Source organism: Pseudoroseomonas sp. WGS1072 (genome assembly GCF_049340465.1).
Lineage (GTDB): Bacteria > Pseudomonadota > Alphaproteobacteria > Acetobacterales > Acetobacteraceae > Pseudoroseomonas.
This window is the reverse complement of the sequence record NZ_JBMPSU010000001.1, coordinates 2,208,694-2,320,841: the sequence shown is the minus strand read 5'-3', so window position 1 is coordinate 2,320,841 and position 112,148 is coordinate 2,208,694. Positions and strand designations below refer to the sequence as shown.

Sequence of the window (112,148 nt, the reverse complement as noted above, 5' to 3'; positions counted from 1 at the left end):
GTCGCCCGCGATCTCGGCGTGACGGTGGCCGAGATCGCGGTGCTGATCACCGCCTTCGCCCTGCCCTACGGCCTCTGCCAGATCCTGCTCGGGCCGCTCGGCGACCGCTTCGGCAAGCTGCGCGTGCTGACCCTGGGCCTGCTGCTCTACGGGCTGGCCATGGCGGCCTGCGCCCTGGCCGGCTCGCTCGGGCAGTTGCTGGCGCTGCGGGCGCTGACCGGGGCCATGGGCGGCGCCATCATCCCGCTGGCCATGGCCTGGATCGGCGACAACGTGCCCTATGAGGAACGGCAGGCGACGCTCGGCCGCTTCCTCACCGGCATGGTCATGGCGCAGCTCCTGACCGGGCCGGTCTCCGGCACCATCGCCCATGGCTTCGGCTGGCGCGCCGTCTTCGTCACGGTGGGCGGGGTGGCGCTCTCGGTCGCGCTCGGCATCCTGCTGGCGCTCGGGCCGGGCCTCTGGCGCCGCGCGCCCGGCGCCCCCCCGGCGGGCTTCGGCTTCGGCAGCTACGCGGCGCTGCTGCGGCGCCCGGCGGCCCGCCTGCTGCTGCTCGCCGCCTTCCTGGACGGGCTGCTGCTCTTCGGCGGCGCCCTGCCCTTCATCGGTTCCTACCTGATCCAGGACTTCCACCTGGAGCCCTGGCATGCCGGGCTGGTCGCCGCCGGCTTCGGCTTCGGCGCCCTGGCCTATACCCGCATGGCGGCGCGGCTGGTGCGCCGCCTGGGCGAGGCGCGGCTGCTGCTCACCGGCGGGCTGATGCTGGCCGCGGCCCTCGCCCTGCTCGCCCTGGCGCCGAGTTGGGGGGCGGTGGCGCTGCTGCAGGCGGCGATGGGCCTGTTCTTCTTCATGTTCCACGGCGTGCTGCAGGCGCGCAGCACCGAGGCCCTGCCCGAGGCCCGCGCCACCGCCGTCTCCGGCTTCGCCATGGCGTTGTTCCTCGGCCAGGGGCTGGGCTCAATCGGCTTCGGCGCCATCCTGGCGCGCGGCGGCTATTCCGCCGCCTTCCTCACCGCCGCCGCCGGCATGGTGGCGCTCACCTTCTGGACCCGCGCGACGGTGACGCGGCCCGGCTGATCAGGCCAGGAACACGTCGTCGAAGCTGGCATGGTTGCCGGTGCCGAGCTGCACCGCGTTGTGCAGGCGCCTGTCCATCACGGTCGGGTAATTGACCTCGACCACCCAGAGCAGCGGCATGTCCTCGACCAGGATCTTCTGCACCTCGGAGAAGGCGGCGCGCCGCTCCGCCTCGCTGGCGGCGCTGCGGCCGCGGGCGAAAAGCTCGTCCACCCGCGGGTTGGAATAGCCGGCGGTGTTGGTGAACAGGATCTTCTGGATGTTGGACGACACGTAGGAGCGCTCCACACCGAGCGTCGGGTCGCCGAACTGGTAGAGCACGTTGGAGGTCGCCTCGTAGTCCCAGTTTGCGATGCGCGAGGCCCAGGTGCCGGCATCGGTCGATTCCAGCGTCACCTCCATGCCGATCTGCCGCATGGCCTGGCGGAAATACTCGCCCATGCGGGTCCAGATCTCGCCATAGGGCGGCACGACGTAGCGGAAGGCGGCCCGGATGCCCTGCGCGTTCGGGCGCAGCCCGGCCTCGTCCAGCAGCGCGCGGGCCTTCGCCACGTCGAAGGGCGCCACCTTCGCCTCCGGCTCGTGGAAGCGCGTGGTCGAGGCCACCGGGCCGGTGGCCGGCTTGCCGAGGCCGAACCACAGCCGGTTGACGATGAAGTTGCGGTCCAGCGCCATGCTCATCGCCTGCCGCACCCGCCGGTCGTCGAAGGGCTTCACGCGCAGGTTCAACTCGAACCAGAAGAGCGGCGAGAAGTACTCCCAGCCCTTGGTCGTGACCTGGAGATTCGGCGCCTGACGCAGCGCGGGGATGTCGAAGGGCTCGATGTCGGTGGCGGTGCTCATCTGCACCTGGCCGCCCTCGATCGCCAGCCGGCGGCTCTGCCCGTCGGGGATGACGCGCCAGAGAATGCCGTCGAGGTAGGGCTGGCCCGGCTTCCAGTACCCCTCGAAGCGCTCCATGCGGATGAAGTTGCCGCGCTGCCATTCGACGAAGCGGAACGGCCCGGTGCCGATCGGCCTGGCATTGGCCGGATTGGTGCGGAAATCGGTGCCGCCATAGATGTGCTTCGCCACGATCGGCAGGGCGGTGGCGTCGAAGCACAGCAGGAAGGGCTGGAAGGGCTGCTTCAGCACGAAGCGCACGGTCAGCGGATCGGGCGCCGTGGCCTCGGCGATGCCGGAGAGCACGCCGCGCAGGCGGGGCGCGATCTCGCGGTTGAACTGCATCACGGAGAAGATGACGTCCTCCGCCGTGAAGGGCCGGCCGTCATGCCACGTCACGTTCTCCTGCAGCCGGAAGACGTATTCGAGCCCGTCCGGGCTGACGCTCCAGCTCTTCGCCAGTTCCGGCATGGGCTCGAGGCCGGGGGTGAACTTCAGCAGGCCCTGGGTGATCTTGGTGCCGCTGATCAGCGTCGGCGTCTGGTTGTTGACGCCAATCTGCAGGACCGGCGGCTCCGGGTTCAGGATGACGTTCAGCATGCCGCCGCGCTTCGGCTGGATTCCCTGCGCCAGGGCCTCCGTGGCACTCATCAGGAGCGGCGTGGCGCCAAGGCCGGCGATCAGGTGACGACGCGTCAGGCTCATGCGGGCTTCTCCGGAGTTTCGCGCCACGGGACGAGGCGTGGCGAGAGGCTAGGCTGGATCGGCCGGAGCCGAAAGGCCGCGCTTCGGAGCGCCCCCGGCGGTTCAACTCATCCGGCGCGCCACCTTCCAGCCTTCCCCGGGCGGGTTCTGCGCGGATCGCAGCAGCCAGGACTTGGCGGCGATGCGGTGCCCCCGCATGGTGCGATAGGCGGCGATGGCGAGGTGCATCTCCTCCGCCCCCGGCATGGACAACGCGCCGGAGGCGCCGGCGCCGTCGGAAAACTCGATCAGGCAGGGCCGCGCGGCGAAGGGCGGCGGCGGCAGCGTCCCGGCACTGGCGCGGCAGCCCGGATAGGCGTGCGAATCGTGCAGCCGCAGCAGCAGGGGGACGAGATCGGCCATCGAGGCACCCTGCCCCGCTCCCGGCCGCGCCGGAAGCCCCTTCCCAATCACCTCCTCGGGGCCAATGATATCCCCGGGACGATCAGGAAAGCGGATCACGACATGGCCAAGTTCGGCTTCAGCCAGCCCATGCGGCGGATCGAGGATCCCCGGCTGCTCAAGGGGCAGGGGCGCTACACGGACGATATCGGCGCGGCAGGGCAGCTGCACGCCCTGGTGCTGCGCAGCCCGCACGCGCATGCGCGCATCCTCTCCATCGACACCGCCGCCGCCACCGCCCTGCCCGGCGTGAAGGCAGTGCTGACGGGCGCGGACTGGAAGGCCGACGGCCTCGGCGAGATCCCCTGCCTGATCCCGCTGAAGAACCGCGACGGCAGCCCGCGCGCCGAGACGCCGCGCTACGGCCTGGCCATCGACGTGGTGCGCCATGTCGGCGACGGCGTCGCCTTCATCGTCGCCGAGACGCCCCAGGCGGCGCGCGACGCGGCCGAGGCGGTGATGGTCGATTACGAGGTGCTGCCGGCCGCGGTGGATCTGGCGACGGCCTTCCAGCCCGGCCAGCCGCAGGTCTGGGACAGCGCGCCCGGCAATATCTGCTTCGACTGGTCGGCCGGCGACGAGGCGGCGACCGAGGCGCTCTTCGCCCGCGCGGCGCATGTCACCAGGCTGACGGTGGTGAACAACCGCATCGTCGTGAACAGCATGGAGGGCCGCGCCGCGCTCGCCGAGTATGACGCGGCCAGCGGCAGGTTCACGCTGCATGCCGGCACCCAGGGCTCCTGGCTGGTGAAGAACATCCTGGCCGATGCCGTCTTCCACCTGCCGAAGGAGAACTTCCGCGTCGTCACCCCCGATGTCGGCGGCGGCTTCGGCATGAAGCTCTACATGTATGCCGAATACGCGCTGTGCTGCTGGGCGGCGCGCCGGCTGGGCCGGCCGGTGAAATGGGCCTCGGAGCGGATGGAGGCCTTCCAGTCCGACACCCAGGGGCGCGCCAACCTGACGGAGGGCGAGCTGGCGCTGGACGAGGACGGCAGGTTCCTGGCGCTGCGGACCAGGAACTACGCCGACATGGGCGGCTATCTCTCGACCTTCGCGCCCTTCATCCCCTGCGGCGCGGGCACCAAGGTGCTGGCCAGCGTCTATGGCTTCCAGGCGATCTACGCCAACGTCCTCGGCGTGCTGACCAACACCGTGCCGGTCGATGCCTATCGTGGCGCCGGGCGGCCGGAGAGCAACTACCTGGTGGAGCGGCTGATCGACGCCGCCGCGGCCGAGGTCGGCATCGACCGCGTCGAGCTGCGCCGCCGCAACATGGTCCCGCCCTCGGCCATGCCGCACAAGACCCCGGTCGGGCAGACCTACGATTCGGGCGATTTCAACAAGGTGCTCGACGTGGCGCTGGAGAAGTCCGGCTGGGCCGGCTTCGCCGAGCGGCGGGCCGAGGCGGCGCGGCGCGGCAAGCGGCGCGGCATCGGCATGGCCTATTACCTGGAGGCCACGGGCGGCGATGCCTCCGAGCGGGCCGAGATGCGCTTCGCCGAGGACGGCTTCGTCGAGGTGCTGGTCGGCACGCAATCCACCGGCCAGGGCCACGAGACCGCCTATGCCATGATCACCGCGCATGAGCTCGGCATCCCGGTCGAGAGGATCCGCGTGGTGCAGGGGGATTCCGACGCCATCCCGACCGGCGGCGGCACGGGCGGCGCGCGCAGCCTCTATTCCGAGGGCACCGCCCTGCTGGCCGCCGCCACCAGCGTGATCGAGAAGGGCAAGCAGGCGGCGGGCGAGGCGCTGGAGGCCGCGCCGGCCGATATCGAGTTCGCGCAGGGCCGGTTCACCATCGCCGGCACCGACCGCGCCATCGGCATCCTGGAGCTGGCCGCGACGCAGCGCGCCCGGGCGGCGAAGGGCGAGACGGTGACGCTGCTGGACGCCGCCGAGATCGCCGCCATCCCGGCGCACACCTTCCCGAATGGCTGCCACATCGCCGAGGTGGAGGTGGATCCCGAGACCGGGCATACCGAGATCGCCCGCTACATCGTGGTGGATGATGTCGGCTTCGCGCTGAACCCGATGATCGTCCGCGGCCAGGTGCATGGCGGCGTGGCGCAGGGCATCGGCCAGGCGGTGATGGAGCGCACCGCCTACGATCCCGAGAGCGGCCAGCTGCTCTCGGCCAGCCTGAACGACTATGCCCTGCCGCGCGCCATCGACCTGCCGGACATCGAGGTCGAGCTGGTCGAGATCCCCTGCGAGACCAATCCGCTGGGTGTGAAGGGTGCCGGCGAGGCCGGGGCGGTCGGCTCGCCGCCGGCGGTGATGAACGCCCTGATCGACGCGCTGCGCGAGGATGGCGTCACCCGGCTCGACATGCCGGCGACGCCGGAGGTGGTCTGGAAGGCGCTGTCGCGCGCCGCCTGACCCCTGGTCCGGCCGGCCGGGAAGGCGGCGCCTGGAGGGCGCCTCCCTCCGGGTCCGGCCGGCTCAGATGATGGCGAAGTTGGCGGCCGCCAGCGCGGCGGGCGCGAGCCCCTCGAAATGCAGCGCGCCGCCGCCGATCGCCAGCAGGCTGCCGCCGGCACCGTCGCTCTCCAGCGCGGCCAGCACCGCGGCGACGCTGGCATAGCCGGTGGTGCCGTCGTCGAGCGCCACCACGCCGCCCCGGCCGGCGCCGAAATCCAGGATGCTGCCGGAGAAGTCGTAGAGGGTGTTGCTGTAGGAGATGTCGATTCGCGTGGCCTCGCCGCCATCGACGATCCGTCCGCCGATCAGCGTGTCGAGCTGCAGCCGGTTGTCCGCTCCGGCCAGGACGATCTCCGCGGCCACGCCGAAAATATCGTACTGCGCCCGGCCACCCGCCGAGGCGATGTGCCCTTCCACCAGGGTCTGGCTGGTGACGCTGTTGCCCTCGCCGCCCAGCCGCAGATCCACGTCATTGGCCGTGAAGCCCAGCAGCTCGACGCGCGTGCCGCCCGTGCCGCCCTGCACCTCGAGATGTCCGGCGGCGCCGCTGATGCGGTCGCCATACCCCTCCAGGGTGATGGAGACCTCCCCGGCGGCGGCGCCGCGCCCGCTGGGCGGGAAACTCACCAGGCTATCGCCCACCCCCGGCTGGATGGCATAGTTGCCAAGGCCCAGGAAGATCCGGTTGCCGGTGCCTCCGGTGTCGAGTGAGGCGGTGCCGAGGCCGCCGAGGTCGAAGCTGCCCTGCCCCGCTCCGCCCTCGATACGAAGATTCACGGTCGGCGGCGGCGCGAAGGCGGATTCCGCCAGGCTGAAGCTGTTGCCGGTGCCGGCGAAGCGGACCCAGGTCTCGCCGGCGCTGCCGGGGTAGAGCCCGCCGTCGAGCAGGACGCTGTTGCCGCCGCAATGGAACAGGATGTCGTTGTCGCCGAAGCCGGTGCTGACGCTGTTGTGGCGGCCCCAGAACTCCAGCCGGTTGTCGCCGTTGCCCAGGCTGACGGTGTTGCCGCCGCCCCAGGAGAGCAGGTCCAGCCCGGCATCGCCGGCGATGACGCCGTTGCCCTTCCCCGCCAGCAGCACGGTGTCACGCCCCGAATCGCCATCGCCCGGCTCGCCGAGCCGCACCGTGTCCATGCCGCGCCAGCTGGTGATGACGTCATCCTCGCCACCGCCGCCGATGATGAGGTTCCCGCCGCCCCGCGCGACAAGAACGTCATTCGCTCCGGTGCCGGCGAGGGTGGCGCCGCCGGCGGCGGGACCCATGATGAATGCCATTGTGATGTCTCCCCATCCCCGGGAGCGGGACAGCCGCCCGGCGCGGAATCGCGCGCGGCGGGCCTGTTTTCCCAGGAGCGTGTGAGCATGGGCGTGGAGCCGCCCGCCATGCCATCAAAACCGGCGAACGGGCGCGAGACGCCCCGGCGTTTCCGGCCTCAGAGCTTGAGGCCGAGGCGCTGGATCATCGCCTTCTCCTCCGCGTCGGTCTTCGCGGCGAAGGCGGCGTAATCCTCCGGCCCCATGTAGATCACCGGCATGTCGTAGCGCTCCAGGATGGAGACATGCTGCGGGTCGTTGACCGCCTTGCGGAAGGCCTCGTCCAGAACCTTCACCACCGCCGGCTCCATGCCGCGCGGGCCGGCCACGCCATAGGGCGAGGTGGAGACGATGTCGATGCCCCCTTCGCGCAGCGTCGGCACGTCGGGGAAGCGCTTCACCCGCTCCGGCGTCCAGACGGTGAGCAGGCGCAGGCGTCCCTCCAGCACCATCTCGGCCCAGCCCGAGCTGTCGGCCAGGGCGTCGGTCTGCCCGCCGAGGAGGGCGGTAAGGTTGTCGGCCACGCCGCGGAAGGGCACGTGCACCCAGTCGATGCCGCGCTCCCCGGCGATCCGCTCCATCGTCAGGTGCAGCGAGGTTCCGACGCCGGGCGAGCCGTAGGTCACCTTGCCGGGGTTCTTCTTGGCATGGTCGAGGAATTCCGCGAAGGTCTTCCAGGGCGCGTCGGCCCGCACCACCACGCCGAAGGTATAGCCGGTCAGGTGGCTGACCCAGGTGAAGTCGCGCAGGACATCGAAGGGCGGCTTGGGCGCCATGTGCGGGTAGCGGAAGACGCTGATCGGCATCTGGCTGAGGGTGTAGCCGTCCGGCCTCTCGTTCAGCAGCGCCTGCGGGCCGAGGATGCCGCCCGCGCCCGCGCGGTTCTCCACGATCACGGGCTGGCCGAGATGGCGGGAGGCGGCATCGCAGAAGGCGCGCATCTGCACGTCCGTCGTGCCGCCCGGCGACCATGGCACCAGCATGCGGACCGGCCGGCTGGGGAAGCTGGCCTGGGCCAGGGCCGGGCGGGCCAGAAGGGACGCTCCCGGCACAGCCAGGGCCGGGGCGCCGAACAGCGCCAGGGTCGCGCGACGGGACAGCTTGGTCATTCCGTTCCTCCATGTGCCGGCCTCGTGCGGGCCAGCCTTCCCGGCCATTTGACGGGAGGGAGCTGCGGGTCGCAAGGGTCGGATGATCGCTTTCGCCGCCGCCCGCGCCCCTCCTCCCGACCCCCGCGGGTGACCAGATGCCTGACCGGCACGGACCGCTTCCCCGCCCTTCCGCCATCCGCGCCGGGTGGCGCCACCCGCCGCGCAGGCCCAAAAGGAGACATGATGACACGCCCTTCCCGGCCCCGGCATGACGGGCTCCGCTGGTTCCTCCGCCAGGGCACCCAGGCCCTGCACGACCGGGCCGATGCCCTGGGCGGCCGCTATGCGCTGGCGACGGCGCCGGGCTATCGCGCCTTCCTGCGCGCCCATGCCCGCGCCCTGCCGGCGCTGGAGGCCGCCTGCGACCGGCAGGGCCTGGAGCGGGCGGTGCCGGACTGGTCCGCGCGCCGGCGCACCGCGGCCCTGGCCGGCGACATGGCGGCGCTGGCCGAGCCGATGCCGCCGCCCCTGCCGCTTCCCGCCGGCGCCCTCGCCAGCCTGCCGGCGGCGCTCGGCGCCGCCTATGTCCTGGAGGGCTCCCGCCTGGGCAACGCAATGCTCCTGCGCGGCGTTATCCGGGATGCGGCGGGGCGGGTGGCCACCGCCTATCTGTCGCATGCTCCCGCCGCGGGCGGTTGGCCAGCCTTCATCGCCATGCTGGAGCAGGCCCTGCCGGAGCCTGATGCCTGGCCCGAGGCGCTGGCCGGCGCCTGTGCCGCCTTCAACCAGTTCCTGGCCGCCCTGCAGGGCGAGGACACCGAGGAAGCCTTGCTGAATGCCTGACCTGACCGGCGCCGTCGATCTGACCAACTGCGATCGCGAGCCGATTCATCTCCTGGGTGGCATCCAGCCCACCGGCTTCCTCGTCGCCACCAGCGCCGACTGGCTCATCCAGCGCGCCTCGGCCAACCTCGCCGCGCATCTCGGCCTCGACCCCGAGGCCGCGCGCGGCGAATCCCTGGCCGGGCTGCTGACGCGCGAGGCCATGCACCAGATCGGCGGCCGGCTGCATCTGCTGCGCGGGGTGGACGCCGTGGAGCGCCTGTTCGGCGTGCCGCTGCGCGAGGGCGGGCCGCCCTACGACCTCGCCGTGCATCAGAGCGGGCCGCTGATCGTCGTCGAGGGCGAGCCGTCCGACCTGCAGGATGCGCTGGAGGCCGGCACCACGGTGCGCGGCATGATCGCCCGGCTGCACCACGCCGACAGCTTCGAGGCGCTCTGCCGCGAGGCGGTGCGGCAGATCCGTGGCCTGACCGGCTTCCACCGTGTCATGCTCTACCGTTTCGACCATGACGGCGCCGGCGAGGTGATTGCGGAATCGGCGGCAAGCTTCCTCTCCTCCTTCATGGGCCTGCATTTCCCGGCCAGCGACATCCCGCGCCAGGCGCGCCGCCTCTATGAGCGCAACTGGCTGCGGCTGATCGGCGACACCGAGGCGCCCTCGGTGCCGGTGCTGCCCCTGCTCGACAGCCGGGGCGCGCCGCTGGACCTCTCGCTCAGCCTGCTGCGCAGCGTCTCGCCGATCCATGTCGAGTATCTCCGCAACATGGGGGTGCGCGCCTCGATGTCGGTCTCGGTGCTGCGCAAGGGCCGGCTCTGGGGACTAATCGCCTGCCACCACAACGAGCCGCTGCGCGTGCCCTTCGAGCGGCGCACCGCCGCCGAGCTGTTCGGCCAGATCTTCTCGCTGATGCTGGAGAGCTGCGAGCGCGAGCAGGACCAGGCGCGCGACGCCCAGGCCAATGCGATGCACCAGCGGCTGATGGCCGCGCTCGGCGCCATGCGTCCCGGCAGCCGGTCGCTCGCGGAGTTCCTCGAGCCGCTCTCCGAGGTCATCCCCTGCGACGGCATCGGCCTCTGGAGCGCCGACGGCACGGCGTTGCGCGGTCACACGCCGACGGCGGAGGAGTTGGTCGGCATCGCGCGCTTCCTGCACCGCTCGGCTTCCGGCAGCGTCTGGTCCACCCATCAGCTGGGCGAGCTGCACCCGCCGGCGCGCGACTATGCCCATCGCGCCTCCGGCCTGCTCGCCATCCCCCTCTCCCGCGCCCCGCGCGACTACCTCATGTTCTTCCGGCGCGGTGTCACCCAGTCGGTGACCTGGGCCGGCGAGCCGGCCAAGACGATGAGCTACGGCCCGAACGGTCCGCGCCTCTCGCCGCGCAAGAGCTTCGCCGCCTGGCGCGAATCGGTGGAGGGGCACAGCCAGCCCTGGAGCGAGAGCGACCTCACCATGGCCGAGCGGCTGCGGGTGACGCTGCTCGAGGTGGTGCTGCAGCTGACCGATCTCGCCGAGCGCGAGCGCAAGGTGGCGCAGGAGCGGCAGGAGATCCTGATCGCCGAGCTGAACCACCGGGTGCGCAACATCCTCGGCCTGATCCGCGGCCTGGTCGGGCAGAGCCGCAGCTACGCCAGCACGGTGGACGAGTTCGCCGCCATGGTCGGCGGCCGCATCCAGGCGCTGGCCCGCGCGCATGACCAGATCACCACCGACCGTTGGCAGCCCGCGCCGCTCGCCGAGCTGATCCAGGCCGAGGCCGAGGCCTATCTGCAGGAGAAGTCGGAGCGGCTGCACCTGCGCGGCCCCGGCGTGCTGCTGCAGCCGGCGGCCTATACGACCCTGGCGCTGGTCATGCACGAGCTGGTCACCAATGCCGCCAAGTACGGCGCGCTCTGCGACCGCCATGGCGAGGTGGACGTGTGCTGGGATTTCACGCCCTGCGGCGGGCTCGAACTGCTCTGGCGCGAGCGCGGCGGGCCGCCGGTGCGCCCGCCGCGCCGCCAGGGCTTCGGCACCACCATCCTGGAGCGCGCCGTGCCGCACGACCTCGGCGGCGAGGCGGATCTGCGCTACCGGCTGGAGGGGATCGAGGCCCGCTTCCTGCTGCCGGCCGATTGCGTGCAGCGCGCCGAGGGGGCGCCGCCGCCCGCCGCGCCGGCGCGCCCGGCGCGCGAGCCGGCGGCGGAGTTCACGCTCTCCGGCCGGGTGCTGCTGGTCGAGGACAATCTGCTGATCGCCATGGATGCCGAGGACCAGCTCCGGCGCCTGGGCGCGGCCGAGGTGGATGTGGCGGCCGGCGTGCAGACGGCGCTGCGCCTGCTGGAACAGGCGCCGCCCGCCTTCGCCCTGCTCGACGTCAACCTGGGACGCGAGAGCAGCTTCCCGGTGGCCGACGCCCTGCTGGCGCGCGGCATCCCCTTCCTCTTCGCCACCGGCTATGGCGAGGCGGATGCCTTCCCCGACCGGCTGCGCGGCGTGGCGGTGATCAGCAAGCCCTATTCGTCGACCGAGCTGCGCGCGGCGCTGCAGGCGCGCCTGGGCTGAGGCGGCCGGGCGCGGCCCCGGCCGTCACGCCGTCAGGCTGGCGGCGACCTCGGCGCGCAGCTCGTCCAGCAGGCGCAGCGTGCCGTCGCGCCGCTCGACATGCCAGAACAGCCAGCCGTTGCAGGAGGGCGCCTCCTGCACCGCCGCGCCGACCTGATGGATCGAGCCCTGCGCCTTGCCGCATCGCAGCGAGCCATCCGCCGCCACTTCGGCGACGAAGCGGCGGTGCCGGTCGGTGAGCTTCGCGCCGGCCGCCACCAGCCCGCGCTCGACCAGCGTGCCGAAGGGCACGCGTGGCTGCTCGCGCTTCGTCGGCGTGACCAGCATGGCGCTTTCCGACAGCGGCGCGATGGCGGCGATGCGCGCGCGCGCGGCGGCGGCATAGCCCGGATCGCGCTCGATGCCGATCCAGCGCCGGCCCAGGCGGCGCGCCACGGCGGCGGTGGTGCCGGAGCCGAGGAAGGGGTCGAGCACCACATCGCCCGGCGCGGTGCAGGAGAGGATCACCCGGTGCAGCAGCGCCTCCGGCTTCTGCGTCGGATGCACCTTCTTCCCCTCCGCGTCGCGCAGCCGCTCGGCGCCGGTGCAGAGCGGGATGAACCAGTCCGAGCGCATCTGCACGTCGTCGTTCAGCGACTTCATGGCGGTGTAATTGAACTTGTAGCGGCTCTCCTGCCCGCGCGCCGCCCAGATCATGGTCTCGTGCGCGTTGGTGAAGCGGCGGCCGCGGAAGTTCGGCATCGGGTTGGCCTTGCGCCAGATCACGTCGTTCAGGATCCAGAAGTCGAGATCCTGCAGCGCGGCGCCGAGGCGGTAGACGTTGTGATAGGAGCCGATGACCCAGATGGTGCCGTCCTTGCGCAGCACCCGCCGCGCCTCGGACAGCCAGGCGCGGGTGAAGGCGTCGTAGGCCGCGAGGTCGGAGAAGCGGTCCCAGTCGTCGTCCACGCCGTCGACCACGCTCTCGTCGGGACGGCGGAGCTGGCCCCGGAGCTGCAGGTTGTAGGGCGGATCGGCGAAGATGGCATGCACCGAGGCCGGGGGCAGTGCCCGCAGCATCTCGATGCAATCCCCTTCCAGAATGCAGTCCACCGGCAGATCCAGCCCCGTCCCCACGCCCACGAAACCCCCTGCCGTCCTCAGCGACTCGAAGCGGGACAATGCGTTGGGCGGAGTCGTGCCGTCAAGGAAGGGTCGAGGCGGCGCTCCGGCGCGCCTCAGGCGACCGCCTCGCGGAACAGCAGGAGCTGATCCACCGGCGCGAAGCCGCGGCGGTGATGCGGGCAGGGTCCGAGCCTGGCCAGGGCCGCGCGGTGCGCCGCGGTGGGATAGCCGGCGTGGCGGGCGAAGCCATAGCCCGGCCAGCGCCCGTCCAGTCGCGCCATGGCGCGGTCCCGTGTCACCTTGGCCAGGATCGAGGCGGCGGCGATGGAAAGGCTGAGCCCGTCCCCCTTCACCACGCAGCGCACCGGGCAGGGCAGCGGCGGCGCCGCGTTGCCGTCCACCAGGGCGGTGTCGGGGGCCAGGGGCAGGCGCGCGATGGCCCGGCACATGGCGAGCTGCGTGGCGCGCAGGATGTTCAGCCGGCCGATCTCGGCCGTGCTGGCGGCGGCCACGGCGCAATCCAGCAGGCCCCCGGCGCGGGCCGCCAGCAGGGCGTCATGCGCCGCCTCCCGCCGCGCCGCGTCGAGCTTCTTGCTGTCGTCCAGCAGGGTGGCCAGCCAGGCCGGCGGCTCGGCGCGGAACATCACCGCCGCCGCCATGACCGGGCCGGCGAGCGGGCCGCGCCCGGCCTCGTCCACCCCCGCCACGCGGCCCCCCGCCGCCCGTTCCAGCGCGTAGTCCGGCATTCACCCCAGGCCCTTGCCTCCAGCCGGTCGCCCGCTTCCAGCAGGCCGGGCATTCCCGCCCGCAGCGCCCGCCGCGCCGCCGCATCGCCCAGCCATAGGCCGCGCAGGAAGGCCAGGGCAAGGCCGGCCACGCGCGGGTGGAAGCCGGCCTCCTCCCAACGGCCGCCCGCCCCCGGCTCACCGGCGAAGCTGCCATGCGCGGCGCCCTCCAGGATCGCCAGCGCCCCCGGCGCGGCGATGGCGTCGAAGGGCTGGCGGCGGTCCCCGGGCAGGGTGCCGCCGATCCAGCCGCGATCCTCGGTGCCGGTGACGTGCAGGATCGGCGCGGTGACGCGGGCGAAGGCCAGGCGCTGCGGCAGGCCCTCGGCCGGCATGGGCGAGAGGGCGATGCCGGCGCCGAGCCGGGGGTCGGGCAGCGCCAGGCCGCGATCGCCGCCGGGCAGGCGCTGGCCCAGCATGTGCTGCACCAGCCAGGCGCCGTAGGAGTGCCCGGCGATGGCGATGCGCGCCGCGTCCAGCCGCCCGGCCAGCTCCGTCCGGCGGGGCAGTTCGTCCAGCACGAAGGCCACGTCGCGCAGCCGGTCCAGCGCGCGCCCGGCATCGCTGGCGGCGGCGGCGAAGGCCAGGCGCCGGTCGGCCGCGCCGCGCCAGAGCCCGTCATCGGTGCCGGGATGCTGCAGATGCAGCACCAGGAAGCCCGCCTCCGCCAGCGCCTCGCCCAGATAGGCCAGGCCGTGCCGCGTGCCGCCGAGACCGGGCGAGACCAGCACCAGCGGCGCCGGCCCCGTCCCGCCGGGCAGGCGGAGCAGCAGCGGCAGGTCGCGGCCACGGGCGGCGTCGGTCCAGCTCAGCGCGCGCGGCGCGGGGCGGGCGCCGGCGGGGCGGCTCCGGGCCGGCAGGAGGGCGGCGGGAAGGGCCAGCAGGGCGCGGCGCGGGGTCCTCATGCCCCGGATGTGGCCCTGGCGGCGGCGCGTGGAAGGCCCCCGCCCGCGTTGACCGGCACCGACACACGTGCCAAGCGCTGGGCCGCGGCACACCGCTCCGGGAGGGAGACCGCCATGACCACCGCCTGTCCCGTCGCCATCGGCCGTGTCGTGCTCACGGTGCGCGATCTCGTCCGCACAGGTGACTTCTATCAGCGGGTCATCGGCCTGCACCGGCTGGCGGGCGGCGAGGCCGGCCTGAGCCTCGGCGTGGGGTCCCGGCCGCTGCTGGAGCTGCGCCGCGACGCCGCCGCACGGGTGCGGAGCCCGCGCGAGGCCGGGCTGTTCCACACCGCCTTCCTGCTGCCCGGCCGCGCCGATCTCGGCCGCTGGCTGCGGCAGGCGGCGGCGGCCGGCGTGCCGCTGAGCGGCGCCGCCGACCATGCCGTCAGCGAGGCGCTCTACCTCGCGGACCCCGAGGGGAACGGCATCGAGGTCTATGCCGACCGTCCGGCCTCGGCCTGGCGCTGGCGGGAGGGGCAGGTCGAGATGATCAACGCGCCGCTCGACCTGGAGGCGCTGGCCCGCGCCGGCGGCGATGCCGAATGGCAGGGGATGCCGGAGGGGGGCGGCATCGGCCATGTCCACCTGCAGGTCGGCGCCCTGGCCCCGGCCGAGGCCTTCTATGCCGGCCGGCTCGGCCTCGACGTCACCTCCCGCTATCCGGGCGCCAGCTTCTTCGCCGCCGGCGGCTACCACCACCACCTGGCGGCGAATATCTGGAACAGCCGAGGCGCCCCGCCGCGTGACCTGCCCTCGACCGGCCTCGCCGAAGTGGAGCTGCGCTGCGACCCCGCCTTCCTGGCGGCCGCCTCGCCGCAGGGCGCGGTGACGCTGGTCGACCCCTGGGGCACGCCCATCCTGTTGGCGCCGCGCTGAGGCGCCCGGCCGCCCACCGGAACGGCGGAGGTCAGGCGCCGGGGCGGGAGCCGGGCGCGCCCGCCGGCCGCCCCACCCCCGCCGCCGCCAGATGCGGCCCGAGCCGGCCGCCCAGCCAGAGGCCGAGCATGCGGAAGTCGCTCCAGAGCGACCAGAGCGGATGGCCGAAGGTCTGCGGCCGGTTGCCCTCCAGCCCGAAATGCGCCGCCCAGGCGAAGCCGTAGCCGATCAGGGGCGCGGCGATCAGCCAGCGCCAGTCCGGCGAGAGCAGCCCGGTCAGCAGGGCCGCCAGGGCCAGCAGGCTGCCGCAGTAGTGCAGCGCCCGCGTCTGCGGCCGCGCATGGGCCCGCAGGTAGATCGGCCAGAACTCGGCATAGGTCATGCGCGCCTCCCCCCCTTCCGGGCATGCTGTTCCGGGCATGCTGCCACGCGGGCCGGGCGGGGTGGAATGCCCGGCACCGGGAAGCGCCGGGCTGGCGGATCACAGCTTCCGGCGGATCACAGCTTGATGTCGTAGGTCTTCCAGGGGGTGAGCTGCGCCACCCGGTCATAGACCGCGCGGCCGCGGTAGTTGTCCTCCGCCGTGATCCAGCGGATGACGCTCCAGCCCTTCTCCCGCCCGATCGCCGCCACCGCGCCGATCAGCGCATCCGCCACGCGCTGCCCGCGCGCCGCCGGATCGACGAAGAGATCGTCGAGGAAGCCGCCGGTGCTGGCGGAGAGCGGCCGGGCGAAGGGCCGGTAATGCGCCAGGCCAAGACCGCGCCCGCCGGCATCCAGCGCCACCAGCCCCTTCACCTCATGCGCCGGGTCCTGGATCCAGCTCCAGACGCGGGCCCGCATCTCGGCTGTCTGCGTGACGCGGTAGAAGGCGGCGTAGCCGGCATAGAGCCGCTCCCAGTCGGCGCGGTGCGCCTCGGCCACGGGCACGATCTGCGGCGGCGATGTGGCGGTCATGATGTCTCCTCCTGCCGGCGCGGAACCGGAAGCGGCGGCCGCGCGTTTCGCCGTCATGCTGCAACAGGCCAGCGTTCCGGTCGAGGCTGCCCCGGCGCCGCCCCGCGCGACACCTCCGCCGGAGGCCGCCGAGGCGCGCGCCATCGGCCTGCGCTATGTCTCCGACGCGACGCCGGGTATCACCCGCCGGCGCAGCGGCACGGGCTGGAGCTATCGCGATGCGCGCGGCGCCACGGTGCGCGACAAGGCGGTGCTGGCGCGGCTGCGCGCCCTCGCCGTGCCGCCGGCCTGGCGCGAGGTCTGGCTCTGCCCGCAGGCGAATGGCCATATCCAGGCCACCGGCCGCGACGCCAAGGGGCGCAAGCAGTACCGCTACCACCCCGACTGGCGCGCCGCGCGGGACGAGACGAAGTACGGGCATGTGCTGGAATTCGCGCGCATCCTGCCGCGGCTCCGCGCCCGCGTGGCGGAGGACATGGCGCGGCCCGGCCTGGGGCGGGAGAAGGTGCTGGCCAGTGTCGTCCATCTGCTCGACACCACGCTGATCCGCGTCGGCAACGAGGACTATGCCGAGAGCAACGGCAGCTATGGGCTGACCACGCTGCGCAACCGCCATGTCGCGGTCCGGGGCACCGAGCTGCGCTTCACCTTTCGTGGCAAGAGCGGAAAGGAGTGGAAGCTGGCGCTGCGCGACCGCCGCGTGGCGAAGGTCGTGCGGGCGTGCCAGGAGCTGCCGGGGCAGGCGCTGTTCCAGTACATCGACGGGGAGGGCGAGCGGCGGGGCATCGATTCCGCCGACGTGAACGCCTATCTGCGCGCGATCTCCGGCCACGACATCACCGCCAAGGACTTCCGTACCTGGGCCGGCACGGTGCTCGCCGCCATGGCGCTGAGCGAGTTCGAGCGCGCCGACACCGAGGCCGCCGCCCGGCGCAACGTCAGACAGGCGATCGAGCGCGCGGCGGCCCGGCTCGGCAACACGCCGACCATCTGCCGCACCTGCTATGTCCATCCCGAGGTGCTGGAGGGCTACATGTCCGGCGCGCTGCTGCTGCAGGTGAAGCGCCAGGTGGAGGCAGAGCTGAGCGGGGCGCTCCCCGCGCTGCGGCCGGAGGAGGCGGCGGTGCTCGCCTTCCTGCACGGACGGCTGCGGCGGGCGGCGGGCTGAGGGTCGGCGGGCGGGGGCGACTCCGCTTTGTGCGTCCAGACACATTCTTACATTTCCCATCCTGCGAAGTTCCACCCCGCAGAGATCCTCCTCTGCGCGACAAGACCCAGGACGTGTCATGACAATCCTCATCACCGCACGCGCCCGCTGCCTGATCTCCGCGGGGATCGCCGCCGGGATCGCCGCCTGCGGTCCGGCCATCGCCCAGCAGGCGGGACTTTCCGTGCTCAGCGAGGGCGAGAACTTCAGCGTCCTCTACGGGCAGGACCACCGCCTCAACATGGTGGGCGGCGGCGCCGTGCTCTCGGTGACGGGTGGCGAGAACGGCGCCATCACCTACCGGGACGCCGCCGCCGAGCAGCCTCCCATGCTGGCGCAGACCGTGAGCGAGGGGGAAGGCCTGCAGATCCTCTACTCCGCTCCCCAGCCGCGGCGCGGCGCCCTTGCCGGTGTGGACCTGCCGCCGGATGGCCAGGGGCCGCGGCGCTGATGCCCGGCGGCCTGGCACGAACCGCGCGGCGGCCGCATGGCCCGCCGCGCGGCGGGACCGGCACCGCGCCTCAGGGCCGCAGCCGCAGATCGAGCCGCCCGGCCGCCGAGAGCGCCAGCAGCAGCGCCGAGACATGCATCACCTGCGGCAGCAGCCCCTCCCCCAGCCGCGCCAGCACCTCGGGCAGCGGCCAGAGCTCGACGGTGATGTCCTCGCCCGCCTCATGCGCCGTCGGGTGCCGCAACTCGGCGCCGAGCGCCAGCACGGCGTGGCAGCGGTTGCGGTGCGTCACCGTGTTGGGGCTGAGGGTCGAGACCAGCCGGCAGCCGGGCGCGGCATAGCCGGTCTCCTCGCGCAGCTCCCGCGCGCCGGCCACGGCCGGGTCGTCCTCCCCCGCATCCATGGCGCCGGCCGGCAGCTCCAGCACCCGTCCCTGCCAGCCGTGCCGGTACTGCCGCACCAGCACCAGCTCGTCGCGCGGAGTGATGGCGACGACATTCACCCAGTCCGGATAGGCGAAGGTGTAGAAGTCCTCGAGGATATTGCCGCGCGCGTCGCGGCAGCGGTCGGCGGTGATGTCGATCCAGCGGTCGCGCAGCACGCTGCGGCTGCCGAGCACCGTCCAGTCGGGAATCGCGTCGTCGTCCATCGCGCCGGCTCCAGGCCCTTCCCCCGCGCAACCGCCGGAGTATTCCCTCCCATGGCCCAGCTGCCATGCCGGGCGCAAGCGGCGCCGCGCCGGGAGGGAATACTCCCCGAGCAGGATGCCGCCGGGGAGGGGGGAACGGCGGAATGCCGCCTATCCCGTGGTCGGGAACGGAAGGCCGCTGCAGCGGCTGGAGGTGGCCCCCCCGGGGGGAGGTGGACGGGGATGGCTAGCCCGCCGCCTCGTCCGCCGGGGCGCAGGCGCGCGACAGCACGCCGCGGCGCAGCTGGTCCTCCTTGATGCTCTCGAACAGGGCGCGGAAATTGCCCTCGCCGAAGCCGTCATCGCCCTTGCGCTCGATGAACTCGAAGAAGACCGGGCCGATCACGTTGGCGGAGAAGATCTGCAGCAGCAGCCGCGCCTTGCGGTCGATGAAGTAGAGCAGGCCGCCGCCGATGCCCTTGATCGCCGGCGTGGCCATCACCGGCGTGCCCGGCACGGCCTCGGCCGGCTCGGCGCCGAGCGCGAGGGCGCGGCGCCATGCCTGCTCCGCATCGACCACGCGAAAGGCCATGGACGGCACCGAGGGGCCGTGCGCGGCGGCGAAGCGCATCGCCTGGCTGCCCGGCTCCTCGTTCAGCAGGTCGTCGATGTCGCCCTGTCGGTAGAGCGTGACGGCCTTGCCGCGATGCCGCGCCACGGCGGTGAAGCCCATCTGCCGGAACAGCGCATGCAGCCGCTCCGGCTCGGGCGAGGCGTATTCGACGAAGGCGAAGCCATCCGTCCCCATCGGGTTCCGCGCGCTGATGGCGGCGCCCGGCGCGTCATGCGGGAACGGTCCCATCGGAGGCCTCCTTGCGGTGTTTCTCATTCGCAAGGCTAGCCCTCCGCCCGGGCAAGGGGCGTGCATAGCGGCGGCCGATCCGGTCCAGGATGCGGGAAAGACGCGGGGAAGGAGCGGCCCATGCACGAAAGCTTCGAGATCGACCGGCTCGACCTGCGCCTGCTGGCGGCGCTGCAGGCCGATGCGCGGCTGACCAACCAGCAGCTCGGCGAGCGCATCGGCCTCTCCGCCTCGCAATGCTCGCGCCGGCGCGCGGCGCTCGAGGCCGCCGGGCTGATCCGCGGCTACCGCGCCGGACTCGACGCCGCGGCCCTTGGCCTGCACGTCCAGGCCTTCATCCAGGTCACGCTCAAGGCGCACAGCGGCGACAATGCGCGCCGCTTCCGCGATCTCCTGGCCTGCGTCGACGCCATCCAGGAGGCCTATGCGCCGACCGGCGACACCGACTACGTGCTGAAGGCCATCGTGCCCGATCTCGCCGGCCTGTCGCGGCTGGTGAACGAGGAGCTGCTGGCGCATGAGAGCGTCGCCCGGCTGCGCTCCTCGATCGTGCTCGACCGGCTGAAGGACCGGAGCCGCCTCCCCCTGCCGCCCGGCTGAGGGGACGCGCCCCCGGCCGGGCATGGCGGCTCACTCGGCCGCCTGGGCGTAATCCTCCAGCGGCGCGCAGGTGCAGACCAGGTTGCGGTCGCCATACACGTTGTCCACCCGCTTGACCGGCGGCCAGTACTTGTTCGCCGCCACGAAGGGCAGCGGATAGGCCGCCTGCTCGCGGCTGTAGGGATGCGCCCAGTCGGCGGCGGCGATCTCGGTGGCGGTGTGCGGCGCGTTCTTCAGCGGGTTGTCGAGCTTGTCCATGCGGCCCTGCTCCACCGCGCGGATCTCGGCGCGGATGGCGATCATGGCGTCGCAGAACCGGTCCAGCTCGGCCTTGGGCTCGCTCTCGGTCGGCTCCACCATCAGCGTTCCGCTGACCGGCCAGGACATGGTCGGCGCGTGGAAGCCGTAATCCTGCAGGCGCTTGGCGATGTCCTCGACCAGCACGCCGCCGCCCTGCTGGAAGCCGCGGCAGTCCAGGATGCACTCGTGCGCCACCATGCCGCGCGCGCCCTTGTAGAGCACGGGGAAGTGCCCCTCGAGGCGGCGGGCGATGTAGTTGGCGTTGAGGATGGCGACCTGCGTCGCGCGCGTCAGCGCCTCGGCTCCCATCATGCGGATATAGGCGTAGCTGATCGGCAGGATCGAGGCGCTGCCGAAGGGCGCCGCCGAGACCGGCCCATAGCCCGTCGCCGGCCCGGCCTCCTTCAGCAGCGGGTGGTTCGGCAGGTGCGGCAGCAGGTGCTTCGCCACGCCGATCGGCCCGACGCCAGGGCCCCCGCCGCCATGCGGGATGCAGAAGGTCTTGTGCAGGTTCAGATGGCAGACATCGGCGCCGATGCGGCCGGGGGCGGTGAGGCCCACCTGCGCGTTCATGTTGGCGCCGTCCATGTAGACCTGGCCACCCGCCGCGTGCACCGCGTCGCAGATGCGGATGATCTCCTCCTCGAACACGCCATGCGTCGAGGGATAGGTGATCATCAGCGCCGCGAGCTTCCCGGCATGCTGCGCGATCCTGGCCTCCAGATCGGCCAGATCGACATTGCCGTCCTTGTCGCAGCCGACGACGACGACGCGCATCCCCGCCATCACCGCCGAGGCCGGGTTGGTGCCATGCGCCGAGGAGGGGATCAGGCAGATGTCGCGCTCGCCCTGGCCATTGGCCCGGTGCCAGGCGCGGATGGCGAGCAGCCCGGCATACTCGCCCTGGCTGCCGGCATTGGGCTGCAGCGAGACGCCCGCGAAGCCGGTGATGGTGGCGAGCCAGCTCTCCAGCCGCCGCACCAGCGCGATATAGCCCGCCGCCTGATCAACCGGCGCGAAGGGGTGGATGCTGCCGAAGCCCGGAAAGGTGACCGGGATCATCTCCGCCGTCGCGTTCAGCTTCATCGTGCAGGACCCCAGCGGGATCATGCTACGGTTCAGCGCGACGTCCTTGTCCTCGAGCGACTTGAGGTAGCGGAGCATGGCGTGCTCCGAATGGTGCGTGTTGAACACGGCGGCCGTCAGGAAGGCCGAGTGGCGTGCCAGCGCATCCGGGATGCCGCCCCGCCCCTCGAGCTCCGCCAGCGCCGGCTTCGCCCCGCCCACGGCGCCGAGCAGCGCCACCAGCGTCTCCAGCTCGCGCCGCGTCACCGTCTCGTCCAGCGCGATGCCGACGCCCGTGGCGTCGATGCGGCGCAGGTTGAAGCCGTCGGCCAGGGCGCCCGCCATCAGCGCATCGGCGCGGTCACCGGCCTCGATGGCGATGGTGTCGAAGAAGGCGTCGTGGCGGAGCGTGAAGCCCGCGCGGCGCGCCGCATCGGCCAGCAGCCGCGCCTGCAGGGCCACGCGCCGCGCGATGCGCGTCAGCCCCTCGCGCCCGTGCCACACGGCGTACATCCCGGCCATCACCGCCAGCAGCACCTGCGCGGTGCAGATGTTCGAGGTCGCCTTCTCGCGGCGGATATGCTGCTCGCGCGTCTGCAGGGCGAGGCGCATGGCCGGCCGCCCCGCGGCATCGACCGAGACGCCGACAAGGCGCCCGGGCATCAGCCGCTTGTAGGCATCCTTCACCGCCATATAGGCGGCATGCGGCCCGCCATAGCCCATCGGCACGCCGAAGCGCTGGCTGGAGCCGATGACGACATCGGCGCCCATCTCGCCCGGCGGCGTCAGCAGCGTGAGCGACAGCGGATCGGCCGCGACGATGGCGAGCCCGCCCACCTGCTGCGCGGCGGCGATCTCGGGCGCGATGTCGCGCACCGCGCCGGTCGTGCCGGGATATTGCAGCACCAGGGCGAAGGGCTTCCGCGCCCCGCAGGCGGCGGCGAGCCCGCTCACCGGCACGACCTCGACCGTGAGCCCCAGCGGCTCGGCGCGGGTGCGGATCACCGCCAGCGTCTGCGGGTGCACGTCATCGGCGACCAGCAGGGTGTGCGAGCGGCCGCGCGTGGCGGCGAGCGCCAGCGCCATCGCCTCGGCCGCCGCCGTCGCCTCGTCCAGCAGCGAGGCATTGGCGACCGGCAGGCCGGTGAGGTCGCAGACCATGGTCTGGAAGTTGACCAGCGCCTCCAGCCGCCCCTGGGCGATCTCCGCCTGATAGGGCGTGTAGGCCGTGTACCAGCCGGGGTTCTCCAGCACGTTGCGCAGGATCACCGGCGGCACATGCGTCCCGTGATAGCCCATGCCGATCAGCGAGCGCAGCGGCGTGTTCAGCTCCGACAGGCCGCGCAGCTCGGCGATGACCTCCGCCTCCGACACCGGAGGAGGCAACTGAGAAAAATCCTGGCCGCGGATGGCGGCGGGCACGGTCCGCTCGGCCAGCGCCTCGAGACTCTCGGCGCCCACCAGCTTCAGCATCTCCGCCACCTCGGCCGCGGAGGGCCCGATATGGCGGCTGCCGAAGGCCGCGTGGTCCTCGAGCCGGTTCAGCTCGTCAATGGCGCTGCTCATGCCCGCTCCCCTTCCGCGTCCGCTCAGGCTTCGCTGTCGACGAAGGCCTGGTAGGCCTCGGCATCCATCAGCGCATCCAGCTCGGAGGGGTCGGCCACCTCCATCCTGAAGAACCAGCCCTCCGACTGCGCGGCGCTGTTCACCATGGCCGGGTCGTCGGCCAGCGCGGCGTTGCTCTCGGTGATGGTGCCACCGACCGGGGCATAGACGTCGGACGCCGCCTTCACGCTCTCCACCACGGCGACGGCGTCGCCCGCCGCCACCTGCCGCCCGGCCTCGGGCAGGTCGACGAAGACCACATCGCCCAGCGCGGTCTGCGCGTGGTCGGTGATGCCGATGGTGGCGATATTGCCGTCCAGCCGGACCCATTCGTGGTCGCGGGAGAATTTCAGCTCGGCCATGGTGGCGGTCCTTATCGGGCGTAACGGTGAGGGATGAAGGGGGTGGCGGCGACCTGGGCGGGAATCGCCCTGCCGCGCACCATCAGTTCGAGCGCCGTGCCGTCGGCGGCATGGCCACGCGCCACATAGCCCATGGCGCAGGGGCCGTTCAGCGAGGGGCCGAAGGTGCCGCTCGTCACCTCGCCCACCGTCTCGCCGCCAACCGCGATGGCGGTGTGGGCGCGGGCCGGCTGGCGGCCCTCGGGCAGGATGCCGACGCGCAGCCGCGCCGGACCGTTCTCCAGTTCCTCGCGAACGCGCGCGGCGCCGGGGAAGTTCCACTCCGTGCGGCGGCGCTTGCCGATGGTCCAGGTCAGGCCGGCCTCGACCGGGCTGGTCGTCTCGTCGATGTCGTTGCCGTAGAGGCAGAGCCCGGCCTCCAGCCGCAGCGAATCCCGCGCGCCCAGCCCGGCCGGGGCGGCTCCCGGCAGGGCCAGCAGGGCGCGGGCCAGGATCTCGGCCCGGTCGGCGGCGACGCTGATCTCGACGCCGTCCTCGCCGGTATAGCCGCTGCGGCTGACCAGGACGGGGATGTCGCCGATGCGGGTGGCGGCCACGCCCATGAAGGGCAACGCCGCCACATCCGGCGCCAGCGCCGCCAGGGCGGGCACCGCCGCCGGCCCCTGGAAGGCCAGCAGGGCACGGTCCGGCAGGCGGTTCAGCGTGACGCCGGCGGGCAGCGCGGCCTCGATGGCGGCGCAGTCCACATCCTTGCGGCTGGCGTTGAGCACCAGGAACAGCCGGTCCCCGAGATTGGCGACCATGAAATCGTCGAGGATGCCGCCGGCCTCGGTGGTCAGCAGGCCGTACTTCTGCCGCCCCGGCTTCAGGATCCGCACATCGGCGGGCGTCAGCCGCTCCAGCGCCTCCGCCGCGCCCTCGCCCCGGAGCTCCGCCTGGCCCATATGCGAGACATCGAACAGCGTGGCGCCGCGCCGCGTCGCCAGATGCTCGGCCAGGATGCCCGCCGGGTACTGCACCGGCATGGCATAGCCGGCGAAGGGCACCATCCGGGCGCCGAGCTCACGGTGAAGGGACGCCAGGGGCGTTTCAAGCAGGGTCTCGGCCACGGAACCTCCAGCGCCGCGCTCGCGCGTGGCGGGTCAGGGTTGTGGCCCCCCTCTGTCCGATGACCTGAGAGATTCAGCGCGGGCGTTGCGCGCCTTACTCCGTCGGTGCCATTGCCTGTCGCCAGGCGCCGGGCTTTCCAGAGGCCCCTTCCCCACGCGGCCCTTTGTGCCTGAGCGTTTCCGGGGGCCGGTTGCGCCTTCGGCGATGGCATGCGCCACTCTCTCCCGCGTGGGATCAGCGGGTCAGGCCCTCATGCCCGAGCGCGGAGCGCCGCGCAAGCGGGGATCGCGCGGCGCGGCGGCCCGCGCCGCCCTCCGGCCACGCCCGGCCCCCGCCACACCTCCCCCCCCCGCCACGCTTGACCCGGGTGCGCGCCGCAAGGCATCTGCTGGCCATGCGCCTCCTGCCGCTCCTGCTGGCCCCGTTGCTCTGCCTCGCTTTCAGCGCCGGCCCGGCCCGGGCGCAGCGCGCCGCCGCGGACTGGCAGCTTTGCCGCCAGGCGATCGCGGCGGAGGAGCCGGGCTCCGGCCTGCCGCCCGGCCTGCTCGGCGCCATCGCCCTGGTGGAAAGCGGCGGCACCGACCCTTCCGGCCGCCCGGCCTCCTGGCCCTGGACCTGGAACGCCGCCGGTGAGGGCTTCACCGCGCCGAGCAAGAACAGCGCCATCGCCGCCGTCGCCGCGCGGCTAGCCGGGGGCACCCGCTCGATCGACATCGGCTGCATGCAGGTGAACCTGATGCACCACCCCCAGGCCTTCGCCAGCCTGGAGGAGGGCTTCGAGCCGCGCGCCAATGTCCGCTACGCCATCCGCTTCCTGCGCAGCCTCTATGCCGCGCATGGCGACTGGGGCCGGGCCATCGCGCGCTACCATTCGGGCGAGGCGGAGCGCGGCCTGGCCTATAGCCGCCGGGTCGCCATGGCGCGGCTCGGCGCCGGTTGGGGCCGCGGCGGGCAGGTGCCGCTGCCGGCGCGGCTGGGCCAGGGGCTTTGCGCGCCCGGCCTGCGCCCGGCCCTCGCGCTGCCGAAGCGGCTGGCGCCGAACCAGCCGCTGCGCCAGCCCAGGCTGGTCTGCCGCCGGGGCGGGTAAGGCCGGCTCCCGCTTGAAAATGATTATCATTATCGTATAGGCACACCGCGCCATCCGGCGCCGGAGGACCCATCATGCCGCAGCCTTCCCACCCGTTCCCGCTGACCCGCCGCCACGCCCTCGGGCTGGGCGCGGCCGGCCTGCTGGCCCCGCTGCTGGGTGCGCGCCCGGCTCTGGCGCAGCGCCTGGCCACCCGGCAGGAGCTGGCCCCGCACCTCTACGAGCTGGCCTACAGCCCGCGCCAGCGTGCCCTCTTCGTCGCCTCGGCTGGCGGCTTCAGCGAGGGCGCCCCGCCGAGCCGCGTCTTCCGCCTGGACCCGCAGACGCTGGCGGTGCAGGCCGAGATCCCGCTGCCGCTGAAGGGCTTCGGCGTGATCCTCGACGACGCGGCCGGCCGGCTCTATGTCAGCCACGCGATCGACGGCGCGGTCAGCGCCATCGACGTCGCGGCGAACAGCGTGGTCGGCACGCTGACCCTGGCGCCGAAGGTGCGCGGCGAGGACGGCAAGGAGGAGGCCCCCTACGGCTTGCGCCGCCTGGCCCTCGACCCGGCCCGCGGCCGCCTCTACCTCGCCGGCCTGTCGCTCAAGGAGGGCGTGCTCTACGTCGTGGACACCAGGGCGCTGCGCCTGACCAGGACCGTCTCCGGCATCGGGCCCGGCGCCAGCGGCATCGCCCTCCATCCCTCGGGCGACCGCGTCTTCGTCTCCACTCTGGCGGGCCAGCTCGTCACCGTGAATACCGAGAGCCTGGCGGTGGTGAAGCAGTTCGCCGCCGGCGGCGCCGAGCAGCCGCTGAACCTCGCCTGGGACGCGCCGCGCCAGCGGCTGCTGGCCGTCGACCAGGGCCTCGAGGGCATCCGCAAGATGCAGGAGAAGAACGTGCCGGGCTTCACCTCGCGCAATCCGGGCAACCGGGTGGTGGCGCTGGACCCGGAGACCGGCAAGCTGCTGGCCGAGGGGCCGGTGCCCGAGGGGCCGGTGGCGCTTCTGGCGGATGCCGGGCGCAACCAGCTCTATGTCAGCAGCCGCGCCGGCGGGGCGGTGACCGTGCTGGCGCTGGACAGCCTCGAGCGGCGCGCCAGCGTCCCGCTGCCGGTGCACCCCAACAGCCTGGCGCTGGACGAGCAGGGCAAGGCGCTCTTCGCCACCGTGAAGGCGGCGCCGAAGCGCGGCTCGCTGGACCTGGAGAGCGTGGCGCGCATCGCACTCTGAGCCGGGCGACGGGGAAGTGGCCGGCGCGGCGCAACCCTGCCCGCGCCCAGGCGCTTCCCGTCCGGCGGCGCCGGGCCGGGTCCCGGGGCGCCGCGACAGGAGGTCCCGTGCCGAATCCCTGGATGAAGAAGAACCCGCTGCTCAGCCTGATACTGAGCGGCGCCAATGCCTGGACCGGCGCGGCGCGCGGCATCATGGCCGGCCAGGCCGGGCGGCAGCGGGCCCAGGCGGCGCGGACCACCGCGCAGGCGATGACCGCCTTCTGGACCGGCGGCGCGGCCGGCGGCCCCAAGGGCAGGGCCCCGTCCCGCAAGCGCGGCAAACGGAGCTAGAGCGGATCCCGATCAGGCGGAAGCACCGGATCGGGTGAAGCTGCTCCGGCACCGGCCCCGGGCGGCTGCGGTTCCGCTCATGTGAGTGCCCCCAAAACCGAGCTTTGCCTGCCAACATTCCGCCAGCGGCACAAGAATAGCCTCGCCGCCGAGTCAGATCCTTGAAGCGCGGCAGCAAGTCCTCGTCGAGAATTGTGAAGTAACTGTGGAACGGGTCCGCTACTGAGCGAGCGGGCCCAAGTATCGTGCACAGAGCTACGCCGTGCGCCTGAGAAGCCAGGTGCCGACATCGGTTTGGAGGCGCCACCGTCACGTCTGCGCATGCAGGCGGATCGCCGCGGCCCATCCATGATCAAGCCCGAGTGGTGCCTCGGCGGTACCTTGGAAGCATCGTTCACCAGATGCCCCTTCGAGATCAGATGCCGTGGCGGCCGCGGTGCCGGTTGGCCGACAGGTCAGCGACTAGCCGTCGGCTTCAGATCGCGGGCCTCGATTCGCCGTTCCCAGCTTGAGGCCCAGGTAGCGCAGGACCTCTGGGGTCATCCGGTGCGGGCACACGATAATGAACAGAAGCAGCATGAGAGGGTCATCGGCTGTTGATTGCCACTGAGAGCTGACCCGGGGTTGCCACGGAGATCTGACCCGGGTTGTGGATGCGGGGTTTTCAGATCTCGTCAGGTCGGCTGTGGTTTCCTTTCAGGCTGGGCCTGGGTGGCGGAGCTGTTCCTGAAGCGGAAGCTGTCGTTGCCGGTCTCCAGGATGTGGCAGTGGTGGGTGAGCCGGTCGAGGAGTGCGGTGGTCATTTTGGCATCTCCGAAGATCGCCGCCCACTCACTGAAACTGAGGTTGGTGGTGATGATGACGCTGGTCTGCTCGTAGAGCTTGCTGAGCAGATGAAACAGCAGGGCACCGCCTGAGGCGCTGAACGGCAGGTAGCCCAGCTCGTCGAGGATCAGCAGGTCGGCATGGAGCAGGCGGGCCGCGATCTGTCCGGCCCTTCCGGCGGCTTTCTCCTGCTCCAGCATGTTGACCAGCTCCACCGTGGAGAAGAACCGCACCCGCTTGCGGTGGTGCTCGACCGCCTGGACGCCGAGCGCGGTGGCCACGTGGGTCTTGCCGGTGCCCGGTCCGCCGACCAGCACGATATTGTCGGCGCTGTCCATGAAGGCACCGGCGTGGAGCTGGCGCACCAGGGCCTCGTCGAGGTGGCTGCTGGCGAAGTCGAAGCCTGTCAGGTCCTTGTAGGTAGGGAACCGGGCAGCCTTGAGCTGGTAGGCGATGGAGCGGACCTCGCGCTCGGCGATCTCGGCCTTGAGCAGCTGCGACAGGATGGGGATCGCGCTCTGGAAGGCAGGCGCGCCCTGCTCGGTCAGTTCGGCCGCGGCCTGGGCCATGCCGTGCATCTTGAGGCTGCGCAGCATGATGGCGATGGCGGCGGCCGCCGGGTCATGACGCATGGCGGCCTCCCTGCCTCGGGCGCAGGCTGTCGTAGCGGGCCACATTGGCCTTGGGCTCCTGTTCCAGCACCAGGGCCTGGGGCGCCTCGATCGGCGGCGCCTGGGACGCGGTGCCATCGGTCAGCCGGTGCAGCAGGTTCAGGATATGGGTCTTGCTGGCGACCCCGGCCTGCAGCGCCATCTCCACGGCGACCAGAACGGCCTGCTCGTCGTGCTGCAGCACCAGGGAGAGGATCTCGACCATCTCCCGGTCGCCGCCGGACCTGCCGTGCAGCTGACGCTGGAGCTGCCGGAACGCCTCCGGCAGTTCGGCGAAGGGGGCGCCGTTCCGCAAAGCACCGGGTTTGCGCTGGACCACCGCCAGGTAGTGGCGCCAGTCGTAGACGGTTCGGCCTTGCCCGTGGTGCGACCGCTCGATGATCCGCTGGTGCTCGCAGACGACGGCCCCCTCGGCCACCACCAGGATGCGGTCGGGGTAGATCCGCAGGCTGACCGGCCGGTTGGCGAAGGAGGCGGGCACGCTGTAGCGGTTGCGATCAAAGTGCACGAGGCAGGTGGGCGAAACCCGCTTGGTCTCATCGACGAAGCCGTCGAACACCCGCCGGACCGGCATCAGGCAGTCCACCTCCTGCCGCCAAGCTGCAGCGACGCTGCCGGGCTCCACCCCGTGCGGCATCTCCTGCCAGAGGGTAAGGCATCGCTGCTCCAGCCAGGCATTCAGCGCCGCCAGGCTGGCGACCTGCGGCATCGGCTGCCACAGCCGGTGCCGGGTGTCCTGAACGTTTTTCTCGACCTGACCTTTCTCCCAGCCCGAAGCTGGATTGCAGAACTCGGGCTCGAACAGATAGTGGCTGGCCATCGCCAGGAAGCGGGCGTTGATCTGCCGTTCCCGGCTCTGGCCGATCCGGTCCACGGCGGTGCGCATGTTGTCGTAGATGCCGCGCTGCGGCACGCCGCCCAGCACGCGGAAGCCGTGGTTGTGGGCGTCGAACAGCATCTCGTGCGTCTGCAGCAGGTAGGCTCGTACCAGGAAGGCCCGGCTGTGGCAGAGCTTGAGGTGGGCGACCTGCAGCTTGGTGCGCTCGCCGCCGATGACGGCATGCTCCTCGCTCCAGTCGAACTGAAACGCCTCGCCTGGGCCAAAGGCCAGCGGCACGAAGACACCGCGGCCGGAAGTCTGCTGCTGGCGAAGCCAGTCGTCGCGCCAGGCCCGCACGAAGGCGGCGACCCGCCGGTACGAGCCGTCGTAGCCGAGCCCGGCCAGCTCGGTGTGGAACTGCCGCGCGGTGCGTTTCTGTTTACGTGGCCTCCGGCCATCCGTCCGCAGCCAGGCGGCCAGCCGCTCGGCAAAAGGATCCAGCTTGCTGGGCCGATCGGGGGTCCTGAACACAGGCTCCACCGCCTCGGACCGCAGGTACTTGCGGATGGTGTTCCGCGACAGGCCGGTCCGGCGGGCGATCGCGCGGATCGACAGGTGCTCCCGGAAATGCCAGCGCCGGATCACGCTCAACAACGCCATGTCCAACACTCCCGCTGCCCCCGCCCAAAAGGCTGAGGCTAGCGTCCGAACATGGGTCAACTCTCAGTGGCAATTTCACCCCAAACCGGGTCAGCTCTCAGTGGCAATCAACAGTCATCGGCCAAGCGTCGGGGCACGCCGGGGGACGATGGGTCCAATGCGTCACGGACGATCTCGGACCAGCTGCCCCGCGGGCGAAGTATGACCTCAGCGGTTTGCCCTCTGGGGCTGCGGACCAAGCAAAACTGCCATGGTGTAGCGGGGCGGAAAGCTTGGTGGTTCAAGCGAGTAAGGGGTGCCCAGATGGCCTTTGCCGCTGCCCTCGCCCCGGCCTGCACCACAAGGTGCAGGACACCCAGCGCGGAGAACGACTGCCCAGCATAGAACTCGTTCTCCAAGGGATCACGGGCGCCAGGAAGGACGGCGTGATTGCGGTGCAGCACCACGTCCCCAGCGCCGTAGTAAGGAGGCGCGAGAGGGAGCAGGCCCCCGAACCTCGATTGGGCCGCCACGACATGCGTCAAGAGGCTGCCCATGCGCTGAGTTGGGTCTGCCAGCCTGCCGCGGGCGGCGAGATACCAATGGTGGGCGAGCAGTTGCGGAACCGCAGCCTCACCCCAGAGGCCCGCCGTTGCCAGCTCCACATCAAGCTTGGCCGCGGGATCCTCAGCTTCCAGAGCAAAGGCGGCCGGGCCATCGCCGTGGGGGCCGACGTCACAAAGGAGGAAGACGTCCTCCGGCTCTTCGACCGGACCGAGGCCGCCTTCGGCCGCGTTGACATCCTGGTCTCGAACTCGGGCGTGCAGAAGGATGCGCCCGTGGCGGAGATGACGCTGGACGACTGGAACAGCGTCATCGACACCAACCTGACGGGGCAGTTTCTCTGCGCCCGCGAGGCCGTCCGGCGCTTCCGCAGCCGGTCCAAGGGCGCCCGCCCGTCCCGGAGCGCCGGTGCCATCGTCACGATGAGCTCGGTGCATGAGGTCATCCCCTGGGCGGGACATGTCAACTACGCCTCGGCCAAGGGTGGCGTCAGCATGTTGACAAGGACCCTGGCGCAGGAAGTGGCTGGCGAGGGCATCCGCGTCAACGCGGTGGCGCCGGGCGCCATCCGCACGCCGATTAACAAGGACGCCTGGGGAACCGAGGAGGCGCTCGCCGAACTGCTCAAGCTGATTCTATATGGTCGCATCGGCGAGCCGGAGGACGTGGCACGGGCGGTCGTCTGGCTGGCATCGGACGACGCGGACTACGTCACCGGGACAACCCTGTTCGTGGACGGCGGCATGGCCCTCTACCCGGAGTTCCGCGACAACGGATAGGACCGGCACGGCGCGCCGGGAGCCGGTTGTCGACCAGGAGGTCCCGACGCCTCGGGTTACAGGCTGGCGAGGACGGAGCGGCGTGACCTCGCCACCAGATCCGCTACCCGGTTCAGGTCTACGCCGACGAGCGCACCGTGCCGCTTCCGCGTGGCGCCCGCCACCATCACCGTGTCAACATTGCTCGTGTCCATGCCCGTCACCACCGCGCCGACGGGGTCGTTCACCGGCAGCACGTTGATACGGTCGGCCCGCAACAAGACGATGTCGGCCTGCTTGCCGGGGCGGAGCGAGCCCACCTGCCCGTCGAGACCGTTAGCGCGGGCTCCGTCCAGGGTCGCGAACCGCAGCACCTCCGTCGCTGTAAGCAGGGGTGGCGCGCCGGGCTCCTTCCTGTGCGCGCGGGCGTTTCCTTCTCCCCTTTGGGAGGCGAACGCGGCGCGCATCTGGGTGAACATGTCCGATGGCACCGACGTCTCAGCATCCACGGACAGGCTCGGTCGAAGACCCGCGTCCAGGGTGGCCTGCACCACCGGATTGCCGTGCCCCATCTGCAGCTCGATCTGAGGGGAAAGGGAAACCGTGCCGCCCGAACCCGCCACCAGGCGCCACTCCTCCGCGTCGAAAAAGTTGCAGTGGATGTAGGTGGTGTCGGGACCGAGGAGGCCCTTGGCCGCGAAGCGGGCCAGGTTCCCGCGCGAGGCTGGGCCGACACCGGCGTGCGTGCTGATGCGCGCCCCGACCTCCCGGGCCACGCGCCATTCCCGCTCGGCGACGTCCACCGTGCCGAAGAGCGGTCCGCTCGCCGCGAGAGCGAGGGTCAGGAGACCGTCGGAGCCGGAAATGTGCTGCCGCCGCACCCTCGCGAGGTCGCCTGGGTACGGGTGGCCCTCAGTCTCCCACCACCGCCGTCCGAGTTGCGGGGCGCCGTAGCCGAAGACCGCCCGGATCCCGGCTTCCCTGAGTGCCGCGATGGCGGCGTCCGTGTGCGCGGGGCTGTTCTGGATGTGTGACCAGTCCAGGACCGTGGTGACACCGGCGTCGAGCGCCCCAAGCGCCCCGAGCAGATTGCCAGCGAAGACGTCCTCAGGCCGGTACGCCGGGCCCAGCCGGTTGAGGATGCTGGCAAGGTACTGCTGCAGGGTGCCATCCGGCAGGATGTTGCGCAGCAGGCTTTCCCAGAGGTGTCGGTGGGTGTCGACGAAACCCGGCATGACGATCATGCCCCCGGCGTCGATGACCTCGGCGTCGGCGACGTCCAACGAGGGACCGACCGCCGCGATCCGCTCGCCTTCCACCAGGACATCACCTCTTGGCAGGTCAGGCAGTCCGGGCTCCATTGTGAGCACGGTGCCTCCCCGGATAAGGATGCGGCGTCCCCTGGATGCCTGCGCGTTGGCGGTCCTGGCGCGAAGCGGCGCCACTAGCCCGCCCGCCAGCCCGGCGGCCGCGGCTTTGAGGAGGCTTCGCCGCCCGCCCGGCAGGATGGGCGTGCGTGGCTGGCAGCAGGCGCAAGCAGGAAACCTCATGGTCTTCCATCCCATCCATGCGTTGGTTGGTGCCCGCGGTACGGGCCAAGCTACGGGCGGTCTCAGGCGACCAAGGATCCGCCATGGCCGCGCAGGCTTCCGGAGCTCCGGTGCGGCCGGTCAGGCGGTGGGGAAGAACTTGTCCAGCCAGCCCTTGATCATCGATTTTGTCCGCGGCGCGTCGTCCTTCGAGAGCGGGAAGTGCGACGTCCCGGTCACCAGCATCAGCTCCGCGGGCTGGCCCGCCTTCTCGAACAGCCTGATGGACTGCTCGGTCGGCGTGATGCTGTCGTTCGCCGTGTGGAAGAACAGGCTCGGCCGCGGCGAGATGTCGCCGACCACGTCGTCGGCGCGGAAGTTGTACATGCTGATGGCCGTCTCGACCGGGATCTCCATGATCGCCTTGGGCGAGAGATTGCGCCGCAGCGGCTCAGGGATCGGCACGGCGTCGAACCGCGAGATCCACATGCTCTCGCCCGTTTCCTGGCGGTGCTTCCGGCCCTTCTCCAGCAGGCCGGTGAAGCGCTCCCAGGCTTCCGGCGTGGGGTGCTGGCCCCGGAACTTGCGCTCGCCGTCGCCCCAGCCGCAGGACGAGATGACGCATGCGAAGCGGCTGTCCACCCCGGCCGCGTAGGTGGCGACCGCGGCGCCGAAGCTGTGCCCGACGACGCCGATCCGGCTCGGTTCGATTTCCTCCCGCTGCGCCAGGAAGGTGAGCGCGTTCTTCGCGTCCGCCACCTGGTCGAAGCAGCGCACCTGCCCGCGTTCGCCCTGGCTCTCGCCGCAGCAGCGGAAGTCGAAGCGCAAGGCGGCGTAGCCGAACTCCTCCATCATGCGCGCCTGGATCTCGGCATGCGATTCGTCCTTCGAGCCGACGAAGCCGTGCAGCACGATGAAGGCGGGCAGGCGCTGCCCGGGCTTGCGGCTATCCGGGACGTGCAGGACCGCGGACAGCTCCAGGCCGTCCGACATGAAGGTCAGCTTCTCTTGCATGAGTTTGCTCCTGTGCTCTCTGGTCAGCCCACGGCGGCGAAGGGGAAGTGGTGCGTGCGCCACTCGAGGGGCGCGGGCGTGCCCCAAACGTTCATCTCGCGGACGTTGCCGGGGCGCTGCAGGTTGGTGATGACGTTCGGCGTGAAGTTCGCGTCGTCCGCCACGAGGGCCATGGCGCTGGCGCACTCGATCATCGCGCCGGAGGCGTCGGTGTAGTAGGCGTAGGTGTTGTCGCCCGGCCGGTGGCGGCCCGGCCCCCACAGCATTTCCTTGCCGAAGCGGTCCAGGGTGTCGCCGAGCCGGAGGTACTGGTTGAACTCCAGGAACTCGAACGAGTAGTGGTGCAGCCCCACCTTGCCCTTGACCAGGCCCAGGATGTGGTGCTGCCGGTTGCCGCCGTACATCCAGCTCAGGCTGTCGTCGACGAGGCGCTCGGCCAGCCTCAGGCCGCCGATCTCCTCCAGTTGGGATCGCGTCGCCGCCGGGTCGGGCGTGATGAGGTTGATGTGGTCCATGCGGTTGGCGCCGACCCCGGTCGTGACGTGGCGACGGCCGTAGATCGTGTCCCGGATCGGGGTGTGGATCTCGAAGCGGAGCCCCTCCGGTGTCGCAAAGGTGATGCCCGCGGCCATGCAGTCGAGGCTGGGAGCATCAGACAGCACGCGGCATCCTGTGGCCTCGACGCGTTTCTCGGCTTCCCGCACCGCCTCGACGGTCAGCGCCTCCAACCCGATGGTGTGTGTCGCGTTCTCCTCGGCGTGGAGGAGGACGAGTTCCGCCTCCCGGCCATTCGAGCTGAGCCAGGTCTGCCCGGCGTCGCGGCGCGTCACGTGCAGACCGAGGATCTCCGTCGCGTCGCGGACCACGGCGTCGGGGTCGCTGACGTTGACCTTCAGGTGCCCGATGGCATGAACGAGATGTGGCATGGTTCCCTCCCCCGGGGAGCCGGGGCTTTCGGTGACGTAGGTGTCTTGAGAGTGCAGGGTCAGCCCGGCTGACCCGCCGGGAAGCGCTGGCCCCATTGGACCCGCACTTCCGGAGGCTGCCAGAAGAACGCGTTCAGCCCGGTCTGCGCCCGGCCCAGGATCAGGGCATGCACGTCATGCGTGCCCTCGTAGGTGTTCACCGCCTCGAGGTTCATGACGTGGCGGATCACGTGGTACTCATCGGCGATGCCGTTGCCGCCGTGCATGTCACGGGCGACGCGGGCGATGTCGAGCGCCTTGCCACAGGAATTGCGCTTGCAGAGGGAGATCATCTCCGGCGCCACGCGGTGCTCGTCGAACAGCCGGCCGAGGCGCAGCACGCTCTGCAGGCCGAGGGTGATCTCGGTCTGCATGTCGGCCAGCTTCTTCTGGATGAGCTGGGTGTTGGCCAGCGGGCGGCCGAACATCTTGCGCTCCATGGTGTAGTCGCGCGCGGCGTGCCAGCAGAACTCGGCGGCGCCCAGCGCGCCCCAGGCGATGCCGTAGCGGGCGCGGTTGAGGCAGGAGAACGGGCCCTTCAGCCCCTTCACGTCGAGCTTGTTCTCCTCCGGGCAGAACACCTCCTCCATCATGATCATGCCGGTGGTGGAGGCGCGCAGCGAGAACTTGCCCTCGATCTTGGGCGCGGAGAGGCCCTTGGCACCCTTCTCCAGCACGAAGCCGCGCACGTCGCCGGCCTCGTCCTTGGCCCAGACGACGAAGACGTCGGCGATCGGGGAATTGGTGATCCAGGTCTTGGAGCCGGAGAGCAGGTAGCCGCCATCGACCTTCTTCGCCCGCGTCCGCATCGAGCCGGGGTCGGAGCCGGCATCGGGCTCGGTCAGGCCGAAGCAGCCGACCAGCTCGCCCTTCTGCATCCCCGGCAGCACGCGGTCCTTCAGCGCGTCGGTGCCATAGGCCCAGATCGGGAACATGGCGAGCGAGGACTGCACCGAGAAGGCCGAGCGGTAGCCGCTGTCGACGCGCTCCACCTCGCGCGCGATCAGCCCGTAGGAGACGTAGTTGACGCCGGCGCAGCCGTGGCTGTCGAGCGTGGCGCCGAGGAAGCCCATCTCGCCGAACTCGTTCATGATCTCGCGGTGGAAGACCTCGTGCCGGTTGGCCTCCAGCACGCGCGGGAAGAGCTTGCCCTGGCAGTAGTCGCGCGCCGCGTCGCGGATCATCCGCTCATCCTCGGTGAGCTGGTCCTCCAGCAGCAGCGGGTCCTCCCAGTTGAACGCGGGGCGGGTCTGCGGGGTCAGGACGTTCATGGCGTTCTCCGTTCCATCGTCGGTGACTCGAGGATCACGCGGGAAGAGGTTGTGGCATCGCAATCCCGGCGACCTGGGCGGCAGCGGCCAGGGCATTCCAGGTGGCAGGTGGCAGCGGGATGCCCGTCTGGACCCGATCGCGCCGGACGGCGTCGCCCCGCTCGCCAGGGAGGAGAAGCCGTTCCACGCCGGGCGCCGTGGGCTGCTCCGCCACCGCGTCTGCCAGGGCGTCGACCTCACCTTCGAAGTCGCCCGGCTCGCCGAAAGCCCGGACGTCCAGGGCAATGGCCGTGCCGTTCATCCGCGTCCCTTTCGCCCCGGCGAGCGCTGGCACCAGAACCGGGTTGCCCGCGGTCAGGCTGGCCAGGCACTCGATCATCAGCGACAGGCCGGAGCCCTTGGGTCCAGCCATCGGCAGGAGGGTCGCAATTGCCGCGGCGTCGGTGGTGGGCTGGCCCTCCGCGTCCAGGCCCCAGCCCTCTGGCACCGGTCGTCCGGCGAGGCGGGCGTTCTGGACCTTGCCTAGCGCCACCGTCGCCGTGGCCATGTCCAGCACCAGGGGCGGGCGGCCCCGCGCCGGGATGCCAATGGCGATGGGGTTGGTGGACACCACCGGCCCCTTGCTGCCGTGGTAGGCCATGAGGGGCGCGGAGGCGGTCATCGCCATGCCCACCATCCCCGCCTCAGCGGCCTGCTGGACGTATTGCCCCACGGCGCCCGCATGGGTGATGTCGCGCGCGACGCACCATCCGACGTGCACGTCCCGCGCCCGAGCGATCGCGATCTCCATCGCGCGCGCCATGCCGATGGGCCCGGGCGCCCGGTCGGCGTCCAGTAGGGCGATTGCGCCCATCTCCCGCAGCAGCCGCATCTCCGGGCGGGCGTTGATCTCGCGCTTGCTCAGCAACTCGAGATATCTCGGGACACGCATGACCCCGTGGCTGTCCACGCCGCGAAGGTTGGCGGCCACCAAACTGCTCGACCAAGCCGCCGCTTCGGGCTCGAGGAGGCCCGCGTGGACGAAAATCCCGGTGACCAGCCCTTCCAGGTCGTCCGGCTGGAGGCGCTGGGGCGCGGCCGGGCCGGTCATGCGCGCACGCTCGACTGGTCGGCATGTCCTTCAGGGGTGGAGCAGTGTTGGGTCCGCATGATCGGGAACCTTCTCGGAGACGCGTGCAAAGGGGTGGGGAGCGGCGATCAAAGACGCAGGCGGCTATTCCAGGACGATGCGGCGGTCGCGGATCAGGGCGCGCCACCGCGCGATCTCACGAGCCATCAGCTCGCGCATCGCTTCGGGCGTGCCGCCGACCACCTCGCCATCCACCAGGTCGGCCAGTCGCGCGCGGACGTCGCCGTCCTGCACCGCCGCGATTGCCGCCGCGTTGAGCCGCGCCACCACCGCCTGAGGTGTGCCGCGGGGCGCCAGCAGGCCCGCCCAGGTGGCAGCGTCGTAGCCGGGCAGCGCCGCCTCGGACACGGTCGGCACGTCCGGCAGACCGACTGAGCGCCTCTGCCCCGTCGTCGCCAGCAGCCGGACCTGACCACCCTGCCGCATCGGGATGGCGACGTTCGCCGCGGTGATGGCCAGCGGGATCTCTCCCGTCAGCACCGCCGTGATGCTGGCCGCGTCACCGCGGTACGGCACGTGGACCATCTGCAGGCCCGCCATCGAGTTCAGCAACTCGCCCGCGAGGTGCTGGGTCGTGCCGTTTCCAGCGGAGCCGAACTGCCAGCCGTTCCGGGACGCGCCAGCGGCCCGCAACGCCGTGGTAAGGTCCTGCGCGGGGTTGTCCGCCCGCACGACGAGCACGAAGGCATAGCGCACGAGTTGCGACACCGGCTCGAAGTCGTCGATCGGCTCGTAGTTCTGGTTGCGGCCAAAGGCTGCCGTGACGGCGTGCCCGCCGGTGACCAGGCCGATCACCGATCCGTCCGGGTGGGCGCGTGACAGCGCCGCCGCCGCGATGTTCCCCCCTGCCCCTGGACGCGGATCAACGACCACGGTCTGGTGCAGCGCCGCGCCGAGTGGGCCCGCCACCAGCCGCGCGACACCGTCCGCCGGGCCGCCCGGCGCGAAGCCGTGCAGCAGGGTGACCGTGCGCGCCGTTTCCTGCGCCTGGGCATGCCTCGCCCACGGCCCGCCGACGGCTATCGCCGCCGCGAGCAGATCTCGCCTGTTCATCCTCGTTCTTCCCTTTGGCGGCGGGCTCTCTGGCCCGCTTTGTCGTGTCGCTTACGCCGCGCCTCAGTCCGCGCCCGGCATGAACTGCGGAGCGTATTGGAGGACCGTCTGCGTGGTCTCCTCCAGGTGCGACCGCAGTAGCGTGCCCACCTCATCCGCGCGCCGCGCGAGCGCGGCGTCCCGGATCAACTCGTGCTCCCGGCGCTTGTGCATGCTCAGGGGCCGGTGCTTCTGGGAGATCAGGCGGTAGCGTTCCATGTGGTCGTACAGGGTGGCCCTCAGGCGCAGCAGCCAGCGTGAACCGCAGTCCGCCACCAGCGCATCGTGGAACTGCCGATGGCAGGTGAGCCACTCGCTGCTGCGCTGGATCCGCTCCTCCCGCGGCAGTGCCTCGATGCGGGCCAAGCGGTGGAAGCTGGTGAGCACGCCCGTCTCCCACTCGTCGCCGCCACGCCGAACAGAGTCGACGGCCGCGCGCTCCTCGAACTCGATGTACAGCGAGGACACGTCACGGAGATCCTCCGCCGACACAGGCGCCACCCGGAAGCCGCGGCCTGCCTCGAGTTCGACCAACCCCTCGGACCTCAGGTGGGAAAGGGCCTCGCGCAGGGTGCCCACACTGGCGTCGTACGCCTCCTGCAGCAGCGCGGTCGCGAGCTTGCTCCCTGGCGGGAAACGACCATCCAGGATGTCACTCTTCAGGCGCGACTGAACATCGTGGCTCACCAGCACCGGGTTGGCGGCCACCTTCCTGCGCGACGTCGCTTCGGCCACTGCTCACCCTCCGTGCTACTCGGGATCTAAGCATCGCAGATAATATTCGAAACACAAGAGACTTTCGAAACATAAATTTTTCCTTTTCTATCAATGAGTTAAACGTCCCACTTACCACCTTCGAGGCTAGCTCGGCATGCCTTGGACACTTACTTTCGAATCTAAGAAGATTTTCGATAGACACAGATTTTCTCGATCCCTAACGTGACCGCAGGCTGGGTGGCAGACCTATCGATGCAACGATGGGCACCCCCGGCGCCAAGCAAGGCTCGGCTTGGACAAAGAACGCGATGGGGAAACGCTAATGCTTGATAGCGCCAGCATGAGAATTGCCCGACTGCACGAAGTGGGCGGGCCACTGCTGATCGAGGACCTGGAGGTACCCAAGCCCCGACCCGACGAGGTGCTGGTCCGCGTGCGGGCCTGCGGGATCGTGCCGAACCTCGGCAACGTGCTGGCGAACTGGACGAACTGGTTCCCCTACATGCCGCTCCCCCCCTTCCCCGCCAGCTTCGGGCTGGACCCGGCGGGAGAGATCGCCGCCGTCGGCAGCCGGGTCCGGGGGCTGCGGGCAGGCCAGCGCGTCTACGTCAACCCGGGTCGCAGCTGCGGCAGCTGCAGGCACTGCAGGCGGGGCGAACCGATTGCTTGCCGCAGTTACGCCTTCAGCGGGTACTTCGGCTTCGACCAGAAGGCCCTCGAGACCTTCGCCGACTATCCCGTCGGGGGGCTGAGCGAGTACATGACCGCGCCCGCGAGCGCCATCGTGACCCTTCCCGACAACGTCTCCTTCGAGCAGGCGGCCCGGTTCGGGTACATCGGCACCGCGTACTCCGCCCTGCGGAAGGCCAATGCGGGGCCCTCCACAACCGTGCTCATCAACGGCGGAAGCGGCACGCTCGGTCTGGGCGGCGTCATCTCGGCGCTGGCCATGGGCGTGCCGCGCATCCTCTGCACCGGCAGGGACCAAGTTCTCCTCGACGAGGTCCGCGCGCTGTCGCCACGCCGCATCGAGACCTTCGCCACCGGGCGGGGTTCGATCGCCGAGTGGGCGAAGGGCCTTACCGACGGCGAGGGCGTGGACGCCGTGATCGACTGCCTCGGCCCGGGCGCCGATCAGGCGACCTTCCTCGACGCCATGGTCTCCATGAGACGCGGCGGGCGCACCGTGAACATCGGCGCGGTGGCCGGGGACGTGCCCATCAACATCCACTGGCTGCTGGACAACAACATGCAGCTCATCTGCTCCGCGTGGTTCACGACCGACGAGGGGCAGGACATGGCCGACATGGCGGCCACCGGCGTCCTCGACCTCGGCTGCTTCGAGCACCACTGCTACCCGCTTTCCGAGGTCAACACGGCCATCTCCGGCATCGCGGTGCGCCACGGCGGCTTCTCGAACTTCGTGATCAACCCATGAAGGCGCCAGCGAGGACGGACAACGTCGTGCCCCTCGCGGATGGCCCGGCGGACGTGCACCTGGCGCACCCGACAGGTCCGGGGCCGTGGCCCGTGCTCATCTTCTACATGGACGCTCCGGGCATCCGTGACGAGCTCCACCGGATGGCGGCTCGCTTCGCGGCCGCTGGCTACTGCGTCGTGCTGCCCAACCTGTTCTACCGCGCCGGTCTCGGCTTCCGCCTGCCACGGGATTGCACGGATCCGTCCGCGCCGTCCCACCAGCGCATGGTCGAGCTCTTCATGAGCCTGAGTGTACCGCAGGTGATGTCGGACACCGCCGCCCTGCTGGACTGGCTCGAAACGCAGCCCGCCGCGGACACGGGCCGCATCGGCACGCTCGGCTACTGCATGAGCGGTCGCTTCGCCCTGGCGGCGGCCCAGAAGTGGCCGCACCAGGTCCGCGCGGCGGCCTCGGTGTACGGCACCGGGCTGGTGACGGAGGAAGCGGAAAGCCCGCACCGGCTCGCCGCCGCCGCGCCGGGCAACATCTACGTGGCGTTCGCGGAACTGGACCAGCATGCGCCCGCCGCCCATGCCGCGCCCATGCGGGAGGCGTTCCAGGCAGCCGGGAGGGAGGCCGAGGTCGAGGTGCTTCCGGGCGTCGACCACGGCTTCGGGTTCGCCGAGAGGCCGACCTACGACGAGCGGGCCTCCGAACACGTCTGGGGCAAGCTGCTGGCGCTCTTCCAGCGGAGCCTTCCATGACCGAAGCGCTTGACGGGCTGGAGGACCACTACGACGCGGTGGTCGTCGGCGTCGGCCCGGTTGGCGCCCTTGCCGCCAACCTGCTGGGCCGGTACGGCCTGCGGACGCTGGCGGTGGATCAGGCCCCGGCGCCGTACCACCTGCCGCGCGCCATGGGCATCGACGACCAGTCCCTCCGCCTGCTCCAGTCGGTCGGCGTCGCGCAGGCCATCGAGGCCGAGATCGGCCCGTACCGGTCTTCGGAGTACCGGTCGGCGTCGGGTGCCGTCCTGCGGCGCCTCGTGCAGCCGCCGGAGCCCTATCCCCTCTCCTGGCCGCCCTACGCCACCTTCGTGCAGCCGCACCTCGAGGCCGCCGCCCGCGCCGCGCTGGCCGCCTCGCCGAACATCACCCTGCGGCTCGGACTGCGCGCGCAGTTGCTGGAGGAGGACGGCGAGACGGTGCGCCTGCGGCTGAGCGCGAACGGCACGGACCGGATCGTCACCTGCCGCCACCTCCTCGCCTGCGATGGCGCCTCGAGCCCAGTGCGCGAGCGGCTGGGCATAGCGCTGGAGGACATGTGCTTCGACGAGCCCTGGCTCGTGACGGACATCATGGTCGACGATCCCGGCCTGCTGCCCGACGTCAACATCCAGAGCTGCGATCCCGCGCGCCCCAGCAGCTACATCTGCGGCCCCGGTCGGCTGCGCCGCTGGGAGGTGATGCTGCTGCCGGGCGAGGATCCGGCGGAGATGGTGGCGGAGGCGTCCATCCGTCGGGTGCTCGCGAAGTGGCTCCCGGAGGGTCAGGGGACGATCTGGCGCGCCGCGACCTACCGCTTCCATGCGCTCGTCGCTGAACGGTGGCGGCGCAACAACGTCTTCCTGCTCGGGGACGCGGCGCACCAGACGCCCCCGTTCATGGCCCAGGGGCTCAACCAGGGCCTGCGCGACGCGGGCAACCTCTGCTGGAAGCTCGCCGAGGTGTTCCACGGCCGCGCGGTCCCCTCCCTGCTGGACAGCTACGAAACCGAACGGAAACCGGCGACCCGCCACGCCATCGGGATGGCGAAGACGCTCGGCCACATCATCTGCGAGCGGGATCCAGCCAAGGCGGCCGAGCGCGACCGCCGCATGCTGGCCGAGATGGACGCGGGACACGGGACCGTCGTCCGGCAGCACCTGCTGCAAGCGGCCATCGTCGACGGCTTCATTCTGCGTGACCCCGCTGGCCAGCCGCAGGGCGGAGCCGGGTACCCCTTCCCGCAACCCTGGGTTCGGACGGGAGAGGGGCGGCAGCGTCTCGACGAGACGCTGCCCACGGGGTGGCTCCTGCTGTCGCGCCCAGGCTGGCACCCCGACACCGCGCAAGAGCGGCGAGCCGAGGCGCTCGGCGTCGCCTTCGCTGCGTTGGGACCTGCGCAGCCGCCGGTGCAAGCGATCCTGGAGGAGGACACCCTGGTCTCGGACTGGATGGCGCAGCACGGCGTGGCGGCTGTCCTTGTCCGTCCCGACCGCGTGGTCTTCGGCGGCCTGTCGGGCGAGGACCCGGAAGCGTCGTTGTTGACAAGGCTGGAGCGGGCGCTCCGCGGGCACGCGGTGTCCGCAGGCGATGCAGGGGCGTTGACCGGCGCATGAGCCGGTGCGCGCCATCGCAGAAATTCGTGAGTGAAAAGGAAACGGCGCCATGGGCGATGTGACCGACGCCACCATTCTGGATCTCGAAGACCGGCGGTTCCGAGCCACGGTCGAGGGTGACTTGTCAACACTGGAGGAATTGCTCGCCGACGACCTGCGCTACGTGCACTCGAACGGCGCGACCGAGGGCAAGGTGGAGTTCCTGCGGAAGCTCGCCGCGGGAGAGCGGCAGTACCGGCGGTACCAGGCGGCGGAGCGGACTGTGCACCGGGAGGGTGGCTTCAGCTTCGTGTTCGGCGTTGCCATCGCGGTGCTGGTCCGCGCGGCCGGACAGCTCGACATGCGGCTGGCCTACACTGCGGTCTACCGCGACAGCCCCTCCCCGCGCCTTATGGCCTGGCACTCCGCGAAGTCGGGCTGACCTCACCTGGCCTGCGGCCCGAGCGTCACCAACGAGAAGCAACGAAGTAAGCAGGGGGACGACGACATGATGAGGAGGCAGATCATAACCGCCGCGCTGGGCCTGGCCGCCCTGCCAGCTGTGGCCTTCCCGGTCCAGCCAGTGACGGTGGTGGTGCCCTATCCGCCGGGCGGACCGACCGACGCGATGGCGCGGGCGCTGGCGGACCTGCTGCGGGGGCGGCTCGGCCAGCCGGTGGTGGTCGAGAACCGGCCCGGCGGCGGGGGGCAGATCGCGGGCACGGCGGTGTTGCGGCGCCCGCCCGATGGGCACAGCCTGCTGGTCGCCGACACCACGACCCTCGCCATCAACCCGCACATCTACCGCAACTTCGCCTACGACCCGGCCACCGGCATCACGCCGATCGCGCCGTTGCTGCGGATGCCGCACGCGCTGTTCGTGCCCGCCGCGAGCCCCTTCCGGAGCTTCGCGGACCTGCGGGCGGCGGCCCGGTCCCAGCCGCTGAGCTTCGCATCCCAGGGCTACGGGACCGTGGGGCACCTGCTGGGCGAGATGCTGCGCCAGGGCACCGGTGGCCTGCTGAACCACATTCCCTACCAGGGTTCGGCTCCGGCGATGACCGCGCTGCTCGGCCGCCAGGTGGACCTGCTGTTCGACGGCGTGGGACCGGGCCTGCAGCACGTGCGGGGCGGCGGGCTCAGGGCGCTGGCCGTGGCGGGCGCGGAGCGCGTCACCGTCTTGCCGGACACGCCGACGGCCGCCGAAGGTGGCCACCCGGAACTGTCCCTGGCCATGTGGTTCGGGGTGGTGGCTCCCGCGGGACTTCCAGCGGGTGTCCTCCAGCAGTTGCACGACGGGATCGCCTGGTCGACCGAACAACCCCAGTTCGGCGACAGGTTCCTCCCCATGGGTTTCGAACCCATGGCGATGTCGTCCGACGACTTCCGCGCCTTCATCGCCGCCGAGACGAAGCGCTTCGCCGTGCTGACCAAGGAAAACAACATCACCGTCCAGTAGCGACATCCGGCACGGCCTGCTCGCGTGCAGGAAGGCGCTCCGCACATTCAGGCTGCCCACGACACCTGCAGCGAGGCTTGACGTAACCCGCGCACCGGCAGCGCGTCACCAGCCAAGTCGAACCCCTGATCCAAGCAAGAAAACCGAGGAAGCGTGATGTCCATGAGCAAGCCTAGAATACTGATCGCTGGTGGCGGCATCGGCGGTCTGGCCGCGGCACTGGCGTTGATCCGACGCGGTTTCGACGTGCAGGTCTACGAGCAGGCCCCGGCGCTGAAGGAAGTGGGGGCTGGCGTGCAGGTCAGCGCCAACGGGATGGCGGTGCTGGAAGACCTGGGTGTTGCAGACCGCCTGATGGAGTTGGCGGCGCATCCCGAGCAGCGCCAGATCCGCATGTGGAACACCGGGCAAAGGTGGACCGCGTTCGACCTCGGCTCGATCTCGGTGAGCACCTACGGTCACCCCTACGTCACTGTTTACCGTCCGGACCTCCTCGACGCACTGGCCGATGGCGTTCGCGCCGCGGCTCCATCGGCCCTGCACCTCGGGCGGCAGATTGTCGGCTTCGACCAGGATGACGCGGGCGTCACGCTGCGGTTCAGGGACGGCGGGACGGCGCACGGGGACGCGCTTGTGGGCGCCGACGGCATCCACTCCGTGATCCGATCCGGCCTCTACGGCGCGGACCAGGCGGAGTTCACCGGCCTTGTCGCCTGGCGGGGCGTCATCCCGATGGACAGCCTGCCTCCGCATCTGGCGCAGAACGTCTCGTTCAACTGGGTGGGGCCAGGACGGCACGTCATCCAGTACCCGCTCCGGGCGGGCAAGCTGATGAACTTCGTCGGCATCGTCGAGCGGACCGACTGGTTGGAGGAATCCTGGAACACGCCGGGCACCCATGACGCGATGAAGGCCGACTTCGAGGGGTGGCACCAGGACGTGCTGGACATGATCGACGCGATCCCGCAGCCCTACCTTTGGGCGCTGAAGCTGCGGCCCCTCCTGCCCACCTGGACCCGGGGCCGCATCACCCTCCTCGGGGACGCCTGCCACGCCACGCTGCCCTTCCTGGCGCAAGGCGCCGTCATGGCGATCGAGGATGGGCTCGTCCTCGCGCGGGCGCTCGAGGAGCAACCCGATCTCACCTCGGCGTTCCTGTCCTACGAGGCGGCGCGCCAAGCCCGCACGGCTCGCATCGTGACCGGATCCGCCGAGAACACGCGTCGCTTCCACAACCCCGCCCTCAGCGACCCCGCGACGGCGCAGGCCTACGTGGAGCGTGAATGGACGCCCGAGCGCCTTCGCGAGCGCTACGACTGGATCTACCGCTACGACGCGACTACCGTGCCGCTGGGGGAGCTCAGCGCATGAAGCGGGCGGGCAACCACCCTGGGCTCGAGAGGGCTGGGGCAACGCCAAGAACTTGCCTCGACCAGATTGCGGCGACGCGCCGCGCCATCCTGCGCGGCGGACTGGCTGCCGCGGCGCTGCCGCTCCCAACATGGGCACAGCCCAGCTACCCGTCGCGGCCGGTCACCATCGTCATTCCTTTCGCGCCGGGAGGGCAGACCGATCCGGTCGGCCGGTTCCTTGCCAACCACCTCCAGCGGGCTCTCGGCCAGCCCTTCGTCATCGACAACCGCAGCGGGGCGGGCGGCACCATCGGTGCGAGCCAGGTCATCCGCTCGGCGCCGGACGGCTACACGCTCCTGCTCAGCGTCGTCGGCACGTACGCCACCGCGCCGTTCATCTACGGCAAGGGGAGCTACGACCCGACCACTGCGTTCACGCCCATTGCCCTGGTGATGGAAGGCGCGATGGTGCTGGTCACCCATCCCCGCTCGGGACTGAAGAGCGTGGCGGATGTGCTCGCCACGGCGCGCACGCGGAACCTCACCTTTGCCTCGCCCGGCGTCGGCACCCTGCCACACCTGATGGGCGAGATCCTCTCGGCCCGGACCGGAAGGCGGCTGACGCATGTCCCCTACCGGGGAGGTGCCCCAGCCATGACCGACCTGATCAGCGGGCAGGTGGACCTGTTCATCGACGTCATCCCGAATGTACTCCCGCACGTCCAGGAGGGTCGCGTGATGCCGCTGCTGGTCAGCGGCAGCCGACAGTTGCCCGTCGGGACCGTTCCCAATGCCAAGGACGCTGGCTTCCCTGAACTTGACCTCATGGCTTGGAGCGGGCTTGCGGGACCGGCAGGGCTGCCCGAGGCAGCCGTCGCCACACTGAACCACCACGTCAACGAAGCCATGCGGACGGACGAGGGAAGGGCTTTGCTGGAGCGGTTGGGCGCCAATCCCGCCAGCGGCAGGCCAGGCGACATGCGCGAACGCATCGTCACGGATTCCTCGGTGTACCGCAAGGTAATCGAGGCCAACTCGATATCAGCCCTCTAGTGGGTCCATCCAGGGACCAGGGCATCGGCCGCCTGCTGAGCCACAGCCCGTTCAAGTATTGGCTTCGGCGATGCTGGCCCTGCTCGCCTGGCAGGCGGCCCTGCTGTCCGATGGCGTGGCGTCGGTCCCGCAGCACGGTGGAGGTGGATGGCCGCAGGCGCTGACCGTGTTGGGCCCGGAACTGGCATTGCCGATATGGGTCGGGGTGGTGGCTCCTGCGGGAGCTTCCGCAGGTGTTGGCTCCGGCATGCAATTGGAAGTCATGGCCCTGATGTGGCATTGGCACCTGCCCAAGGCCACGAGGTGACCCGATGAGCAGTCCGCCCGATGAACAGGTCGCCGACCTCGCCGCGGCACTCGAGGTGTTCTCTCGCCGGTTCAAGCTCGCCGACGCCGACTCGGGCAAGCCGCTGGCGGAGATCGACAAGCACATCCTCCACTATGTCGAGGCCAATCCCGACTGCGGCCCGACGGATGCGGCACGCTACCTCGGCGTTGCCCCCACGACGCTCTCGTCGGCGACGGACCGGCTGGCCAAGCGTGGCCTGCTGGAGCGGCTCCGCCCTTCCGGTGACCGACGCGCCGTCGCCCTGCGGCTTTCCAAGGAAGGGCAGGCCTACGCCGCCGCCCACAAGAAGGCCTACATGGCCATGTTCAGGAAGATGCTGGACAGCCTGACCGTCGAGGAGCGTGGCGCCTTCGTCGCCATGATGAAGAAAATCGCTTCCTACGAACCTTGAATAGTACGAATTTCGTATTAGTTTGCGTGCATAGACCGTCGTCACTCCAGCCTGCCGCCAGGAGATGAAGCAATGGCCATATGCATCAACGGCAACGACGTTGCCGCACCGGATGACCCGCGCGTCTCGCTCCTTGCCTTGCTACGTGACGGGCTGCACCTGACCGGCACGAAGCTGGGCTGCAATCAGGGGGCCTGCGGCGCCTGCAGGGTGCGCCGGTCTTCACCACATAGCGCAGGCCGTTGAACACCTCGCGCAAGCTGTGTTCCCGTTGCCCGGCCCGCTCCGGCAAAAGCGTCAGATAGGGCGCAACCAGCGACCACTCTTCATCAGATACATCGGACGGATATGGCTTACGGGCAGTCATGCCCCACAGCCTGATCGTTACCCGCCCGCAGGTCCATAACAGCCTCTAAGTCGCGGTCCGTGGCCGTCACCACAAAATCGGGTATGCAAAAGGTTCTCACGCCCTGCGCATCGGCCTCATCAACAGGAAGTCCTATGTCGAACACAGGCTTTTCCACGGTCATGCCAACCTTGCGGGCATTGAGCATCCATGCTGCCGTGTCCAGTATTTCGCGCAGTGTCCGGCGCTCGTAGTCACTGTCCACGAGCATGAGGTCACCACGGCCATAGCACGGGTGCACGTACGCCTTCAGGGCACGGTACCTTTCGTTCGCTTCCGGACGCGCGACCACGATTGCGGCCAGCCCGGGCGTTTGGGGCGAAATCCGCCGCGTGGCATCTGCGCTCTCCCCGAAAACTGAAATGCGACCTGCCACCTCCAGCACTCTTTCTGGTCCTGCGCGAAGAAGATGAGGCTCAACAGTGTCCACCTGGCAGATGATCACGCCCACCGGTCGCGATCCCCGCCAGGACCTGGGCTCAACGCCTTCGATAGCGGCGATGACCCGGTTTAGCCCATCGAGATTGGTCCCAAGGACCCTCTGGAGGGTAACTTCTTCCGCCACTCTTATGTCTGCCGCGACGCGCCGAATCTCTGCGTACTGCTGGCTCAAGCCGAGACGGTCTTCGCCGCACCGAACCTGCTGAATGTTGGCTGCGACGACCGCCCTCATGAGCAACTGAGCAACCGCCGACCTAGGTGTTGCGTAGGCCACACGCGCGACTTCGTGCCGCTCACCACCTATCGCCTGCAATGGCCCAAGCAGTCGCAGGACCTGACCAGCGGGATGCCGGTAACTCCTGACGATTTCCCGGCCCTCGGTGGGGTCGCGGGCAAACGGGCAGTCCTCGGAGTGTTCAGGATGTGCTGGCGTGACATGACGGGCCAGGAAGCCGGTGCGCCTGAGGACGAGTGCAGGTCGATGCTCCACTCGGCCCCGGCAGTCGCAGACGAACATGCCGTCGTATGGGTGCCAGCGCAGCACGACCCGGCGGGCCTCCTCCGCCGCACCGGTGCCAAGACTAGGCCATCCAAATCCGTCCCGGAGGATCTCGAACTCCCCGCCAGCCAATTGGACGAGCCGCCTTGACCCGTTTCGCATGAACCCCAGCACTCGCCACCCCGTCGTATGTGCACGTCCTTTGCTTGGAACTGAGTAACACCGGATGGAGCCGGGTGGGAGACAGGCAGTGGATCGAGCAGAGGCCGCCGAAATTGTTGACCTGATCACAGTGGCGACTTGGGGACTATGAACCGCCCCGGGTTTGCCGGAGGCTGGTTGGTTTGGGTTAAGCGGCCAGGGCTGGTGCATCCCCCGCAGCATAGTAACGCGCCTCGGCTTCGGCGGGAGGGACGTTTCCGATCGGCTCGAGGAGGCGGTGGATGTTGAACCAGGCCACCCACTCGAGGGTGGCGTATTCGACGGCTTCCAGCGACCGCCACGGGCCGCGGCGGCGGATGACCTCGGTCTTGAACAGTCCGATCACCGTCTCGGCCAGTGCGTTGTCGTAGGAATCACCAACGCTCCCGACGGACGGCTCGATCCCGGCGTCGAGCAGCCGTTCCGTGTACCGAATGCTGACATATTGCGACCCGCGGTCGCTGTGGTGGGTCAGGCCGCCCTTCACGGGACGCCGGTCGTGGATGGCCTGCTCCAGTGCGTCGAGGACGAAGCCTGCACTGGCCGCCCGTGACACCCGCCAGCCGACGATGCGGCGGGCAAAGGCGTCGATGACGAAGGCGACGTAGACGAACCCTTGCCACGTCGCGACGTAGGTGAAATCCGACAGCCACAGCACGTTCGGCGCCGACGCCCGGAACTGCCGGTTCACCTTATCCAGCGGACACGGCGTGGCCGGGTTAGAGACGGTGGTCCTCATCTCCCTCCCGCGCACCGCACCCCGTAGGCCCATGGCACGCATCAGCCGCTCCACCGTGCAGCGGGCCACCACGATGCCCTCGCGGCCGAGCTGCCGCCAGACCTTGCGGGCGCCATAGACCCCGAAATTGGCCGCATGCACCTGTCGGATGCTCTCCATGAGCACCCGATCCTGCCGGGTGCGGGGCGAGGCCTTGGCCGGATCAGTGCGCCGGGCGACATGGGCGTGGTAAGTCGACGGGGCGACCGGCAGCACCCTGCAGATCGGCTCGACACCGTAGACCTCGCGATGATCGTCGATGAAGGCGATCATGGCTTCGAGCGGCGGTCGAGCTCCGCCAACGCGAAATATGCCGACGCCTTGCGCAGGATCTCATTGGCCTGCCGCAACTCGCGGACCTCGCGTTCCAGAGCCTTGATCCGCTCCCCCTCCGCGCTGGTTGGGCCAGGCCGCAGCCCCTGGTCGCGCTCGGCCTGCCTCACCCAGCCGCGCAGCGTCTCCGCCGTGCAGCCGATCTTGGGCGCGATCGAGCCAATCGCCGCCCATTGCGAGGCATGGTCGCCTCCATGCTCCAGCACCATCCGTACCGCCCGCTGCCGGACCTCAGGCGAATATCGGTTCGAAGTCTTCTTCGTCATGGCTCCACCTTCTCAAGAGTTGGAGCCTCCGGGGAACCCGGGGCGGTTCACTAGCCGTGACCCCTTCGGGATGGAGCGACACTGGCTGGTGCTTGTTGTCTTACCTCATCGACACCCGGCAAGAGCCTTGCGTGAGCTTGACCGCGTTGGTGCCGGAACACTTCGTGGACGCGAGCGGCGAGCCAATCAGGGTTGTCAGCGGCGCTCCCCAGCCAACGGTGGCACGGGCAGAGATCTCGTTGCGAGCCGCCCTTGCCGCCCAGGGCATGGTGCCCGAAGCTCTCCCTCCGGCACTCCCAGACGACACTGTGCGCCTTGTGGCGCGTGTTCTCCAGGTTCACGCTGCCTCCGCAGCATGGTGGTGTGCCGTGCATACTCTTCTGGCTGACTGAGCCGTCACAATCTGGCCTGACCATCAGTACCAAGTGCCCCGCGCAGGCCGCCGCACGATTGCCTCCGTTCAGCCCGAAGGCCGACAAGTTCCCCGCTGACGCTCCCAGCATCAGAGTTCCCCTTGGGAGGTTTGGATGCGTCGGTTCGGTTTTGCGCTGGCAGCCTCGGTCGCCTTGAGCGCGGCCATAATGGCTCCGTCCGGCGCTTCGGCGGCGCCTGTCGCAACAATCTCGGCTGGCGGGGCTGGTGCGGTCCACCGGGTGCAGTACTGGGACCAGCGGCCGTACGACGGCGGATGGGAACGGCGCCAGCAGTGGCGCGAGTGGCGCCGGGAACGTGACGAGGCCCGCATCGCCGAGGCCGCACGGCGCGAGGCTTGGCGCATCGAGCAGGAGCGCGAGCAAGGCCGTGCTTGGCGGCACCAGAGCGGCTACGGGCCGCGTTACGACCGCTGGTGGTGACGATAGGGAACGGCCATGGTGGTGGCGGAGCAGCTCTGCGGAACCCGCCAATGAATGGTTCCGCCGTGGCTCCGTCGTCGGCCGCTCGCCGACAAAGCGCCAGTTGTTGGCGCAGGACCACCTTGGCTCCCACGCGGGCCACCTTCAGCGGCGCGCAGACATCCACCGCGGCTGGTGGTAAGCACCAGCCATGACGAAAGCCTCTGATAGCGGGCACCCCAAGCACTCCAAGGTACCGGCCCCTGTCCTGCCGAAGCAGGACTGGAGCGGGCGCCTCATACCACCCCTGGACCGTCGCGCAGAGCGGCCGCCGGTGCCCGAGCGCGTGTGGGACTTCGACGACTTCGGCTCCTGGCGCAGCATGGTCTGGGACATGACCGGCGACATCCTGAACGAGGACGTGCGCGAGGCGTTCCTGAAGTCGCCGCCCCGCTTCATCGTCTCCGATGAACTCGGCTGGCTCGACGACATCGTGCTGGCAGCCACCGACCGGCAGGTGAACACCCAGCACCTGATGATCGAGAAGCTGACGGAACGGTTCGATGCCGTGCGCTGCTGCCACGCCACGAACACCGCGGACGTGGGGACATACTACGAGCGCGGAATCCTGCCGCTTGATTTGGAGCGGGCCAACCAAGCGGTGCGGGCCGTCTATCTTGATGGCTCGTTCCCCGAGCTGAGCCCGGAGGAAGTGGAACGGGCCATCGCCGCGGCCGACCCCGAGCAGCGGGTCGGTAAGGCCTATTTCGAGGCCAACGAATGGTCTCTGGTCCACAAATGTGGCCATTACCTGCTCAACGGCAGCGAGTACGTCGCCTCCATCGCGAGGAACCTCTCCGGGCCTGGTCGTCGCGACTACCGGCGCATTCTCCGAGAGCGGGGAAAGCCGACGATGTTTCTGTGCGACGTGCCACTGGGGTGGCTGCGCATGACCATCGTCGAGGCCGCTGGCACGGTGCTGGAGAACATGTTCAAGGAACTCCTCGAAGGCCCGGATTTCGAGCCAGACCGCTACCGGGGCTTCGGGTTCTCGATCCCGTGGGCGCTTCCACCCGAGCGGATCGTCGGGCATTACCACCTGGCCAACGTTCGCGATCCGCACGCACGAGACCGGTGACGCGCTGCCAGGATGGCCACCTAGGTGGCCCGCTTGGCCTGACATACTAGAGGACGCGGGATGAAGGTTTTCCAGGATCTCTCCATCACCGGGCCAGCAGTGGCCTTGGATCGCCTTCCTGAACTCTTGGCTGGCGCAGCCGTCCCCCCCTGGTCACGGGACAGGGCCGCCGAGGAGCGTTCCCGCGACATCGGCTTGGGATCGGACTTCCTCGTGTTCCTCCGTGCCGCGGACGGTGGCATGCCCGCCGCCAACCTCTTCCTGTCACGGGACGCGGACGCCTGGACCGTCTCCAACATCGTACCCGTGGAGAACGGCTCTCTGGGCGAGGAGACGTACAACCGCATCCTGCGGGAGTTCGAGCGGCTGCTCGCGCCCGTGGCCGCGGCGAACGACCTTCAGGTCAACGTCTCCCAGGCGGACGTCAGCGTCGATGACATGCTGTCGGATAGCGCCGCGAAACTGCTGCGGACCTTTTCCGCTTCCGCGAACATGGCGACCGGGTCGGCGCACCCTCTGGATTTCCGGCGGTGGGCCGCCTTCCTGGTCCAGATGCACCGGGACGGGACCACGCTGTACGCCTCCGACCTGGGCCGCCTGCTGGTGGAGGAACTCCGGTGGCCGGAGGACACCGCGTCGAAGCTCCTGCTCGAGTACGAGTTCGCCCGCAACCTGCTGAAGGCCTACGACGAGGCATGAGCGCCAGCGACCTTGTGGGCGCCGTGCTGGCGATGGCTGGCCGCGGCGGCCCCATCCTGATTCCCGACACCTGTTCCCTCCTCGACATCCTGCGGGCGCCCATCCGGCCGCAGTTCCGCGAGGATGACGTGGCGGCGGTCGCCAGGGTGCTCACCCTCACGGAAGCCGCCGAAGCCGGGGCGACGCTGGTTCTGACCGGCCAAGTGCGCCGGGAACTCGAATCGAACTCCCAACTGGTCGCGGATGAGGTCGAGCGCGAGCTCAAGAAGACATCGGAGACGGTGCACTCGATACTCGACCGCATGGCATGGCTCAGTGGTTCAGCCCGGCACCCATCTGTCAGCTTCCACCAGGTTGGGCACCCGCAGGTCGGACGCGACCTGCTGGAACGGCTGCTGGCCAGTAGCATTGAGGTGGCGGACAGCACCGACGCTATGGCGGCGGCTGGCGACCGCGTCGCGAGGGACACGGCGCCTTCCCGCAAGGGGAAGCAGTCCTACAAGGACTGCCTTGTCATCGAAACGACCCTGCGGGTGGCCGCCGCCTGCCGTGAGGGCGGGGTGACTAGGCCCATCGTCTTCCTGACCGCCAACACCAGCGACTACTGCGAGGGGACCAGCTTGCGGCTGCGGTCACCGCTAGACGGGCAGTTCGCGACAGCGGGCCTCGAGTTCCAGCCAAGATGGGCGGCGATCTATCGGCATATTGCCTAACGGGCGAGGACCTCCGCCTGTGCACCGGCGGTCAGGAGGCCGCAACAAGGCGCGGTCAGTGTGTGTTCGAGACCATGACAGAGGTGGATGGTCGACTCGGCTGCGCACCGCCTGTGTCGCTCCAGGCTCAGCCCGTCGGGAATCGCCCCGTGGGGCGCTAGGCGAACCGGCGGCGTCGCCGTAAGGAAAACGTGGGCGGCCTTACCGCACCAAATAAGGTGCCTACGCGGCGGAGACTACGGCCATGATCGATCTCCGGCATCTGACGCTCGCCCAGGCGGGCAGCCGACCAGAAAGGCAGGCTACCCGCTCCGGCGCGAGCCGTGGAAGCCGTCGGGGGCAAGGCGCTGGTGGCAAGCCAGCCGAGCACCCGCCCCGGTCGTCCCGTCGCCCTGATCGGCCCGATCACACCGCCGCCTCTCGCCGGGGCCCCTTGCGCCGCATGGCCCAAGGGACGCGCCGCCCTCTAGATCCGTCGACCGGCGGCTGCCTGCCATTCCACCGCCCGCTTGAAGGTGAGGCTAACTAAGGCGCAGCCATGCCTTCCCTGGCCCGCGCCTGATCCGACGCCTCATCTGGCGGGCATCCTTGCCGCCGCTTTTGAGGTCAAGGAGGATATCGCGGCGCCCCGACCGCGGATCTCAGGTGTCCCGCCCTTGCAAAGGTTGACGTGTTGCGGTCCCACGTCGGACCAGCAGCGGCGCACCCTGACGAGAAGCGCGGAGGCCCTCCCGGCAAGCGATGGGGTGAAGGGGACTATCGCCTGCGGGCTGCCCGGGAACGGCCAGTAAGCAGTTCGGACCCGCGCCCCACTCACCCCTGGCCGATGGAATCGCTGCGAGCGGTCCTCCAGCTGGGACCGTAGGGGGTTGCGGGCGGCGCCGAAACAGGCGGCTGGCGCATGGCCTCCTCAAGGCCGGGGTAGCTGCGTGGAAACCCGATTCGCCACGGAAGCAACAGGCCAGATGCAGCAAGCATGAAGCGGCCCTTGGTTGCTTCCAGGGGCTGCCTGCAAGTACAGTTCGGCCAGCGGTGAAGAACAGCAGGCCGCCCGGCTGGCAGGGGTGACCGTGGAGCAGCGTTGTGGGCAGAAGAACGGCTTGAGAGCCGCAGCTTGCACGGTCGATGGATTACTAGCTTTCAAGGTAGAATTGTTTGGCGTCAACAAGTTAGCTCGAGGCCAGAGCATGGTTATGCCTGGGCTTTCAGCTCAGGCCCCGCCGCTCTGCCGCGCCGCCGTGGCCAGCCGGTCGGCGCGTTCGTTCATCACATCCCCCGCATGGCCGCGCACCCAGCGCCATTCCACCCGGTGCGGCCTGGCAGCCGCCAGCAGGCGCTGCCACAGCTCCATGTTCGCCACCGGGTCGCGCGAGGCGTTGCGCCAGTTGTTGCGCACCCAGCCGTTGATCCATCGGCTGATGCCGTTGCGGACGTATTCGCTGTCGGTGTGCAGCAGCACGGTGCAGGGCCGCTTCAGGCTCTCCAGCGCCATGATGGCGGCGGTGAGTTCCATGCGGTTGTTGGTGGTCGCGGGATCGTGGCCGGAGAGTTCCTTCTCGGCCTCGCCATAGCGCAGGATGGCGGCCCAGCCACCGGGGCCGGGGTTGGGCTTGCAGCCGCCGTCGGTCCAGATCTCGACCATGCGGCCGGCGGCCTCGGAAGGGGCTTCCGCGAAGACGTCAGAGGCCATAGGCGGCGGCATCCCGGGCCTCGGCGTGGAAGCGCAGGCGGCGCAGATATTCCAGCGGGTCCTTGCGCGTCACCAGCGCGCCGGGCGGCGTGTGCGTCCAGTCGTAGAGCCGGGTCAGCAGGAAGCGGATGGCGGCGCCGCGGCAGAGCACCGGCAGCGCCTCCAGCTCGGCCGCACCCAGCGGCCGCAGCGCCCGGTAGGCGCCGAGCAGCGCCCGCGCCTTGGTCACGTTGAAGGACAGGTCCGGCTCGAAGCACCAGGCATTGAGGCAGATCGCCAGATCATAGGCCAGGAAGTCGGTGCAGGCGAAGTAGAAGTCGATCAGGCCGGAGACACGCGGCGTGCCGCGCTCCTCCTCCAGGAAGAAGACGTTGTCGGGAAAGAGATCGGCGTGGATGTGGCCGCGCGGCAGGTCGTGCGGCCAGTCGCGCTGGATGCCGGCCAGATGCCCGTCGAGCTCGGCGATCAGGCCGGCCTGCACCGTGTCACCGGCCTCGCGGCAGCGGTCGAGCAGCGGTGCCCAGGCGCGGGGGCCGAGACCGTTCGGGCGCTCGGCGCGGAAGCCGTCCCCCGCCGCGTGCAGCAGCGCCAGGGCGGCGCCCAGCGGCGCGCAGTGCTGCTGCCGCACCCGGCGCGGCCAGGTGCCGGGGAGGAAGGTGCAGATCGCCGCCGGCCGCCCGGCCAGGTCGCGCAGCGCGACCCCGTCCCGCGCCGCCACCGGCAGCGGGCAGGACACCCCGCGCGAGGCCAGATGGCGCATCAGCCCGAGGAACCAGGGCAGCTCGGCCGCGTCGACGCGCTTCTCGTAGAGCGTCAGGATGAAGTCGCCATGGCTGGTCTTCACCGCGTAGTTGCTGTTCTCCACACCCTCCGCGATGCCGCGGAAGGCGAGCAGCTCGCCCAGTGCATAATCGGCCAGGAAGGCGCGCAGCGCCTCGTCCGTGACCTCGGTATAGACCGCCATCCGCGCCCCATGCTGGTTGCCCCGGCGCGGGGTCCGCACCGCGCCGCAGGTGTCAGTAAGCAGGAAGCGGCTATTTGACCAGGGCGGGCGGCAGCTTGAAGGTGATGGTCTCCTCGGCCACCACCACCTCCTCGGTGGTCACGGCGAAGTGCTCGCGCAGCCGGTCCAGCACTTCCTCCACCAGCACCTCCGGCGCGCTGGCGCCGGCGCTGATGCCGATGGTGGAGAGGCCGCGGGCCAGTCCGGGGTCCAGCTCGGCGCCCCGCTGCACCATGATGGCGCGCGGGCAGCCGGCCCGCTCCGCCACCTCGCGCAGCCGGACGCTGTTGGAGGAATTGGGCGCGCCCACCACCACCATCAGCTCGGACCGGGCGGCGATCGCCTTGACCGCCGCCTGGCGGTTGGTGGTGGCGTAGCAGATGCTGTCCTTGGTCGGCTCGGCCATGTCGGGGAAGCGCCGGCGCAGCGCCGCCACGATCCCCTCCGTATCCTCGACCGAGAGCGTGGTCTGGGTGGTGTAGGTCAGCGGCAGGTCGGGCACCGGCTTGGCCTCGGCATCCTCCACCGATTCGATCAGGGTGAAGGCGCCCTCCGGCAGCTGGCCCATGGTGCCGACCACCTCCGGATGGCCCTCATGGCCGATCAGCAGGATATGACGCCCGGCCGCCGCCTGGTGCTCGGCGGCGCGGTGCACCTTGCTGACCAGCGGGCAGGTCGCGTCCAGGTAGATCATCTGCCGCCGCCGCGCCTCGGCCGGCACCGCCTTGGGCACGCCATGGGCGCTGAACACCACGGGCGCGTCCTCCGGGACCTCGTCCAGCTCCTCGACGAAAATGGCGCCCTGGGCCTCCAGGTTCTCCACCACGAACTTGTTGTGCACGATCTCGTGGCGCACATAGACCGGCGCGCCGAAGCGGCGGATCGATTCCTCGACGATCCGGATGGCGCGGTCCACGCCGGCGCAGAAGCCGCGCGGGCCGGCGAGCAGGACGTGGAGGGCGGGCTTGACGGTCATGCGAGCCTGTTCGATGGGGGCGTGGTCATTCATGCGGCGAGGGTCGGCCGGAAAGCCGGGCGGCGATTCAACGGCACTAAGGGGAAGACAGGCGGCATGGTCAAGGCATGGAAGCTCCGGGGTGGCGTGGCGGCGGCGGGAGGCGTGCTGTTGCTGCTGGCAGGGTGCGGCGGCAGCCCGGCGCCACTGCTGGCGGAGGCCACCGCCCCCTGCCCGCATGTGGCCGTGCTGGCCGACGCGGCGGACCTGACGCGGTTCCGCCCGGGTGGCGGGCGCGATCTGACGGCCATGACGCTGAATGCCTCCCTCGCGGGTTTCCAGGCGAAATGCGACTACGCCCCGAAGCATGCCGGGCTGGACGTCACCCTGACGCCGGCCTTCACCGCCGAGCGCGGGCCGGCGGCCCAGGGCCGCACCGCCCAGATTCCCTATATGGTGGCCGTGGCCGAGGGTGAAAGCATCCGCGACCGCGCGGCCTATGTGCTGCAGGTCGAGTTCCCGCCCAATGTCGCGCGGGTGCGGAGCGAGGGCGAGGAGCTGCTGATCCGCCTGCCCGGCAATCCGCAGGAGGCGGCGGGCAAGACCATCTGGCTCGGCTTCGTGCTGACGCCGGAGGAGCTGGCGCTCAACCGCGAGCGCGGGCCGCGCTGAGGCGTCGCGCTACTCCTCCAGGACGATCGTCTCGAGACGGGGCCCAGGGCCCCGCCGCGCACCGCCCCCCCCGCCAGGCATGCCTGACACAGGGGGCCGCCCCTGCCGGCCTCAGGCGCCGTAGTCGCGCTTCGCCGCCTCCTCGCTGACCAGCCCGTCCGCGACATCGGCGGCGACGAGGGCACGGTCGCGCTCCAGCGCGCTGCCCATGCCGCCGCCACCGGGCAGCTTCAGCAGCAGGCGCCGCCCTTTCGGAATGACCTGGTAGCCCTTGGTGCGCAGCACCGTGCCATCCGCCAGCCCGACCCAGCCCGGCGCGCCCTCGCCGCCGCCCTCGCGGCCCTTCGGCGGGTTGGCCACGCGGTCGAAGATGGCGTTCACGGCGAATTCGGCCTCGCCCTTGGTGCCGATCTCCATCACCTGCCCGAAGCCGCCGCGGGTGCGGCCCGGCCCGGCGGAATCCGGCCGCAGCTCCTTCTTCCAGAAGATCACCGGCGCCACGTTCTCGGTCGCCTCCACCGGCATGGTGCGCACGCCGGAGGGGAAGGCGGTGCCGTCCAGCCCGTCGAAGCCGCGCCGCGCGCCGGTGCCGCCGGAGTTGAAGGTGATGATCTCGAAGTCCGGCAACTCGGCCTCGCCGCCCGAGACCTGGGCGCCGCCGCGCAGCGGCGGGTTCCACAGGCAGGAGGAGCCCTCCGCCACCACCCGATCGGGCACCGCCTGGTGCAGGCAGCCCATCATCAGGTCCGGCAGGAGCTGGCCCACCACATGCCGGACCGAGACCGGGAAGGGCCGCGGCGCGTTCAGGATGCACCCTTCGGGGATCTGCATCTGGAACGGGGCGAGGCTCGCCCAGTTGTTCGGGATCTCGGGCGCGACGACGCATTTGATGCCGAAGCAGGCATAGGCGCGCGTATAGGCCGGCGGCACGTTGATGCCGCGCCCCGAGAGGCCCGAGGTGCCGGCATAGTCCACCACGATGCGATCGCCATGGATGGTCATCGCCGCCTTCAGCGTCACCGGCGCCTCATAGCCGTCGGAGGCGATCTCGGCGCGGTAGGTGCCGCCGGGCAGCTTCGCGATCTCGGCCAGCGTCGCCTTCAGCGAACTGTCGAAGATGTAGCCGGCCAGCGGGTCGATGCTGTCCATGCCGAACTCGTCCAGCATCTCGACCAGCCGCTTGATGCCGGCGTCATTGCAGGCGCAGAGCGAATAGACATCGCCCTCCAGCTCGACCGGGGTGCGGCTGCCGGCGCGGATGAAGTCGAAGAAGGTCTCGTTGGCGACGCCCTGGTCGAAGCACTTGACGATGGGGATGTACATCCCCTCCTCGAAGACGCTGCGCCCCTCCGGCCCCATGCCGAGACCGCCGACATCGATGACATGCGCGGTGTTGGCGAAGAGGCCGACGATCTTCCCGTCCCGGAAGGCGGGCGAGACCACGGTCAGGTCATGCAGGTGACCGGTGCCGAGCCAGGGGTCGTTGGTGATGTAGTGATCCCCCGGCTTCATCGTCTCCGCCGGGAACTTGGCGAGGAAGTGGCCGACGGATTCCATCATCGAATTGACGTGGCCCGGCGTGCCGGTGACGGCCTGGGCCAGCATGCGGCCCTGGAGGTCGAAGATGCCGGCCGAGAGGTCGCCCGCCTCGCGCACCGTGGTCGAGAAGGCGGTGCGGATCATGGTCTGCGCCTGTTCCTCGACCACCGCGATCAGGCGGTTCCACTGGATCTGGCGCTGGATGGTCTCGAGGGCGTCCATCACGCGGCCTCCTTCGTCAGCTCGAGGTAACCGAGGGAATCCATCCGGCAGGTCCAGCCGGGGCCGACCAGGGTGCTGGTCTCCGCCTCCGCGACGATGCAAGGGCCGGAGAGCCGGGCGCCGGGCGAGATCTCCTCGCGGTCATAGACCGGCCATTCGGCCACGGCGCCGCTGCTGGTGTCGCGCACGGCCTGGGTGCGGACCGGGGCCGGCGCCTCGGCCGGCGCGGCCCCGGCGGCGGGCGCCACCTCCGGCAGCACGGTCTGCACCGTCACGGCGAAGGAGAGGATCTCGACATCGCTGCCCGGCACCGGGCGGTCGTAGAAACGGGCGTATTCCGTGTCATAGGCCTCGCGGATGGCGGCGATATCGGCGCCCTCCAGGTCCCGCGCCGGCAGGCGGACGGCGATCTCGTGCCCCTGCCCGACATAGCGCATATAGGCGATGCGGCTCTCCTCCAGCGCCGCGCCGAAGCTGCCCCGCTCGACCACGCCGCGCGCCTCGGCCGACATGGCGGCGAGCAGCGCGTTCACCGCCACGGCGTCGAAGCTGCGGAAGCGCTGATAGAGGCTCTTGACCACCTCGTAGCCCACCGGCGCGCGCAGGAAACCGATGGCGCTGCCGACGCCGGCGCCGGAGGGCACCAGCATCCGCGACACGCCGATCTTCTCGGCCACGCGGTAGCCATGCACCGGCCCGCCGCCGCCGAAGGCGATCACGGCACGGCCCTCATAGCCCTTGCCGCTCTCGATGGCATGGACGCGCGCGGCATTGGCCATGTTCTCGTCGACCATCTCGACCACGCCGAGCGCCGCCATCTCCGGCGAGAGGCCGAGCGCCTCGCCGATATGCGCCGCGAGCGCCGCCTTCGCCGGCTCCGTCCGCAGCGGGAACTGCCCGCCGGCGAAGAGCGCCGGCTCGTAGCGGCCGAGCGCCAGATTGGCGTCGGTCACCGCCGGCCTGGTGCCCCCGCGGCCGTAGCAGGCCGGGCCGGGATCGGCGCCGGCGCTCTCGGGGCCGACCTGGATGCGGCCCAGCGCGTCGAGCTGCGCGATCGAGCCGCCACCGGCGCCGATCTCCACCATCTCGATCACCGGGATGCGCAGCGGCAGACCGGAGCCCTTCTTGAAGCGGCCGACGCGGGCCACCTCGAAGGTGCGGCTGGCCTGCGGCGCGAAGTCGTCGATCAGGCAGACCTTGGCGGTGGTGCCGCCCATGTCGAAGGAGAGCACCTTGTCGAGGCCCCGCTGCCGCGCGACATGGGCCGAGAAGATGGCGCCGCCCGCCGGGCCGGATTCCACCAGCCGGATCGGGAAGCGCGCGGCGGTGTCGAGCGTGGTCAGCCCGCCGCCGGAGAGCATCAGGAAGAGCGGGCAGGCGAAGCCCGCCTCCTTCACCCCGTCGCGCAGCCGGTGCAGGTAGCTGGCCATCAGCGGCTGCACATAGGCATTGGCGACGGTGGTGGAGAAACGCTCCCACTCCCGCATCTCGGGCGAGACCTCGGAGGAGAGCGAGACCGGCACCTCCGGCCATGCCTCGGCCAGGACCTCGGCGGCGCGCCGCTCATGCGCCGGATTGACGAAGGCATGCAGGAAGCCGATGGCCAGGCTCTCCACCCCCTCGGACTTCAGGAAGGCGATCCGCTCTCGCAGCGCCGCCTCGTCCAGCGCCAGCAGGACGCGGCCCTCATTGTCCAGCCGCTCCGGCACGGCGACGCGCCAGCGGCGCGGCACCAGCGGACGGGGGAGCTGGATGTTGAGGTCATACTGGTCGTAGCGGGACTCGTTGCCGAGCGCGAGGACGTCGCGGAAGCCCTCGGTGGTCAGCAGGGCCGTCCGGGCGCCCTTGCGCTCGATCACCGCATTGGTGGCGAGCGTCGTGCCATGGATGAAGATCTCGACATCGGCGGGCGTCATCCCCGCCTTCTCCAGCACCACGCGGATGCCTTCCAGCACCCCCCGCTCCGGCGCCGCCGGCGTGGTCAGCACCTTGGCGGTCCAGCGCTCCGCCCCGCGCTCCAGCGCCAGGTCGGTGAAGGTGCCGCCGATATCGGCGGCGAGACGTGCGGAAGGCATCAGCGTGTCGTGCTCCTTGTCGGTCTCAGAAGACGGAAAGGCGGGAGTTCAGCAGGTCGGTCACCAGCATATGGCCGGGTGCATGCGTGATGCAAAACTCGGGCCGCGAGGCCCGCACCACCGTCTGCGGCGTCACGCCGCAGCCCCAGAACAGCGGAATCTCGTCCGGCATCACCTCGGTCGGATGGCCGTCATCGACCTTCGCCAGGTCCTGGATGCCGATCTGCTCCGGATGGCCCAGATGCACCGGCGCGCCGTGCACAGCCGGGAACCGCGAGGTGATCTGGATGGCGCGGATCGCGTCAGCCGGCCGGAAGGGCCGCATCGAGACCGCCATCGGCCCGTGGAAGACCCCCGAGGGCACGCACGGGATCGAGGAGTAGTAGACCGGGACGGGATGGCCGCGCTCGATGTGGCGCAGGCGCAGCCCGTCGGCCAGCATCGGTTCCTCGAAGGAATGCGAGCAGCCGATGGCGAAGGTCACCAGGTCGTCGCGCCACAGGGCGGAGATGTCCTCCACCTCCTCGACCAGCTCGCCGTCGCGCCAGACCCGGTAGCGCGGCACGTCGGTGCGGATGTCGATGTCGCGGCCGAGGCCCGGCAGCGCGGGGTCGCCCGGCTCGGAGCTCGCCAGCAGCGGGCAGGGCTTGGGGTTCAGCGCGCAGAAGCGCTGGAAGTCGGGCGCCAGGGCCCGCGGCAGGATGGCCAGGTTGGCCTGGACATAGCCGGGGGCCAGGCCCTCCGTGGTGCGGGTCCAGGCGCCGCGCCGGATGCGCTGGCGCAGGTCATAGCCGGTCTCGCGCAGCGGTGGGGTGTGGTCCATGCCGGAAGCCCTCCATATCGCCGGATGATCGCCGCATCGCACTCCAGCCATGGCGCCTTGTCGAATTGTCATTTTGGATCGGACTGATCCGGAATTCTTATCGGAGCCGGCCTTCACCCCTCGTCCGGCAGCGGCTCCCCCGCCACCTCATGCGCCAGCCGCGCCGCGGCGGCGGCGAGGTGGCTGTCGGGCCGCCGCAGATAGGCCACGTGGAACCCGACCCTCGGCAGGGTGACATCCGCGACCGTGAGCGGCCGCAGCGTCCCCGCCGCGAGCTCCCGCCGCACCAGCACCTCCTGCATGACCGAGACGCCGATCCCCTGCTCGGCCAGCCGCGCCATGGCGGTGATCGAGGCACTGCCCCAGAGGCGCAGCCCGGGCGCCGGGGCGGCGGCGAAGGCGCGGCGCAGGTCGGCCGAGACATTGGTGCCGTGCGAGAAGCTCAGGATCGGCCAGCGCGTCAGCTCGGCCAGGCGCAGCGGCCCCTCCGGCAGGCCGAGGCGCGGACTCGCCACCCAGCAGAGCGGATAGTCGCAGAGCGGTTCGCTCACCCCCTGCCCCGGCTCCACCGTGCCGGCCATCATGGCGATGTCGATCTGCCCTGCCAGCAGCCCGGCGCGCAGCGTCGGCGTGATGTCCACCACCATGTCGAGCACGATGGCCGGATAGGCCGCGCCGATCCGCTCCACCAGGCGCGGCAGCAGGGTGTGCACCAGCGTCTCCGACAGGCCCATGCGCAGCGTGCCGCGCATGGTCGCGGGGCTGGCCACGGCGCGCAGCATCTCGGCCCGCTTCTCCAGCATCTGCTCGGCATGGTCGAGCAGCACCGCCCCCTCCGGCGTCAGCCCGATCGGCCGCTGCCCGCGATGGAACAGCGTCACGCCGAGATCCCGCTCCAGCTGGTCGATGCGGGCGGAGATGGCGGGCTGGGTGGTGTTCAGCCGCGCCGAGGCGGCCCGGAAGCCACCGAGCCGCGCCACCCAGACGAAGGTTTCGAGAGTCCGCAGGTCGCGCATGAGGCGGCGAAGTCTCGGCGGCGGGGGCGCGCCTGTCCAGCGGGGATGGGCCGCCGCGCGCCGCGCCCGATCGGGGCCGGAGGCGATCCCCGCTCCGGCGACGGCAGGTTCAGGGGAAGGTGCCGCACCGCGGCGGGGTGCTCGTCCCCCGCCGGACATGGCGGCGGGCGGCCGGTCGGGGCCGCCAGGGCGGCTAGCGCCAGATCTGCCAGAGGGTCCCGGCCAGCCCCGCCGCGATCAGGACCAGGCCGCACCCCCGATAATACCTCAGGGACGCGCGATGAAGCCTTCGTTCCTCCCGGAGCGCGGCCTCCCCCCTGGGCGAGGCGCCGCGCATGCGGGATTCGAACATGGCGCGGCTCCAGGTCGGCACCGCTTCGGCGAGCTCGGCGCGCACGCAGATCAGGGTCGTCAGCAGTCCAAGGAGAAGAACGCCGGGGAAACCCAGGATCGAGACCAGGACAGCCGCCAGGCCGATCAGCAGGAGGATGCCGAGCCAGGCGATGCCGTTGGCCGCATCCCGTGGCGTCAGGCGCATCATGCCCTCCCTGCTGTCCCCGCATCGGTGGCCGGGATGGGCCGGAGGCATTCGCCCCGGCCCATCCCCGGCCCTAGTGCTGCAACGCCTGCACGATCTGCTGCGTCACCTTCTTCGCGTCCCCGAACAGCATCATGGTGTTGTCGCGGAAGAACAGTTCGTTCTCGACGCCGGCATAGCCCGAGGACATGCCGCGCTTGACGAAGAACACCGTCTTGGCCCGCTCCACATCGAGGATCGGCATGCCGTAGATCGGCGAGGCCTTGTCGGTCTTGGCCGCCGGATTGGTCACGTCGTTGGCGCCGATGACATAGGCCACGTCGGCCTCGGCGAATTCGGGATTGATCTCCTCCAGCTCCTTCACCTCGTCATAGGGGACATTGGCCTCGGCCAGCAGCACGTTCATGTGGCCCGGCATGCGGCCGGCGACGGGGTGGATGGCGTATTCCACCGTGGCGCCCTCCTTCTTCAGGAGGTCCGCCATCTCGCGCAGCACCTGCTGCGCCTGCGCCACCGCCATGCCGTAGCCCGGCACGATGATGATCTTCTGCGCGTTCCGCATGATGTAGGCGGCGTCCTCCGGGCTGCCGGACTTCACCGGCCGCGCCGGCTGCGCGGCGCCGCCGCCCGCCGCCGCGCCGCCAGCCTCGGAACCGAAGCCGCCCAGCAGCACGTTGACGATGCTGCGGTTCATCCCCTTGCACATGATGTAGGACAGGATGGCGCCCGAGGCGCCGACCAGCGCGCCGGTGACCACCAGCAGGAGGTTCTGCAGCGTGAAGCCGATGCCCGCCGCCGCCCAGCCGGAGTAGGAGTTCAGCATCGAGACCACGACCGGCATGTCGGCGCCGCCGATCGGGATGATCAGCAGGAAGCCGAGCGCCAGCGCCAGCAGCACGATCAGCCAGAACAGCACGCCGCTGCCGGTGGCGACGAAGGCCACGACCAGCACCACCAGCAGGATGCCGAGGCCGAGATTGAGCCAGTGCTGGAAGCGGAAGGTGATCGGCGCGCCCGACATCAGCGCCTGGAGCTTGGCGAAGGCGATGACGGAACCCGAGAAGGTGATGGCGCCGATCGCGGCACCGAGCGACATCTCGACGAGCGAGCCGCCATGGATGTGGCCGGGGTGGCCGATGCCGAAGCTCTCGGGATTGTAGAAGGCGGCGGCCGCGACGAAGACGGCGGCCAGGCCCACCAGCGAGTGGAAGGCCGCGACGAGCTGCGGCAGCGCCGTCATGTCGATCCGCCGCGCCAGCACCGTGCCGATGCCGCCGCCGATGACGAGGCCGACCAGCACGATGACGATGCCGGAGAACTCCATCCCCGGCCGCAGCAGCGTGGCGAGGATGGCGATCGCCATGCCGACCATGCCGAAGAGATTGCCCCGCCGGCTCGTCGTCGGATGCGACAGGCCGCGCAGCGCCAGGATGAACAGGACGGAGGCGACCAGATAGGCCAGGGTCGAGAGGGTCTGCGCCATCGGCTCAGCCCTTCTTCTTGCCAGCGAACATGGCGAGCATGCGCCGTGTCACCAGGAAGCCGCCGAAGATGTTCACCGCCGCCAGCGTCGCCGCCAGGAAGCCGAAGACCTTGGCGATCCAGCTGTCACCCAGGCCGGTGGCCAGGATGGCGCCGACGATGATGACCGAGGAGATGGCGTTGGTGACGCCCATCAGCGGCGAGTGCAGCGCCGGCGTCACGTTCCAGACGACGTAGTAGCCGACGAAGCAGGCCAGCAGGAAGATCGTCAGCAGCATCAGGAAGGGCTCGGCGGCGGCGGCGACCGGCGCGGCCTGGACCAGCCCGGCCTCGGCGGCGGCGCGGGCCTGCGCGGCCAGCGCCAGGGCACGCTCGGCGGTGGCCTGCGCCTGGATGGCGAGTTCGGTGGGGTTCATCGGTCGGGTCCGTTTCCTCAGGCAGCCTGGGCCGGGGCGAGCTGCGGATGCACCACCGCCCCGCCGCGCGTCAGCGTCACGCCGCGGACGATCTCGTCCTCCTGCGGCAGCTTCGGCGCCGCCGCCTCCTTGTCCCAGAAGGTGGTCAGGAAGGTCAGCAGGTTGCGGGCATAGAGCGCGCTGGCGGCGCCGGCGATGCGGCCCGGCCAGTTGCGGTGGCCCAGGATCCGCACCCCGTTCTCCGTCACGATGCTCTCGCCCGGCCGGGTCAGGGCGCAGTTGCCACCCGCATCGGCGGCGATGTCGGCGATGACGCTGCCGGGCTTCATGCTCGCCACCATCTCGGCGGTGACCAGCGTCGGCGCGCGGCGGCCCTGCACCAGCGCCGTGGTCACCACCACGTCCTGCTTGGCGATATGCCCGGCCACCACCTCGGCCTGCTTGCGGTAGAACTCGGCGGAGAGCTGCTTGGCATAGCCGCCCGCCGTCTGCGCGGCCTGGCTCTCCTCGTCCTCATAGCCCACGAAGCTGGCGCCGAGCGAACGGATCTCCTCCTTCGCCGCCGGGCGGACATCGGTGGCCGAGACGCGACCGCCCAGCCGCCGCGCCGTCGCGATGGCCTGCAGCCCGGCGACGCCCGCGCCCATGATGAAGACATTGGCCGCCGGGATGGTGCCCGCCGCCGTCATCAGCATGGGGAAACCCTTGTCGAAGGCGACCGCGGCCTCGATCACGGCGCGGTACCCGGCGAGATTGGCCTGGGAGGAGAGCACGTCCATGCTCTGCGCGCGCGTGATGCGCGGCAGCAGCTCCATCGAGCAGGCATCCAGCCCGAGCTCGGCATAGGTCCGCGCCCGCTGCGGATCGCCCAGCGCCTCCAGCACGCCGATCAGCAGCGCGCCGCGCGGGATCAGGGAGAGCTCGTCCACCTCCCCCTCGCCGGTGCCGAGCGGCGCCCGCACCTTGAGCACGATTCCGGCGCCGGACAGCGCAGCGGCGGCATCGGGCGCGACCTCGGCACCCGCCTCGCGATAGGCGCCGTCGGTCAGGCCGGCGGCCAGGCCGGCGCCGCTCTCCACCACGACCTCCAACCCGAGCGCCTTGAACTTCTTCACCGTTTCCGGCGTGGCGGCGACACGGCTTTCGCCGCCACGCCGTTCCTTGAGCACCGCGAGGCGCATCCGGGACCCTCCGAGACTGTTCTTGGAGGGGAACCATGCCGGGGCGGCCGCGGCGCCGCAAGGCGCCGGGCCGCGCCGCGCCTCAGTTCTCCAGACGGTAACGCGCGTAGATCAGCCCGCGCGCCTCGCTCCAGTCGGCCGAGCGGTCGTAGCGCAGCGCCGCGCCGAGGCGCAGCACCGGCGTCACCTGGTACTCGGCATCGGCCCGCAGCCCGCCCGTGAAGCCGGTCTGGGACTGGCCGGGGTAGTAGGCGCTGACCTGGCTGTCCGCCCGGGCGCGCGCCTCCATATAGGCCTGCGCCCCCGCCTCGGTCGGGAAGATCGGCGCGCGATCCTCCCGCCAGGAGGCGAAGCCGACCGTGCCGCCCAGGCGATAGGAGAGCGCGCCGGAACGGGCGCGGTAATCCAGCGGGATGGTCGCCGCCATGTAGGATTGCGGGCTGTAGTAGCCGCCATGGCCGATGCTGAAGAAGCGCAGGTTCTTGTCGTAGGACTGGTAGAGCAGGTCGAGCCCGGTCACCAGCTCCTCGTCCGGGCGACGGAACAGGGCGTGGCTGAGGCCGGCGCCCGCCTCGACCCGGCTGTTGTCCGCCACGCCATCGCCCTCGATCGTCGAATAGCCGCCGCCGACATAGAAGTTCGTGTCGCCGGAGCCGAACTCCACCTGCCCGCGCGCGGTGTTGCGCACCACGCCACCCCAGACGCGGCCCGTGGTCGCGTCGCGCATCCCGGCCCAGGACAGCATCGAATCGGTCATCGCCCGGCGCTCGCCGGTGACGCGCAGCCGCGCCCCGCCGCCCAGCGCCGGGGCGAACTCCACGCCACCCACGACATTCTGTTTGCGGAAACCGAGCGGCGTGCTGCCGACATCGGCCGAGAGATTGTCCCGTGTATAGGCGAGGCCGACCGACACGCCCGAGGCCGAGGTGTCGCGCGGCAGGAACTGCCGGGCCTGGCTGGCCGGCAGGGCATTGGTCGAATCCCGCGGCAGCCCGGCGTTGAGCAGGACCTCGCCCGCGGCGGCCTCGGTCAGCGCGTTGCTGCCGAAGCGCTTCAGGCTGCCGGTGTCGAGCGCGAGGTCGCCCGCGTCGATGGCGGTCGGCCGAGCCCGCAGCGCGATGCGCCCGCCGATGCCGCCCACCGCGGTCGAGACCTCGGCCTCGCCGCTGAACTCGGTCAGCCGGTCGAGGCCGGACGAGCCGGTGCGGCTGCGGATCACCGGCCCGGCGGTGATGCGGGTGCCCGCCTCCTCCCTGGCCACCGCCAGCTCACGGTCGATCTGCTCCAGCAGCGGATCGGTGGCCGGCATGGTGTAGCCGCCGCCGGCCACGGAAAGGCCGGCCCCGGCCAGGGCCACGCGGCGGAACGGGTTCTCCACGCCGGAGGGCATGGCGGGCGCCGCGGCGGCCGGCGCGACCGCCCCGGCCATGCCGCCGCCCAGCTGCGCCCGGCGCTGCTCGGCGGCCAGCTCGAGCGCCCGGCGGGCGCGGCGGGCATCGCCCGAGGCGCGGGCCAGCCGGGCCTCCATCATCGCGGTGCGCGGATCGTTCGGGGCGAGGGAACGGGCCTCGGCCAGCAGGGTCTCGGCGCGGCGGCGGTCGCCCAGCGCGATGGCGGCATCCAGCGCCCCGGCCCTGGCCTCGGCGTTGCCCGGGTCGCGGCGGAGCACCGCCTCGGCGATGCGCAGCGCCTCGCGCGGCTCGCGCGCGCCCTGGTAGAGCCGGGCCAGGGCCAGGTTGGCGCCGGGATCCTGCGGGTTCTCGCGCAGCGCCGGAACCAGCTGGTCATAGGCGGCGGCCTGATCGCCGGCCTCGTTCAGACGGTCGCTGGCGCGCACGGCGAGGCCGCCCCGCAGGCCGGCGACCCGGCGCCGCTCGTCGGCGGTCAGGCGACTGTCCTGCGCCAGGTCGGCGACGACCAGCCCGGCCTCCTGCTCCAGCCCGGCGGTGAGCAGGGCCTCACCCAGCGCCAGCCGCCCGGCCGGCGGGGCGCCGCGATTGACGGCGCGCGCCACCCGCGCCGCCTCGGCCGCGGCGGCCCGATCGCCCAGCCCGGCCAGCGCCTCGACCACCAGCCCGGCCGTCTCGCCCGAGGGGTCGGGGCGCGCGGCGAGGCTCATCAGGCGGCGCCGCGCCTCGTCCGGCCGGCCGTAGCGCGCCGGCTCGGCGGCGGCCGCGACCTGCTCCTGCAGGCGGACGCGCTGCAGCAGCCGGTTCTGGTCGGCGCTGCGCAGCCGCGCGGGGATGCGCTCGATCCAGCTGGCGGCGTCCTGCGAACGCCCCTCCTCGCTGGCGAACAGGGCCGCGGCGTGCACCGCCTCCGGCTTGCCGGTGGCGGCCAGCTGGTCGACCAGGGCGCGGCCCTCATAGGCGGAGCCCTGCCGCGCCAGCAGCCTGGCCAGATCCAGGCGAATCCAGGGATTGTCGGGATCGGCCTGCGCGGCCGCGTGCAGCAGGGCGACGGCGGAGGCCGGATCGCCGGCGCGGCTTGCCTCGGCGCGCAGCCCCTCGGCCCGCTGGGTGGCGAGACTGGCGGCGAAGCGGCCGCCGCGCTGCTGCGCCAGCTGCTCCGCCTCGGCGAAGCGGCCCTGACGTTGCAGCGCCTCGTAGAGACCGGCCAGGGCCGGCGCCAGCTCGGGGCGGCGCGACAGCGCGGCGCGGTAGCGCTGCTCGGCGCCCGCCGGATCGTCGCGACGTAGCGCCAGATCGCCCAGCAGCACCTCGGCATCCGGCCGGTCGCCCCCCTCGCGGCGGGCCATGCGCTGCAGCAGCGCCTCGGCCTCCTCGACCTGGCCCCGCTGGATCAACGCCCGCGCCTGGGCCATCTCGACCCCGGCGCTGGCGCCATCCAGGGCACGGCCCCATTTCCGCCGGCCCTCCGCGGGATCGGCGGCGATGGCCTCGGCCAGCAGGCGCCGCGCATCCGCCGTCCGGCCCTGGCGCTGCCGGACCAGGCCCAGCCCGCCGGTGGCATCGGCATCGCCGGGACGCTCCGCCAGCACCGCCTCGAACGCCTGCGCCGCCTCGGCCAGCCGGCCGGCATTCAGCGCCGCGAAGCCGCGCACCCGCGCGGCCCCCACCTCGTCCACCGAGCCGGGGGGCGGGTTGCGTGCCTCCTCCAGCCGCTGCCGCACGGCGGCATCGTTGGGGTTGCGCCGGAGATACTCCTCCAGCGCAGGCACCGCCTCCGGGTTCGGCCCCTCCCAGAGCAGGGCATCGCGCAGCGCCGCATTGGCGGCGGTGGCGCTCTCCGGCCGCTGCGCGAGGTTGCGCAGGCGGCGCTCTCCCTCGGCGCGGGAGGCCTCGCGATAGGTCAGGATCTGCGCATAGGCGAGGGCCAGACGCGTGTCGTTGGGCCGCTCCTGCGTCAGCCGCTCCATGGCCTGGCGCGCCTCGGCATAGCCATCCGGCGTGCCGGCCAGCGTCTGATAGTACTCGATCGCGTAGGAATCCGGCGGCACGGTGCCGCCGAAGATCTGCCGGTAGCGCGCCAGGGCCTGCGCGGCCTGGCCCGACTGGGCCAGGCGCCGTGCCTCGGCCACGGCGGCCGGGTCGGCCATGGCGCCGCGCACCTGGCGCGAGGCGGCGGACAGGCGTGGATCGGAGGGCGCCAGCTGCCGCAGCCGGGCGAGGTAGCGGTTCGCCCCGGCGCTGTCTCCCGCCCCGGCGGCGGCCTCGGCGGCCAGGGTCAGCGCGTCGATATTGTCCGGGTCGGCCTGCAGCAGCCGCTCCAGCGCCTGCAGCGCCCGGTCCGACTGGTTCTGGCTGCGCCAGTAGCGCGCCTGCTCCAGCAGGACGGCGAGGGCATTGCCGCCCTCCTGCGCCGCGGCGGGCCCGGGCGGCAGCAGGGGCAGCAGCGTGGCCGACAGGGCAGTCGCCAGCAGGCGGGCGCGGAGGCGGCTCATTGGGTCCGGGTCCTGAGGCGAAGCGCGGCGCGGCGGCGCAGCAGCCAGTAGGTGGGCATGGCGACCAACACGGCCGCCACCAGGGCCAGCAGCAGCAGCATGTCCGGCCGGCTGCCCAGCCAGTACTGCGGCCAGAGATAGGGCGGCAGGTGGCCGAGGGTGTAGGTGGCGCCGATCTTGTAGGAGGTGACGCGGCCGCCGCTCGCCAGCGCCAGGTCGCCCTGGATCGCGGAGAGCTGCTGCGGATCGCGCAGCGCCGCCAGCATGGCCTCCATGCCTTGCGGATTGGTGCCGCTCAGCGCCACCACGGAGCGTCCGGCGCTGAGCGGGCTCTCGAAGCCGATCAGCATGCCGGTGCCCTCGCCCGGCGAGGCCAGGCTGGCCTCCAGCCTTTCCCGCTCGGCCGGGCGGCTGTCGCCCAGGAAGAGGTTGCGGAAGTTCTCCAGCGCCGTGGGCAGCGAGACGGCGATGCGGTTGCCCTCCACCTGCAGCGGGCTCCGCCCGCCGAGCAGCGAGGACAGGGCCGGCTGCCGCCCCAGGGCGCCGATCACCAGCAGGTCACGTCCGCTCACCTGGCTCAGCGCGCCCGGCCGCACCACCTCGATCCGGGTCGCGGCATGGCCCACATTGGCGGCCATCTTGCCGAGCAGCGTCAGGAAGGAGGAGATCTCCAGCGTGTTCGGCCGGTCGGGCAGCACCGCGGCGGTCGAGGAGAAGTCCGCCATGGTGCTGAAGGGAAAGCCCGAACCGGCGAAGAAGGCGAGGTTCGGCATGGCCGCGAAGCGATGCGCGCGGCCCAGGTCGATGGTGCTGTCCGGATCGATGCCGGCACGCACGTCGCTCGGGATGGCGACGCAGTCGCCCCGGTTGAGCGGGCGCATGTCGAAGCGCATCTGCAGCTCGTTCTGGCCGAAGATCAGGTAGGGCGGCAGGCCGACCTGCCCCTCCCCCACCTCGGCCGGCTGGCCGAGTCCGGTCTGGCGCGCGAGCCAGCTCCAGGGCCAGGTCGGCTCCGCCTCGCGCAGCGGGATCGAGCGCAGGTAATTGCCGTTCAGCGCGGTGTCGAGGCGAGAGACCGAGACGTCGGTGATCGGGCCCGGCGGCGCGCGGAAGCGCAGCTGCACCGGCAACGGCCGGTCGCGCCAGGTGTAGATGTCGGGCGCGGTGCGGAAGGGCACGGCGATGGTGCCGCCGGAGAAGCCGTAGCTCTGCAGCTCGGAGGGATCGACCAGCTCGCCGAAGCGCATCGGACGGTCGTCGCGGATCCAGCGCGGCGCGTCATAGGGCTTGCGCGGGGCGAGCTGCGGCGGCTCGACGCGGGCGATCTCGCCCGCCAGCCCCTCCTGCCCGACGGTCAGGCCCTGGGCGGCGGCCACCGCCTCGGCCGGGGTACGGCCGCCGACCACCAGCAGCACGGCATCCGGATCGGCCGGGTTCGGCACGATGGCGAGCGTCGGCCCGTCCAGCCGGGGCAGGGCGAGGCCGGGAATGCCCTCCGGCCCCGCCACCAGCACCATGGCGTTCCCGCGCGGCGGCACGGCGCTGCTGACCGGGAAGTTCGCGCCCCGGTAATCGGCCTGCACGGCGAACCAGGAGCTGGCGATGGCGGCGGCGCGCAGCAGCTCGTTGCCGGCGCCCTCCGGCAGTACCACAGGCAGGTTCAGCGCCTGGTTGCGCAGCCGCGCGTCGAAGAAGGGTTCCGGCAGGCGGGCGAGATCCCGCCGCAGCGGCAGTTGCTCGATCGTCAGGTGCAGCGCCGAAAGGTCGGAGATATTTGCCCAGAGCAGACCCGAGAGCGGGTCGTTGCACTCCACCGCGTAACGGCCGGTGAAGCGGAAGTTCAGCCGGTTGGCATCGGTGAAGAACACCGGATTGATGGGAAATTCGAGCGGGCCGAAGCTCGGCCGCGCCCGATCCGGGGTGACGGCGGCGACGAACTGCTCGTTCAGCGTGATGGCGATCTGACTGAGCTCGGGGATCAGCGCTGGGCTGCTGGCGCCCTGCAGCACCAGCTTGGCGCCGGTCACCACCTCGTTGGCGCGCAGGCCGAAGAGCACGCCCTGCAGGTCGTTGGTGCCGCGCAGCTGCATCGGCCCGGTCAGGCCGAGCTGGCGCAGCGTCCGCGTCTCGACCCGGGCCTCGCTGCCCGTCGCGGCCAGGGCCGGCGGGCTGGCGGGCGCCGGGGCGGGCTCGGCGACCGTCTCGGGGGCCGACTGGAGCGCGGCCGGGGATTGGGGCGGGGATTGGGGGGGGGGCTCGGGAGCGGCCGCGGCCGGGGGCGCGGGCGGCGCCCGGCGTTGCGCGGCGGCGGGGAGCGGCGCCAGGCCAAGGCCGAGGCCCAGGCCCAGCAGCCAGGCCACCGCGGCGATGCGGCGCGCCTTGCCGGTGGGCGGCGGCACCAGCCGCTCCGCCGGGCGCGGGGCGGCCACGGGCGCGGCCTTGGCGATGGCGGAGGCGGCACGGGCCCGGGCGCGGCGCTCACGCCGCCCGCGAAGCGAGATCTGGCTGTCGCCGCGGAACAGGCCGGTGATGCTCACCGCCACCTCGAACATCGCGCGCATCGGCCGGTCCCGGCGCACATGGTCCCAGTCCAGCCAGGCATCCGCGCGGCCAAGCACCGTGCGGACGATATTGCCCTCGTCCATCAGATCCCTCGGGGTGAAGCGCAGCTGCAGCCGGCCGGCATCCCAGCGCAGCGTCGCGGCCGGAATGGCGACGCGGTCGGCGCCCAGTTCGAACTCGATGTCCAGCGGCCCGGCGGGCACGCCATCCTCCGGCAGAGGCACCGCCAGCGCGGCGCCGCCGAGCGAGAGGTTCTCGCTGCGGCCGGCGACGCGGCGGCCATCCGGCAGCAGCACCACCACCGGCACCACCGCATGCACGCGGGCGCGCTCGCGCACCTGCCGCCGCTCGCGCCCGACGGCGATGCCGGCGGCCACCGTGACCAGCGACAACACCACCCAGATCGAGTTCAGCGCGTTGGCCTGGAACTCCAGGCTGCCCCATGGATTGGTGAGCATGCCATAGGCGCCGGACAGCAGCCCGAGCATCAGCACCAGGGCGAGGATGAAGTTGGCCGAGACGGCGCGGAAGTCGAAATAGCCTTCCTGCAGCGTGCCGCCCTTGTCGGTGACGTTGAACTTGCCCTTCTTCGGGTCGAACAGCGTGGTCAGCACGACGGGCAGCAGGTAGAGCGCCAGCACCGTCTCATAGATCTCCGACCAGAAGCTGTGCCGCACCTTGCCCTGCAGGCGGCTGTTGGTGCCGACCGAATGCACGATATGCGGCCCCGCATAGGCCAGGATGGCGAGCGGCGACGCGGCGATGATGCTCTGCCCGAAGAGCAGGAAGGCCAGCGGCGCGGTGAGGAAGACGAAGCGCGGCAGCGGGAAGAGGAAGTGCCACTGGGCGTTCAGGTAGCAGAGCCGCTGGTAGAGCTTCAGCCCGGGACCCAGCAGCGGGTTGTCGACGCGGAAGATCTGCACCATGCCGCGCGCCCAGCGCATGCGCTGGCCGATGTGCGAGAGCAGGCGGTCGGTCGCCAGGCCGGCCGCCATGGGAAGGCGGAGATAGGCGGTGCGCCAGCCCAGCCGCTGCATCTTCAGCGAGCAGTGGCAGTCCTCCGTCACCGTCTCGGTCGGCACGCCGCCCACCTGCAGCAGCGCGGTGCGGCGCAGCACGGCGCAGGAGCCGCAGAAGAAGGTGGCGTTCCAGAGATCGTTGCCCTGCTGCACCAGCCCGTAGAAGAGCAGCCCCTCGTTGGGGATGCGCTTGCCGGAGGCGAGGTTCCGCTCGAACGGGTCCGAGGAGTAGAAGTGGTGCGGCGTCTGCAGCATGCCGATGCCGCGGTCGCGCATCATCCAGCCGATCGAGAGCTGCAGGAAGGACCGCGTCGCGACGTGGTCGCAGTCGAAGATGACGATGTACTCGCCCGAGGTCTTGGTCAGGGCGTGGTTGATGTTGCCGGCCTTGGCGCCCTTGTTGTCGGGGCGGATCATGTAGCCGCAGCCGATCTCCTCGGCGAACTTGCGGAAATCCTCCCGCCGCCCGTCATCGAGGATGTAGACGTTCATCTTCTCCGGCGGCCAGTCCATCGACAGCGCGCCGAAGACCGCGGGCTTCACCACCTCGAGCGGCTCGTTGTAGCTCGGGATGAAGACGTCGATGGTGGGCCACTGCTCCGGGTTGGCCGGCAGCGGCACCGGCTTGCGCTCCAGCGGCCAGAGCTGCTGGAAGTAGGACAGCAGCAGGGCGATCACGGCATACATCTCGGCCAGCAGCAGGCCGGTGCCGAGGAAGGTGCCGATATAGCCGGAGTAGTCGAGCGTCTCGGTCAGGCGCCAGTAGACGTAGCGCATCGAGACCAGGCACGAGAGCGCGACCAGGACGAAGAGCGCCCCCCGGCCGCGCGCCCGGCCGATGATGAGGAAGGCCAGGAAGCCGGCCAGGGCCAGCCAGGCCTGCTGCTCGGGCTCGAGCGGCGCGACGATGAAGATCAGCCCCAGGAGGCCGCCGAGGGAGGCCAGCAGGATGCCGAGCGCGGGCGAGCGCGCCAGCGTGCTCCGGAAGAAGTACTTCATGCCCGCCACCCGGCCCAGGCCGGCGCCTGCGGGGCCGCCTGGTGCGGCGCGGGCGGCTGCGGACCATAGGGCTGGGCCGGAAGGGCATGTCCCGGCGGTGCCTCATGGGGCGGCGGCGCGGGATAGGGCGGACCGCCATAGGGTGGCGGCGCCGGCTGGGGCTGGGCGAAGGAGGGTGGCGTGAAGGGGGGCTGTGCGAAGGGGGGCTGCGGGAAGGCGGCGGCGGGATGGACCGCCGGCTCGGCCACCGGCCCCTGCGACAGCACCGCCAGCGCCTGTGCGATATGCTGCAGGTCCCGTGCGGCAGCGGAGGCCGGGGCCACCTCGCGCAGCGGGCGCATCTGCGCCAGCGCCTCGGCCAGGCTCTCATCCTGACTCACCGCGCCCAGCAGGCGCGGCCCCAGATGCTGCGCCACGGCCTCGGCGGCGGTGCGTGACAGGCGGGACTGCATGGCGACGCCGTTCAGGACGAAGTGCAGGCGGTTGGCGAAGAGCGCGGTGACGGTGCCATGCCCCAGGAAGCGCCCGCTCTCCACCTCGCCCAGCATGGCGGCGCTGATCGCCTCGCTGCGCAGCACGGTCACGATGACGGCGGCCAGCGGCGCGGTCAGGGCCAGCACCTGGCTCGGCCCCGGCGGCAGGTCGGCGATCACCGTCAGGTTGGGATCCGCCAGCATCTCGCGCAGCGGCTGGTGCAGCAGGCCGGGATCCTGCTCGAGCATCAGGGCCTGCTCGAGCGAGGCGCGCAGCGGCATCGCCCCATGCGGCAGCAGCATCAGGCCGTTCGGCATGCGCCAGATCATCTGCCGCCAGTCGGGGCGCCGCGCCAGCGCCGCCATGAAGCCGCCCGGCTCCGCCAGGGGCAGGCCGAAATGCAGCCGCGCGGCATTCTGCGGATCGAGGTCGAGCAGCAGCACGGGACGGCCCGACTGCGCCAGCATGTCGGCCAGGTTCGCCGCCAGCGTGGTCTTGCCGACGCCGCCCTTGGGGGATGCGAAGATGATCAGAGGCATGTTCTGTCCTCAGGCCTGGCCGGGCTGGCGCAGCCCGCGGAGCAGTTCGAGTGTACCGTTGGGCATGGCGCGGGGCGGTGCCGGCACCGCCGTCTCGGGCGGCGCCGGGATGGCATGACCCGTGCCGAGCGCCGCCAGCAGGCCGCCCTGCGCCGGCGGCGGGGAGGCATGGAGCTGCGCCAGCAGGGCCGGGCCGCCGGCGGGGGCGCGGCGGTGCTCGGTCGGGGCCGTCGGCGGGGCGCTCAGTGCCGCCAGACCCTGGCGGATCAGCAGCGGCAGGGCCGCGGGCGGGGACACGGCCTGGGAGGCGGGCGGAGGAAGCGGAACGGCAGGCGGCACCGCCTGCAGATACGGCGGCGGACCGCCGGCGGGCGGTCTCGCGGGGACAGGCGCCAGCTGCGCCATCAGCGGAGGCGTCTCGGCGGTGGCGGCGGCGAGAGGAAGGGAAGCCGCCGGGGCCGGGGGCTCCGGAGCCGGTGTCCCGGCGGGCGGCACCTGCGCATCCGGAAGGGGCGCGGGCGAGAGAGACCGCCGCACCGGCAGATTGCCATAGGAACGGTAGCGCCAGAACGGCATATGCAACATCGACGCGATTCGATCCACATCCGCGTCCTGTTTCGCGCTCATAAGCCCCTCTAACACAGCCGTTGCGGGAATGTATTGTGATGAACCCTAGGAGGGCTAGAGTTTTCGTGCGAATTTCCAGCATCATTCAACCAGACGGTGAATCCGCGGCGGCCAGCAGGACCATCACCCGCAGGATCTCCGGGTAGTACTGGTAGGGCCTTTCCGCCTTGAGCAGGGGGCCGCCGCCGGAGCCCTGCCCGGTGCGGACCGCCACGAAGCGCGTCACCGCCTGCAGGCCGGGCGGCGCCGGATAGGGCGAGACGGCATCGCTGGTCAGGTCGGCCCAGACCGGGACATGCCGGTGGGCGGGATCGGTCCAGAAGCGGGCCGCCGCGCGGCAGACCGGCTCCTCCGCCAGCCCCGCCCAGCAGAGATAGAAGGGAACCCGCAGGGCATCGTAGGAGAAGCGGGGCGGCCAGCGCCCGGGCAGGCGGAGCGCGCCGCTGCGCCGGTCGATCTGCAGCCAGTCGGGCGCCAGGTTCCAGCGGCCGAATCGCGCCTGCCGCAACAGTTCCAGCCCGTCCGCCGCCAGCCGCAGCCAGAGCGGGTCCGGCACCGCGCGGGCCAGCACGCCGAGCAGCGGGAAGGCGTAGTAGGAGGGGTTGACGATGATGCTCTCGGCTTCCTCAAAGCCGTGCAGGCCGGGCAGCAGCAGCACCCGACCGGCGACCTGCCGCACCAGCAGCCGCAGCACGTCCTGCGCCATGGCGCCGCCGGCCTCGGCATAGCGTGGCTCGGCCCAGCGCTGCGCGGCCAGCAGCAGGGCGGCGGCGGCGAAGATGTCGCCGTCCGTGGCGTTGTTGCGGTCGGCCACCGGCTGCGGCGCGCCCGGCTGGAAGCGCCAGGCCAGCAGCCGGTCGTTCGGCCGTGCCAGGGTGCGGCGCGTCCAGTCCCACAGCCGGTCGAAGCTGGCGCGGTCGTCGCAGCGCTCGGCGCAGAACATCGCCCAGCCCTGCCCCTCGGAATGCGAGATGCCCTGGTTGCCGGTGTCCACCACCCGGCCCTCGGGCCGCAGCAGCGCCTGGCGGAACTGCCCCCAGGCGGCGAGCCCTTCCGGCGGCGCCGCCGTGCCGGCGCGGGGCATCCCCGGCGTGGCCCGGGCCGGCTCCGGCAGCGCGGCCAGCGTCAGTCCGCTCAGCAAATGCCGTCGTGTGGGGGTCGGGACCATGCCGGCAGGCTAGGCCGGCCGCCTTTCAAGACCATGAATCGGCGGGGGCCCGCCGCCTCAGCCCAGCCGCCTTCAGCCCGGCCGCTTCAGCCCAGCAGCCAGTCGCGCAGCAGGGCGGTGCTCTCGGCCGGCCGCTCCATGGTGGGCAGGTGGCCGGCCCCCGGCAGGCGGGCCAGCCGGGCGTCCGGAATGCCCGCGGCCATCTCCTCGGCCAGTTCGGGCGGCGTCAGCACGTCCTGCTCGCCCACCGCCACCAGCGTCGGCACGCCGATGCCGGGCAGCATGGGCCGCGAATCCGGCCGGTGCAGGATGGCGAGCTGCTGGCGCAGGAAGGCGTCGCGCCCGACGCGGTCGGCCATCGCCCGCACCTCCGCGCCGAGCGGTCCGGCGACGTGGTCGGGATGCAGCAGGCTGGGCAGCAGGCGTGGCGTCACGCCCCTGAACTGGCCGGTGCGGGTCAGCGCCATCAGGCCACGCCGGCGGCGTGAGGCCTCCTCGGTGTCCGGGCGGGCCGAGGTGTCGAACAGCGCCAGCCGCGTCACCCGCTCCGGCGCCTGGCGCAGGATCTCGAAGGCGACATAGCCGCCCATCGACAGGCCGGCCAGGGCGAAGCGGGGCGGCGCGGCGGCCAGCGCCCGTGCCGCCATGCCGTGCAGCGTGTCGTCGCGCGTCAGGTCCGCCACCTGGCAGGCGGCGAGGCCGGCCAGGCCGGCGACCTGGTCGCGCCAGAGGCGCCCGTCGCAGAGCAGGCCGGGCAGCAGGAGGAGATCGTGTCGCGCGGGCATCACCCTCCTCCGCTACCCCGCCCTCCGCGCGGCCGCAAGCCGTCGAGAACCTTGCCAAGCCGGGCCGGTCGGCGCATATCCCCGTGACCATTGCCGGAGAGAGGGCTGCGCGGGCTCCGCGCGGTCGCCGGCACGCATCCCGCCGCATGTCCGGCGAAGGAACCGACTGCCCTTGAGCGATCAGCCCGATGCGGCCGCGCACCGCGTGGCCGAAGATGAGTATTCCGACGCCCTGACCACCCCGGCCCCGGTTGCCCCGGCGCCGGCGAATGCCGCCGCGCCGCACCCGGACGGGTCCGTGGCCGTGGCCGCCGCCGAGCCGCCCGACCCGGAGGATGGACCGGGAGAGGAGCCAGGGGAGACGCCGGAGGCCGGCCCGCGCGCCGTCTTCGCCGATCTCGGCCTGTCCGAGGCGCTGCTGCGCGGCGTGGCCGAGGCGGGCTATGTGCACCCGACCCCGATCCAGGAGCAGGCCATCCCGGTCGTGCTGATGGGCCGTGACGTGCTCGGCTGCGCCCAGACCGGCACCGGCAAGACCGCCAGCTTCGTGCTGCCGATGATGGACATCCTGGCCGGCTCCCGCGCCAAGGCCCGCATGCCGCGCAGCCTGATCCTGGAGCCGACGCGCGAGCTGGCGCTCCAGGTGGCCGAGAACTTCGTCAAGTACGGGCAGCACATGAAGCTGACCCATGCCCTGCTGATCGGCGGCGAGAGCATGTCCGACCAGCGCGACGTGCTCGACAAGGGCGTGGACGTGCTGATCGCGACGCCGGGCCGGCTGCTCGACCTGTTCGAGCGCGGCCGCGTCATGCTGGCCGATTGCAAGGTGCTGGTGATCGACGAGGCCGACCGCATGCTGGACATGGGGTTCATCCCCGATGTCGAGCGCATCGTCTCGCTGCTGCCGCCGCTGCGCCAGACGCTGTTCTTCTCGGCCACCATGGCGCCCGAGATCCGCAAGCTGGCCGACGCCTTCCTGCAGAACCCGAAGACCATCACAGTGTCGGCCCCCGCCTCGGTGGCGACGACCATCACCGCCGGCCTCGCCTTCGTGCAGCCGCACGACAAGCGCGAGGCGCTGCGGCGGCTGATCCGCTCGCAGGACGTGCAGAACGCCCTGATCTTCTGCAATCGCAAGCGCGATGTGGACGTGCTCTACAAGAGCCTGTCGAAGCATGGCTTCGCCGTCGGCGCGCTGCATGGCGACCTGCCGCAGTCGGTGCGCTTCGCCACGCTGGAGAAGTTCAAGGCCGGCGAGCTGCGCCTGCTGGTCTGCTCCGACGTCGCGGCGCGCGGCATCGACATCGGCGGCCTCAGCCATGTCTTCAACTTCGACGTGCCGTTCCGCGACGAGGACTATGTCCACCGCATCGGCCGCACCGGCCGGGCGGGGCGGGAGGGCCATGCCTTCACCCTCGCCACGGCGGATGACGTGAAGCTCGTCGCCGCCATCGAGGCGCTGACCGGCAAGCCGATCCCGCGCATTGAGATCGAGGGGCTGGACACCGTCTCCGCCGAGGAGCTGGCCGAGGCGGCGAGCGCGCCGCGCGGTGGCCGGGGCCGGGGCCGCAGCACCGGCAAGGGCCGCGGCGGTGACAGCCGGGCCGGCGAGGGTCGCGGCGGGGATCGCCCCCGGCGCGAGGCCGGCCGAGGCGAGACGGGCCGGAGCGAGACGGGCCGAGGCGAGACGGGCCGAGGCGAGACGGGCCGAGGCGAGACGGGCCGCGACGAGGTGCAGCGGCGTGGCCAGCGCCGCCCCGGCCGCGGCGAGGCGCCGCCGCCGCCGGTGGTGGCCGAGGAGGCCGCGCCGCCGCCACGGCCCGAGCGGGCGCCCCGCGAGGAATGGCGCGCCCCGCGCGAGGATGGCCGCCAGGACCGCCGCCGCGACCATGCGCGCCGCGACCGGGACGATCTGGGCCCGGCCGTGAAGGGCTTCGGCGATGCGGTGCCGGCCTTCATGCTGATCCCCATCCCCCGCCCGCAGCGCGATACCGGCGCCGACTCCGGCGGGGGCCAGGAGGCCGCTGCCTGAGACCCTTCCCGGGGAGAGATCCCCGGGGGGTTCCCTGGAGAGAGGGCGGCCGTGCCGCCGCGCGCTCCGCCGCCCGGTTGCCGAGGCGCGCGAAGGGCGCCAGATTGCGCGTGATCGGATCTCGGAACGGTCCCGCAGACCCCATTCGGAGGAGGCGCCCTTCCGCTGGCCGGAGCGGGCGCCGCCTCCCGCCGACCCCAGCCGCTGGAGAGAAACGCCATGAACGCCGTGACCCCATCCGCCCGCCCCGCCTTCGTGTGGGACGACGCCCTCCTGCTGGAGGACCAGCTCACCGAGGATGAGCGGATGATCCGCGACGCGGCGCGCGACTACTGCCAGGGCAAGCTCTTCCCGCGCGTGCTGGAGGCCAACCGGCACGAGGTCTTCCACCGCGAGATCATGAACGAGTTCGGCGAGATGGGCTTCCTCGGCGCCACGCTCGACAGCCATGGCTGCGCCGGCGTCAACTACGTCTCCTACGGGCTGATCGCGCGCGAGGTGGAGCGCGTCGACAGCGGCTACCGCTCGGCCTTCTCGGTGCAGTCCTCGCTCGCCATGTTCCCGATCTGGGCCTATGGCACCGACGCGCTGAAGGACCGCGTGCTGCCGGGGATGCAGAAGGGCGAGCTGGTCGGCTGCTTCGGCCTGACCGAGCCCGATGCCGGCTCCGACCCCGGCTCGATGCGGACGCGGGCGAAGAAGGTCGATGGCGGCTACCTGCTCTCCGGCTCCAAGACCTGGATCACCAATTCCCCGATCGCCGACGTCTTCGTCGTCTGGGCCAAGGACGAGGCCGGCGACGTGCGCGGCTTCGTGCTGGAGAAGGGTGCCAAGGGCCTCTCCGCGCCCAAGATCGAGGGCAAGTTCTCGCTGCGCGCCTCCACCACCGGCATGATCATGATGGAGGAGGTGTTCTGCCCGGAGGAGAACAAGCTCGACGTGAAGGGGCTGAAGGGCCCGTTCTCCTGCCTCAACCGCGCCCGCTACGGCATCGCCTGGGGCGCGCTGGGCGCCGCCGAGTTCTGCTGGCACGCCGCGCGCGACTACACCATGGAGCGCAAGATGTTCGGCCGCCCGCTGGCCAACACCCAGCTCATCCAGAAGAAGCTGGCCGACATGCAGACCGAGATCACCCTCGGCCTGCAGAGCGTGCTGCGCCTCGGCCGGCTGTTCGACGAGCACCGCGTGGCGCCGGAGATGATCTCCCTCTGCAAGCGCAATTCCTGTGGCAAGGCGCTCGACATCGCCCGCGTCGCCCGTGACATGCACGGCGGCAACGGCATCGCCGACGAGTACCACGTGATCCGCCACGTCATGAACCTCGAGGCGGTGAACACCTACGAGGGCACGCATGACGTGCATGCCCTGATCCTGGGCCGCGCCCAGACCGGGCTGAACGCCTTCGGGGCCTGAGCGCCCGGACCCGGCGGCGGCGGCCTCCCCCGCCCGCCGCCGGGTCCGCTCCTCTCCGGTCCGGCCTCCCGGCCCCTGCCCCGTCCCTGCCCGGACCCATGACCAGCACCGATCTCGACATCACCGGCCTCGGCGCCGGCGGCGACGGCCTCGCCCGCCTGCCGGACGGCACGCCCTGCTTCATCCCTGGCGCCCTGCCGGGCGAGCGCGTCCGCGCCGCGCCTGGCGCCCGCCGCGGCGAGGGGGTGGCGGCGCGGCTGGAGACGCTGCTCGCCGCCTCACCCGACCGCGTCGTGCCCCCCTGCCCGCATTTCGACCCGCGCGGCGAGGCCTGTGGCGGCTGCCAGATCCAGCACTGGGCCGGCGCGCCCTATGCCGCCTGGAAGCGGGCCCGGCTGGTGGAGGCCCTGTCCCGCGCCGGCTTCGCGGACCCCGCCGTGGCGGAACCGGCGGTCACGCCGCCGGCGACGCGGCGGCGCGCCGACCTGGCCCTGCGCCGCGGAGCGGACGGCGCGGTGGCGCTCGGCTTCCACCGGCGCGGCGCCGCCGCCATCGAGGATCTCTCGACCTGCGCCGTGCTCGACCCGGCGCTGGTGGCGCTGTTCGATCCGCTGCGGGCGATGCTGCGCGGCCTCGGCGCCTTCCGCCGCGAGGGCTCGGCCCTGCTGAACCTGCTCGACACCGGCCCCGATCTGCTGCTCCGCCTGGACGGCCGGCCGGGCACCGCCGACCGCGCCACGCTGGCCGCCTTCGCCGCCGCCCAGGGGGTGCCACGCATCGCCGCCGGGCCGCTGAAGGGATCGGCGCAGGAGACCATGGCGCAGCTCGGCCCGGTCTCCATCGGCTTCGCGGGGGTGGCGGTGGCGCCGCCGCCGGGCGCCTTCCTGCAGGCGACGCCGCAGGGGGAAGCGGCCATCGTCGCCGCCGTGCTGGAGGGACTGCCGAAGCTCGCCGGCCGCGCGCGCATCGCCGAGCTGCATGCCGGGCTCGGCACGCTGAGCTTTCCCCTCGCCGCGCGCGCCCGCGTCACCGCCTATGAGGGCGCGCCGGAGGCGGTGGCGGCGCTGGATGCGGCGGCGCGCCGGAGCGGTGGCCGTGTCACCGCGGTCCGGCGCGACCTGGCGCGGCAGCCGCTCTCGGCCAGGGAGCTGGAGGGCTTCGCCGCCCTGGTGCTGGACCCGCCCTTCGCCGGCGCCGCCGAGCAGATGCCGGCGCTGGCCCGCAGCGGCCTGGCCTGCATCGTCTATGTCTCCTGCAACCCGGCGGCGCTGACGCGCGATGCCCGGCTGCTGGCGGCGGCCGGCTGGCGGCTGGAACGGGCGGTGCCGATCGACCAGTTCCTCTGGTCCGGCCAGCTGGAGGCCGTCGTCACCTTCGCGCGCGGCCGCCCGGGATGAGGCACGCCCAAGCGGGCGAATGGAAGCCGGCGGCGAGGGCCCGGCAGGGGCTGGCCGCCTTCTACGGTCACGACTCATAACTAGTAGCTGACAATGGCAGCGAACTGGACAGCGGCCAGGAGGCAGATTCCGCAGCGGCACGCTACGCGGCTTGTTCGCGAGGAGTGGTGCTAGGCGCTGCCATTGCCGGTCCGTCAGCCAGACCTCTCTCCGCTCATCAACGTTCCCTAGGCACAGCCGCAGCCAGAGGGAAGCGCCACGGATTCTTGTAGATCGAGCTTGTTTATAGGTCCCGATCAAAGTGGCGGTCACATCGCAAACGATACCTAAATTCTCGTTGATAATTCGCAATCATTTTGCTTTAAACATCCATAGCCCAAATGGATCAAAGGAGGGATGAATGTGGCACCCTGTTGCTGGAGCATTTCTTCTGGCGGTGCTGGCTGTGTCTGGATGTTCTCAGAGCACAAATCAGAGTCCCGGTACGCCCACACCTTCGTCTGGAAACGTATCTTCTTCGACAACTGAAGATTGGGATGGCACTTGGGTTGGAGAAATTTCGGGTGGAGCATCTGTTCGTGTCGATGTTCGGAATGGTCAAGTAACTCGCTATGCTTTTCGTGGCCGCAGCCACCCTATCCTCAACTCGAACTTAAGTGGTGGTACTTTGACAACTTACCTGCAAGGAAACATTGCCGCGCAATTTAGGCTGACAAAGAATACCGCCGATTCCCTAAACTTTAGTTACAACAGCAGCGGCGGCGGCATGGCAACTGGGACCCTCTTTCGCCGCATTACAGCCGCTCCGGCTTAAAAGGGGTCGGCCGAACCGGGATCGGCGGCCGGTCCCGTTCCGGTGTCGCGCAGGTCCCGCAACAGGGCGGCGACCTCGGGCGTGTCGCGGCGATCCACCAGGCCGAAGCTCGGCTGCCGCGCCCAGATCACGAAAAGCGCGTTGGCGAAGACCGGCGTCGCGGTGGCGGCGAGGTCGCGCAGGAAGGCGCCGCCCAGGGCCGGCAGCCGCTCCTTGCTCACCACCACCCAGTCCCACGCCTCGGCGCCATCGCCCGGCGGTCGCGCATAGGGGATGATGTCCGGCAGCCGGGCGGCGAAGAGGGCGGGGGCGAGAATCCGGTCGCGCGGCAGCACCCGCTCGACGAGGAAGCCGGCGGCATCCTCCCAGAGCGGATCGCCGGCGGGGAAGTCGGGCGGGTCGGCCCGGTCCTCGCCGCGCCGCAGACGCAGCCGGCGGCGCGCCTCGGTCAGGGCGGCGGCCTGGGGCGGCGGCAGGCTGCCCTCATCAAGGCCGTCCAGCAGGGCCTCCGCCGCCGCCTCCGACGCCTCGTCGAGCAGCCGGTGCGCCCGCTCGATCCGCAGGCCGGGCGCGGTGTTCCCCGCCTCGATCGCCTGGCGCACCAGCCGCGCGGCGGCCGCCTCCCCCCGCCGGCGGCGCAGCGCGGCGGCGAGGTTCTCCACGTAGTCGGCCGAGAGCAGGCGGCCCTGGCGCAGCCCGTGGCGCAGCGCGGCGATGTCCACCGGCCCCTCCAGCGCGGCCCGCAGCAGCGGCGCCAGGGCGCCGGCCTGCAGCACGAAGCGCAGGGAATCATGGTTGGCGAAGGGCGTCGGCACCGTGACGACCGGGCCGGCGGCGCGGATCAGCGCGGCGTGCCGGGCATCCTCGGGAAAGAGCGGATCGTGGAACAGCAGCGCCTGGCCGCGCAGATCGCCGGGCCGCAAGCGCATGCCGGTGTGCAGCGCGGCCTGGAAGAAGGCCTGGCTGCGGCGCGGATCGAAGGCGCCGACATCGGCGGGGCTGATGGAATACTGCGGGGCGAAGGCCAGCACCACATCCGCCCGCAGCCGGGCGGCGTGCTTGAGCGCGGCGTAGGCGCCCATGCTGAAGCCATAGAGCACCACGCGGCGGTGCGCCGCCAGCAGGGGCTCCAGCCGCGGCGACAGCAGCGCCATGTCCTCCTCGGGGAACCAGCTGTCCCGGTGGTCCACCAGGCCCAGCAGCGAGGCGCCGAGCCGGGCCAGGAAGGCACGGCCCCAGATGGCGCGCTCGGCCTGGCGCGGCGCGAGGGAGACGATCAGCCCCTCGCCGCCCGGCTGGTAGAGCGCGGCGACGCGGCCGGTGTCGTGCAGCAGGGTCGCGGTCGGCGGTGCGGACAGAAGCAAGCGAGGATCCCCGGGGCACAGGCAACCAGTGAGAGCAGGACCTGGATTCAATGCCCGAAGGATTATCATGTTTTCATACGGTACCACCGCTCATTCACGCCCCGGCCCGCCCTTGATCCCATGCCCCCGGGTGCCGACCTGCTGTGCGCCAGCACAGGGAGAGGTGGCATGCCGATCGGACGGAAGGATCTTCTGATGGGAGCCGGGGCGGCGGCGCTGGCCGCCGGGGTGGGCCCGGCAGCCATGGCCCAGGGGCAGGGACAGGCGCGGGCCCAGGGGCAGGCCGAGGACGGCGCCGCTCCGGCCCAGGCGCCCGGCTTCTACCGCTTCCGCCTCGGCAGCCGCGTCGTCACCCTGCTGCATGACGGGGCCGGCCGCCGCCCCAACCCGACCCAGGGCTTCGTCCGCAACGCCTCGCCCGAGCAGGTGGCGGCGGCACTGCAGGCCGAGCTGATGCCCACCGAGCATCTCGACATCGTCTATACGCTGACGGCGCTGGAGACGCCGGAGGGCGTGGTGCTCTTCGACACCGGCACGGGCGGGCAGCTCGGCGCCACGGCGGGCCAGGCCCCGGCCAATCTCCGCGCCGCCGGCCACGACCCCGCCCAGGTGCGGATGGTGGTGATGACGCATTTCCACGGCGACCATATCAGCGGCCTGACCGACGCGGAGAACCGGCCGCTCTTTCCGCAGGCCACGATCGTGGTGCCGAAGGCGGAATGGGACTTCTGGATGGATGACGGCCAGGCCGGCCGCGCGCCGGAGGCGATGCGCAACGCCTTCGCCCTGGTGCGGCGCAAGTTCGAGCCCTATCGCGAGCGCATCCGCCAGATCGACGGCGCCGCGGAGGTCGCGCCCGGCATCCGGGCCGTGCCGACGCCCGGCCACACGCCGGGCCACACCAGCTACCTGCTGACCGATGGCGGGGCGCAGGCGATGGTGCTCGGCGATGTCACCAACCGGCCCGAGCTGAACCTGCGCAACCCCGGCTGGCACCTGGTCTTCGACATGGATGCGGAACAGGCCGAGGCGACGCGGCGCCGCATCCTGGACCGGGTGGCGTCCGACCGCATCCGCTGCATCGGCTATCACTTCCCCTTCCCCGCCAATGGCTATGTCGCGAAGGAGGGCGAAGGCTACCGCTACATCCCCGCGCTGTGGCGGGGCACGCTGGAGGCGTGAGCGCGTTGCCCCCGGAGGCCTTCTTCCTTCGGGGACGGGCGGTCAGCCGCCGAGCAGCAGCCGCGTCAGCGCCGGGCTGAGCCCGCCGGTGGCGCGGCCCTGCGGCGCCGCCAGGCTGCCGGCGCGCGGCTTCGGGGGCGCGAGGGCCACCAGTGCCTCGGCCAGCTTCACGCCGCAGGCCATGCCGTCGAGCAGCGGCACCGGGGCGCGGGGCGCGAGGCGCGCCGCCATGCCGGCGAGCGCCGCGCCGCCCAGCACCACCGCGTCGGCCCCGCCCTCGACCAGCCGCAGCGCGCCCCGCAGCACCGCCTCCTCGGCGGCGGCGGGCTCGGCCACCGCCTGCTGCGGCGTCATCGCCACCCCCTCCAGCCCGGAGAGGCGGCCGGCGAGGCCGTGGCGGCCGATCAGCTCCCGATAGGTCTCGGTGCCGCCCAGCGTCACCAGGCCGAAGCGGGCGCCAAGCAGGCAGGCGGTCAGGCAGGCGGCCTCGGTCATGCCCACCACCGGGCAGGGCATCAGCTGCCGCGCCGCCTCCAGCGCCGTGTCGTGGCTGACCGCGAGGATGGCGGCGTCGATCTGTCCGGCATGCTCGGCCAGCAGCTCCAGCAGGGCATGGCCGGCGATGGCGTTCTCGGCCCGGGTCGAGATCACCGCGACGCCGAAGCGCGGCGTGGCGGCCAGGATCTCCGTCCCCGGCGCCGCGGCGGCCCGCGCCGCGTCGGCGCAGAGCGCGGTGATGGCCTCCGTCGTGTTGGCATTGGCCACCAGGATGCGCATCACCCCGCCTCCCCGCGCAGTGCCGCGAAAGCGCCCTCGGAAAGGCGCGAATTCTCCGTCATCACCGCCAGCGCCTCGAGCTGGGGCCGCCGCGTCGCCCAGACCAGGAAGGGGTTCACGCAGAGCAGGTCCCCCGGATGCAGCATCAGGCGCAGCGCCATGCCGGGCGCCTGCGCCGCCCGCTCCAGCGCCGACCAGGCCGGGCCGCAGAGCGCCGGATCGCTGCTCATCCGCTCGCAGCGCGCGGCGAAGACGCCGCTGGTCACGGCGAAGACCGGCAGGCCCGTCTCCGGCCCGGTCGGCAGGGCGCCGTAGAGCACCTCCAGCGCCGGGCGGTCGGTCTTCAGCACTTCGTTGTGCAGCGCGGCGGCGGAGAACAGCGCCACCTCGACACCCTCGCGGCAGAGCAGCAGCAGGGCGTCGCAGGGCTCCGTGTGGTACTTGCCGCCGGGCGCGGGGTCCGGCGCCTCCGCCGGCCCCTGCGGCAGCGGCCGGCCCAGCCGGCGACCGATCTGCGACAACCGCTCCGCCGGCGCCTCCGGCAGCTTCATGCCGCGCAGCAGGCAGAAGCCGAGGCCATGCGCCAGCCGCTCGGCCACCTGGCCCAGCAACGGGTCGAGCCGCGGCAGCGGCGTCGCGGTCTCGCCGGCGCTGGCGATCTCCGCGGTCACCTCGCCGCCGAGCGGCAGCATCCAGTCGGCCGGGGTGAGGGCCGTGCCGGTCCAGAGGTTGTCGCCGGTCTGCGGCGCGATGCGCCGCGGGGGAGTGTATTCGCTCATCGGGGAGGAGGTTTAGCAGGCTGCCCCCCCTCCCCGTCACCTCTTGACAGATCTCCCCCTTGTCCTGCCGCCGCCATGGCCGCAGGCTGCGCCGCCGGATGCGCCCAGACGCGGGGGATGGGCCGGAACCGGACGGGCCGGGCATGCCAGGCCGGACGTGCCAGAAGGGAGAGATGCGAATGCAGAAGGCGGAGAGGCTGCCCCAGGACCAGGCGGAGGCCCAGCGCGCCCTGGCCCTGCCCTTCGAGGCCGAGGCGCTGCTCGCCGGGCTGCGCCCCTGGGTCGAGTGCGAGAGCCCGACCTTCGACGCCGAGGCGGTCAACCGCATGATGTCGCTGGCGGCGCGGGACCTCGCCATCCTCGGCGCGCGGATCGAGCGCATTCCCGGCCGCATGGGCTATGGCGACTGCGTCCGTGCCCGCTTCCCGCATCCCGATGGCGAGATGGAGGGCGGCATCCTGGTGCTGGCGCATCTCGATACCGTGCACCCGGTCGGCACGCTCGGCGCCCTGCCCTGGCGGGTCGAGGGCGAGCGCGCCTACGGCCCCGGCATCTGCGACATGAAGGGCGGCACCTTCCTCGCCCTGCAGGCCATGGCGGCGATGCAGCAGGCCGGCATCTGCACCCGCCGCCCCGTCAGCTTCCTGCTCACCAGCGACGAGGAGGTGGGCAGCCCCTCGACCCGCGACGTGATCGAGGCCGAGGCGGCGCGGCACGAGGTGGTGCTGGTGCCCGAGCCGGCGCGGCCGGATGGCGGCGTGGTGACCGGCCGCTACGCCATCGCCCGCTTCAACCTGCGCACCACGGGCCGGCCGAGCCATGCCGGCGCCGCGCTCTCGGACGGGCGCAGCGCCATCCGCGAGATGTGCCGGCAGATCCTGGCGATCGAGGCGATGACCACCGAGGCCGCCACCTTCTCGGTGGGCGTCCTGCAGGGCGGGCGATGGGTCAATTGCGTCGCCACCCATTGCGACGCCGAGGCGCTCTCCATGGCCAAGCGGCAGGAGGATCTGGACCATGCGGTGGGGCGGATGCTGGCCCTGCAATCCGGTGCCGGCGACGTGACGCTCGAGGTCCGGCGCGGCGTCACCCGCCCGGTCTGGGAGCCGGATGGCGGCACCATGGGCCTCTACCGCACGGCGCAACGCCTGGCCTCGCAGCTCGGCTTCGAGATCGGCCATGAGAGCGCCGGCGGCGGCTCGGACGGCAACTTCACCGGCGCCATGGGCGTGCCCACCCTGGACGGGCTCGGCGTGCGGGGCGGCGGCATCCACACCCTGCAGGAGCATCTGCTGATCGACAGCCTGGTGCCCCGCGCGCGGCTCTTCGCCGGCCTGCTGGCCAGCGTCTGAGCGCGGCATCCGGCTGCCGGGCGGGAGGGGGGATGGACCCTCCCGCTCAGGCCCGCGACTGGGCGGCCAGCGGCCCCGCGGCCTGCCGCCGGCGCCCGCGCAGCAGCGCCAGGGCCGGCGCCTTGCAGAGGCGCAGCGTCAGCCAGGCGAGGATGGCGCCGAGCTGGAACAACCCGCCCAGGCTGGCGAAGGGCGCGCTGCTGGCCAGCAGCGCGGCGCCGATGCCGAACAGCATGAAGCGCAGATTGTCCTTGCGGATCTCGTTGTGCGAGCCGCCGTAGCGATAGGTGATGTAGATGACCCACATCATCGCCACCTGGCTGAAGGCCAGGACCACGCCGAACTTCGTGGGCTCCATCAGGAAGAAGATCGGCCCGAACTTGATCGCGTTCAGCACCGGGTAGAGCAGGATGCGCGAGCCCGGCGGCCGGCGGTTGTAGACGTAGAAGACCGCCCGCAGCACCAGCAGCATGGCGACCCAGCCCAGCGCGCCCCCGGCCAGGCCGATGCTGCCCAGCATCCCGGCCCAATGCGCCCCGGCCAGCCCCAGCGCGCCCGTCGCCAGGGACCAGAGCCAGGCATCGGGCTCGATGGGGAAGTCGCGGTAGCGCGCCGCCGCCGGCTTCAGCGTCGGCGCCGCCTCCCGCCGCGCCGCCACCATGTCGTTCTCGTAGTAGCCGATCTCGTAGACGCCCATCAGCGAGATCGTCAGGAAGGGCACGAAGCCCAGCGCGGCCAGCAGCTCGCCCGGCGTCACGCTGATGCTGAGCGCCACCAGCAGGATGTCGACCAGCAGGATCTGGTCCAGCACATAGGAGCGTGTGTACTTGGCGGCGGCGGTATAGCGCAGGGGCAGGTAGAGCCGCTCCCGCGCCGAGATGGCCGGTCCCTGCGGGGCGATCAGCTCGCCCCGCCCCGCCGCCTGCAGCAGGTCGGCATCATCGCGGGAATCGGTGATGAAGTCGGCATGGGCGATCTCGGCGGCGCTGAAATGCCCCTCGACCAGATGCAGCTTGCCGGCCCGGAAGCGCCCGAGGGCCGGCAGCAGCGGGGTGGCGATCAGCCGACAATCCTGCCAGGCGCTGCCGCGCAGCATCGCCCGGATGACGAAGGCCATCCCGAAGGAGACGATGACCACCCGTCCGGCCCCGGCCCGCCGCAACCGCTCCGTCACCATCCGGCTCTCCAGCCGCGCGAAGAGCCCGGGCGCGACGCGCCGCCAGATCAGCAGGTTCCACGGCATCAGCAGGATAAGGCAGAGGCAGCAGGCATAGTCCCGCAGCCGGAACCATTGGGGCAATCCGGTCCAGCGCCAGGGGATGCAGCGGCGCACCAGCAGCTCCACCAGCGCCGCCAGAAAGGAGGGCTTGCAGGCGGCGATGAACAGCTCCGTGCTGTTGCCGGCCAGCAGCGTGTGATCGAAATCCGCGAAATACGGGCTCCGGGCCGGGGGCGTCTGCGCGGCTCGCATCGAATGGCGGGTCCTTCCTGCTCAGTGCGGTCAAAAAATCCAGGAGATCAGGACAGGAGAGGCCATTCACCCGCGGAACCGGGCCGCCCGCCGGAATTCGTGCCGATTCCGGCATGAAATCCCGGGCACAGGCCTGAATTCCAGACACACGCACCAGGCTCTTTTACTGGACGTTCATTGTGGCGGAATTGGGGCCGGACGCGCCTTCCTTCCTCTCCACTCCGCCGCGTCCCGGAATACCTATCCTCTCCAGGCCTGTGTCAGCGCCAGCCGAGCGCCGGCGCGACATGCGTCAGCACGGCCTCGATGGCATGCACGCAGTAATCGACGCCGAGCTGGTTGGGCACGGTCAGCAGCAGGGTGTCGGCCTCGGCGATGGCTTCGTCCTGCCGCAGCGCCTCGACCAGCGCCTCCGGCTCGGCGGCATAGCCGCGGCCGAAGATCGCCCGCGTCTTCTCGTCGATGAGGCCGATCCGGTCCTGTTCCTTGCCGCGGCCGAAATAGGCGCGGTCCCGGTCGTCCATCAGGGCGAAGATGCTGCGGCTGACCGAGACGCGGGGCGTGCGCGCATGGCCGGCCTCGGCCCAGGCGGCACGATAGGCGCGGATCTGCCGGGCCTGCTGGATGTGGAAGGCCTCGCCGGTCTCGTCGTCCTTCAGCGTCGAGCTCTGCAGGTTCATCCCCAGCTTCGCCGCCCAGACCGCCGTGGCGTCCGAACCGGACCCCCACCAGATGCGCTCGCGCAGCCCCTCGGAATGCGGCTCCGGCCGCAGCAGGCCGGGCGGGTTGGGGAACATCGGCTGCGGGTTCGGCCGGGCGAAGCCCTCGCCGCGCAGCACGTCGAGCAGCACCTCGGTGTGGCGGCGGGCCATGTCGGCCTCGCTCTCGCCCTCGGCCGGGCGGTAGCCGAAGTAGCGCCAGCCGTCGATCACCTGCTCCGGCGAGCCCCGGCTGAGGCCGAGTTGCAGCCGCCCGCCCGCGATCAGGTCGGCCGCCCCGGCATCCTCGGCCATGTAGAGCGGGTTCTCGTAGCGCATGTCGATGACCGCCGTGCCGATCTCGATGCGCTTCGCCCGCGCGCCCACGGCGGCGAGCAGCGGGAAGGGCGAGGCGAGCTGGCGGGCGAAGTGATGGACGCGGAAATAGGCCCCGTCCACGCCCAGCGCCTCGGCGGCGACGGCCAGATCGATGGATTGCAGCAGCGCGTCGGCCGCCGAACGGGTCTGCGACTGGGGTGAGGGCGTCCAGTGTCCGAAGGAGAGAAAGCCGATCGGACACTTCGAAATACCTCGCTGCTAGTGCGCTGAGGTGATTCACTGGCTCCGGTCAGCGGAGGCAGTGGCGATGGCGGGTCAGCCTGGCTTCTTCGATGTCGATGAGCGGTATGCGGCCCTCTCTGCCGCCGGCGATCCGCTGGAACGTCTTGCGGCCGCGGTCGGCTTCGAGGTCTTCCGGCCCGTGCTGGAGGCGGCGCTGGCGCGGTCGGATCGCAGCCGCGGTGGTCGCCCGCCCTATGACGCGGTGCTGATGTTCCGCATCCTGGTGCTGCAGGCGCTCTACAGCCTCTCCGACGAGCAGACCGAGTTCCAATTGCGGGACCGGCTGTCCTTCATGCGCTTCGCAGGTCTCGGCCTGCACCAGGCAGTGCCCGACGCCAAGACGATCTGGCTCTATCGCGAGCAGCTCAAGCAGGCGGGTGCCATCGAAGGGCTGTTCCGCCGCTTCGACGCGGTGCTGGTCGAGCAAGGCTATTTGGCCATGGGCGGGCAGATCATCGACGCGACCCTGATCGCCGCGCCACGCCAGAAGCTCACCCTCGATGAGAAAGCCACTATTCGTGAGGGCAACACGCCGACGCACTGGTCAAAGGCCAAGCGGGCGCAGAAGGATCGCGACGCGCGTTGGACGCTCAAGCGCGGCAGAACCAAACCCAAACCAGAAGGTGCGCAGCGCCAAGCCATTCAGATCGCGGTGCCGGTTTTTGGCTACAAGAGCCATATCGGCATCGACCGGCGGTACGGGCTGATCCGCCGCTGGACGGTCACTGATGCCGCCCAGCACGACAGCCGTAGCTTTCCTGCCCTGCTCGATCCCGAGAACACGGCCAGCCGCGTCTGGGCGGACACGGCCTACCGCACGAAGCGCAATCTGGAAGCGCTGGAACGGCGCGGGCTGAGCGAGCGCATCCTGTTCCGCAGACCGCCACGGCGCGAACTCCCTGAGCAGCAGGCGAAAGCCAATGCATCACGCGCCCGGATCCGCTCCGGCATCGAGCATGTCTTTGCCGCCCAGAAACACCGCATGGCGCTGTTCGTCCGCACCATCGGCCTGGCCCGGGCCCAGGTGAAGATCGGCATCGCCAACTTGGCTTACAACTTCACCCGCCTGGCCTGGCTCAGCGCCCGAGCTGCGCCCGCATAACCCCACAGCGTCCACGAAGGGCAGAACCCGCCGCCCAAAGCCGGTGACCCAGCCGGGTCAACAGGGGCACGTCACGGCCTGAGGCGACCATCCTGCACGCGAAGGCCATGCAGCAGCGGGTAGTTCGAGGTGTCCGATCGTCTTCACGCGGGGGTGCTCCATGCTGCGGCCCCGCATGTGGGGCGGCGGCGGCGCGGATGGGAGGCGCGCCCCGCGGGAGGCACCCCTGCTCCCGGGCGTGGCCTACCGCGCCAGGCTCGCCTCGCCGAGGTCGATCTCGTGCACCAGCTCCTGCAGCGTCTCGTCGCTGATGCTGCGCTGGCGGCGCAGGCGGTAGAGCTCGTCGCGCTCGGCGCGCAGCCCGGCCAGGCGCAGCTCCCGCTCGATCGCCAGGATGCGCCGGCCCCGCGCGGCGGCCGCCTCGTCCTCCTGCGTCCCGACCGCGCCGAGGCGATAGGGCTCCATGCTGCGCGCCGCCGCCTCGGCATAGAGATCGGCCTCCGCCCTTCCCTCGGCCAGCCGGTGCTGCGCCCGCCCGATGGCGCGCATGGCGGCGTCGGTGGCGAGCCGCCGGGCGCGGTCCAGCTCGGCGTCGTGCGCGTCCTCGGGCGGCAGCGAGAGGCCCTGCAGCACCGGCGGCAGCAGCAGGCTGGCCCCCACCAGCGACACCAGGATCACCCCCATGGCGAGGAAGATGGCGAGGTCGCGCGCCGGAAAGGGCGTGCCGTCCGGCAGCGCCAGCGGCAGGGTCAGCACGCCGGCCAGCGTGATGGCGCCGCGCACGCCGGCCAGCGAGGTGGCGACCAGCACGCGCCAGCCGACGCGCGGCCGCGCCTGGCCGGCGCGGCGGGCGCGGTAGAGGGTGAACTGCAGCGAGGCCCAGACCCAGCCGAGCCGCAGCAGGCCGAGTGCGACGGCGATGGCCAGGACATAGACCGGCAGCCACCAGGCGTCGTGGTGCCCGGTCTGCCGCACCGTCTCGGCCGCGCCCATCAGGATGGCGGGAAGCTGCTCGCCCAGCAGGACGAAGATCACGCCATTGGCGGCGAACTGCACGGTGTCCCAGACCGCCGTGCGGCGGATGCGGGTCGCCGCCAGGGCGCGCCCGGAATTCTCCGTGTAGCTCATGGTGATGCCGGCCGAGACGGCGGCCAGGATGCCGGAGACATGCACATGCTCGGCCGCCAGATAGGCGCCGAAGGGGATCAGCAGGCTGATCAGCACCTGCGCGCCAGGGTCCTCGCCGATGCGCCGCACCAGGGCGCGCTGCGCCCGCATCACGCCCCAGGTGACGGCGACGCCGAGGGCGATGCCACCCAGGGCGAGCTGGGCGAAGGTCAGCGCCGCCTCGGAGAGCGAGAAGGCGCCGGTCATCGCGGCGGCGATGGCGAAGCGCAGGCAGACCAGGCCGGAGGCGTCGTTCAGCAGCGACTCGCCTTCCAGGATGTGCATCAGCCGGTGCGGGATCGGCACCCGCGCCGCCACCGCCGAGACGGCGATCGGGTCGGTCGGCGAGAGCACGGCGGCGAGGGCGAAGGCGACGGCCAGCGGCATGGCCGGGATCATCCAGTGGATGAACAGGCCGATGCCGAGCACGGTGAAGAGCACCAGGCCGAGCGCCAGCTCGACGATGGCGGCGGCGTCGCGGAACAGGCCGCGCTTGGGGATGCGCCAGCCATCGAGGAAGAGCAGCGGCGGCAGGAAGAGCAGGAAGAACAGCTCGGGATCGAGCGTGATGCCGAGGCCGAGCCAGGCGGCCAGCAGCGCGCCCAGGCCGATCTGCAGGATCGGCAGCGGCAGGGGGACGGGCGAGAGCCGCACCAGGAAGCCGCTCGCCACCACCGCGAGCAGCAGGACCAGGACGGTGGTGACGGCTTCCATGCTGCGCTTCCTTGGCTTGCGGCCGCCCTCGGGTTAGCTGGCCGCCTCGCCCTCCGCCACCCCATGCTGCTCGCGGAGCGACAGGAAGCGCAGCCCGGGCCATTCCTCCTCGGCCCGGCGGCGGCCCCAGTCGGAGGTGAAGAAGGCCACCGGCTCGCCGTCATGGTCCTCGGCCATCTGGCTCGGCGCGCCGCGCAGGAAGCGCTCCAGCGCCGCGCGCTCCTCCTCCGCCTTCGGTGCCACCCAGCGCATGGTGGACCAGGAGGTGGGCTCGAAGGTGATGGTCACGCCGTATTCGGCGGTCATGCGGCTGGCCAGCACGTCGAGCTGCAGCTGGCCGACCACGCCGACCACGGGCGGACTGCCATCGAGCGGGCGGAACACCTGCACCACGCCCTCATCGGCCAGCTGGTCCAGCGCCTTGCGCAGCTTCTTGGCCAGCATCGGGTCGTCGAGCCGCACCCGGCGCAGGATCTCGGGCGCGAAGCTCGGCACGCCGCGGAAGTTCAGCGCCTCGCCATCGGTCAGCGTGTCGCCGATGCGGAGCGTGCCGTGATTGGCGATGCCCACGACATCGCCCGGCCAGGCCTCCTCGGCCACCTGCCGCTCCTTGGCGAAGAAGAACAGCGGCGCGTTGACCGGTATGCTCTTGCCGGTGCGAACCTGCCGCAGCCGCGCGCCCTTCCGCAGCCGGCCGGAGCAGATGCGCAGGAAGGCCACGCGGTCGCGGTGGTTGAGGTCGGTGTTGGCCTGGATCTTGAAGACGAAGCCGGTGAGCTTCTCCTCCTCCGGCTCCACCACCCGCGCATCGGCCCGCCGCGCGGAGGGGGGCGGGGCGAACTGCGCCAGCCCGTCCAGCAGGTGCCGCACCCCGAAGCCACGCAGCGCCGAGCCGAAATAGACCGGCGTCAGATGCCCCTCGCGGAAGCTCGCCAGATCGAATTCGGGATAGACCGAGGCCAACTCCATCCCCTCGCGCAGCACGTCGCCCTGGCCGTGGCGCAGCAGCCCGTCGATCCGCGCATCCTCGGGGCCCTCCAGCTTCTCCTCCCGCTCGCCGCCCTCGGCGATCAGCCGCAGGCTGTTGTCGTGCCGGTCGTAGACCCCGGCGAACTGCTGGCCGGAGCCGATCGGCCAGGTGGCCGGCGTCACGTCGAGCGCGAGCGTCTTCTCGATCTCGTCCAGCAGTTCCAGCGGCTCGCGCGCCTCGCGGTCCATCTTGTTGATGAAGGTGACGATCGGGATGTCGCGCAGGCGGCAGACCTCGAACAGCTTGCGGGTCTGCGCCTCGATGCCCTTGGCGGCGTCGATCACCATCACCGCGGCATCGACGGCCGAGAGGGTGCGGTAGGTGTCCTCGGAGAAGTCCTCATGGCCCGGCGTGTCGAGCAGGTTGAAGATCTGCCCGCCGTACTCGAAGGTCATGACGCTGGTCGCGACCGAGATGCCGCGATCCTGCTCGATCTTCATCCAGTCCGAGCGCGTCCGCCGCCGCTCGCCCTTGGCGCGCACGGCGCCGGCGATCTGGATGGCGCCGCCCAGCAGCAGCAACTGCTCCGTCAGCGTCGTCTTGCCGGCGTCCGGGTGGGCGATGATGGCGAAGGTGCGCCGGCGATGCGCCTCGGCCGCGGTCTCGCTGGCGGGCGGCTGGTTGTGGCCGGCCGCCGGGGCCTCGGCCGGGGTTCCAGGGGGCGTCTCAAGGTTCTGCACGATCGCGACAACTCCGGCCGAGGGGGATCTCCTGCGCGGCCCGGGTATAGCGCGGCAGGGGCGGCACCGGGAGGGGCGCGCCGTTCAGACCTCCGCCTCCGCCTCCGTCTCCACCGCCGCTCCGCCCGGCAGCAGCAGCGCCAGCGCCAGCGCCGCGCCCACCGGCGCCGCCAGGGCCAGGAAGGCGCCGCTCCAGCCGAACCAGCCGGCCAGGGTGCCGCCGAAGGCATGGGAGAGCTGCCCGCCCACGCCCTGCATCGCATAGACCGTGCCCAGCGCCGTCTGCGTCCGCCCCGTTCCCGCGCTGGCATTGGCCACCACCACGGGTACCGCGACGCCGATCAGGCCGGAACCGAGCCCATCCAGCACCTGGACCGGGACCAGCCAGAACGGATCGGCGATCCAGGCGGAGAGCAGGGCGCGGGCGAGCAACGCCGCGCAGGCCACGACCAGCAGCGGCTTGCCGCCGCCGCGCTCGGCCAGCCGCCCGCCCCAGAGCGCGACCGGGATCATGGTCAGCTGCGCCGCCACCACATAGCCGGCGGTCCAGGCGGTGGCGCTGCCGCCCTCCGCCGCCACGCGCTGGCCGATCAGCGACAGCATGACGCCATTGCCCAGCGAGAACAGCGCCAGCACCAGTGCCAGCATCAGCAGGCGCCGGTCGGTCAGCACGGCCCGCAGCGGGCTGACCTCCTCCCGGCCGGCGCCCCCGCCGGAGCCGGCCCGCCCCGCCCCGCCCGCCTTGCCATCCTCCTCGCCCTCATCTTCCCCCTGGGCGCGCCCCGCATCCCAGGCGTCGCCCGGGGTGGTCACGGTGGCCAGGATGGCGCCCACCGCCATGCCGGCCATGACGAACAGGGCCGCATCCGGCCCGATCAGCACGGAGCCGCCGGCGATCATCAGCGCCGAGGCCAGGATTCCGGCATGGTTGAAGGCCTCGTTGCGGCCGTGCTGCCGCGGGAAGGCCTTCCGGCCGACGATGCCGAGGGTCAGCGCCGTCGCCGCCGGCAGCACCAGGATGCCGCCCAGCGTCGCCGTGCCGTGCGCGGCGACCACCCCCGGCACGCCATCGGCCAGGAACAGCAGCGCCGTGCCGCCGAAGATGGCCGCGCAGGCCAGGCCGAGCAGCAGGCGCGGCAGCTTCAGCCGGTCCACCAGCGCCCCGGCCGGGCCGTTCAGCAGCAGGGCGGCCAGCCCGACCAGGGTGTTGATCCAGCCGATCCGCTCCGGCGTCCAGGCCTTGGTCTGCGCCAGCCAGGTGGCGAGGAAGGGGCCGAGGCCGCCCTGGATGTTGCCCGTGAAGAAATAGACGATCGAGAGATGGCGGGTCGGGGACACGAGTGGCGGAACCTCCCTGGATGGCCGGCCTCACACGGCCGGGGGCCGCCGGCCCAGCCCCCGCTGGCCGACAACGCGCGAAGGTGGGCCAAGCGTTGCCTCGGCCGGCGGATTTCCGCGCGGCGGCACGGGCGTTCCGCCCGCGAGGTTCGGGCCGGACGCTAATCCGGCGCCCGGCCACCCTCCCCATGCCCGAAATCGAACGCGGCCTGGTGCGCGGCGAAGGGGTCCTCGGCCCGCCGGGCCTCGTCCCGGTTCAGCCCCAGCGCGTCGAGCTGCTCGCCGGAGATCGGGCTGAACGCCACCCCGGCCTCCCGCATCATCTCGATGGCCAGCAGCCCCACCTCGTCCCAATGGCTCGCCGTGCCGCGTCGCGGCGCCGCCGCGATCACCCGCCGCACGCCGGACTGGATCAGCAGGGTGGCGCAGACGTTGCAGACCGGCTTGCCCACCACATAGGCATCGCAGCCGCGCGCGCCGTGCCCGGCATTCAGCAGCGCGTTCTGCTCGGCGTGCAGGATCATCCGCAGCTTGGTCGCCTTGTGCTCCAGCCGCGCGGCGCTGTCCTCGACATTGGAGGGGAAGCCGTTGAAGCCGGTGGCGACGATGCGCGCCTGCCCCTGGTTGACCAGCACCGCGCCCACCTTGGCGCGCGGATCCTTCGACCACTGGGCGATGTGGTGCGCGAGGCCGATGTAGCGCGTGTCCCACTTCGCCTGCTTCTCGGGCCGTCCCTCGAAGGTATTGATATCGGTCATGTTCCGATTCTAGCGCCGAATGCCGGCCGCCAGGCAAGCCTTCCGCTCACGGCCGTTGACCGGCGCCCCGCGGGCAGGCATGGATCGCGGGATGCGCTGCCGGCACAAGGCAGCCATGCAGGGACTGCCGGCTTCATCATCCCGTCTCGGAGGCACCGACTTGAAACCCACCGCCCCCCATGCGCGCCGTCGCGCCCGGTTCGCCGCCCCGGTCGCCGCGGCGATCGGCGGCCTGCTGCCCGCCGCCCTTCCGGCCGCCGTCTCGGCGCAGAGCCTGAGCCTGGCCGTCGCCGCGCCGCCGACCTCGCTCGACCCGCACTACCACACGCTCTCGCCCAACAACATGATGGCCGAGCACTTCTTCGACAAGCTGGTCAGCCGGACCGCGCAGGCGCAGCTGAAGCCCGGCCTCGCGGAATCCTGGCGGATGGTCGATGACACCACCTGGGAGTTCAAGCTCCGCAAGGGCGTGAAGTTCAGCGACGGCAGCGAGTTCACGGCGGAGGACGTGATCACGACGCTGAAGCGCGTGCCGAACGTGGTGAACAGCCCGGGCTCCTTCAGCATCTACACCCGCGCCGTCATCGGCACCGAGGTGCCCGATCCGCACACCATCCGGTTCAAGACCAGCGGCGTCTATCCGCTGATGCCCTACGACATGAACAACATCTTCATCATCTCGCACAAGGTCGGCGAGAATGTCGCGACGGCCGACTTCAACAACGGCAAGGCCCTCATCGGCACCGGCGCCTACCGCCTCTCCTCCTTCACGCCGGACGACCGGGTGGTGATGACGCGGAACGAGGACTACTGGGACGAGAAGCCGGACTGGAAGCAGGCGACCTACCGCTTCATCTCGAACGACGGCGTGCGCGTCGCGGCGCTGCTCTCGGGCGACGTGCAGATGATCGACGTGGTGCCGCCGGCCGACATTCCGCGCCTGCGCTCGACCCAGGGCATCTCCTTCGCCGAGACGCCGTCACTGCGCGCCATCTACCTGAAGCTCGATGTGGCGCATGACAGCTCGCCCTACATCACCGATTCCGGCGGCAGGAAGCTCGCCACCAACCCGCTGCGCGACCTGCGCGTGCGCCAGGCCCTGACCATGGCGATCAACCGCCAGGGCATCGTCGACCGCGTGATGCAGGGCGCCGCGCTGCCGACCGGGCAGATGATGCCGCCCGGCGCCAACGGCTACGTGCCGGACCTGCCGCCACCGGCCTACGACCCGAACCGCGCCAAGGCGCTGCTGACCGAGGCGGGCTATCCGGACGGCTTCAACATCTCGCTGCTCGGCCCCAACAACCGCTACGTGAACGACGCGCAGATCATCCAGGCGATCGGCCAGATGTGGCAGCGGATCGGCGTCCGCACGACGGTCGATGCCGTGCCCTTCTCCGTCCTGGCGCAGCGCCAGGCGCGGAACGACATGTCGGCCATGCTGATCGGCTGGGCCACCTCGGGCGAGCCCTCGACGGCGCTGCGCGGCGTGCTGACCACGCGGATTCCCGAGAAGGGCTTCGGCACCACCAACTTCAGCGGCTACAGCAACAAGCAGCTCGACGCGCTGGTGGAGGAAGGGCTGCGCACCGCCGACGACGCGAAGCGCGAGCAGATCTTCCAGCAGGCGATGCGGGTCGGCATGGAGGATGTCGGGCTGGTCATGCTGCACATGCAGAAGAACATCTGGGCCCTGCGCGGCGGTCTGACCTACGAGGCCCGGGCCGATGAGTACACCACCGTGATGGGCGTCGGCGCGGCGAAGTAGCGCCGCCGGGCGTGGCCCCCGGCGGGGCCGCGCCACCCTCGGGAGAAGGCCAAGCATGCCGAAGAAGATCCTCGCCTCCGACCGCGTCGGCCGCAGCCGCCTGCCCTTCGCCCAGGCCACCCTGGCCGGCGGCTTCCTGTTCGTCTGCTGCATGGGCAACGACCGGCAGGGGCGCTACGCCCTGGGCGACGCCCGGGCGCAGACGCAGCAGGCGATCGACAATATTCGCGCCCTGATCGAGGAGGCCGGCGGCACGCTGGCCGATGTCGTGAAGTGCACGGTCTATGTCACCGACCGCGCCTGGTGGGAGCCGATGAACGAGGTCTATTTCGCGAACTTCGCGGAGGACCCGCCGCACCGCGTCTCCTGCATCGTGCAGGGGCTGGGCTCGCCGGACGCGCTGGTGGAGATCGACGCCACCGCCTATCTGGGCGAGGGCGCCGGCTGAGGCGGGCCTGCCGCGCGCTCACTCCTCGAAATGGCCGAAGATGCCGTGCATCCGCCCGAGGAAGTTCTTCAGCCGCTCGCTCTCCGGCCGGCCGAAGACCTCGCGCGGCGGCCCCGCCTGCGCCACCTTGCCCTGGTCCATGAAGACGACATGGTGCGCCACATCGCGCACGAAGAGCATCTCGTGGCTGACCAGCAGCATGGTCATGCCGCTCTCGGCCAGCGATTGCATCACCCCCAGCACCTCGGCCACCAGCTCGGGATCGAGCGCGCTGGTCACCTCGTCGAAGAGCAGCAGGCGCGGCTGCATCGCCACAGCGCGGGCGATGGCGACGCGCTGCTGCTGCCCGCCGGAGAGCTGGTATGGGTAGTGCCCGCGCCGCTCGGCCAGCCCGACGCGGTCCAGCCAGTGCCCGGCGGTCTCGCGCGCCTCGGCGCGGTCCTTGCCCAGCACCTTGGTCAGGCCGAGCATCACGTTCTCCTCCGCCGTCAGGTGCGGGAAGAGGTTGAACTGCTGGAAGACCATGCCGATGCGCGCACGCTGCGCCGAAACCCTGGCCTCGCTCAGCCGCCGCCGCGCGGCCCCCTCGCCGCGATAGCCGACCGGCTCGCCATCGAGCAGGATCTCGCCGCCGTCGTGCTCCTCCAGGAGGTTGACGCAGCGCAGGAAGGTGGTCTTGCCGGAACCCGAGGCGCCGATCAGCGCGACCACCTGTCCCTGCCGCACCGTCAGGTCGATCCCCTTCAGCACCTCGACCTGGCCGAAGCTCTTGCGCACGCCTCGCGCGCGCAGCAGCGGCGTATCCGTCATCCCTTGGGCTCCGATCTCGCCGGCATCCATCCGTGGCGCAGGCATGGCTTCAATACCGCAGATAGGAGAAGCGCCGCTCCAGCAGCCCGCCAAGCTGCGCGAGGGCGAAGTTGATGATGAGGTACATCACCGTGGCCAGGAGGTAGAAGTCGATGATCATGTAGTTGCGCGCCATGATCTGCTGCGAGGCCAGCAGCAGCTCGACCACGCCGATCACGGAGAGCAGCGTCGTGCCCTTGACGATCTCGAGGCCGGTGTTCACCCAGGGCGGCAGCGTGCGCCGGAAGGCCTGCGGCAGGATGACGTACCAGAGCCGCTTCGGGAAGGTCAGGCCGATCGCCTTGGCCGCCTCCATCTGCCCGGCCGGCACGGACTGCACGGCGCCGCGCAGGTTCTCGGCCACATGCGCGGTGGCGAAGGCCGAAAGCGCGATGATGCCGGCCCAGAAGGCCGAGACATCGATGCCGAACAGCGCCAGCCCGTAATAGGTGAAGAGGATCAGCACCAGCACCGGAATGCCGCGCATGACATCGACATAGAGCCGCGCCGGCAGCCGCAGCCACCACCAGCCATAGGCCAGCGCCACGCCCATCAGCGTGCCGCAGACGGTGGCGATGACGATGCTCCAGAGCGAGCTCAGCATCGTCACGCCGAGCCCGTTCAGCAGCGACCAGCGCGCCTGCCAGGCCTCGAAGAGGAAGGTTCCAGGCTGCATCGAGAGATCCATCATGTCCCCCTCCCTCAGCGGATCGTGGCGTAGCGGCGCTCGAGCAGCCGCAGCAGGGTGGCGATGAGATAGGTCGCGACGAGGTACATGGCGCTCACCGTCAGCCAGACCTCCATGACCCGGAACGTATCGGCATTGATGCGGCGGGCGACGAAGGTCAGCTCCGGCACCGCGATGGCGGCGGCGAGCGAGGTGTCCTTGAACAGCGAGATCAGGTTGTTGCTGATGGAGGGCAGGGTGATGCGGAACATCACCGGCAGCACGACATAGCGCTGCCGCTGCCACGGCCGCATGCCGATCGCCTTGGCCGCCTCGACATACTGCTTCGGGATCGAGGCCAGTCCGGCGCGGAACACCTCGGACATGTAGGCGCCGGCATAGAGCGAGAGCGTCAGCACGAAGCTCTGCGTCTTGTCGAGGAAGGTGATGTCGAACTCTGGCAGGCCGAAGTAGATGAAGAAGATCAGCAGCAGCAGCGGCGTGCAGCGGATGAACTCGACATAGGCCCAGACCGGCGCGGCCAGCCAGCGCCGGCCGGAGAGCCGCGCATAGGCGGCGGCCAGGCCGATGACGCAGCCGATGGCCAGCGAGATCACCGCCAGCTCCAGCCCGAGCAGCAGCGCGCCGAGCAGTGAATCCCAGTTCCGCGCGATGACGGACCAGTCGAAATGATAGTCGATCATGGGTCCTCGGAGAAACGGCCGGCGGGGCGTCGCCGCGCGGCCGGACCAGGCTGGCCCGGCCGCCCCGGCATCAGGCGAACTCGTTCGGGAAGCCCACCTTGGGCACCGCGAGGTCGATGCCGAACCACTTCTTGTAGCTGGCGGCGAAATAGTCGAAGTCGACGCCCGTCATCGCCTCGCGATAGACGGTGTTGACCCAGTTCAACCAGATCGGGTCGCCCGGCTTCACGGCGGAGGCGTAGGAATTCGGCATCCAGCCATAGCCGGCGTCGACGAAGCGGCCCGGCGCCTGCTGCATCAGCCAGCGCATGGCCGACTGGTCCTGCATCGAGGCATCGATGCGCCGCGCGTTCAGCGCCTGCATCGCCGCGTCCGGGCTCTCGAAGGCGTCGACCTTGGCCTGCGGCAGCGCCTTGTGGATCCACTCCTCCAGGAAGACGTTCTGCATGCCGCCGATGGTGACGGCGGCGCCGGCCGCCTTCAGCTCCTCGAAATTCTTGTACTTGCCGCCGCGCGCCAGCATCAGCAGCCCGACGCCTTCGCGGTAGTAGGGGATGGTGAACTCCACCTGCTGCGCGCGGCCCGGCGTGATGGTCATCCATTGCACGACGATGTCGACCTTGTCGGTCACCAGGCTGGGGATGCGGGCATCCGAGCCCTGCAGCACGAACTCGACCTTGGTGGGGTCGTCGAACAGGCTCTTGGCCAGGAGGCGGGCCAGGTCGATGTCCATGCCGACGAGCTGGCCGGAGGCATCGTTGAAGTGCCAGGGCGGGTTGGTCGAGCCGGTACCGACGATCAGCTTGCCCCGCTCCTTGACGGTGTGGAGCTTGCTCCTGGCCACGGTCTGGGCCTGGGCTGCCCGCGGCGCGAGCAGACCGGCCGCGCCGCCCAGCGCCGCCCCCGCCGCGCCGATGCCGAAGAGGCCGCGCCGTTCCATGCTCATGGCCTTGTCGTCCTTGCTGTCCATGACGGAAATCCCCGAATCCCCCGGCGGCCCGGACGGCCGCCGCCGGAAGACAGGAGAGCAAGATTCCGGCCAGCCGTCACCTTGCGGTGCCGCAAGGATCGTCAGGCCTCGGCCAGCGCCGCCTCGCAGAGCCGCGCCACCGCCGGCAGATCCCCCGGATCGGCCACGCGGTGGGTGCGCGCCGGCATCTCCTGATAGGCCTTGCCGTCCTTGAAGCCGTGGCCGGTGACCAGCAGCACGCAGCGTGCCGCCGCCGGCAGGCGCCCCTCGCCATGCAGCCGGGCCAGGGCGGCCAGCGGGCTGGCCCCGGTCGGCTCGGCATAGACGCCCTCCAGCCGCGCCAGGTCCTGCATCGCCCGGCGCAGCGCCGCGTCGCTCACCGCGACGGCGAGGCCGCCGCTGGCCCGCACCAGCCGCAGCGTGTGGGTACCGTCGCGCTCATAGCCGATCAGCGGATCGCTGATGCCGGAGGCGATGGTGCGGGGTTCCCCCCAGGCCGAGACCGCCTCCGCCCCCGCCTCGAAGGCGCGAACGATCGGGGCGCAGCCCTCGGCCTGCACCGCGACCAGCCGCGCGCCGGGCAGGCCGCGCGCCACGCCCTGCACCAGCGGCCCGCTGCCGGTCGGGATCAGCACGAGGTCGGGCACGCCGATCCGGGCGCCGATCTCATGGCCCACCGCATCGAGCGCCGCCACGCCCCAGGGGTTGAGGAAGGTGGTGGTCAGATTGGCGAAGCCGTGCCGCTCCAGCCCGCGCGCCAGATCGTAGGCGCGCGAGTAGTGCCCCTCGACCAGCAGCAGCAGCGCGCCATGCGCCGCGATTTGCGTCACCTTGCCCGGCGGCGTGTGCGCCGGCACGACGATCACCGCCGGCACCCCGGCCCGCGCCGCATAGGCCGCGGTCGCCGCGCCGGCATTGCCCGAGGAGGCGCAGACCACGCCGCGCACGCCGAGCGCCACGGCCCGCGCCAGGGCGGCGCCGACCAGCCGGTCCTTGAAGGAGCCGCTCGGGTTGCGCGTCTCGTCCTTCAGCCAGATCTGTCCGGCGAAGCCCGGCAGCGACGCCTCCAGCCGCGGCGCGCGCAGCAGCGGCGTCTCGCCCTGGCCGAGATCGACCGGCGGCAGCCCGTCATCGCCCCGCAGTTCCAGAATGCCGCCGCAGGCCGCGCAATCGTAGAGCAGCGCCGGCGGATGCGCCCGCCCGCAGTCGACGCACCGCAGTTCCATCCCCGCCTCTGGCATCGCGCCCGCTCCCCTGTTCCGACAGCTCTTCTCGCGCCGAATCGAGGTGCCGGAAAGGGGCGCCGCCGGTGGCGCGGCCTCAACCCAGCCGGGCCAGGATCTCCCGGAACCGCTCGCGCACGCGCGGCGGCAGGCCGTCCGGGATCCGCGCCGGCGTCACCTCCCCCTCCCCCACCTGGATCAGCATCACCATCCCCATGGCGTAGTGCGGGATGCACTGGATGCCGTAGAGCCCCGGCACGTCGAACCGGACCTCGATCTCCTCGTTGATGCGACCCTTGAAGGGCGTGGCGCCCTCCGGGAGCATGGCGGGGATGGTCGCGGCGTTGTGCGTCACATGGGTGGCCAGGAACTTCACCCGCTCCCCGGGCGCGAGGCGCAGGAAGTCCGGCTCGTAGACCATGCCGCCGGTGGCGTTGCGGTTCAGCATCTTCACCTCGCGCGGGGCTCCGGCGCGGGCCGGAGGGGCGAGGCCACCCGACAGGGCGAGGAGGGGCAGCGCCACGAGCGCCCGCCGTCCCGGAAGCGGTTTCATGCAGGGGGTATCCTTCGGCTGATGTCGCGGAAGCGGAGGATGCGGCCGCCATCCTCGGGGTCGGTCAGGGTGGTGACGGCGACGCCGAAGACCGCGCGCAGCAGCGCGGGCGCCAGCACCTCGGCGGGCGTGCCGAGCGCCACCAGCCGCCCGGCCTGCAGCACGCCGACGCGGTCGCAGCCCATCGCCTGGTTGAGGTCGTGCAGCGCGATCACCGTCGTCACCGGCAGCGCGGCGACCAGGCCGAGGATCGCCAGCTGGTGGTGGATGTCGAGATGGTTGGTCGGCTCGTCCAGCAGCAGGATGCGCGGCTGCTGGGCCAGCGCGCGGGCGATGTGCACGCGCTGCCGCTCGCCGCCCGAAAGCGTCGCCCAGTCGCGCGCCGCGAAGCCCTCCATCTCGACCGCCGCCAGCGCGCCGTCGACGATGGCATCGTCCGCCGCAGACCAGGGCCGCGTCAGCGAAAGGAAGGGCGTGCGGCCGAGCTCGACCGCGTCGCGCACCGTGATGCGCTCGGCCGTCTCGGCCTGCTGCTCGACGAAGGCCAGTTGCTGCGCCACGGCCCGCCGGCCGAGCCGCGCCAGCCGCTCGCCGCCGAGCCGCACCACCCCGCGCGAGGGCGCCAGCACCCCCGCCAGCAGCCGCATCAGCGTCGACTTGCCCGAGCCGTTCGGGCCGATCAGCCCGAGCGTCTCGCCGGCGCGCACGGCGAGACTGACGCCGCGCAGGATCTCGCCGCCACGCGGGGCCCAGGCGAGGTCCTCCGCCTCCAGGACGGGCGCGCTCACCGGGGGGGCCTCATCGGGCGGGCCGCGCGCGGATCAGGATCAGCGCGAAGACCGGCGCACCGACGAGGGCGGTGATGACGCCGATCGGCAGCACCTGCCCCGGCACCAGGGTGCGCGAGAGCACGTCGGCGGCGATCAGGAAGACCGCTCCGATGAGCGCCGCCGCCGGCAGCAGCCGCCCGTGCCGCACGCCCACCAGGAAGCGCGCCGCATGCGGGATCACCAGGCCCACGAAGCCGATGGCGCCGACGATGCTCACCATCACGGCGGTGGCCGTGGCGGCGCAGAGGATCAGCGTGGCCTGCACGCGCCGCACCGGCACGCCGAGGCTGGCGGCGGAATCGGCGCCGAAGGTGAAGGCATCGAGCGCGCGGGCGTGCCAGAGGCAGACCAGCGTCACGGCCAGCGCCACCGGCACGGCGCGCGCCGTGTCGTCCCAGCGCACGCCGCTGAGATTGCCGAGCAGCCAGAACATGATGCCCCGCGCCTGCTCGGCGCTGGCCGAGCGGGTGATCAGGAAGGCGGTCAGCGCGTTGAACAGCTGCGAGCCGGCGATGCCGGCCAGCACGATCTGCCCGGCGCCGCGCGGCCCCGCCCCGCCGCCGGCCGCCCGCGCCAGCACCGCCACCAGCAGGAAGGCGGTGAGCGCCCCGGCCAGCGCCCCGGCCGAGAGCGAGACCGCGCCGGCGCCGATGCCCACCACCGTCACCAGCACCGCGCCGGTCGAGGCGCCGGCGGAGATGCCGAGCAGGTAGGGATCGGCCAGGGCGTTGCGCAGCAGCGCCTGCAGCACCACGCCCGAGACGGCGAGGCCGGCGCCGCAGCAGGCGGCGAGGATGGCGCGCGTCAGCCGGTAGTTCCAGACGATGCCCTGGTCGATCCGGTCGATCTCGTAGGCGGCGCCGAACAGCTTGTTGGCCAGCGTCCTCAGCACCGTCGCGGGCGGGATCGCCGTCTCGCCGATGCAGATGCCGGCGAGCAGCGCCAGCGCCAGCACCAGCGCGATGCCGAGGCTGACCAGCGCGGCCCGGCCGAGCCGCGGCCACAGCGCGGGCGGCGCCGCCACGAAGCTCACTTCTCCAGCTTCGCCATCGCCTCGGTCAGCGTCTCCAGCCCGCCGATCAGCCGGATGGTGGCCTGCATGGCATGCGCGTCGAGGATGACGATGCGGCCGCGCCGCACCGCCTCCATCTGGCTCGTCACCGGATCGCTGCGGAGGAACTCCAGCTTCTTCTCGTAGTCATCGGCCGGGAAGCGGCGCCGGTCCATGCGGGCGATGACCAGCACCGAGGGATTGGCCCGCGCGATGGTCTCCCAGCCGACCGTCGGCCACTCCTCGTCCGACTGCACCACGTTCCGCAGGCCGAGGGTGCGCATCATGTAGCCGGGGATGCCCTTCTGCCCGGCCATGTAGGGGTCGAGGTCGAGATCGGCGCTGGAGAACCAGAAGGCGGCCGATGCGTCCTTCAGCCCGAGCCCCTTCGCCTGCTCCACCGCCCGCGCCTCGCGCGCGCGGAGATCGGCGACGAGCGCCGCGCCCCTGGCCTGCCGGTCGAAGATCGCGGCGAGCTGGCCGATGCCCTTGTAGAGACTCTCGGTCGAGAAGGCGGCGGTGCGGGTGCCGTCGGCGCCGACCAGGTTGTTCTTGCCCTCGCAATCGGCGGGCATGATGTAGGTCGGGATGCCGAGCTCGTGGAACTGCGGCCGGGTGCCGACCACGCCCTGCGGCCCGATCATCCACTCGAACTGCGTCGCCACCAGTCCGGGCCGCTTGGCGATCACCGATTCGAAGCTCGGCGCGTTGTTGTCGAGGCGCGGCACCTTGTCGTTCTGCGCGCTGAACTCGGGCAGCACGTTGTTGAACCAGAGCGCGGTGCCGGCCATGCGCTCGCCCACACCCAGCGCGTAGAGGATCTCGGTGGCGGACTGCCCGATGGTGACCGCGCGGTCCGGCGGGCCGGCGAAGGTCAGTCGCTCGCCGCAATTCTCCACCGTCAGCGGATAGGCGGTGGCCTGCGGCGCGGGCGCGGCGGCCGGCTGGGCCAAAGCGGGGGCGAGGGGCAGCAGCAGGTGCAGGCCGAGGCCCGCCGCCACGGCCTGGAGGGACGCAAACCTCATGACTCAGATCTCCGGTCAGGATGGCGCCGGCGGCGCGATGGCCAGACGGGGCATCCCGGAGAGGCGGCACGCGGGCGCGGGCCGCGCTGGAGGTCGCGTTGCAGCACGTTCATCGGCATCCCTGCCCGGACAACCCCGCCCGGCTGGTGGTCACACGTGCCGGCAGGTCTCCTGACTGGCGGGTCAATGCCCGATCCCGCCTTCCCGGGCGGCCTCCCTTCGGAGGCGTCCCAGTGGCCTGCCGGGATCCGGCTCGCCGCCTACAGTTGCGGGGGCAGTCCCGTTTCATGGCGCGCGGCCATGGCGGGTTCCCTGTTAGGTCCTCTCGGACACCGACGCGGCACCGGTAATGGAAGGCCGCCGGGCTGGCAAGACAAAAGCCCGGCCGCCGCCGCGGAGCGCCCATGCCGCGGCCCAGCTTGCAACCGGAGCGTGCCCGGCCCTAGCTTCGCGCCCGTAATGTAAGATTCTGCCAGGAGTGACGGCGGTCCATGTGTGAGAAATGCGGCAGCCTCCTGGCCTGCCTTGCCGCCCCGCTGGCGGACGACACCGCCACCACGGCCCTCGCCGGTACGCGGGAGGCCCAGGAGGCCCCGGTGCGGATGGCCACCGCCTCCGGCAACGCGGCGGTGGATGCCCTGATCTCCGGCCCCGCCTGGGGCGGCCCGGTGCGCTTCGGATTCCCGCAATCCGCCGGCGCCTATGGCGGCGGCTCCAGCGAGGCGCTCACCGGCTTCCTGCCGGTCTCCTCGGCGCAGCAGGCCGTGGCGCGCGCCGCGCTGCTCGGCACCGCCTCGGGCGAGACCGCGCTGCTGCACGCCTTCCCGGTCACCGGCTTCACCCTGCTGCAGGTCAGCGAGGCGGCCGCCAGCCAGGCCGAGATCCGCTTCGCCCAGTCCTCGCAGCCCCCCACCGCCTGGGCCTATTCCCCGGGCAGCAGCGACAAGGCGGGGGATGTCTGGTTCGGCGACCGCTACGACTACCGCCATCCGGCGCTCGGCGATTACGCCTACGAATCCCTGCTGCACGAGCTGGGCCACGCGCTCGGCCTCAAGCATCCGCACGAGGCCACCGGCATCACCGGACAGGCGATGGAGACCGCCTGGGACAACAGCGAATTCACGGTGATGAGCTACCGCAGCCATTCCGGCGGCACGCTCGGCCAGCTCACCGCCGGGCCGTGGGACCTGCCGCAGACCTACATGATGCTCGACATCGCCGCGCTGCAGACGCTCTACGGCGCCGATTACGGCCTGCGGGACGGCGACACGCGCTACAGCTGGAACCCCGCGACCGGCGAGATGTCGATCGACGGCGCGGCGCAGGGCCGGCCGGGGGCGAATCGCGTCTTCATGACCGTCTGGGACGGCGGCGGCAACGACACCTACGATCTCTCCGGCTATGCCGGCGGCGTGGTGGTGGACCTCGCCCCGGGCGGCGCCTCCATCACCTCCGAGGCGCAGCGGGCCTGGCTCGACCAGGAGCACGGCATCCGCGCCAGCGGCACGGTCTACAACGCGCTGCTGCACGAGGGCGACACGCGCTCGCTGATCGAGAACGCCATCGGCGGCGCCGGCAACGACCGGATCTCCGGCAACCAGGCCGCCAATACCCTGCGCGGCGGCGCCGGCGACGACCATCTGCTCGGCCTCGCCGGCGCCGACAGGCTGTTCGGGGAGGCGGGCGACGACATCCTCGAGGGCGGCGCCGGGAACGATCTGCTGGATGGCGGCGCCGGCTTCGACATCGGCGTCTTCGATGCCGCCTTCCTGCCCGCCGGGGCGCGCGAGGCGGCCGTCTCGGCCATTCCGGGCGGCTGGACGGTGGCGATCAGCGCGGTCTCGGGCGGCCGGCGCGGCACGGTGGAGACCGACACCGCCCGGGCGCTGGAGGAACTCCGCTTCACCGACGGCAGCATCCGCCTCGACGGCGACGCGCTGCTGGACCCGGTCTGGTATGCCCGCCACTACGCCGATGTCTACCGGGCCGGCATCGGCGCCGCCTCGCACTACGCCACGCATGGCTGGCAGGAGGGGCGCGACCCCTCCGCCGACTTCAGCACCGCCGCCTATCTCTCCGCCCATCCCGGCGTCGGCGACCCGCTGGCGCACTGGCGCGCGCTCGGCTGGCAGGCCGGGCTGGACGCGCGGGCGGACTTCGACACCGGCACCTACCTCGCCCGCA

General features: G+C 71.4%; 96 protein-coding genes, 1 pseudogene, 3 riboswitches and 1 other annotated feature (2 of these 101 only partly in view). Of the genes and pseudogenes, 36 read left to right on the top strand and 61 right to left on the bottom strand.

Features of this window, described 5'->3' with window-relative positions; genetic code table 11:
* Nucleotides 1-1,077: the 3' portion of an MFS transporter gene (locus tag ACF3NH_RS11025; protein ID WP_422922840.1), read on the top strand. 141 nt of this gene lie to the left of the window's left edge; only the last 1,077 of its 1,218 coding nucleotides appear in the window; the start codon falls outside the window, past its left edge; the stop codon is at nt 1,075-1,077.
* On the opposite strand, the gene ACF3NH_RS11020 is transcribed toward ACF3NH_RS11025, so the two are convergent.
* Nucleotides 1,078-2,664 (bottom strand): ABC transporter substrate-binding protein, encoded by a 1,587-nt coding sequence (locus ACF3NH_RS11020; protein WP_232477097.1) that lies wholly within the window; start codon nt 2,662-2,664, stop codon nt 1,078-1,080.
* A gap of 102 nt (nt 2,665-2,766) precedes the next feature.
* On the bottom strand, nt 2,767-3,066 hold the full coding sequence (locus tag ACF3NH_RS11015; RefSeq protein ID WP_198366287.1) for a hypothetical protein: 300 nt from the start codon (nt 3,064-3,066) through the stop codon (nt 2,767-2,769).
* Between the two features lie 102 nt (nt 3,067-3,168).
* On the opposite strand from ACF3NH_RS11015, the gene ACF3NH_RS11010 reads away from it, so the two are divergent.
* Nucleotides 3,169-5,490 carry a xanthine dehydrogenase family protein molybdopterin-binding subunit gene (locus ACF3NH_RS11010; RefSeq protein ID WP_422922839.1) on the top strand — a complete coding sequence of 774 codons (2,322 nt, stop codon included), beginning with the start codon at nt 3,169-3,171 and terminating at the stop codon, nt 5,488-5,490.
* A gap of 63 nt (nt 5,491-5,553) precedes the next feature.
* On the opposite strand, the gene ACF3NH_RS11005 is transcribed toward ACF3NH_RS11010, so the two are convergent.
* The gene (locus ACF3NH_RS11005; RefSeq protein ID WP_422922838.1) at nt 5,554-6,807 is read right to left on the bottom strand and encodes a hypothetical protein; all 1,254 of its coding nucleotides are present in this window, start codon (nt 6,805-6,807) and stop codon (nt 5,554-5,556) included.
* A gap of 158 nt (nt 6,808-6,965) precedes the next feature.
* Nucleotides 6,966-7,955: a Bug family tripartite tricarboxylate transporter substrate binding protein gene (locus tag ACF3NH_RS11000; protein ID WP_198366284.1), complete on the bottom strand. Its 990-nt coding sequence runs from the start codon at nt 7,953-7,955 to the stop codon at nt 6,966-6,968.
* A 225-nt stretch (nt 7,956-8,180) separates the two neighbouring features.
* On the opposite strand from ACF3NH_RS11000, the gene ACF3NH_RS10995 reads away from it, so the two are divergent.
* The gene (locus tag ACF3NH_RS10995; protein WP_422922837.1) at nt 8,181-8,780 is read left to right on the top strand and encodes a biliverdin-producing heme oxygenase; all 600 of its coding nucleotides are present in this window, start codon (nt 8,181-8,183) and stop codon (nt 8,778-8,780) included.
* Nucleotides 8,773-11,322, top strand: a complete 2,550-nt coding sequence (locus ACF3NH_RS10990) for an HWE histidine kinase domain-containing protein (protein WP_422922836.1) — start codon at nt 8,773-8,775, stop codon at nt 11,320-11,322. The genes ACF3NH_RS10995 and ACF3NH_RS10990 overlap by 8 nt, the downstream gene beginning before the upstream one ends.
* A 24-nt stretch (nt 11,323-11,346) precedes the next feature.
* Here the strand turns inward: ACF3NH_RS10990 and ACF3NH_RS10985 are convergent, their stop codons facing one another.
* From ACF3NH_RS10985 to ACF3NH_RS10975, 3 genes are all read right to left on the bottom strand, one after another.
* Nucleotides 11,347-12,381 (bottom strand): site-specific DNA-methyltransferase, encoded by a 1,035-nt coding sequence (locus tag ACF3NH_RS10985; protein WP_198366578.1) that lies wholly within the window; start codon nt 12,379-12,381, stop codon nt 11,347-11,349.
* Between the two features lie 158 nt (nt 12,382-12,539).
* On the bottom strand, nt 12,540-13,172 hold the full coding sequence (locus tag ACF3NH_RS10980; protein ID WP_198366281.1) for a ribonuclease HII: 633 nt from the start codon (nt 13,170-13,172) through the stop codon (nt 12,540-12,542).
* On the bottom strand, nt 13,070-14,116 hold the full coding sequence (locus ACF3NH_RS10975; RefSeq protein WP_422922835.1) for an alpha/beta hydrolase family protein: 1,047 nt from the start codon (nt 14,114-14,116) through the stop codon (nt 13,070-13,072). The genes ACF3NH_RS10980 and ACF3NH_RS10975 overlap by 103 nt, the downstream gene beginning before the upstream one ends.
* Nucleotides 14,117-14,230: 114 nt before the next feature.
* On the opposite strand from ACF3NH_RS10975, the gene ACF3NH_RS10970 reads away from it, so the two are divergent.
* On the top strand, nt 14,231-15,034 hold the full coding sequence (locus ACF3NH_RS10970; protein ID WP_422922834.1) for a VOC family protein: 804 nt from the start codon (nt 14,231-14,233) through the stop codon (nt 15,032-15,034).
* A 31-nt stretch (nt 15,035-15,065) separates the two neighbouring features.
* Here the strand turns inward: ACF3NH_RS10970 and ACF3NH_RS10965 are convergent, their stop codons facing one another.
* A complete protein-coding gene (locus tag ACF3NH_RS10965; RefSeq protein WP_422922833.1) occupies nt 15,066-15,416 on the bottom strand; it encodes an Mpo1-like protein in 351 nt (116 codons plus the stop codon).
* 116 nt (nt 15,417-15,532) lie between these two features.
* Complete coding sequence (locus ACF3NH_RS10960) at nt 15,533-15,991, bottom strand: GNAT family N-acetyltransferase (RefSeq protein ID WP_198366277.1); 459 nt, start codon at nt 15,989-15,991, stop codon at nt 15,533-15,535.
* Here ACF3NH_RS10960 and ACF3NH_RS10955 point away from each other — a divergent pair.
* A complete protein-coding gene (locus tag ACF3NH_RS10955; protein WP_422922832.1) occupies nt 15,990-17,159 on the top strand; it encodes a DNA topoisomerase IB in 1,170 nt (389 codons plus the stop codon). The genes ACF3NH_RS10960 and ACF3NH_RS10955 overlap by 2 nt on opposite strands.
* A gap of 118 nt (nt 17,160-17,277) precedes the next feature.
* On the top strand, nt 17,278-17,649 hold the full coding sequence (locus tag ACF3NH_RS10950) for a hypothetical protein (protein WP_422922831.1): 372 nt from the start codon (nt 17,278-17,280) through the stop codon (nt 17,647-17,649).
* 70 nt (nt 17,650-17,719) lie between these two features.
* Here ACF3NH_RS10950 and ACF3NH_RS10945 read toward each other — a convergent pair whose 3' ends face one another.
* Nucleotides 17,720-18,298: an NUDIX hydrolase gene (locus tag ACF3NH_RS10945; protein ID WP_422922830.1), complete on the bottom strand. Its 579-nt coding sequence runs from the start codon at nt 18,296-18,298 to the stop codon at nt 17,720-17,722.
* 226 nt (nt 18,299-18,524) lie between these two features.
* Nucleotides 18,525-19,139, bottom strand: a complete 615-nt coding sequence (locus ACF3NH_RS10940) for a VOC family protein (protein WP_422922829.1) — start codon at nt 19,137-19,139, stop codon at nt 18,525-18,527.
* A gap of 120 nt (nt 19,140-19,259) precedes the next feature.
* Between ACF3NH_RS10940 and ACF3NH_RS10935 the strand changes: the two genes are divergently transcribed.
* On the top strand, nt 19,260-19,739 hold the full coding sequence (locus ACF3NH_RS10935; protein WP_198366273.1) for an Lrp/AsnC family transcriptional regulator: 480 nt from the start codon (nt 19,260-19,262) through the stop codon (nt 19,737-19,739).
* Between the two features lie 30 nt (nt 19,740-19,769).
* Here the strand turns inward: ACF3NH_RS10935 and gcvP are convergent, their stop codons facing one another.
* Genes gcvP through gcvT form a run of 3 tightly spaced genes read right to left on the bottom strand, consistent with a single transcriptional unit; the run spans nt 19,770 to nt 24,180 of the window.
* Nucleotides 19,770-22,670, bottom strand: a complete 2,901-nt coding sequence (gene gcvP / locus ACF3NH_RS10930) for an aminomethyl-transferring glycine dehydrogenase (RefSeq protein WP_422922828.1) — start codon at nt 22,668-22,670, stop codon at nt 19,770-19,772.
* Nucleotides 22,671-22,693: 23 nt separating this feature from the next.
* Nucleotides 22,694-23,071, bottom strand: coding sequence for a glycine cleavage system protein GcvH (gene gcvH, locus ACF3NH_RS10925; protein ID WP_198366271.1), 378 nt, complete (start codon nt 23,069-23,071; stop codon nt 22,694-22,696).
* A gap of 11 nt (nt 23,072-23,082) precedes the next feature.
* Entirely contained in the window at nt 23,083-24,180 is a 1,098-nt protein-coding gene (gene gcvT / locus ACF3NH_RS10920) for a glycine cleavage system aminomethyltransferase GcvT (protein WP_422922827.1), read from the bottom strand.
* Nucleotides 24,181-24,229: 49 nt separating this feature from the next.
* Nucleotides 24,230-24,324: riboswitch (glycine riboswitch) on the bottom strand.
* Nucleotides 24,325-24,327: 3 nt separating this feature from the next.
* A riboswitch (glycine riboswitch) is annotated at nt 24,328-24,418 on the bottom strand.
* 157 nt (nt 24,419-24,575) lie between these two features.
* Here gcvT and ACF3NH_RS10915 point away from each other — a divergent pair.
* From ACF3NH_RS10915 to ACF3NH_RS10905, 3 genes are all read left to right on the top strand, one after another.
* The gene (locus tag ACF3NH_RS10915) at nt 24,576-25,268 is read left to right on the top strand and encodes a transglycosylase SLT domain-containing protein (RefSeq protein ID WP_198366269.1); all 693 of its coding nucleotides are present in this window, start codon (nt 24,576-24,578) and stop codon (nt 25,266-25,268) included.
* A gap of 74 nt (nt 25,269-25,342) precedes the next feature.
* The gene (locus tag ACF3NH_RS10910; RefSeq protein WP_198366268.1) at nt 25,343-26,482 is read left to right on the top strand and encodes a YncE family protein; all 1,140 of its coding nucleotides are present in this window, start codon (nt 25,343-25,345) and stop codon (nt 26,480-26,482) included.
* 107 nt (nt 26,483-26,589) lie between these two features.
* Entirely contained in the window at nt 26,590-26,814 is a 225-nt protein-coding gene (locus ACF3NH_RS10905; RefSeq protein ID WP_422922826.1) for a hypothetical protein, read from the top strand.
* A gap of 674 nt (nt 26,815-27,488) precedes the next feature.
* Here ACF3NH_RS10905 and istB read toward each other — a convergent pair.
* Together istB and istA are read right to left on the bottom strand one after the other, a co-directional pair.
* A complete protein-coding gene (istB, locus tag ACF3NH_RS10900; protein WP_419900795.1) occupies nt 27,489-28,271 on the bottom strand; it encodes an IS21-like element helper ATPase IstB in 783 nt (260 codons plus the stop codon).
* Nucleotides 28,261-29,790, bottom strand: coding sequence for an IS21 family transposase (istA, locus tag ACF3NH_RS10895; protein WP_419900794.1), 1,530 nt, complete (start codon nt 29,788-29,790; stop codon nt 28,261-28,263). Before istA ends, istB begins: the two co-directional genes overlap by 11 nt.
* Before the next feature lie 425 nt (nt 29,791-30,215).
* On the opposite strand from istA, the gene ACF3NH_RS10890 reads away from it, so the two are divergent.
* On the top strand, nt 30,216-31,112 hold the full coding sequence (locus ACF3NH_RS10890) for an SDR family oxidoreductase (protein WP_422922825.1): 897 nt from the start codon (nt 30,216-30,218) through the stop codon (nt 31,110-31,112).
* A gap of 56 nt (nt 31,113-31,168) precedes the next feature.
* Here ACF3NH_RS10890 and ACF3NH_RS10885 read toward each other — a convergent pair whose 3' ends face one another.
* From ACF3NH_RS10885 to ACF3NH_RS10855, 7 genes are all read right to left on the bottom strand, one after another.
* Nucleotides 31,169-32,641, bottom strand: a complete 1,473-nt coding sequence (locus ACF3NH_RS10885; protein ID WP_422922824.1) for an amidohydrolase family protein — start codon at nt 32,639-32,641, stop codon at nt 31,169-31,171.
* 120 nt (nt 32,642-32,761) lie between these two features.
* On the bottom strand, nt 32,762-33,634 hold the full coding sequence (locus ACF3NH_RS10880) for an alpha/beta hydrolase (RefSeq protein ID WP_422922823.1): 873 nt from the start codon (nt 33,632-33,634) through the stop codon (nt 32,762-32,764).
* A 23-nt stretch (nt 33,635-33,657) separates the two neighbouring features.
* On the bottom strand, nt 33,658-34,560 hold the full coding sequence (locus tag ACF3NH_RS10875; protein WP_422922822.1) for a VOC family protein: 903 nt from the start codon (nt 34,558-34,560) through the stop codon (nt 33,658-33,660).
* A gap of 59 nt (nt 34,561-34,619) precedes the next feature.
* A complete protein-coding gene (locus tag ACF3NH_RS10870) occupies nt 34,620-35,870 on the bottom strand; it encodes an acyl-CoA dehydrogenase (RefSeq protein ID WP_422922821.1) in 1,251 nt (416 codons plus the stop codon).
* 34 nt (nt 35,871-35,904) lie between these two features.
* Nucleotides 35,905-36,960 carry an Ldh family oxidoreductase gene (locus ACF3NH_RS10865; protein WP_422922820.1) on the bottom strand — a complete coding sequence of 352 codons (1,056 nt, stop codon included), beginning with the start codon at nt 36,958-36,960 and terminating at the stop codon, nt 35,905-35,907.
* A gap of 123 nt (nt 36,961-37,083) precedes the next feature.
* Entirely contained in the window at nt 37,084-38,052 is a 969-nt protein-coding gene (locus ACF3NH_RS10860) for a Bug family tripartite tricarboxylate transporter substrate binding protein (RefSeq protein ID WP_422922819.1), read from the bottom strand.
* A 63-nt stretch (nt 38,053-38,115) separates the two neighbouring features.
* Entirely contained in the window at nt 38,116-38,826 is a 711-nt protein-coding gene (locus ACF3NH_RS10855; protein WP_422922818.1) for a GntR family transcriptional regulator, read from the bottom strand.
* Between the two features lie 304 nt (nt 38,827-39,130).
* On the opposite strand from ACF3NH_RS10855, the gene ACF3NH_RS10850 reads away from it, so the two are divergent.
* From ACF3NH_RS10850 to ACF3NH_RS10805, 10 genes are all read left to right on the top strand, one after another.
* Complete coding sequence (locus ACF3NH_RS10850) at nt 39,131-40,246, top strand: alcohol dehydrogenase catalytic domain-containing protein (protein ID WP_422922817.1); 1,116 nt, start codon at nt 39,131-39,133, stop codon at nt 40,244-40,246.
* A complete protein-coding gene (locus tag ACF3NH_RS10845; protein WP_422922816.1) occupies nt 40,243-40,992 on the top strand; it encodes a dienelactone hydrolase family protein in 750 nt (249 codons plus the stop codon). The genes ACF3NH_RS10850 and ACF3NH_RS10845 overlap by 4 nt, the downstream gene beginning before the upstream one ends.
* Nucleotides 40,989-42,608: a bifunctional 3-(3-hydroxy-phenyl)propionate/3-hydroxycinnamic acid hydroxylase gene (locus tag ACF3NH_RS10840; RefSeq protein ID WP_422922815.1), complete on the top strand. Its 1,620-nt coding sequence runs from the start codon at nt 40,989-40,991 to the stop codon at nt 42,606-42,608. Before ACF3NH_RS10845 ends, ACF3NH_RS10840 begins: the two co-directional genes overlap by 4 nt.
* Before the next feature lie 49 nt (nt 42,609-42,657).
* Nucleotides 42,658-43,029, top strand: coding sequence for a nuclear transport factor 2 family protein (locus tag ACF3NH_RS10835; RefSeq protein ID WP_422922814.1), 372 nt, complete (start codon nt 42,658-42,660; stop codon nt 43,027-43,029).
* A 66-nt stretch (nt 43,030-43,095) separates the two neighbouring features.
* On the top strand, nt 43,096-44,046 hold the full coding sequence (locus ACF3NH_RS10830; protein WP_422922813.1) for a Bug family tripartite tricarboxylate transporter substrate binding protein: 951 nt from the start codon (nt 43,096-43,098) through the stop codon (nt 44,044-44,046).
* A gap of 156 nt (nt 44,047-44,202) precedes the next feature.
* Entirely contained in the window at nt 44,203-45,417 is a 1,215-nt protein-coding gene (locus ACF3NH_RS10825; RefSeq protein ID WP_422922812.1) for an FAD-dependent monooxygenase, read from the top strand.
* Nucleotides 45,414-46,451 carry a Bug family tripartite tricarboxylate transporter substrate binding protein gene (locus ACF3NH_RS10820; protein ID WP_422922811.1) on the top strand — a complete coding sequence of 346 codons (1,038 nt, stop codon included), beginning with the start codon at nt 45,414-45,416 and terminating at the stop codon, nt 46,449-46,451. Before ACF3NH_RS10825 ends, ACF3NH_RS10820 begins: the two co-directional genes overlap by 4 nt.
* Before the next feature lie 70 nt (nt 46,452-46,521).
* Nucleotides 46,522-46,758: a hypothetical protein gene (locus ACF3NH_RS10815; RefSeq protein WP_422922810.1), complete on the top strand. Its 237-nt coding sequence runs from the start codon at nt 46,522-46,524 to the stop codon at nt 46,756-46,758.
* A gap of 4 nt (nt 46,759-46,762) precedes the next feature.
* Nucleotides 46,763-47,191 carry a MarR family winged helix-turn-helix transcriptional regulator gene (locus ACF3NH_RS10810; RefSeq protein ID WP_422922809.1) on the top strand — a complete coding sequence of 143 codons (429 nt, stop codon included), beginning with the start codon at nt 46,763-46,765 and terminating at the stop codon, nt 47,189-47,191.
* Between the two features lie 72 nt (nt 47,192-47,263).
* Nucleotides 47,264-47,437 (top strand): 2Fe-2S iron-sulfur cluster-binding protein, encoded by a 174-nt coding sequence (locus ACF3NH_RS10805; protein WP_422922808.1) that lies wholly within the window; start codon nt 47,264-47,266, stop codon nt 47,435-47,437.
* On the opposite strand, the pseudogene ACF3NH_RS10800 reads toward ACF3NH_RS10805, so the two are convergent.
* The 3 genes and pseudogenes from ACF3NH_RS10800 to ACF3NH_RS10790 form a co-directional block, all read right to left on the bottom strand.
* A pseudogene (locus ACF3NH_RS10800) lies at nt 47,394-47,558 on the bottom strand (transposase); the annotation flags it as partial. The gene ACF3NH_RS10805 and the pseudogene ACF3NH_RS10800 overlap by 44 nt on opposite strands.
* Complete coding sequence (locus tag ACF3NH_RS10795) at nt 47,545-48,582, bottom strand: hypothetical protein (protein WP_422922807.1); 1,038 nt, start codon at nt 48,580-48,582, stop codon at nt 47,545-47,547. The gene ACF3NH_RS10795 and the pseudogene ACF3NH_RS10800, both read right to left, overlap by 14 nt.
* Before the next feature lie 304 nt (nt 48,583-48,886).
* Nucleotides 48,887-50,115 (bottom strand): IS3 family transposase gene (locus tag ACF3NH_RS10790; RefSeq protein ID WP_422921654.1). Its coding sequence is split into 2 segments (ribosomal slippage): nt 48,887-49,818 and nt 49,818-50,115, totalling 1,230 coding nucleotides; the frame shifts between segments, so codons are not numbered across the junction.
* Nucleotides 49,715-49,831: a sequence feature (AL1L pseudoknot), on the bottom strand. It overlaps the preceding gene by 117 nt.
* A 527-nt stretch (nt 50,116-50,642) precedes the next feature.
* Between ACF3NH_RS10790 and ACF3NH_RS10785 the strand changes: the two genes are divergently transcribed.
* The 4 genes from ACF3NH_RS10785 (at nt 50,643) to ACF3NH_RS10770 (ending at nt 53,498) form a co-directional block, all read left to right on the top strand.
* Entirely contained in the window at nt 50,643-50,969 is a 327-nt protein-coding gene (locus ACF3NH_RS10785) for a hypothetical protein (protein ID WP_422922806.1), read from the top strand.
* A gap of 313 nt (nt 50,970-51,282) precedes the next feature.
* Complete coding sequence (locus ACF3NH_RS10780; RefSeq protein ID WP_422922805.1) at nt 51,283-52,086, top strand: hypothetical protein; 804 nt, start codon at nt 51,283-51,285, stop codon at nt 52,084-52,086.
* A gap of 60 nt (nt 52,087-52,146) precedes the next feature.
* Nucleotides 52,147-52,785, top strand: coding sequence for a hypothetical protein (locus ACF3NH_RS10775; RefSeq protein WP_422922804.1), 639 nt, complete (start codon nt 52,147-52,149; stop codon nt 52,783-52,785).
* A complete protein-coding gene (locus ACF3NH_RS10770; RefSeq protein WP_422922803.1) occupies nt 52,782-53,498 on the top strand; it encodes a hypothetical protein in 717 nt (238 codons plus the stop codon). The genes ACF3NH_RS10775 and ACF3NH_RS10770 overlap by 4 nt, the downstream gene beginning before the upstream one ends.
* Before the next feature lie 1,210 nt (nt 53,499-54,708).
* On the opposite strand, the gene rnhA is transcribed toward ACF3NH_RS10770, so the two are convergent.
* The 3 genes from rnhA to ispH all read right to left on the bottom strand — a co-directional run bounded on the left by rnhA (nt 54,709) and on the right by ispH (nt 57,167).
* Nucleotides 54,709-55,188: a ribonuclease HI gene (rnhA, locus tag ACF3NH_RS10765; protein ID WP_198366266.1), complete on the bottom strand. Its 480-nt coding sequence runs from the start codon at nt 55,186-55,188 to the stop codon at nt 54,709-54,711.
* Nucleotides 55,178-56,152, bottom strand: a complete 975-nt coding sequence (locus ACF3NH_RS10760; RefSeq protein WP_422922802.1) for a homoserine kinase — start codon at nt 56,150-56,152, stop codon at nt 55,178-55,180. Before ACF3NH_RS10760 ends, rnhA begins: the two co-directional genes overlap by 11 nt.
* 70 nt (nt 56,153-56,222) lie before the next feature.
* Nucleotides 56,223-57,167 carry a 4-hydroxy-3-methylbut-2-enyl diphosphate reductase gene (gene ispH / locus ACF3NH_RS10755; protein ID WP_232477094.1) on the bottom strand — a complete coding sequence of 315 codons (945 nt, stop codon included), beginning with the start codon at nt 57,165-57,167 and terminating at the stop codon, nt 56,223-56,225.
* 96 nt (nt 57,168-57,263) lie between these two features.
* Between ispH and ACF3NH_RS10750 the strand changes: the two genes are divergently transcribed.
* Complete coding sequence (locus tag ACF3NH_RS10750; RefSeq protein ID WP_422922801.1) at nt 57,264-57,818, top strand: hypothetical protein; 555 nt, start codon at nt 57,264-57,266, stop codon at nt 57,816-57,818.
* Between the two features lie 111 nt (nt 57,819-57,929).
* Here the strand turns inward: ACF3NH_RS10750 and ACF3NH_RS10745 are convergent, their stop codons facing one another.
* The 14 genes from ACF3NH_RS10745 to ACF3NH_RS10680 all read right to left on the bottom strand — a co-directional run bounded on the left by ACF3NH_RS10745 (nt 57,930) and on the right by ACF3NH_RS10680 (nt 79,187).
* Complete coding sequence (locus tag ACF3NH_RS10745) at nt 57,930-59,579, bottom strand: hydantoinase B/oxoprolinase family protein (RefSeq protein WP_422922800.1); 1,650 nt, start codon at nt 59,577-59,579, stop codon at nt 57,930-57,932.
* Nucleotides 59,579-61,654, bottom strand: a complete 2,076-nt coding sequence (locus ACF3NH_RS10740; protein WP_422922799.1) for a hydantoinase/oxoprolinase family protein — start codon at nt 61,652-61,654, stop codon at nt 59,579-59,581. Before ACF3NH_RS10740 ends, ACF3NH_RS10745 begins: the two co-directional genes overlap by 1 nt.
* 25 nt (nt 61,655-61,679) lie before the next feature.
* Complete coding sequence (locus ACF3NH_RS10735; RefSeq protein WP_422922798.1) at nt 61,680-62,477, bottom strand: putative hydro-lyase; 798 nt, start codon at nt 62,475-62,477, stop codon at nt 61,680-61,682.
* A 113-nt stretch (nt 62,478-62,590) separates the two neighbouring features.
* Nucleotides 62,591-63,493: a LysR family transcriptional regulator gene (locus tag ACF3NH_RS10730; RefSeq protein ID WP_198366259.1), complete on the bottom strand. Its 903-nt coding sequence runs from the start codon at nt 63,491-63,493 to the stop codon at nt 62,591-62,593.
* 193 nt (nt 63,494-63,686) lie between these two features.
* Nucleotides 63,687-64,034: a hypothetical protein gene (locus ACF3NH_RS10725; RefSeq protein ID WP_198366258.1), complete on the bottom strand. Its 348-nt coding sequence runs from the start codon at nt 64,032-64,034 to the stop codon at nt 63,687-63,689.
* A 70-nt stretch (nt 64,035-64,104) separates the two neighbouring features.
* Nucleotides 64,105-65,514: an NAD(P)(+) transhydrogenase (Re/Si-specific) subunit beta gene (locus tag ACF3NH_RS10720; RefSeq protein WP_198366257.1), complete on the bottom strand. Its 1,410-nt coding sequence runs from the start codon at nt 65,512-65,514 to the stop codon at nt 64,105-64,107.
* A gap of 4 nt (nt 65,515-65,518) precedes the next feature.
* A complete protein-coding gene (locus ACF3NH_RS10715) occupies nt 65,519-65,929 on the bottom strand; it encodes a proton-translocating transhydrogenase family protein (protein ID WP_198366256.1) in 411 nt (136 codons plus the stop codon).
* 17 nt (nt 65,930-65,946) lie between these two features.
* Nucleotides 65,947-67,110, bottom strand: a complete 1,164-nt coding sequence (locus ACF3NH_RS10710) for a Re/Si-specific NAD(P)(+) transhydrogenase subunit alpha (protein WP_198366255.1) — start codon at nt 67,108-67,110, stop codon at nt 65,947-65,949.
* A gap of 82 nt (nt 67,111-67,192) precedes the next feature.
* On the bottom strand, nt 67,193-71,014 hold the full coding sequence (locus ACF3NH_RS10705) for a cellulose biosynthesis protein BcsC (protein ID WP_422922797.1): 3,822 nt from the start codon (nt 71,012-71,014) through the stop codon (nt 67,193-67,195).
* A complete protein-coding gene (gene bcsA / locus ACF3NH_RS10700; RefSeq protein WP_422922796.1) occupies nt 71,011-75,594 on the bottom strand; it encodes a UDP-forming cellulose synthase catalytic subunit in 4,584 nt (1,527 codons plus the stop codon). Before bcsA ends, ACF3NH_RS10705 begins: the two co-directional genes overlap by 4 nt.
* On the bottom strand, nt 75,591-76,607 hold the full coding sequence (bcsQ, locus tag ACF3NH_RS10695) for a cellulose biosynthesis protein BcsQ (protein ID WP_304621602.1): 1,017 nt from the start codon (nt 76,605-76,607) through the stop codon (nt 75,591-75,593). The genes bcsA and bcsQ overlap by 4 nt, the downstream gene beginning before the upstream one ends.
* A gap of 9 nt (nt 76,608-76,616) precedes the next feature.
* Nucleotides 76,617-76,904 carry a hypothetical protein gene (locus tag ACF3NH_RS10690; protein WP_198366252.1) on the bottom strand — a complete coding sequence of 96 codons (288 nt, stop codon included), beginning with the start codon at nt 76,902-76,904 and terminating at the stop codon, nt 76,617-76,619.
* Nucleotides 76,905-77,319: 415 nt separating this feature from the next.
* Nucleotides 77,320-78,402: a glycosyl hydrolase family 8 gene (locus ACF3NH_RS10685; RefSeq protein ID WP_422922795.1), complete on the bottom strand. Its 1,083-nt coding sequence runs from the start codon at nt 78,400-78,402 to the stop codon at nt 77,320-77,322.
* An 86-nt stretch (nt 78,403-78,488) separates the two neighbouring features.
* Nucleotides 78,489-79,187, bottom strand: coding sequence for an alpha/beta fold hydrolase (locus ACF3NH_RS10680; RefSeq protein WP_422922794.1), 699 nt, complete (start codon nt 79,185-79,187; stop codon nt 78,489-78,491).
* Between the two features lie 490 nt (nt 79,188-79,677).
* Here ACF3NH_RS10680 and ACF3NH_RS10675 point away from each other — a divergent pair, with 490 nt between their 5' ends.
* From ACF3NH_RS10675 to ACF3NH_RS10665, 3 genes are all read left to right on the top strand, one after another.
* Nucleotides 79,678-81,219 carry a DEAD/DEAH box helicase gene (locus ACF3NH_RS10675; protein ID WP_422924773.1) on the top strand — a complete coding sequence of 514 codons (1,542 nt, stop codon included), beginning with the start codon at nt 79,678-79,680 and terminating at the stop codon, nt 81,217-81,219.
* Between the two features lie 219 nt (nt 81,220-81,438).
* Nucleotides 81,439-82,632 carry an acyl-CoA dehydrogenase gene (locus tag ACF3NH_RS10670; protein WP_422922793.1) on the top strand — a complete coding sequence of 398 codons (1,194 nt, stop codon included), beginning with the start codon at nt 81,439-81,441 and terminating at the stop codon, nt 82,630-82,632.
* 98 nt (nt 82,633-82,730) lie between these two features.
* On the top strand, nt 82,731-84,029 hold the full coding sequence (locus tag ACF3NH_RS10665) for a class I SAM-dependent RNA methyltransferase (RefSeq protein WP_422922792.1): 1,299 nt from the start codon (nt 82,731-82,733) through the stop codon (nt 84,027-84,029).
* An 810-nt stretch (nt 84,030-84,839) separates the two neighbouring features.
* Here ACF3NH_RS10665 and ACF3NH_RS10660 read toward each other — a convergent pair.
* A complete protein-coding gene (locus ACF3NH_RS10660; RefSeq protein ID WP_422922791.1) occupies nt 84,840-86,207 on the bottom strand; it encodes a hypothetical protein in 1,368 nt (455 codons plus the stop codon).
* Between the two features lie 168 nt (nt 86,208-86,375).
* On the opposite strand from ACF3NH_RS10660, the gene ACF3NH_RS10655 reads away from it, so the two are divergent.
* Entirely contained in the window at nt 86,376-87,389 is a 1,014-nt protein-coding gene (locus ACF3NH_RS10655) for an MBL fold metallo-hydrolase (RefSeq protein ID WP_198366246.1), read from the top strand.
* Between the two features lie 42 nt (nt 87,390-87,431).
* On the opposite strand, the gene ACF3NH_RS10650 is transcribed toward ACF3NH_RS10655, so the two are convergent.
* Nucleotides 87,432-88,166: an aspartate/glutamate racemase family protein gene (locus ACF3NH_RS10650; protein WP_232477092.1), complete on the bottom strand. Its 735-nt coding sequence runs from the start codon at nt 88,164-88,166 to the stop codon at nt 87,432-87,434.
* Nucleotides 88,166-88,945, bottom strand: a complete 780-nt coding sequence (locus ACF3NH_RS10645; RefSeq protein WP_198366244.1) for a Fe(II)-2OG oxygenase family protein — start codon at nt 88,943-88,945, stop codon at nt 88,166-88,168. Before ACF3NH_RS10645 ends, ACF3NH_RS10650 begins: the two co-directional genes overlap by 1 nt.
* A gap of 173 nt (nt 88,946-89,118) precedes the next feature.
* On the opposite strand from ACF3NH_RS10645, the gene ACF3NH_RS10640 reads away from it, so the two are divergent.
* The gene (locus ACF3NH_RS10640) at nt 89,119-90,297 is read left to right on the top strand and encodes a M20/M25/M40 family metallo-hydrolase (protein WP_232477091.1); all 1,179 of its coding nucleotides are present in this window, start codon (nt 89,119-89,121) and stop codon (nt 90,295-90,297) included.
* Between the two features lie 46 nt (nt 90,298-90,343).
* Here the strand turns inward: ACF3NH_RS10640 and ACF3NH_RS10635 are convergent, their stop codons facing one another.
* Nucleotides 90,344-91,768: an HAD family hydrolase gene (locus ACF3NH_RS10635; protein ID WP_422922790.1), complete on the bottom strand. Its 1,425-nt coding sequence runs from the start codon at nt 91,766-91,768 to the stop codon at nt 90,344-90,346.
* A 260-nt stretch (nt 91,769-92,028) separates the two neighbouring features.
* Nucleotides 92,029-93,039, bottom strand: coding sequence for an LLM class flavin-dependent oxidoreductase (locus ACF3NH_RS10630; RefSeq protein WP_422924771.1), 1,011 nt, complete (start codon nt 93,037-93,039; stop codon nt 92,029-92,031).
* Nucleotides 93,040-93,112: 73 nt separating this feature from the next.
* Between ACF3NH_RS10630 and ACF3NH_RS10625 the strand changes: the two genes are divergently transcribed.
* On the top strand, nt 93,113-94,189 hold the full coding sequence (locus tag ACF3NH_RS10625) for an IS5 family transposase (RefSeq protein ID WP_422922789.1): 1,077 nt from the start codon (nt 93,113-93,115) through the stop codon (nt 94,187-94,189).
* A gap of 243 nt (nt 94,190-94,432) precedes the next feature.
* On the opposite strand, the gene ACF3NH_RS10620 is transcribed toward ACF3NH_RS10625, so the two are convergent.
* The 4 genes from ACF3NH_RS10620 to ACF3NH_RS10605 all read right to left on the bottom strand — a co-directional run bounded on the left by ACF3NH_RS10620 (nt 94,433) and on the right by ACF3NH_RS10605 (nt 99,876).
* Complete coding sequence (locus tag ACF3NH_RS10620) at nt 94,433-96,070, bottom strand: Na+/H+ antiporter (RefSeq protein WP_422922788.1); 1,638 nt, start codon at nt 96,068-96,070, stop codon at nt 94,433-94,435.
* A gap of 33 nt (nt 96,071-96,103) precedes the next feature.
* Entirely contained in the window at nt 96,104-97,666 is a 1,563-nt protein-coding gene (locus tag ACF3NH_RS10615) for a peptide chain release factor 3 (RefSeq protein ID WP_198366573.1), read from the bottom strand.
* A gap of 198 nt (nt 97,667-97,864) precedes the next feature.
* Entirely contained in the window at nt 97,865-99,118 is a 1,254-nt protein-coding gene (locus ACF3NH_RS10610) for an MFS transporter (RefSeq protein WP_422922787.1), read from the bottom strand.
* 161 nt (nt 99,119-99,279) lie between these two features.
* Nucleotides 99,280-99,876 carry a deoxycytidylate deaminase gene (locus ACF3NH_RS10605; protein ID WP_198366240.1) on the bottom strand — a complete coding sequence of 199 codons (597 nt, stop codon included), beginning with the start codon at nt 99,874-99,876 and terminating at the stop codon, nt 99,280-99,282.
* Between the two features lie 160 nt (nt 99,877-100,036).
* On the opposite strand from ACF3NH_RS10605, the gene ACF3NH_RS10600 reads away from it, so the two are divergent.
* A complete protein-coding gene (locus tag ACF3NH_RS10600) occupies nt 100,037-101,644 on the top strand; it encodes an ABC transporter substrate-binding protein (protein WP_422922786.1) in 1,608 nt (535 codons plus the stop codon).
* Between the two features lie 55 nt (nt 101,645-101,699).
* Nucleotides 101,700-102,092 (top strand): RidA family protein, encoded by a 393-nt coding sequence (locus ACF3NH_RS10595; protein ID WP_422922785.1) that lies wholly within the window; start codon nt 101,700-101,702, stop codon nt 102,090-102,092.
* A gap of 18 nt (nt 102,093-102,110) precedes the next feature.
* Here ACF3NH_RS10595 and ACF3NH_RS10590 read toward each other — a convergent pair whose 3' ends face one another.
* From ACF3NH_RS10590 to ACF3NH_RS10550, 9 genes are all read right to left on the bottom strand, one after another.
* Complete coding sequence (locus ACF3NH_RS10590) at nt 102,111-102,902, bottom strand: amino acid ABC transporter ATP-binding protein (RefSeq protein ID WP_422922784.1); 792 nt, start codon at nt 102,900-102,902, stop codon at nt 102,111-102,113.
* A 49-nt stretch (nt 102,903-102,951) separates the two neighbouring features.
* Nucleotides 102,952-103,632, bottom strand: coding sequence for an amino acid ABC transporter permease (locus ACF3NH_RS10585; RefSeq protein ID WP_422922783.1), 681 nt, complete (start codon nt 103,630-103,632; stop codon nt 102,952-102,954).
* 11 nt (nt 103,633-103,643) lie between these two features.
* Nucleotides 103,644-104,312, bottom strand: a complete 669-nt coding sequence (locus ACF3NH_RS10580) for an amino acid ABC transporter permease (RefSeq protein ID WP_198366235.1) — start codon at nt 104,310-104,312, stop codon at nt 103,644-103,646.
* A gap of 70 nt (nt 104,313-104,382) precedes the next feature.
* Nucleotides 104,383-105,282: a transporter substrate-binding domain-containing protein gene (locus tag ACF3NH_RS10575; protein WP_422922782.1), complete on the bottom strand. Its 900-nt coding sequence runs from the start codon at nt 105,280-105,282 to the stop codon at nt 104,383-104,385.
* Between the two features lie 101 nt (nt 105,283-105,383).
* Nucleotides 105,384-106,508: a pyridoxal-phosphate dependent enzyme gene (locus tag ACF3NH_RS10570; protein WP_422922781.1), complete on the bottom strand. Its 1,125-nt coding sequence runs from the start codon at nt 106,506-106,508 to the stop codon at nt 105,384-105,386.
* Between the two features lie 94 nt (nt 106,509-106,602).
* Nucleotides 106,603-107,058 carry a pseudoazurin gene (locus ACF3NH_RS10565; RefSeq protein ID WP_422922780.1) on the bottom strand — a complete coding sequence of 152 codons (456 nt, stop codon included), beginning with the start codon at nt 107,056-107,058 and terminating at the stop codon, nt 106,603-106,605.
* Nucleotides 107,055-107,846 (bottom strand): ABC transporter ATP-binding protein, encoded by a 792-nt coding sequence (locus ACF3NH_RS10560; protein ID WP_198366231.1) that lies wholly within the window; start codon nt 107,844-107,846, stop codon nt 107,055-107,057. Before ACF3NH_RS10560 ends, ACF3NH_RS10565 begins: the two co-directional genes overlap by 4 nt.
* 10 nt (nt 107,847-107,856) lie before the next feature.
* The gene (locus tag ACF3NH_RS10555) at nt 107,857-108,912 is read right to left on the bottom strand and encodes a FecCD family ABC transporter permease (RefSeq protein ID WP_422922779.1); all 1,056 of its coding nucleotides are present in this window, start codon (nt 108,910-108,912) and stop codon (nt 107,857-107,859) included.
* Nucleotides 108,913-108,917: 5 nt separating this feature from the next.
* Complete coding sequence (locus tag ACF3NH_RS10550) at nt 108,918-109,964, bottom strand: ABC transporter substrate-binding protein (RefSeq protein ID WP_422922778.1); 1,047 nt, start codon at nt 109,962-109,964, stop codon at nt 108,918-108,920.
* A 144-nt stretch (nt 109,965-110,108) separates the two neighbouring features.
* Nucleotides 110,109-110,316: riboswitch (cobalamin riboswitch) on the bottom strand.
* Nucleotides 110,317-110,455: 139 nt separating this feature from the next.
* Between ACF3NH_RS10550 and ACF3NH_RS10545 the strand changes: the two genes are divergently transcribed.
* Nucleotides 110,456-112,148, top strand: partial view of a M10 family metallopeptidase gene (locus ACF3NH_RS10545; RefSeq protein WP_422922777.1) — the 5' portion only. Its footprint extends 467 nt past the window's final position; the window shows 1,693 of its 2,160 coding nt (coding positions 1-1,693); the start codon lies at nt 110,456-110,458; its stop codon lies beyond the right edge, outside the window.

Coding starts and splice junctions, on each gene's coding strand:
- ACF3NH_RS11020 (WP_232477097.1), bottom strand. CDS start 2,664: ATGAGCCTGACGCGTCGTCACCTGATCGCCGGCCTTGGCGCCACGCCG.
- ACF3NH_RS11015 (WP_198366287.1), bottom strand. CDS start 3,066: ATGGCCGATCTCGTCCCCCTGCTGCTGCGGCTGCACGATTCGCACGCC.
- ACF3NH_RS11010 (WP_422922839.1), top strand. CDS start 3,169: ATGGCCAAGTTCGGCTTCAGCCAGCCCATGCGGCGGATCGAGGATCCC.
- ACF3NH_RS11005 (WP_422922838.1), bottom strand. CDS start 6,807: ATGGCATTCATCATGGGTCCCGCCGCCGGCGGCGCCACCCTCGCCGGC.
- ACF3NH_RS11000 (WP_198366284.1), bottom strand. CDS start 7,955: ATGACCAAGCTGTCCCGTCGCGCGACCCTGGCGCTGTTCGGCGCCCCG.
- ACF3NH_RS10995 (WP_422922837.1), top strand. CDS start 8,181: ATGACACGCCCTTCCCGGCCCCGGCATGACGGGCTCCGCTGGTTCCTC.
- ACF3NH_RS10990 (WP_422922836.1), top strand. CDS start 8,773: ATGCCTGACCTGACCGGCGCCGTCGATCTGACCAACTGCGATCGCGAG.
- ACF3NH_RS10985 (WP_198366578.1), bottom strand. CDS start 12,381: ATGCTGCGGGCACTGCCCCCGGCCTCGGTGCATGCCATCTTCGCCGAT.
- ACF3NH_RS10980 (WP_198366281.1), bottom strand. CDS start 13,172: ATGCCGGACTACGCGCTGGAACGGGCGGCGGGGGGCCGCGTGGCGGGG.
- ACF3NH_RS10975 (WP_422922835.1), bottom strand. CDS start 14,116: ATGAGGACCCCGCGCCGCGCCCTGCTGGCCCTTCCCGCCGCCCTCCTG.
- ACF3NH_RS10970 (WP_422922834.1), top strand. CDS start 14,231: ATGACCACCGCCTGTCCCGTCGCCATCGGCCGTGTCGTGCTCACGGTG.
- ACF3NH_RS10965 (WP_422922833.1), bottom strand. CDS start 15,416: ATGACCTATGCCGAGTTCTGGCCGATCTACCTGCGGGCCCATGCGCGG.
- ACF3NH_RS10955 (WP_422922832.1), top strand. CDS start 15,990: ATGATGTCTCCTCCTGCCGGCGCGGAACCGGAAGCGGCGGCCGCGCGT.
- ACF3NH_RS10960 (WP_198366277.1), bottom strand. CDS start 15,991: ATGACCGCCACATCGCCGCCGCAGATCGTGCCCGTGGCCGAGGCGCAC.
- ACF3NH_RS10950 (WP_422922831.1), top strand. CDS start 17,278: ATGACAATCCTCATCACCGCACGCGCCCGCTGCCTGATCTCCGCGGGG.
- ACF3NH_RS10945 (WP_422922830.1), bottom strand. CDS start 18,298: ATGGACGACGACGCGATTCCCGACTGGACGGTGCTCGGCAGCCGCAGC.
- ACF3NH_RS10940 (WP_422922829.1), bottom strand. CDS start 19,139: ATGGGACCGTTCCCGCATGACGCGCCGGGCGCCGCCATCAGCGCGCGG.
- ACF3NH_RS10935 (WP_198366273.1), top strand. CDS start 19,260: ATGCACGAAAGCTTCGAGATCGACCGGCTCGACCTGCGCCTGCTGGCG.
- gcvP (WP_422922828.1), bottom strand. CDS start 22,670: ATGAGCAGCGCCATTGACGAGCTGAACCGGCTCGAGGACCACGCGGCC.
- gcvH (WP_198366271.1), bottom strand. CDS start 23,071: ATGGCCGAGCTGAAATTCTCCCGCGACCACGAATGGGTCCGGCTGGAC.
- ACF3NH_RS10915 (WP_198366269.1), top strand. CDS start 24,576: ATGCGCCTCCTGCCGCTCCTGCTGGCCCCGTTGCTCTGCCTCGCTTTC.
- ACF3NH_RS10910 (WP_198366268.1), top strand. CDS start 25,343: ATGCCGCAGCCTTCCCACCCGTTCCCGCTGACCCGCCGCCACGCCCTC.
- istB (WP_419900795.1), bottom strand. CDS start 28,271: ATGCGTCATGACCCGGCGGCCGCCGCCATCGCCATCATGCTGCGCAGC.
- istA (WP_419900794.1), bottom strand. CDS start 29,790: ATGGCGTTGTTGAGCGTGATCCGGCGCTGGCATTTCCGGGAGCACCTG.
- ACF3NH_RS10885 (WP_422922824.1), bottom strand. CDS start 32,641: ATGAGGTTTCCTGCTTGCGCCTGCTGCCAGCCACGCACGCCCATCCTG.
- ACF3NH_RS10880 (WP_422922823.1), bottom strand. CDS start 33,634: ATGCAAGAGAAGCTGACCTTCATGTCGGACGGCCTGGAGCTGTCCGCG.
- ACF3NH_RS10875 (WP_422922822.1), bottom strand. CDS start 34,560: ATGCCACATCTCGTTCATGCCATCGGGCACCTGAAGGTCAACGTCAGC.
- ACF3NH_RS10870 (WP_422922821.1), bottom strand. CDS start 35,870: ATGAACGTCCTGACCCCGCAGACCCGCCCCGCGTTCAACTGGGAGGAC.
- ACF3NH_RS10865 (WP_422922820.1), bottom strand. CDS start 36,960: ATGACCGGCCCGGCCGCGCCCCAGCGCCTCCAGCCGGACGACCTGGAA.
- ACF3NH_RS10860 (WP_422922819.1), bottom strand. CDS start 38,052: ATGAACAGGCGAGATCTGCTCGCGGCGGCGATAGCCGTCGGCGGGCCG.
- ACF3NH_RS10850 (WP_422922817.1), top strand. CDS start 39,131: ATGCTTGATAGCGCCAGCATGAGAATTGCCCGACTGCACGAAGTGGGC.
- ACF3NH_RS10845 (WP_422922816.1), top strand. CDS start 40,243: ATGAAGGCGCCAGCGAGGACGGACAACGTCGTGCCCCTCGCGGATGGC.
- ACF3NH_RS10840 (WP_422922815.1), top strand. CDS start 40,989: ATGACCGAAGCGCTTGACGGGCTGGAGGACCACTACGACGCGGTGGTC.
- ACF3NH_RS10835 (WP_422922814.1), top strand. CDS start 42,658: ATGGGCGATGTGACCGACGCCACCATTCTGGATCTCGAAGACCGGCGG.
- ACF3NH_RS10830 (WP_422922813.1), top strand. CDS start 43,096: ATGATGAGGAGGCAGATCATAACCGCCGCGCTGGGCCTGGCCGCCCTG.
- ACF3NH_RS10825 (WP_422922812.1), top strand. CDS start 44,203: ATGTCCATGAGCAAGCCTAGAATACTGATCGCTGGTGGCGGCATCGGC.
- ACF3NH_RS10820 (WP_422922811.1), top strand. CDS start 45,414: ATGAAGCGGGCGGGCAACCACCCTGGGCTCGAGAGGGCTGGGGCAACG.
- ACF3NH_RS10815 (WP_422922810.1), top strand. CDS start 46,522: ATGCTGGCCCTGCTCGCCTGGCAGGCGGCCCTGCTGTCCGATGGCGTG.
- ACF3NH_RS10810 (WP_422922809.1), top strand. CDS start 46,763: ATGAGCAGTCCGCCCGATGAACAGGTCGCCGACCTCGCCGCGGCACTC.
- ACF3NH_RS10805 (WP_422922808.1), top strand. CDS start 47,264: ATGGCCATATGCATCAACGGCAACGACGTTGCCGCACCGGATGACCCG.
- ACF3NH_RS10785 (WP_422922806.1), top strand. CDS start 50,643: ATGCGTCGGTTCGGTTTTGCGCTGGCAGCCTCGGTCGCCTTGAGCGCG.
- ACF3NH_RS10775 (WP_422922804.1), top strand. CDS start 52,147: ATGAAGGTTTTCCAGGATCTCTCCATCACCGGGCCAGCAGTGGCCTTG.
- ACF3NH_RS10770 (WP_422922803.1), top strand. CDS start 52,782: ATGAGCGCCAGCGACCTTGTGGGCGCCGTGCTGGCGATGGCTGGCCGC.
- rnhA (WP_198366266.1), bottom strand. CDS start 55,188: ATGGCCTCTGACGTCTTCGCGGAAGCCCCTTCCGAGGCCGCCGGCCGC.
- ACF3NH_RS10760 (WP_422922802.1), bottom strand. CDS start 56,152: ATGGCGGTCTATACCGAGGTCACGGACGAGGCGCTGCGCGCCTTCCTG.
- ispH (WP_232477094.1), bottom strand. CDS start 57,167: ATGACCGTCAAGCCCGCCCTCCACGTCCTGCTCGCCGGCCCGCGCGGC.
- ACF3NH_RS10750 (WP_422922801.1), top strand. CDS start 57,264: ATGGTCAAGGCATGGAAGCTCCGGGGTGGCGTGGCGGCGGCGGGAGGC.
- ACF3NH_RS10745 (WP_422922800.1), bottom strand. CDS start 59,579: ATGGACGCCCTCGAGACCATCCAGCGCCAGATCCAGTGGAACCGCCTG.
- ACF3NH_RS10740 (WP_422922799.1), bottom strand. CDS start 61,654: ATGCCTTCCGCACGTCTCGCCGCCGATATCGGCGGCACCTTCACCGAC.
- ACF3NH_RS10735 (WP_422922798.1), bottom strand. CDS start 62,477: ATGGACCACACCCCACCGCTGCGCGAGACCGGCTATGACCTGCGCCAG.
- ACF3NH_RS10730 (WP_198366259.1), bottom strand. CDS start 63,493: ATGCGCGACCTGCGGACTCTCGAAACCTTCGTCTGGGTGGCGCGGCTC.
- ACF3NH_RS10725 (WP_198366258.1), bottom strand. CDS start 64,034: ATGATGCGCCTGACGCCACGGGATGCGGCCAACGGCATCGCCTGGCTC.
- ACF3NH_RS10720 (WP_198366257.1), bottom strand. CDS start 65,514: ATGGCGCAGACCCTCTCGACCCTGGCCTATCTGGTCGCCTCCGTCCTG.
- ACF3NH_RS10715 (WP_198366256.1), bottom strand. CDS start 65,929: ATGAACCCCACCGAACTCGCCATCCAGGCGCAGGCCACCGCCGAGCGT.
- ACF3NH_RS10710 (WP_198366255.1), bottom strand. CDS start 67,110: ATGCGCCTCGCGGTGCTCAAGGAACGGCGTGGCGGCGAAAGCCGTGTC.
- ACF3NH_RS10705 (WP_422922797.1), bottom strand. CDS start 71,014: ATGAGCCGCCTCCGCGCCCGCCTGCTGGCGACTGCCCTGTCGGCCACG.
- bcsA (WP_422922796.1), bottom strand. CDS start 75,594: ATGAAGTACTTCTTCCGGAGCACGCTGGCGCGCTCGCCCGCGCTCGGC.
- bcsQ (WP_304621602.1), bottom strand. CDS start 76,607: ATGCCTCTGATCATCTTCGCATCCCCCAAGGGCGGCGTCGGCAAGACC.
- ACF3NH_RS10685 (WP_422922795.1), bottom strand. CDS start 78,402: ATGGTCCCGACCCCCACACGACGGCATTTGCTGAGCGGACTGACGCTG.
- ACF3NH_RS10680 (WP_422922794.1), bottom strand. CDS start 79,187: ATGCCCGCGCGACACGATCTCCTCCTGCTGCCCGGCCTGCTCTGCGAC.
- ACF3NH_RS10675 (WP_422924773.1), top strand. CDS start 79,678: ATGGGCCGTGACGTGCTCGGCTGCGCCCAGACCGGCACCGGCAAGACC.
- ACF3NH_RS10670 (WP_422922793.1), top strand. CDS start 81,439: ATGAACGCCGTGACCCCATCCGCCCGCCCCGCCTTCGTGTGGGACGAC.
- ACF3NH_RS10665 (WP_422922792.1), top strand. CDS start 82,731: ATGACCAGCACCGATCTCGACATCACCGGCCTCGGCGCCGGCGGCGAC.
- ACF3NH_RS10655 (WP_198366246.1), top strand. CDS start 86,376: ATGCCGATCGGACGGAAGGATCTTCTGATGGGAGCCGGGGCGGCGGCG.
- ACF3NH_RS10650 (WP_232477092.1), bottom strand. CDS start 88,166: ATGCGCATCCTGGTGGCCAATGCCAACACGACGGAGGCCATCACCGCG.
- ACF3NH_RS10645 (WP_198366244.1), bottom strand. CDS start 88,945: ATGAGCGAATACACTCCCCCGCGGCGCATCGCGCCGCAGACCGGCGAC.
- ACF3NH_RS10640 (WP_232477091.1), top strand. CDS start 89,119: ATGCGAATGCAGAAGGCGGAGAGGCTGCCCCAGGACCAGGCGGAGGCC.
- ACF3NH_RS10635 (WP_422922790.1), bottom strand. CDS start 91,768: ATGCGAGCCGCGCAGACGCCCCCGGCCCGGAGCCCGTATTTCGCGGAT.
- ACF3NH_RS10625 (WP_422922789.1), top strand. CDS start 93,113: ATGGCGGGTCAGCCTGGCTTCTTCGATGTCGATGAGCGGTATGCGGCC.
- ACF3NH_RS10620 (WP_422922788.1), bottom strand. CDS start 96,070: ATGGAAGCCGTCACCACCGTCCTGGTCCTGCTGCTCGCGGTGGTGGCG.
- ACF3NH_RS10605 (WP_198366240.1), bottom strand. CDS start 99,876: ATGACCGATATCAATACCTTCGAGGGACGGCCCGAGAAGCAGGCGAAG.
- ACF3NH_RS10595 (WP_422922785.1), top strand. CDS start 101,700: ATGCCGAAGAAGATCCTCGCCTCCGACCGCGTCGGCCGCAGCCGCCTG.
- ACF3NH_RS10590 (WP_422922784.1), bottom strand. CDS start 102,902: ATGACGGATACGCCGCTGCTGCGCGCGCGAGGCGTGCGCAAGAGCTTC.
- ACF3NH_RS10585 (WP_422922783.1), bottom strand. CDS start 103,632: ATGATGGATCTCTCGATGCAGCCTGGAACCTTCCTCTTCGAGGCCTGG.
- ACF3NH_RS10580 (WP_198366235.1), bottom strand. CDS start 104,312: ATGATCGACTATCATTTCGACTGGTCCGTCATCGCGCGGAACTGGGAT.
- ACF3NH_RS10575 (WP_422922782.1), bottom strand. CDS start 105,282: ATGGACAGCAAGGACGACAAGGCCATGAGCATGGAACGGCGCGGCCTC.
- ACF3NH_RS10570 (WP_422922781.1), bottom strand. CDS start 106,508: ATGGAACTGCGGTGCGTCGACTGCGGGCGGGCGCATCCGCCGGCGCTG.
- ACF3NH_RS10565 (WP_422922780.1), bottom strand. CDS start 107,058: ATGAAACCGCTTCCGGGACGGCGGGCGCTCGTGGCGCTGCCCCTCCTC.
- ACF3NH_RS10550 (WP_422922778.1), bottom strand. CDS start 109,964: ATGAGGTTTGCGTCCCTCCAGGCCGTGGCGGCGGGCCTCGGCCTGCAC.